Origin of the sequence: Calidithermus chliarophilus DSM 9957, assembly GCF_000430045.1 — a bacterium.
In the GTDB taxonomy this organism is placed as follows: Bacteria; Deinococcota; Deinococci; order Deinococcales; family Thermaceae; genus Calidithermus; species Calidithermus chliarophilus.
Window position 1 is genome coordinate 2,682,437 of record NZ_KE387023.1, and the last position, 97,098, is coordinate 2,779,534.

At 68.7% G+C, this 97,098-nt stretch carries 77 protein-coding genes, 2 tRNA genes, 1 pseudogene, 1 CRISPR repeat array and 1 riboswitch; of the genes and pseudogenes, 44 read left to right on the plus strand and 36 right to left on the minus strand.

The annotated features are described in order from the left end of the window. Window positions 1-1,584: DNA polymerase (locus MEICH_RS24975; protein WP_245587649.1), on the plus strand; the 1,584-nt coding region annotated here is incomplete at its 5' end. 229 nt (window positions 1,585-1,813) lie between these two features. Then, on the plus strand, window positions 1,814-3,301 hold the full coding sequence (locus MEICH_RS0113020; protein ID WP_027892995.1) for an MDR family MFS transporter: 1,488 nt from the start codon (window positions 1,814-1,816) through the stop codon (window positions 3,299-3,301). A gap of 347 nt (window positions 3,302-3,648) precedes the next feature. On the opposite strand, the gene MEICH_RS0113025 is transcribed toward MEICH_RS0113020, so the two are convergent. After that, on the minus strand, window positions 3,649-4,026 hold the full coding sequence (locus MEICH_RS0113025) for an Hsp20/alpha crystallin family protein (RefSeq protein ID WP_027892996.1): 378 nt from the start codon (window positions 4,024-4,026) through the stop codon (window positions 3,649-3,651). 32 nt (window positions 4,027-4,058) lie between these two features. On the opposite strand from MEICH_RS0113025, the gene miaA reads away from it, so the two are divergent. The 4 genes from miaA to MEICH_RS0113045 all read left to right on the plus strand — a co-directional run bounded on the left by miaA (window position 4,059) and on the right by MEICH_RS0113045 (window position 8,608). Then, a complete protein-coding gene (gene miaA, locus MEICH_RS0113030) occupies window positions 4,059-4,961 on the plus strand; it encodes a tRNA (adenosine(37)-N6)-dimethylallyltransferase MiaA (RefSeq protein WP_027892997.1) in 903 nt (300 codons plus the stop codon). Window positions 4,962-5,214: 253 nt separating this feature from the next. After that, window positions 5,215-6,660: an Asp-tRNA(Asn)/Glu-tRNA(Gln) amidotransferase subunit GatA gene (gene gatA, locus MEICH_RS0113035; protein WP_027892998.1), complete on the plus strand. Its 1,446-nt coding sequence runs from the start codon at window positions 5,215-5,217 to the stop codon at window positions 6,658-6,660. Window positions 6,661-6,749: 89 nt separating this feature from the next. Beyond that, window positions 6,750-7,508: a 3'-5' exonuclease gene (locus MEICH_RS0113040; protein ID WP_027892999.1), complete on the plus strand. Its 759-nt coding sequence runs from the start codon at window positions 6,750-6,752 to the stop codon at window positions 7,506-7,508. Window positions 7,509-7,552: 44 nt separating this feature from the next. After that, window positions 7,553-8,608 carry a hypothetical protein gene (locus MEICH_RS0113045; protein ID WP_420804467.1) on the plus strand — a complete coding sequence of 352 codons (1,056 nt, stop codon included), beginning with the start codon at window positions 7,553-7,555 and terminating at the stop codon, window positions 8,606-8,608. Between the two features lie 178 nt (window positions 8,609-8,786). Here MEICH_RS0113045 and hemG read toward each other — a convergent pair whose 3' ends face one another. Beyond that, window positions 8,787-10,118: a protoporphyrinogen oxidase gene (gene hemG / locus MEICH_RS0113050; protein ID WP_027893001.1), complete on the minus strand. Its 1,332-nt coding sequence runs from the start codon at window positions 10,116-10,118 to the stop codon at window positions 8,787-8,789. A gap of 101 nt (window positions 10,119-10,219) precedes the next feature. On the opposite strand from hemG, the gene MEICH_RS0113055 reads away from it, so the two are divergent. Continuing rightward, window positions 10,220-11,143 (plus strand): peptidylprolyl isomerase, encoded by a 924-nt coding sequence (locus tag MEICH_RS0113055; RefSeq protein ID WP_027893002.1) that lies wholly within the window; start codon window positions 10,220-10,222, stop codon window positions 11,141-11,143. Between the two features lie 144 nt (window positions 11,144-11,287). On the opposite strand, the gene MEICH_RS0113060 is transcribed toward MEICH_RS0113055, so the two are convergent. The 3 genes from MEICH_RS0113060 to MEICH_RS0113070 all read right to left on the minus strand — a co-directional run bounded on the left by MEICH_RS0113060 (window position 11,288) and on the right by MEICH_RS0113070 (window position 15,304). After that, window positions 11,288-14,113 (minus strand): DNA translocase FtsK, encoded by a 2,826-nt coding sequence (locus MEICH_RS0113060; RefSeq protein ID WP_027893003.1) that lies wholly within the window; start codon window positions 14,111-14,113, stop codon window positions 11,288-11,290. 106 nt (window positions 14,114-14,219) lie between these two features. Then, window positions 14,220-14,705 (minus strand): OmpH/Skp family outer membrane protein, encoded by a 486-nt coding sequence (locus MEICH_RS0113065; RefSeq protein ID WP_027893004.1) that lies wholly within the window; start codon window positions 14,703-14,705, stop codon window positions 14,220-14,222. 104 nt (window positions 14,706-14,809) lie between these two features. Continuing rightward, entirely contained in the window at window positions 14,810-15,304 is a 495-nt protein-coding gene (locus MEICH_RS0113070) for an OmpH/Skp family outer membrane protein (protein ID WP_027893005.1), read from the minus strand. A gap of 102 nt (window positions 15,305-15,406) precedes the next feature. Between MEICH_RS0113070 and MEICH_RS0113075 the strand changes: the two genes are divergently transcribed. Beyond that, window positions 15,407-15,850 carry a hypothetical protein gene (locus MEICH_RS0113075; RefSeq protein ID WP_027893006.1) on the plus strand — a complete coding sequence of 148 codons (444 nt, stop codon included), beginning with the start codon at window positions 15,407-15,409 and terminating at the stop codon, window positions 15,848-15,850. A gap of 53 nt (window positions 15,851-15,903) precedes the next feature. On the opposite strand, the gene pheA is transcribed toward MEICH_RS0113075, so the two are convergent. Further along, window positions 15,904-16,734: a prephenate dehydratase gene (pheA, locus tag MEICH_RS0113080; protein ID WP_027893007.1), complete on the minus strand. Its 831-nt coding sequence runs from the start codon at window positions 16,732-16,734 to the stop codon at window positions 15,904-15,906. A 278-nt stretch (window positions 16,735-17,012) separates the two neighbouring features. Here pheA and MEICH_RS0113085 point away from each other — a divergent pair, with 278 nt between their 5' ends. The 5 genes from MEICH_RS0113085 to lptC all read left to right on the plus strand — a co-directional run bounded on the left by MEICH_RS0113085 (window position 17,013) and on the right by lptC (window position 21,638). Then, window positions 17,013-17,843 (plus strand): type I restriction-modification enzyme R subunit C-terminal domain-containing protein, encoded by an 831-nt coding sequence (locus MEICH_RS0113085; protein ID WP_027893008.1) that lies wholly within the window; start codon window positions 17,013-17,015, stop codon window positions 17,841-17,843. Window positions 17,844-18,077: 234 nt separating this feature from the next. Continuing rightward, window positions 18,078-19,100 carry a lipid II:glycine glycyltransferase FemX gene (locus MEICH_RS0113090; RefSeq protein ID WP_027893009.1) on the plus strand — a complete coding sequence of 341 codons (1,023 nt, stop codon included), beginning with the start codon at window positions 18,078-18,080 and terminating at the stop codon, window positions 19,098-19,100. A 78-nt stretch (window positions 19,101-19,178) separates the two neighbouring features. Then, window positions 19,179-19,754, plus strand: coding sequence for a hypothetical protein (locus MEICH_RS0113095; RefSeq protein WP_027893010.1), 576 nt, complete (start codon window positions 19,179-19,181; stop codon window positions 19,752-19,754). Next, complete coding sequence (locus MEICH_RS0113100; protein WP_027893011.1) at window positions 19,751-20,644, plus strand: LptA/OstA family protein; 894 nt, start codon at window positions 19,751-19,753, stop codon at window positions 20,642-20,644. The genes MEICH_RS0113095 and MEICH_RS0113100 overlap by 4 nt, the downstream gene beginning before the upstream one ends. Then, on the plus strand, window positions 20,619-21,638 hold the full coding sequence (gene lptC, locus MEICH_RS0113105; protein WP_027893012.1) for an LPS export ABC transporter periplasmic protein LptC: 1,020 nt from the start codon (window positions 20,619-20,621) through the stop codon (window positions 21,636-21,638). The genes MEICH_RS0113100 and lptC overlap by 26 nt, the downstream gene beginning before the upstream one ends. A gap of 188 nt (window positions 21,639-21,826) precedes the next feature. On the opposite strand, the gene MEICH_RS0113110 is transcribed toward lptC, so the two are convergent. After that, window positions 21,827-23,329, minus strand: a complete 1,503-nt coding sequence (locus MEICH_RS0113110; protein ID WP_027893013.1) for an ABC transporter ATP-binding protein — start codon at window positions 23,327-23,329, stop codon at window positions 21,827-21,829. Window positions 23,330-23,637: 308 nt separating this feature from the next. Next, window positions 23,638-24,780 carry a BMP family lipoprotein gene (locus MEICH_RS0113115; RefSeq protein WP_027893014.1) on the minus strand — a complete coding sequence of 381 codons (1,143 nt, stop codon included), beginning with the start codon at window positions 24,778-24,780 and terminating at the stop codon, window positions 23,638-23,640. Between the two features lie 159 nt (window positions 24,781-24,939). Here MEICH_RS0113115 and ligA point away from each other — a divergent pair, with 159 nt between their 5' ends. Then, window positions 24,940-26,955 carry an NAD-dependent DNA ligase LigA gene (ligA, locus tag MEICH_RS0113120; protein WP_027893015.1) on the plus strand — a complete coding sequence of 672 codons (2,016 nt, stop codon included), beginning with the start codon at window positions 24,940-24,942 and terminating at the stop codon, window positions 26,953-26,955. A gap of 128 nt (window positions 26,956-27,083) precedes the next feature. On the opposite strand, the gene MEICH_RS30480 is transcribed toward ligA, so the two are convergent. Continuing rightward, on the minus strand, window positions 27,084-29,753 hold the full coding sequence (locus MEICH_RS30480; RefSeq protein ID WP_027893016.1) for a G8 domain-containing protein: 2,670 nt from the start codon (window positions 29,751-29,753) through the stop codon (window positions 27,084-27,086). Window positions 29,754-29,973: 220 nt separating this feature from the next. On the opposite strand from MEICH_RS30480, the gene MEICH_RS0113130 reads away from it, so the two are divergent. The 15 genes from MEICH_RS0113130 to MEICH_RS0113205 all read left to right on the plus strand — a co-directional run bounded on the left by MEICH_RS0113130 (window position 29,974) and on the right by MEICH_RS0113205 (window position 53,009). Beyond that, window positions 29,974-30,050: transfer RNA gene (locus MEICH_RS0113130), tRNA-Pro, on the plus strand. Between the two features lie 64 nt (window positions 30,051-30,114). Further along, on the plus strand, window positions 30,115-30,480 hold the full coding sequence (locus MEICH_RS0113135) for a hypothetical protein (RefSeq protein WP_027893017.1): 366 nt from the start codon (window positions 30,115-30,117) through the stop codon (window positions 30,478-30,480). Then, entirely contained in the window at window positions 30,477-31,001 is a 525-nt protein-coding gene (locus tag MEICH_RS0113140; RefSeq protein ID WP_036218555.1) for an RsmD family RNA methyltransferase, read from the plus strand. Before MEICH_RS0113135 ends, MEICH_RS0113140 begins: the two co-directional genes overlap by 4 nt. A gap of 43 nt (window positions 31,002-31,044) precedes the next feature. Continuing rightward, window positions 31,045-31,545 (plus strand): pantetheine-phosphate adenylyltransferase, encoded by a 501-nt coding sequence (coaD, locus tag MEICH_RS0113145; protein ID WP_027893019.1) that lies wholly within the window; start codon window positions 31,045-31,047, stop codon window positions 31,543-31,545. 115 nt (window positions 31,546-31,660) lie between these two features. After that, entirely contained in the window at window positions 31,661-33,268 is a 1,608-nt protein-coding gene (locus MEICH_RS0113150; RefSeq protein WP_027893020.1) for an aldehyde dehydrogenase family protein, read from the plus strand. Continuing rightward, window positions 33,265-33,747, plus strand: a complete 483-nt coding sequence (locus tag MEICH_RS0113155; protein ID WP_157202771.1) for a hypothetical protein — start codon at window positions 33,265-33,267, stop codon at window positions 33,745-33,747. The genes MEICH_RS0113150 and MEICH_RS0113155 overlap by 4 nt, the downstream gene beginning before the upstream one ends. A gap of 115 nt (window positions 33,748-33,862) precedes the next feature. Continuing rightward, window positions 33,863-35,095: a threonine ammonia-lyase gene (gene ilvA, locus MEICH_RS0113160; RefSeq protein ID WP_027893022.1), complete on the plus strand. Its 1,233-nt coding sequence runs from the start codon at window positions 33,863-33,865 to the stop codon at window positions 35,093-35,095. 144 nt (window positions 35,096-35,239) lie between these two features. After that, a CRISPR array of direct repeats spans window positions 35,240-35,753; the repeat unit is 29 nt; unit sequence CGGTTCATCCCCGCGTGTGCGGGGAAAAC. 137 nt (window positions 35,754-35,890) lie between these two features. Then, the gene (locus MEICH_RS0113165) at window positions 35,891-37,126 is read left to right on the plus strand and encodes an aspartate aminotransferase family protein (RefSeq protein WP_027893023.1); all 1,236 of its coding nucleotides are present in this window, start codon (window positions 35,891-35,893) and stop codon (window positions 37,124-37,126) included. Window positions 37,127-37,316: 190 nt separating this feature from the next. Next, a complete protein-coding gene (gene rnr, locus MEICH_RS0113170; protein ID WP_027893024.1) occupies window positions 37,317-39,785 on the plus strand; it encodes a ribonuclease R in 2,469 nt (822 codons plus the stop codon). Window positions 39,786-39,795: 10 nt separating this feature from the next. Beyond that, the gene (gene coaE / locus MEICH_RS0113175) at window positions 39,796-40,386 is read left to right on the plus strand and encodes a dephospho-CoA kinase (RefSeq protein WP_027893025.1); all 591 of its coding nucleotides are present in this window, start codon (window positions 39,796-39,798) and stop codon (window positions 40,384-40,386) included. Next, window positions 40,370-41,164, plus strand: a complete 795-nt coding sequence (locus MEICH_RS0113180) for a helical backbone metal receptor (RefSeq protein WP_027893026.1) — start codon at window positions 40,370-40,372, stop codon at window positions 41,162-41,164. The genes coaE and MEICH_RS0113180 overlap by 17 nt, the downstream gene beginning before the upstream one ends. A gap of 168 nt (window positions 41,165-41,332) precedes the next feature. Beyond that, window positions 41,333-43,618, plus strand: coding sequence for an HD domain-containing phosphohydrolase (locus tag MEICH_RS28060; protein ID WP_084542297.1), 2,286 nt, complete (start codon window positions 41,333-41,335; stop codon window positions 43,616-43,618). Window positions 43,619-43,856: 238 nt separating this feature from the next. After that, window positions 43,857-46,145: an AfsR/SARP family transcriptional regulator gene (locus MEICH_RS27220; protein ID WP_027893027.1), complete on the plus strand. Its 2,289-nt coding sequence runs from the start codon at window positions 43,857-43,859 to the stop codon at window positions 46,143-46,145. 577 nt (window positions 46,146-46,722) lie between these two features. Further along, a complete protein-coding gene (locus MEICH_RS30485; protein WP_169730669.1) occupies window positions 46,723-49,572 on the plus strand; it encodes an ATP-binding protein in 2,850 nt (949 codons plus the stop codon). A gap of 326 nt (window positions 49,573-49,898) precedes the next feature. Continuing rightward, the gene (locus MEICH_RS0113205) at window positions 49,899-53,009 is read left to right on the plus strand and encodes a LamG-like jellyroll fold domain-containing protein (RefSeq protein WP_084542299.1); all 3,111 of its coding nucleotides are present in this window, start codon (window positions 49,899-49,901) and stop codon (window positions 53,007-53,009) included. Window positions 53,010-53,065: 56 nt separating this feature from the next. Here the strand turns inward: MEICH_RS0113205 and MEICH_RS0113210 are convergent. Beyond that, window positions 53,066-53,157: transfer RNA gene (locus MEICH_RS0113210), tRNA-Ser, on the minus strand. 92 nt (window positions 53,158-53,249) lie between these two features. Here MEICH_RS0113210 and MEICH_RS0113215 point away from each other — a divergent pair. After that, on the plus strand, window positions 53,250-53,918 hold the full coding sequence (locus MEICH_RS0113215) for a PIG-L deacetylase family protein (protein WP_027893029.1): 669 nt from the start codon (window positions 53,250-53,252) through the stop codon (window positions 53,916-53,918). On the opposite strand, the gene MEICH_RS0113220 is transcribed toward MEICH_RS0113215, so the two are convergent. The 7 genes from MEICH_RS0113220 to MEICH_RS0113250 form a co-directional block, all read right to left on the minus strand. Beyond that, complete coding sequence (locus MEICH_RS0113220) at window positions 53,818-55,137, minus strand: chloride channel protein (RefSeq protein ID WP_027893030.1); 1,320 nt, start codon at window positions 55,135-55,137, stop codon at window positions 53,818-53,820. The two genes, MEICH_RS0113215 and MEICH_RS0113220, sit on opposite strands and share 101 nt — an antisense overlap. 65 nt (window positions 55,138-55,202) lie before the next feature. Continuing rightward, entirely contained in the window at window positions 55,203-56,309 is a 1,107-nt protein-coding gene (locus MEICH_RS0113225) for an amidohydrolase family protein (protein ID WP_027893031.1), read from the minus strand. Further along, entirely contained in the window at window positions 56,306-57,085 is a 780-nt protein-coding gene (locus MEICH_RS0113230; RefSeq protein WP_027893032.1) for a chorismate synthase, read from the minus strand. Before MEICH_RS0113230 ends, MEICH_RS0113225 begins: the two co-directional genes overlap by 4 nt. A 15-nt stretch (window positions 57,086-57,100) precedes the next feature. Beyond that, window positions 57,101-58,210 (minus strand): o-succinylbenzoate synthase, encoded by a 1,110-nt coding sequence (gene menC, locus MEICH_RS0113235; RefSeq protein ID WP_027893033.1) that lies wholly within the window; start codon window positions 58,208-58,210, stop codon window positions 57,101-57,103. 274 nt (window positions 58,211-58,484) lie between these two features. Further along, window positions 58,485-59,204: a class I SAM-dependent methyltransferase gene (locus MEICH_RS0113240; RefSeq protein WP_027893034.1), complete on the minus strand. Its 720-nt coding sequence runs from the start codon at window positions 59,202-59,204 to the stop codon at window positions 58,485-58,487. Between the two features lie 17 nt (window positions 59,205-59,221). Then, on the minus strand, window positions 59,222-60,757 hold the full coding sequence (locus MEICH_RS0113245) for a nicotinate phosphoribosyltransferase (RefSeq protein WP_027893035.1): 1,536 nt from the start codon (window positions 60,755-60,757) through the stop codon (window positions 59,222-59,224). A gap of 169 nt (window positions 60,758-60,926) precedes the next feature. After that, window positions 60,927-61,778 (minus strand): DUF1206 domain-containing protein, encoded by an 852-nt coding sequence (locus tag MEICH_RS0113250; protein WP_169730670.1) that lies wholly within the window; start codon window positions 61,776-61,778, stop codon window positions 60,927-60,929. Window positions 61,779-61,858: 80 nt separating this feature from the next. On the opposite strand from MEICH_RS0113250, the gene metH reads away from it, so the two are divergent. From metH to metX, 6 genes and pseudogenes are all read left to right on the plus strand, one after another. Further along, entirely contained in the window at window positions 61,859-65,575 is a 3,717-nt protein-coding gene (gene metH / locus MEICH_RS0113255; protein WP_027893037.1) for a methionine synthase, read from the plus strand. Window positions 65,576-65,768: 193 nt separating this feature from the next. Continuing rightward, the gene (locus tag MEICH_RS0113260; RefSeq protein ID WP_218916405.1) at window positions 65,769-66,062 is read left to right on the plus strand and encodes a DUF2171 domain-containing protein; all 294 of its coding nucleotides are present in this window, start codon (window positions 65,769-65,771) and stop codon (window positions 66,060-66,062) included. Between the two features lie 76 nt (window positions 66,063-66,138). Then, the gene (locus MEICH_RS0113265) at window positions 66,139-68,115 is read left to right on the plus strand and encodes a chorismate-binding protein (protein ID WP_027893039.1); all 1,977 of its coding nucleotides are present in this window, start codon (window positions 66,139-66,141) and stop codon (window positions 68,113-68,115) included. 16 nt (window positions 68,116-68,131) lie between these two features. Beyond that, window positions 68,132-68,862: pseudogene (locus MEICH_RS30710) on the plus strand (aminotransferase class IV). Window positions 68,863-69,037: 175 nt separating this feature from the next. Next, window positions 69,038-69,176: riboswitch (SAM riboswitch) on the plus strand. A gap of 140 nt (window positions 69,177-69,316) precedes the next feature. After that, window positions 69,317-70,609, plus strand: a complete 1,293-nt coding sequence (locus MEICH_RS0113275) for an O-acetylhomoserine aminocarboxypropyltransferase/cysteine synthase family protein (protein WP_027893040.1) — start codon at window positions 69,317-69,319, stop codon at window positions 70,607-70,609. A gap of 25 nt (window positions 70,610-70,634) precedes the next feature. Then, on the plus strand, window positions 70,635-71,825 hold the full coding sequence (gene metX / locus MEICH_RS0113280) for a homoserine O-acetyltransferase MetX (protein ID WP_245587650.1): 1,191 nt from the start codon (window positions 70,635-70,637) through the stop codon (window positions 71,823-71,825). 136 nt (window positions 71,826-71,961) lie between these two features. Here metX and MEICH_RS0113285 read toward each other — a convergent pair whose 3' ends face one another. Beyond that, a complete protein-coding gene (locus MEICH_RS0113285; RefSeq protein WP_027893042.1) occupies window positions 71,962-73,224 on the minus strand; it encodes an MFS transporter in 1,263 nt (420 codons plus the stop codon). 89 nt (window positions 73,225-73,313) lie between these two features. Between MEICH_RS0113285 and MEICH_RS0113290 the strand changes: the two genes are divergently transcribed. After that, window positions 73,314-73,754 (plus strand): hypothetical protein, encoded by a 441-nt coding sequence (locus tag MEICH_RS0113290; protein ID WP_027893043.1) that lies wholly within the window; start codon window positions 73,314-73,316, stop codon window positions 73,752-73,754. Between the two features lie 28 nt (window positions 73,755-73,782). Here MEICH_RS0113290 and mqnP read toward each other — a convergent pair whose 3' ends face one another. The 18 genes from mqnP to MEICH_RS0113380 all read right to left on the minus strand — a co-directional run bounded on the left by mqnP (window position 73,783) and on the right by MEICH_RS0113380 (window position 89,098). Next, window positions 73,783-74,634, minus strand: coding sequence for a menaquinone biosynthesis prenyltransferase MqnP (mqnP, locus tag MEICH_RS0113295; RefSeq protein WP_157202773.1), 852 nt, complete (start codon window positions 74,632-74,634; stop codon window positions 73,783-73,785). Between the two features lie 14 nt (window positions 74,635-74,648). Next, a complete protein-coding gene (locus MEICH_RS0113300; RefSeq protein ID WP_027893045.1) occupies window positions 74,649-76,196 on the minus strand; it encodes an Rqc2 family fibronectin-binding protein in 1,548 nt (515 codons plus the stop codon). Window positions 76,197-76,420: 224 nt separating this feature from the next. Further along, a complete protein-coding gene (locus MEICH_RS0113305) occupies window positions 76,421-76,606 on the minus strand; it encodes a hypothetical protein (RefSeq protein WP_027893046.1) in 186 nt (61 codons plus the stop codon). 7 nt (window positions 76,607-76,613) lie between these two features. Then, a complete protein-coding gene (locus MEICH_RS30185) occupies window positions 76,614-77,753 on the minus strand; it encodes a peroxidase-related enzyme (protein WP_245587651.1) in 1,140 nt (379 codons plus the stop codon). After that, the gene (locus MEICH_RS0113315; RefSeq protein ID WP_027893047.1) at window positions 77,754-78,170 is read right to left on the minus strand and encodes a cobalamin B12-binding domain-containing protein; all 417 of its coding nucleotides are present in this window, start codon (window positions 78,168-78,170) and stop codon (window positions 77,754-77,756) included. It abuts the gene before it with no gap. Window positions 78,171-78,285: 115 nt separating this feature from the next. Then, window positions 78,286-78,768 carry an SRPBCC family protein gene (locus MEICH_RS0113320; RefSeq protein WP_027893048.1) on the minus strand — a complete coding sequence of 161 codons (483 nt, stop codon included), beginning with the start codon at window positions 78,766-78,768 and terminating at the stop codon, window positions 78,286-78,288. A 197-nt stretch (window positions 78,769-78,965) separates the two neighbouring features. After that, window positions 78,966-79,139: a hypothetical protein gene (locus MEICH_RS28755; protein ID WP_157202774.1), complete on the minus strand. Its 174-nt coding sequence runs from the start codon at window positions 79,137-79,139 to the stop codon at window positions 78,966-78,968. A 32-nt stretch (window positions 79,140-79,171) separates the two neighbouring features. Continuing rightward, on the minus strand, window positions 79,172-79,360 hold the full coding sequence (locus MEICH_RS0113330) for a hypothetical protein (RefSeq protein ID WP_027893049.1): 189 nt from the start codon (window positions 79,358-79,360) through the stop codon (window positions 79,172-79,174). Window positions 79,361-79,911: 551 nt separating this feature from the next. Continuing rightward, the gene (locus tag MEICH_RS0113335) at window positions 79,912-80,670 is read right to left on the minus strand and encodes a 3-hydroxybutyrate dehydrogenase (protein ID WP_027893050.1); all 759 of its coding nucleotides are present in this window, start codon (window positions 80,668-80,670) and stop codon (window positions 79,912-79,914) included. A 15-nt stretch (window positions 80,671-80,685) separates the two neighbouring features. Next, window positions 80,686-81,330: an ABC transporter ATP-binding protein gene (locus tag MEICH_RS0113340; protein ID WP_420804468.1), complete on the minus strand. Its 645-nt coding sequence runs from the start codon at window positions 81,328-81,330 to the stop codon at window positions 80,686-80,688. A gap of 160 nt (window positions 81,331-81,490) precedes the next feature. Then, on the minus strand, window positions 81,491-82,207 hold the full coding sequence (locus MEICH_RS0113345) for an ABC transporter ATP-binding protein (RefSeq protein WP_027893052.1): 717 nt from the start codon (window positions 82,205-82,207) through the stop codon (window positions 81,491-81,493). Then, window positions 82,200-83,111: a branched-chain amino acid ABC transporter permease gene (locus MEICH_RS0113350; RefSeq protein ID WP_027893053.1), complete on the minus strand. Its 912-nt coding sequence runs from the start codon at window positions 83,109-83,111 to the stop codon at window positions 82,200-82,202. Before MEICH_RS0113350 ends, MEICH_RS0113345 begins: the two co-directional genes overlap by 8 nt. Continuing rightward, a complete protein-coding gene (locus MEICH_RS0113355; protein WP_027893054.1) occupies window positions 83,108-83,965 on the minus strand; it encodes a branched-chain amino acid ABC transporter permease in 858 nt (285 codons plus the stop codon). Before MEICH_RS0113355 ends, MEICH_RS0113350 begins: the two co-directional genes overlap by 4 nt. Window positions 83,966-84,010: 45 nt before the next feature. Then, on the minus strand, window positions 84,011-85,174 hold the full coding sequence (locus MEICH_RS0113360; protein WP_027893055.1) for an ABC transporter substrate-binding protein: 1,164 nt from the start codon (window positions 85,172-85,174) through the stop codon (window positions 84,011-84,013). A 55-nt stretch (window positions 85,175-85,229) separates the two neighbouring features. Then, the gene (locus MEICH_RS0113365; RefSeq protein ID WP_027893056.1) at window positions 85,230-85,634 is read right to left on the minus strand and encodes a MaoC family dehydratase; all 405 of its coding nucleotides are present in this window, start codon (window positions 85,632-85,634) and stop codon (window positions 85,230-85,232) included. Further along, window positions 85,631-86,596: an alpha/beta fold hydrolase gene (locus MEICH_RS25005; protein ID WP_027893057.1), complete on the minus strand. Its 966-nt coding sequence runs from the start codon at window positions 86,594-86,596 to the stop codon at window positions 85,631-85,633. Before MEICH_RS25005 ends, MEICH_RS0113365 begins: the two co-directional genes overlap by 4 nt. Next, a complete protein-coding gene (locus MEICH_RS0113375) occupies window positions 86,589-88,073 on the minus strand; it encodes a class I adenylate-forming enzyme family protein (RefSeq protein ID WP_027893058.1) in 1,485 nt (494 codons plus the stop codon). The genes MEICH_RS25005 and MEICH_RS0113375 overlap by 8 nt, the downstream gene beginning before the upstream one ends. Next, the gene (locus MEICH_RS0113380; protein ID WP_036218557.1) at window positions 88,073-89,098 is read right to left on the minus strand and encodes a 3-oxoacyl-ACP synthase; all 1,026 of its coding nucleotides are present in this window, start codon (window positions 89,096-89,098) and stop codon (window positions 88,073-88,075) included. The genes MEICH_RS0113375 and MEICH_RS0113380 overlap by 1 nt, the downstream gene beginning before the upstream one ends. 291 nt (window positions 89,099-89,389) lie before the next feature. On the opposite strand from MEICH_RS0113380, the gene purH reads away from it, so the two are divergent. The 7 genes from purH (at window position 89,390) to MEICH_RS30490 (ending at window position 96,922) form a co-directional block, all read left to right on the plus strand. Continuing rightward, entirely contained in the window at window positions 89,390-90,892 is a 1,503-nt protein-coding gene (gene purH, locus MEICH_RS0113385; RefSeq protein ID WP_027893060.1) for a bifunctional phosphoribosylaminoimidazolecarboxamide formyltransferase/IMP cyclohydrolase, read from the plus strand. Window positions 90,893-90,949: 57 nt separating this feature from the next. Continuing rightward, window positions 90,950-92,728: a C39 family peptidase gene (locus tag MEICH_RS28065; protein WP_084542302.1), complete on the plus strand. Its 1,779-nt coding sequence runs from the start codon at window positions 90,950-90,952 to the stop codon at window positions 92,726-92,728. Window positions 92,729-92,737: 9 nt separating this feature from the next. Further along, window positions 92,738-93,397, plus strand: a complete 660-nt coding sequence (locus MEICH_RS28765) for a hypothetical protein (RefSeq protein WP_157202775.1) — start codon at window positions 92,738-92,740, stop codon at window positions 93,395-93,397. A 78-nt stretch (window positions 93,398-93,475) separates the two neighbouring features. Continuing rightward, window positions 93,476-94,210, plus strand: a complete 735-nt coding sequence (locus MEICH_RS27225; RefSeq protein ID WP_027893061.1) for a hypothetical protein — start codon at window positions 93,476-93,478, stop codon at window positions 94,208-94,210. A gap of 1,114 nt (window positions 94,211-95,324) precedes the next feature. After that, on the plus strand, window positions 95,325-96,008 hold the full coding sequence (locus MEICH_RS28770) for a hypothetical protein (protein ID WP_157202777.1): 684 nt from the start codon (window positions 95,325-95,327) through the stop codon (window positions 96,006-96,008). Window positions 96,009-96,031: 23 nt separating this feature from the next. Further along, window positions 96,032-96,313 (plus strand): hypothetical protein, encoded by a 282-nt coding sequence (locus MEICH_RS28775; RefSeq protein WP_157202778.1) that lies wholly within the window; start codon window positions 96,032-96,034, stop codon window positions 96,311-96,313. A gap of 483 nt (window positions 96,314-96,796) precedes the next feature. Beyond that, window positions 96,797-96,922: a hypothetical protein gene (locus MEICH_RS30490; RefSeq protein ID WP_275052620.1), complete on the plus strand. Its 126-nt coding sequence runs from the start codon at window positions 96,797-96,799 to the stop codon at window positions 96,920-96,922. The last annotated feature ends 176 nt before the right edge of the window (window positions 96,923-97,098 follow it).

Consider the following 97,098-nt stretch of genomic DNA (forward strand, 5'->3'; position numbering starts at 1 on the left):
GGGGGCGCGGCCGAGGCCTCCGCGGAGCCCTACACCGCGCCCGTCGTCGGCGTGGCCGGGCAAGAGACCGTGCTCCTGGACGGGACGGGCTCGAGGCCGGTGGGGCTGGGGGAGCTGCCGAGCCCGGTGAACGCGGTGGACGCCAAGGCCCTGGTGCGCCAGGCGCTGTGGGCGGGGCGCGGGCTCGAGGCCGGCGACGACCCCCTGCTCATGGCCTACGTGGAGGACACCCGCGTCACCACGCCCGAGAAGCTGGCCGAGCGCCACGCCCGCGCGGCCTGGCCCGCCGCGGCCGCCGAGCGCGCCGCCCTGACCCGCGCCCTCCTCGGCACCCTCCGCGCCGGGATGCGGCCGGCCTCGAGGCGCCTGTACGAGGAGGTCGAGCGCCCCCTGGCGACGGTGCTGGCCCACATGGAGGCCACGGGGATCCGCTTCGACGTGGAGCAACTGGCGGGCCTGACGGGGCAACTGCGCCGGCGGCTGGCCGAGCTCGAGGCCGCCATCCAGGAGCTGGTGGGCCGCCCCTTCAAGGTCAGCTCGCGCGACCAGCTCGAGGCGCTGCTCTTCGACGAGCTGGGGCTGGCCCCCTCCCGCCAGACCGCCCTCACCAACAAGCGCAGCACCGACAACGAGACCCTCTCCGCCCTGCGCGACGCCCACCCGGTGGTCCCCCTCATCCTCGAGCACCGCGAGCTCGCCAAGCTGGTGGGGACCTACCTCGAGCCCCTGCCCAGGTGGGTCAACCCCCAGACCGGCCGCCTGCACACCACCTTCGACCAGACCAACGCCGCCACCGGCCGCCTGGCGAGCCTCAACCCCAACTTGCAGAACATCCCCATCCGCACCGAGGCGGGCCGCCCCATCCGGGGGGCGTTTTGCGCCGCCGAGGGCTACCGGCTGGTCTCCGCCGACTACTCGCAGATCGAGCTGCGCATCCTCGCCCACCTCAGCGGCGACCCCACGCTGGTGCGGGCCTTCGCCCTGGGCGAGGACATCCACCGCATCACCGCCGCCCGCGTGGCAGGGATCGCGCTCGAGGCCGTCACCCGCGAGCAGCGCAGCCAGGCCAAGACCATCAACTACGGGCTCTCCTACGGCCTGAGCGCGGTGGGCCTGGCCGAGCGCACCGGCATGAGCCGCGGCGAGGCCAGCCGCTTCATCAAGCGCTACTTCGAGGAGTACCCCGGCATCGAGGCCTACGTGCGCGAGACCAAGCGCTTGTGCAAGGAGCACGGCTACGTCGAAGACCTCTTCGGCCGCCGCCGCTACATCCCCGACATCAACGCGCCCGGGGCGGCCATCCGGGTGCGGGCCGAGAACGCCGCCATCAACATGCCCGTGCAGGGCGCCTGCGCCTCCATCATCAAGAAGGCGATGGTCGAGGCCTTCCCGGCGCTGTGCGAGCTCGGGGCCCGGCTCCTGCTGCAGGTCCACGACGAGCTGGTGGTCGAGGCCCCGGAGGACCGGGTGGAGGAGGTGGGCGCGCTCCTGCGGAAGACCATGACCGGGGTCGTGGAGCTCGCCGTGCCCCTGGAGGTGGAGGTGGGGCACGGGAAAACCTGGCTCGAGGCCCACGGCGGGTAGGTGAACCCCGGCCGGGGTAGACCGTCCGACCACTTCGATTTTCGAACCGATGAGTTGCAATTTAGGAGCTCATTATGTTATTATCGGAATCGGGGGATGTTTGTATGAACCGAGACCGTAATCCAAGCCAGCGCGACAGGGGAGTGAGCCCGCTCGAGGCGTGACCCCAGGGCCAACCCACACGGAACCACCCGCACGAGCCACTTTTTGACCCATTCGAGGACCTGCCATGACCCATGCCCAAAACCCAGACCGCACCGCGCCCGAACTCACGCCCCGCGACCGGGGCATCCTGTTCACCCTGTTGATCGCGACCTTCGTGGTCATCCTCAACGAGACCATCCTCAACGTCGCCCTGCCCAAGCTGATGGCCGAGCTGCGGGTGAGCGCCGCCACGGTGCAGTGGCTGGCCACCGCCTTCATGCTGACGATGGCGGTGGTGATCCCCGCTACCGGCTTCGTCCTCCAGCGCTTCAGCACTCGCCAGGTCTTCCTGGGGGCGATGGGGCTGTTCTGCCTGGGCACCCTCGTCGCGGGGCTGGCCCCCGGCTTCGAGCTGCTGCTGGCCGGGCGCGTGGTGCAGGCCTCGGGCACCGCCGTGATGCTGCCGCTGCTGATCACCACCGTGCTGGCGCTGGTGCCCGCCGAGCGGCGCGGGGCGGTGATGGGCAGCATCAGCGTCGTGATCTCGGTGGCCCCGGCCGTCGGGCCCACCCTCTCGGGGCTGATCCTCGAGGCCCTGCCCTGGCGCTTCCTGTTCCTGCTGGTGCTGCCGGTGGCCCTGTTCACCCTGGCCTACGGGGCCCGGCGGCTGGTCAACGTGGGTGAGCCGCGCCCCGGCACCCTCGACCTACCCTCCGTGCTGCTGTCGGCAGCGGGCTTCGGCGGGGTGGTCTACGGCTTCAGCAGCGCGGGCGAGGGCCCGGAGGGCTGGGGCAACCCCCGCGTCGCGCTGGCGCTGGGCGTGGGCGGGCTGAGCCTTCTGCTCTTCACCCTGCGGCAACGGGCGCTGGGACAGCGGGGCACCCCGCTGCTGGACCTGCGGGCCTTCCGCTACCCCATGTTCAGCCTCAGCCTCGTGGTCATCATGATCGCCATGATGGCGCTGTTCGGCGGGGCCATCCTGGGGCCCATCTACCTGCAGGGCATCCGGGGGCTGAGCTCGCTCGAGACCGGCCTGCTGCTCCTGCCCGGCGGGCTGCTGATGGGCCTGGCCGCACCCACCGTGGGCAGGCTCTTCGACCGCCACGGCCCCCTGGCGCTCGCCGGCAGCGGCGCGGCCCTGCTCACCCTCAGCCTGTGGGGATTCAGCACGGTCACGGCCACGACCCCCGTGGGGGCGCTGCTGGCCCTGAACCTGACCCTGAGCCTCGGACTGGCCCTGCTGTTCACCCCGGTCATGACCACAGGGCTCAACCCCCTGCCCGGTCACCTCTACTCCCACGGCAGCGCCATCATGAGCACCCTGCAGATGGTCGCGGGCGCCGTAGGGACCGCGTTGCTGGTCACGGTCATGACCGGCCGTGCCGCCGGCCTGCGCGGGGAGCTCTCGCCCGAACTGGCCCAGCTCGCCGGGCTGCACGCGGCCTTCGCCCTCTCGGCCGGGATCGCCGCGCTGGCCCTGCTGCTCACCTTCTTCCTGCGCAGGGCGCTACCCAACCCCGAAGCCGCGCCGGCCCACCTCGAGGCCCAGCCCGCGTTCGCGGCGGACGACTGATACCCGATTCGGTCAGTCCGGCGCCGCCCCGCCTTGGCGGGGCGGCCGGCCGAAGTTATCCGCGTGGCGGAGGGCGGTACCGCCCCTTGTAAGGGAGACGCTTTCTTCGCCGACCGTCAGGGAGGGGTGTGCTCTAGGATTCAAAAAGATAGCCTCTGGAGTTTTTTGATTTGGAAGATTATCTTTTTGAATCCGGTATGACTTTTTCTCGAATGAGATTATCTTTTCGAATCCGGCATGAACCCGCCGTCGTGCGCCAACGCGCCCTCCCGCCAGCGGGAGGGCGCGCTTGTTCGGCTCACCCCAGTGCCTACGGCCGGAGCCTCGAGTTTGGCGTGCGGCCGGGGCTAATCCCGCGCCTTCTTGACCACGATCTCGAGCACCCCGCCCTTGAGCGAGGCCTGCGACGAGCCCGCCTGGATACGCTGGCCGAAGTCGAAGCTGCGCTGGAAGTGGCCGCTGGGGCGCTCCTGCAGGGTGTAGGTGCCCAGGATGGGGTGCCGCACGCCCCCCAGGACTAAGGTGGTTTCCTCCTCCCGCACCTCGAGGTCCTCCGGGCGCACGCCGGGCAGGTCCACGAGCAGCCTGAAGCAGTCCTCCTCCTCGATGACGTCGGCGCTGGGCACCCAGGCGCCGGCCACCCGCTGGGTGAGGGCCTCGAGGCGGCGACGCAGGTCCTGGAGTTGCTCGAGGGCGTTGAAGCGGTCGAGGGATTCAAGCGACATGGAATGAGCGTAGCATGGTGCGTGTGCCTAGTATGAGAACCGTCCCGGTGCTGGGCGGCCCGACCGCCTCGGGCAAAACCGCCCTGGCCCTGCGCCTCGCCGGGGAGCACCCCATAGAGATCGTCTCCGCCGACGCCTCGCTGGTCTACCAGGGCCTCGACATCGGCACCGACAAGCCCAGCCCCCAGGAGCGGGCCGCCGTGCCCCACCACCTCATCGACGTCCTCGAGCCCCACGAGCCCTTCAGCGTGGCGCAGTACCTCGAGCAGGCCGAAGCGGCCATCGCCGCCGTGCTGGAGCGCGGGCACATCCCGCTGGTGGTGGGCGGGACCGGCTACTACGTCCGCACCCTCTCCGAGGGCCTGTACGAGCTGCCCGCCCCCGACCCCGAGCTGCGGCGGGAGCTCGAGCGCGAGCTAGAGACACGCGGCCTCGACGCCCTCGTCGCCGAGCTGGAGGCCTCGAGCCCCGAGGACGCCGCCCGCGCCGCCCGCAACCCCCGCCGGGTGCTGCGGGCTTTGGAGGTGCTGCGCCGCACCGGCACCCCGCCCAGCCGCTTCCCCAAGCGCCCCCCGCGCTTCCGCTACCGCAAGGCCATCCTGTGGCCCCCCCTCGACGCCCTCAAGCCCCGCCTCACCGCCCGCATCCAGCGCCAGTTCGAGCGCGGCCTGCTCGAGGAAGTCCGGGCCCTGCTCGCCCGCTACCCCGACCCCCCCGCCGCCCTGAACGCCATCGGCTACAAGGAGGTGGTGGGCTACCTGCGCGGCGAGTACGGCCTCGAGGAAGCCCGCCGCCTCATCGAACACAACACCCTGGCCTACGCCAAGCGCCAGTACACCTGGTTCCGCAAAGAACCCGGCGACGTGACCTACCTCGAGGCCCTCGGCGAGGACGCATGGCCTCTGCTGGAGCGCTGGTTCAGTGGAAAGGGATAGGCCTGTGGCTCGTGGTATACGGCGGTGAGCGGTCAGCCCTCTGCTGGCGGCTGAGGGCTAGTGGCGTGTGGCGCTCGGGGCCGAGGACCGAGGCGTATTGCGTTTTGCGTTTAGCGTCTTGCGTTTAGCGTCTTGCGTTTGGCGTATTGCGTAGGACGTACGACGTACGACCCGCCCCCCGGCGTTGGGCGTTCGGCTATTGGCTATCAGCTATCGGCTATCGACCAGCGACAGGCGATATGATGTCGTGGTTATGCTGGCCCACGAAATTCTCGCCCAGGTCCGCTCCGGCGAGCGCACCCCCACCGAAGTCCTGCGCCTCTACCTGAAGCGGGTAGAGGCCCTCGAGCCGCAGGTCCACGCCCTGCTGCGGCTCAACCCCCGGGCCGAGGAGGAGGCCCGGGCGGTCGAGCAGCGCCTGGCGCAGGGGGAAGATTTGCCGCTGGCCGGGGTTCCGGTGGTGCTGAAGGACAACCTCTGCACCCGCGGCCTCGAGACCACCTGCGCCTCGAGGATCCTCGAGCACTTCGTCCCCCCCTACGACGCCGCCGTCGTCGAGAAGCTGCGCGCGGCCGGGGCGGTGGTCCTGGCCAAGGCCAACATGGACGAGTTCGCCATGGGCTCCTCGACCGAGTTCTCGGCCTTCGGGCCCACCCGCAACCCCTGGGACCTGCAGCGCGTGCCCGGGGGCTCCTCGGGCGGGTCGGCAGCGGCGGTGGCGGCCGACATGGCCCCGCTGGCACTGGGCTCCGACACCGGGGGCAGCGTGCGCCAGCCCGCGGCCTTCTGCGGCGTGTACGGCTTCAAGCCCACCTACGGCCGCGTCTCGCGCTACGGGCTGGTGGCCTGCGCCAGCAGCCTCGACCAGGTCGGGCCCTTTGCCCGCACGGTGGCCGACTTGGCCCTGCTGAGCGACCAGATCTGCGGCCACGACCCCCGCGACAGCACCAGCCTGAAGGCCGAGCCCGGCTTCACCCGGGCCCTGGGCGAGCGCCCGGCCCTCACCGTGGGGGTCGTGCGGGAGAGCGTGCAGGCGGGCAACAGCCCCGGCGTGCTGGCGGCGCTCGAGAACTTCCGGCGGGTGCTCGAGGCCGAGGGCGTGCGCTTCGTCGAGGTCAGCCTGCCTGCGCTCGAGTACGCCCTGGCGACCTACTACATCGCCATGACCGCCGAGGTCTCCTCCAACCTCGCCCGCTACGACGGAACCCTCTACGGCCTGCGCGTGGTGGGCCAGGACGTGACCGACACCATGCGCAAGACCCGCTCGGCGGGCTTCGGCCCCGAGGCCAAGCGGCGCATCCTGATGGGCACCTTCGCGCTCTCGGCGGGCTACTACGACGCCTACTACGGCAAGGCCCTGCGCGCGCGCGCCCGGCTCAAGGCCGACTTCGAGCAAGCCTTCGCCCACGCCGACGTGCTCCTGACGCCCACCAGCCCCTTTCCGGCCTTCAAGCTCGGGGCCAAGACCGACGACCCCCTCTCCATGTACCTCTCCGACATCGACACGGTGGCCGTCAACCTCGTCGGGCTGCCCGGGCTGTCGCTCCCGGCGGGCTACGAGGAGGGCCTGCCGGTGGGGATGCAGCTCGTCGCACCCCCCCTGCAGGATGAACGCCTCTTCAGCCTGGCCCAACTTTTCGAACAGTCTACGGGGGGTGTCTTCACCAAAGCCGCTCCCATCGCCTGTGCGAGTGCCTAAAATTCGCGCTTTGCCGTATACTGCTTCCAGCCTTTCCGGCTGCTGATTGGACTGGGTTTATTCCTATGTCTTACGCCGTCTCTCGAGCCATGAGCCCCACCCATTACCGCCTCAGTACCCGCATCGCGCGCCGCCTGCGGGAGGCAGCGGGTCCTCTCCCGAAGGCTCAGTTGGCTCAGGAAGTGCTCTCATCGCCGCAGTTGCCCCAGCTCTCGTGGTCCAGCAAGCTGCTCGAAGGCCTGCTGGACGGTCGTTTTCGCACGAATGGACAGGAGGTAAGCCTTTGGGAATGGGACTACCCTTTTCCCCCGCGGTCCGAGCCCGTGGTGGTGCTGGACCTCGAGACCACCGGCCTCTCGCCCGAAGCGAACGAGGTGATCGAGATGGCCTTCGTAAGGCTGGAGAACGGCAACCGCGTCGAATTCCAACGCCTGGTCAACCCGGGCTGCCCCATCCCCCCCTTCATCACCCGCCTCACCCGCATCCGCAACCAGGACGTGCGCTCGGCCCCCGACATCTACACGGTGCTCGAGGAGGCCTGGCCGCTGCTGCAAGGGGCCACCTTAATCATCCAGAACGCCAGCTTCGACCTCGGATTCCTCAAGCCCCGCCTGGCGCGGCTCGGGTATAGACTGGATAACGCAGTGGTGGACACCGTTCAGTGGGCGCGCAAGGCGCTGCCGGGCCTTCCCAAGCGGGGCCTCGACGCGCTCGCCTTCGCCTTCGACCTCGGCGAGGTGCAGGGCCGCCACCGCGCCCTGGGCGACGTGAACGTCACCACCCAGGTGGCCTATGAGATGTATTACATGCTGACCGCCGGAACTCCCCGGCCCCTTGGAGAGCTATGACCGGACGTTACGTTCTTACCTCACAATGCCTCAACTCCGGGACCATGACCCTGACCCAAAGCCTGCGCCAGTTCCTCAAGAACAAGGAGACGGTGCGCTTCGTGGACGAGGACGGCGAAGTCTACGAGTGCAAGGTGGAGTGGTCGAGGGGCCGCATCGCGGGTCTGCACGCGTACTACGCCAAGCGGCGGCTGGCGGTCAACGAGGTGATCGGCCTCAGCTTCGACGGGGAGGTGATCGGCCTCGAGGCCCTGCACTCCCGCCCCCCGCGCCCGGCGCCTAAGGCCCCGGTGGAAGCCGAGCCCAAGCCCGAACCCCAGCCCGAAACGCCCCCGCCGGCCCAGCGGCGGGTCAAGGTGACCCCCTACCCCACGGCCGTGATGTACCCCCACGCCCCCGCCGCCGAGGCCCCCGGCTTCTCCGCCGACCTCGAGCGCCTGGGCCTCAGCCGCGAGCGCAACGGCCCCCCCTGGTTCTTCCGTGCCTCGCTGGGGCGGCGGGCCTACACGCTGGCCCTGTGCCGCCTGGGCGAGTGCGAGCCGCCCGAGCTGCTCGAGCTGCGCCGCCAGGGCAGCGTGCAGTACGCTGGCCTGGTCGCCGGGGAGTCCATGCGCGAGGAGGCCCTGGCTGAGCTGGCCCAGTGGCGGCCCTCCGGCCTGGGCGGGGGTGGCCTGTGCTACATCTCGCCCGAGGCCCTGCAGAAGCTCGCCAAGCTGCGCCAGGTCTTCCCGGTCGGCCCGGTCGAGGTCGAGCGCTTCCTCAAGACCGGCCGCCTCGACCTCGAGTCCCTCCACCACCTCGAGGACGAGCTCGAGGGCATCCTGGGCGAGCGCGCCGCCTTCTCCTCGGTGCTGCTCTCCCTGGCCGAGATGCCCCAGCAGAGCGTGTTCCTGCTCGCCGACCTCGTCGGCAGCGACCTCCCCCTCGAGGCCGACACCGTGCGCCAGATCCTCGACGTGCTCGCCGGCCCCCCCTTCCTCCTCCTGAAACGCCTCTCGCCCGGTGAATACCTCCTGCGCACCACCGTCGCCGACGCCCTCGCCGAATTCACCCAGTACGCCCGGCTGATGGCAACCCGCGCCGAAGCGGTGCTGCGGTAATTGTCAGCGCTCAGTCATCCGCCTTCAGCCGTCAGCAGGAGGCTTGTGGCTCGTGGTTCGCCCCTCCCCAACCCTCCCCGCGGGGAGGGTTTATCCCCCCAGCCCCCCTTGCTAAGGGGGGTGACAAGGCGTTTTGCGTTTGGCGTACGACGTACGACCCGCGTTAGGCGTTCGTCCCCTAGCCCTCCGCCTTCTGCAACGCCAGGAAACCCGAAGCCTTGCGTGCGGCCTGCTCGGCGTTGGCGACGGCCTGCTCGAGCGGCCCCCCGGCGAAGAACACCCCGGGCAGGCGGGTGAGGGCGCTCTCGAGCAGGCCCTGGCGGCGGTGATGCCCCAGGGTGGGCTGCGGCAGGGCGCCGACCTGGCGGAAGACCCAACTGCGCAGCACCCGCGCATTCTCGCCCAGCTTGAGCTGTTCGCGCACCTGGCCCAGCGCCAGCCGGGCGAGCGCGGTGTCGCTCAGGCGGGCGGCCTCGCCCACCACGTCCAGCCGCAGCACCTCGAAGCCGGCCTCCACCCGCTCGGGGAAGCGGGCGCGGGTGCGGCTGAGGCGGTAGAAGCGCCCAGCCTCCTCCCACAGGCGCACGTCGTGGAGGTCGTCGGGGAGCTGTTCCTGGGCGAAGGCGAGGTGGACACTGCTGTAGGGAAGGTGCGGGATCTGGTTGAGCAGGGCGGTGGCCTGGGGGTTGATGTGGCGCAGGATGCGGGCGGCGGCGGGGGCCGAGCAGGCCAGCACCACGCTCTCGCCCTCGAGCAGCCCCCGCGGGGTGTAGACCCGCCAGTAAGCACCCTTGCGCTGCAGCGCGGCCACCTGCTGGCCGGGGCCGAAGGGCACCTTGCCCTCCAGGGCCTTGCCCAGCGCGTCGATCAGGGTGCCCATGCCCTGCGCGAAGGTCACACGCGGCGCCGCCGACAGCTCGGAGCGGGCGCGGGACAGGCTCCCGTGCTGGTTCTCGGCCTGCCAGAGCGCGGGGTAGGCCGAGCGCAGGGAGAGCTGAGCGGGGTCTGCGCCCCACTCCTCGCGCACCAGCGGCGCCAGCACCTCCCAGGCCGCGTTCCCCAGGCGGCGGGTGAAGAACTCGGAGACCGGCTCGTCCTCGAGCGTCCCCCGGCCTACCAGGCCTTCGCCTTGCAGGCGCAGGCGGGCGCTGAGCCCCAGCAGGGGGCCCATGCTCGCGTAGCTGCCGGGGTCGGAGGGGCGCAGCCCCTGGGGGTAGGCTACCCACTGCCCGTTGCGCTTGAAGGCTTTGCGCTCCTGCACGGCGATGGCCTCGACCGACAGCTCCCGCAACAGCCTCTCCAGCGCGGGGCTGGAAGGAAGGCTCTCGGGGCCGCACTCGAGCAGCAGCTCGGGCTGGCCCAGGGTGTGCAGCGCCCCGCCAGGGCGGGGGCGGGCCTCGAGCACCGCGACGCTCAGCCCCTCCTTCTGGGCTTCGTAGGCACAGGCCAGCCCCGTCAGCCCGGCGCCGACGACGATCAACTGGAACTTGGTGGACTCGGGAAAACTCACGCGGCTGATTCTACCGTGTTTTTCTCCAGCCTTCCCCGGGGCCCGCTATCGGGAGGCAGGCCGAGAGCTTCGCCTCCCCGGCCTGCGTGATAACATGATCCATGCGCTTAATTTTGTGGATTTTGTGCGTGCTGGCTCCCCTCACCCTGGCCCAGGGGGCCGACCCGGTCGTGGCCAAGGTGGGGAAGATCAACCTGACGCGGGCGTACTTCGACCTGCAGTGGGAGTACTTCACCCACCAGGCCCTCATCCGCCAGGGCATCCCCTACACCGCCGAGGCGGCGGAAACCCTCAAGGACTTCAAACCCCGGCTGCTCGAGCGCCTCGCCAAAGACCGCGCCGTGATCAACGTGGCCGAGCGCCAGGGCTTCGCGGCCAGCGACGCCGCCGTGAACGAACAGATCGACGCCGTGCGGGGGCGCTTCGAGAACGAGGAGGCCTTCCAGGCGGGGCTCAAGGAGGCCGGCTTGCGTGACCTGGCCGGCTACCGGCTGCTGGTGTACGAAGCCCTGACCTTCAACGCCTTCATGGACGACCTGGTGGGCCGGATCGAGATCAGCGTGCCCGCGATGAAGGTGCTGTACTACCTCAACCGCGCGCAGTTCAGCCGGCCGGCGCGCTACTGCTCCTCGCACATCCTGGTCGAGACCCCGGCGCAGGCCCAGGCCGTGCTGACCCGCCTCGCCAAGGGCGAGGCCTTCGAGGCCCTGGCTAAGGAGTTCTCCATCGACCCCGGCACCCAGGCCGAGGGGGGAGACTTAGGCTGCTACCCACTGGGTAACCTGATCGAGCCGTTCGAGAGGGCCATGGTCCGGCTGAAGGTGGGGGAGACCACCCGCACCCCGGTCAAGACCGAGTTCGGCTACCACATCATCCGGCTCAACAAGGTCGAGCCCATGGCCTATGCCCCCTTCGAAGTGGTGCAGGAGAGCCTGAGCTCCAACCTCCTCGAGAGCACCATCGACAAGCTCATCGACAACTACGCGCGGCTCGAGGGGGTGCAGTTGTTCCCGGAGAATCTTTGAGCGTGTTGGGGTCGGTGGCCGATAGCCCATAGCCGATAGCCGGTAGCCGGGCGCTGGGCGCGGTCGTACGTCCTACGTCCTGCGTCGTACGTCGTACGCGAGACGCAAGGCGCGAGACGCTTTGGCCCTCGGCCCTCTCCCGCTTCAGTTGCCGAAGTACTCCGGCAACTGGTCGCGGGTGATGAGCACTTCGCGGGGTTTGGATCCCTGGTGGGGGCCGACGATGCCCATGGCCTCGAGGCTGTCCACCAGCTTTCCGGCGCGGGCGTGGCCTACGGAGAGACGGCGCTGGAGGCGGCTCACGGAGGCGTAGCCCTCCTCGATGACCACCTCGGCCGCCTTGCGCAGCAGGGGGTCGGAGAAGTCCACCTCGCCGCCGCCCCCGCCCTCGCCGCCCAGGTTGGGCGGGCCGTCGAAGTCGGAACCGTAGGTCTCGCCGAAGGCGTCCTCGAAGCTCTGCTGGCGCAGGAATTCGGCCAGGCGGTGCACCTCGCCCTCCGAGAGGTAGGGGCCTTGCAGGCGCACCGGCTTGGGCAACCCCGGCTGGTGGTAGAGCATGTCGCCCTGGCCCACCAGGCGCTCGGCGCCCACGGTATCGAGGATGGTGCGGCTGTCGAATCCCGAGGAGACCGCGAAGGCCATGCGGGCGGGGATGTTGACCTTGATCAAGGAGGTCAGGATGTCCACCGAGGGGCGCTGGGTCGCCAGGATCAGGTGCATCCCGGTGGCGCGGGCCATCTGGGCCAGGCGCAAAATGGCCTGCTCGACCTCCTTGGGGGCGGTGATCATCAGGTCGGCGAGCTCGTCGATGACGATGACGAGATAGGGGAGGGTGGGCTCGCCCACCGCCTTCATCTTCTCGTTGAACTGCTCGAGGTTCCTCGCCCCCACCTGGCTCATCATCTTGTAGCGGCGCTCCATGTGGGCCACCGCGCCCAGCAGCACCCCGGCGGCGTCGGCGGGGTTGGTCACGACGGGGCGGATCAGGTGGGGGATGCCCTCGTAGGGCGTGAGCTCGACCATCTTGGGGTCGATCATCAGGAAGCGCAGCTCGGTGGGCAGGAACTTGAAGAGCAGGCTGCTGATTAGGGTGTTGACCGCCACGCTCTTGCCCGAGCCGGTCGAGCCGGCGATGAGCAGGTGGGGCATCTTGGCGAGGTCGCGCACCCAGATCTCGCCATCGATGCTCTTGCCCAGCACCAGCGGCAGGCGGTCCTTCGAGCGCACGAAGCTCGAGCCCGCGATGCCCTCGCTGTAGCGCACCACGTCGCGCTCGGCGTTGGGCACCTCGAGGCCGATGACGCTCTTGCCAGGGATGGGGGCCTCAATACGCACCGAGCCGGCGGCCAGGGCGCGGGCGAGGTCGTTGGAGAGGTTGGCGACGCGGCTGATCTTCTCGCCGGGGGCGGGCTCGAGCTCGAAGCGCGTCACCGTGGGGCCGCGGGCCCAGCCCACCACCTTCGCCTCCACGTCGAAGCTCTTGAGCGCGGCGTCGATGGTCTCGGCGAGGCGGCGGGTGTTGGCCTCGAGCACCCGCGGGTCGTGCCTGGGGGGCTCGGGGGGGTCGAGCAGGGCGGAGGTGGGGAGGGCTAAGGCGGTGGTCCCGCCGGTGGTCACGCGGATCTGGGCCTTGCCCTCCGGCTTGGCGGGGGGCTTGCTCGGCAGCGCCTTGGGCTGGGCCGTGACCACCGGCTCGGCCTCGGCCGCCTCCTCGAAGTCGAGGTCGAGGTCTAAGTCGATGTCGGGGTCGGGCTGCGCCGCGGGGGCCGGGGGTTCGGCGGGGCGGGTCACCACCGGGAAGATCACGGGCGGGGCCGCGGTCAGGCCGCCTTCCAGCAGGGCCCGCAGGCCGGCCGAGTGGGCCTCGGGGGGGTTGGCCTCGAGCCACTCCGCCCAGCGCAGCCAGGCGTCGGCGCGCTGCTCGAGGTCCGTGACCAGCCCCTGCAGGCTTTCCCAGGCCTCGAGGCGGGTCTGGTGGTCGTCCCAGGCCTGCAGCAGGCGGTGGGCGCTCACCCCGCGCTCGAGGTGGGCGCTGGCCTGCTCGGCCTGGCGCTCGAGGCTGCGGGCCTTGGTGTGCAGCGTGCCCACCTCCAGGCTGAGCGCGGCCCGGCGCTCCTCGAGGGCCTGCGCCAACCCCAGCCCCTGCACCGGGGCGGCCAGCGCGGCCGAGAGGCGCTCGAGCTTGGCCGCCAGGGGGCGCACCTCGGCCTTGACGGTGCCCGCCAGCTCGGCGCTGCGCTCCTGGAGGAACTTCTGGAAGACGCCGGAGAGCGCTTCGAGCCCCTCGCCCGTGGCGTCGCCCGCCAGGGGGTTGCGGCGGTACTGCAGCAGGTCCTCCTCGAGCGCGGCCAGGGCCTTGTGCTCGGGGTAGCGCTCGGCCAGCACGCGGGTCTCGCCCAGCAGCCTCGAGGCCTGCCGGGCCAGGCGCAATGAGCGGCGCAGCCTCGAGGCCGCCAGCCCCACCCGGCGCAGCACCACGCCGAAGAGCCATCCGGGGCGGCGGCGCGAGGCCAGGTCCAGCACGAAGACGAGCAGCACCCCGCACAGCAGCAGCCCGGCGTTGCCCAGCGCGTCGGTCAGGGCGCGGGCCGCGGCCGTGCCCAGGCTCCCGCCCCACTCCGCCTCCACCGCCGCCAGCACGGGCAGCATCACGGCGGCGCCGAGCAGGGCGAAGCCCAGCCCGCGCAGGAAGCCCCGCAGCGGCTTGCCCAGCAGCAGCAGCAGCGCCATCACCCCGAGCGCCGGGGGGACCATCCAGGTCAGCAGCCCCAGGCTGCCGTAGGTGATCTGGCGCAGCCACTGGCCGTACTCGCCCGTGAAGCGCGGGTTGACGTAGAGCACCAGCCCCAGCGCGATCCCCGCCGCCAGGGCCACCAGGGCCAGCGCCTCGGAGTCGAGGCGGGGTTCCTTGGGGTTTTGGGGCGGGGGAGTTTTGGCCGGACTGGAGCGCTTGGACTTTGCCTTTGCCATTGGGGCCAGTCTAGCACACTCAAAACGCGCTCGAGGGCGAATTAAGATCGAGCGAAGGCTGGCTTCCACGCCCTCGCTCGAGCAAAGCCCCGTCTTTACGGCGCTCCTACTTCTTCAGCTCCTTGACCACCAGCGGCGTGACGTCGCTGTCGGGGGCGGCGTAGACCACCAGGCTGCTGGCCTTGGCGACCTTGTAGTCCATGACCACCTGGAAGCCGTTGGCCTCGGCCACCTTCTTGACCTCCTTGTCGATGTCGTCGAGGAGGGGCTTAGCCACGGTGCCGACGCGCTCGTTCCACTTCTTGGTGGCGTCCTGCAGGGCCTTTTGCAGCGACTGGAGGCCCTGCTGGTCCTTGGCGGAGAGCGGCCCGCTGCGGGCCTTCTGGCCGAGCTGGTTGATCTGGTCGCGCAGGGGCTTGAGCTCCTTCTCGGCCTGGTCCTGCACGCTCTTGAGCTTAGGGTAGTTGGGGTGGGCCTGGATGGCGGTGTCGGGGTTGATGAACCCGACCCGGAAGGCCTTGGGCTTGGTCTGGGCCGATAGCGGTGCCGTTAGCAGCACCAGGCAGAAAGCGGCGAGAACGCGCGTCCACATGGCTCCCACTGTACGGACCCTGCTTTAGCAACTTGTGAGAACGCGCCTAGGGGTCGAAAAAGCGGGAGCCCGAAGGGCTCCCGCGCTAGGGCTACGCCTATGCTTTACTTCTTGACCTCTTCGATGACCTTGGCGGTGAGGTCGAGGCCGTCGGCCGCGTAGACCACCAGGCTGCTGGCCTGGGCCACCTTGTAGTCCATGACCACCTGGAAGCCGTTGTCCTCGGCCACCTTCTTGATCACCTTGTCGATCTGGTCGGTGAGGGGCTTGCCGGCTTCCTCGGTGCGGGTGGCCCACTTCTTGAGCGCGTCGTTGTAGGCCTGGCGCAGGGTCTGGAAGTCCTGCTGCTCCTTGGCCGAGGCCTGGCCGCTTTGGATCTTCTGCTGGAGCTGGGTGAGCTGGGTCTGCAGGGGCTTGAGCTCCTTGTCGGCCTGGTCGCGCACCGCCTTGACCTTGGCGTAGTCAGGGTGGGCTTCAATCACCGCGTCGGAGTTGATGAAACCGACCTTGACGGCCTGGGGCTTGGTCTGGGCGACCAGGGGGGCCCCCATCAGGCCGACGGCAGCGAGCACGGGAACGATCCACAGCATCCTCTTCATGCGCACCAATCTAAGCACCCAGCGTTAGCGCTATGTGAGAGAAACCCGGCTTGGACGCTGGGCTGGGGATGGGCTATGGTATCGCGGAGGAGGGAACGACACATGAAACGACTAACCCTTTTGGTTCTCCTCGTGGCGCTCGCCGTCGGGGCGAGCGCTCAGGCCCAGCGCAGCTTCCAGTTCCGCATCTCGGTGCCGAGCCCCGCCCTGGGCTTTGGCCTCGAGGCCGAGCTCCAGCGCAACCTGGTGGCGCTGTTCTACGGCGACCTCTTCTTCCAGGGCCCCGGGGTCTTCGTAGGCGGCGAGCTGCTCTTCAAGCCCGACCTCGGCCAGTTCGACCGCGACCTGCGCGGGATTTCCCCTTACCTCGGCGGGGGCATCGGGGCCGGCTTCGGCGGGGGCGGCGCCGACGTGGGCCTCACCCTCGACTTCGGCATCGAGTTCGCCCTCGACCGCTCGACCGGCCTCTTCGTGGGCTGGCAGGGGATCTACTACTTCGACGGGGGCGCCGGCAGCCGGGCCATCCTCGGGGCCAGCTTCCGATGAGGCGTTGAGTAGAAGTTGGTGAAAGCGGGGGCCTAGGCCCCCGCTTTTCTTTGCTATACGCCGTTTTGCGCCACCGGATACGAACCCAGCACCTTGACGAACTGCGCCCGCTGCAGCAGCCCGACCAGGGCCTTGGCCGGGCCGGGGTCCTCGATGTGGCCCTCGAAGTCCACGTAGAACACCGGGCTGAAGGGGCGTTCGGGGTCGCGGCGGGGGCGGGACTCGAGCTTGGTCATGTTCACCCCCGCCTCGGCGAGGGCCTGCAGCGCGTGCAGCAATGCCCCGGGTACGTGGCGGGTGGCGAAGACCACCGAGCTCTTGTGCGGCCCCTCGCGGCGGGGCGGGATCTCGCGCGAGAGCACGAAGAAGCGGGTGTAGTTGCCCTTGAAGTCCTGGATGTTCTCGGCCAGCACCTCCAGCCCGTAGCGCTCGGCGGCGCGACGGCTGGCGATGGCGGCGTGGCCGGGCTCGGGGTTTTCGGCCAGCTCGCGCGCGGCCCCGGCGGTGTCGTAGACCGGGGTGGCCTTGAAGTGGTAGCGGGCGATGAACCCGTCGCACTGGGCCAGGCCCTGAGGATGGCTCTTGACGTAGCGGATGTCCTCGAGCCGGAAGCCCTTGGGGGCCATGAGGCAGTGCTCGATCTTGAGCACGATCTCACCGATCACGTGCAGGTCGGTCTCGAGCAGCAGGTCGTAGGTCTGGTTGATGATCCCGGCGGTGGTGTTCTCCACCGGCACCACCCCCAGCTCGACCTCGTGCTCCGACACCGCCGCGAAGACCTCGTGGAAGGTGGGGAAGCCGACGGGCTGCGCTTCGGGAAAGGTCTTGAGGACGGCTTCCTCGCTGTAGGCTCCTTCGGTTCCCTGGTAGGCGATGCGGGTCACGGCGATACTTTACAACGTGGAGGGGCGAGAGCTGATAGCCGGGCGCGGGGCGTACGTCCTACACCGTACGCAAAACGCCAAACGCAAAACGCGAGACGCCGGTCCTACGTCGTACGTCCTACGCCGAACGCAAAACGCGAGACGCAAAATGCCTCGGCCCTTGGCCCTGGACCCTCGACAGACCACGGGCTGCGGGCCACTAGCTACGGCCCCGTCACCCTCTGTGTCGAGGGTCATACGCAAATCTCTGTCGCCGTCGGTATACTCAAAGCGAGCGTATGGCGCGAATTGGGGTAGTCACCGACGATTCCGGCTTCGAACATTTCCTCGAGGCGGTGACTGCCGCCGACGGGTACAAACTGGCCGTCTACGGCGAGCCGGGCTCCTGGGCGAGCCAGCTCCTCCGCGACCCGCCCGACCTGGTGATCCTCGACCGGATGGCCGGGCACGACAGCGTCACGCTGCGGGCGGCGATGCGAACAGACCCGCGCCTGGAGGCCATCCCGGCCATCCTGGTGCTCGACGCCCTGCCCCTCGAGCGCCCCCCCTGGCTGCGCCTGGAGGTGCTGGCCCGCAAGCCCCCCACCCACCGCAGCCTGCGCCTGCTGATCAACCGCGTGCTCTACCAGGGCGGGCTGGTGCTCAGCGACGGCCTGTTGGTGCTCAGCCCCAGTGACGCCCGCCCCCTGCTGGCCGAGTTCCTGGGCAGCCCCCAGCGGCTCAAGCAGGTCTGGCTCAACCCCCACGAGCGCGAGAGCCTGGTGATCGCCCTCGAGCGCGAGGGCTGGACCGAGCAGGGCCTGCGCCGCCTGGCCCGCCGCAACGACCTCGACCTCTACGACATGCTGGGCTGGCTGGCCTTCGGCTGGACGGTCAAGACCCGCCAGCAGCGGGCCTACCAGGCCTGGAAGTGGGCCGAGTCCCGCCCTGACGCCAAGATCATCCACTCCCTCCTCTCGGCCTACGTCGAGTACGGCATCTCCGGCATGGAAAAGGTGCTGCGCCAGGAAAAGGTCCTGGTATCCTCCGTCCTCACCGGAGGCCCTGCAGACCCCCGCAACGACCAGGGCTGGCTGATCCGGCTCGAGGCCCAGATTTACGCCGATTAGGGGAAGGTTCGGATATCAGCTTTTGGGTAGTCCTCAGCAACGGGTAACGGGAGGCGTGTGGTCCGTGGTCTATCGAGGGTCCAGGGTCGAGGCGTACGACGTAGGACGTGCATTTAGCGTCTTGCGTTTTGCGTAGGACGTACGACGTAAGACGCGGGTCGTACGACCCACTCCCGGCGTCCGACGTAGACCGCCCTTTGCCCCCCCTCGCCCTTTCGGGCATAATGACTCCTCGTGCTGCGCCTCGAGACCGTTACCGACCCCGCCCGCTGGAACGCGCTGGTGGCCTCCTTGCCCATTACCAGCGCGCTGCAGAGCTGGGGCTGGGGCGAGGTGAAGAAATTGTCGGGCTGGGTGCCCGAGCGCGTCGCGCTCTACGAGGGCGACGCGCTCGTCGCTGCCGCCCAGCTCTTCCGGCGCCAGTTCGTGGGGCCGCTGGCGATGCTCTACGCCTCCCGGGGCCCCGCCCTGCGCCGGGTCGAGGACCTGCCGCGCGTGGCGGAGGCCCTGCGGTCGAGGGCGGGCGGGGCGGCCTACCTCAAGCTCGAGCCTGAGACCGGACAGGACGCGCTGGCCGAGCCGCCGAGCTTCCCCGCGCTCAGCCTAAGCGAGACCATCCAGCCCGAGTACACCATCTGGCTCGACCTGCGCCAGGGCCGCGAGGGGCTGCTCGAGGGCATGGACTCCATGCACAAGCGCAACACCAAGCTCGCCGAGAAGCGCGTGGTCACCACCGTCGAGGGCGAGGAGGCCTTCGAGGAGTTCTGGGCGCTGTTCGAGGAGACCAACCGCAGGGCCAAGCTGCTCCAGCACAGCAAGGAGTACTACCAGACCGTGCTGCGGGCGATGAACCAGCCGGGAGGGCAAGCCTTCATCTGTGTCGCCCGGCTCGAGGGCAGGGCCCTGGCCGCGGGCCTGTTCGTGGCCTTCGCGGGCAAGGTCGATTACCTCTACGGCGGCTCGAGCCGCGAGAACTCCAACGCCAAGGCGCCCAACGGGATGCACTGGGGGGCCATCACCTGGGGGCTCGAGCACGGCTGCCACACCTACGACCTGTGGGGCGTGCCCCGGCAGAGCGAGGGCAGCCACGCCGCCGGGATCGACAAGTTCAAGGAGGGCTTCGGCGGGCGCCGGGTGCGCTTCCCCGCCTACGACCTCGCCCTGTCCCCGCTCTACGGCGTCGTGACCAAGGCGTTGCGCCTGCGCAAGAACTGGATGAATTACCGCGCCCGCGGCACCACCCGCGACGTTCTGTGAGATGGATGGATTTTTGCCGGGGTTATGATTGAGCCCTGGCTTCACGCTTCTAAGGCCGTGACTGCCTAGGTTGAGACCGTGCTGCGTCCTGCGCTCATCCTGCTCGCCGCCATCCTCGGGCTGGCCGTGGTGCTCACCCTCCGGCCGGTGCCGATCCCGCCCGCCCCGAACAAGGGGGTGGTGCTCGAGGACGTCAAGCTCGACCTCTACCCCGAGCAAGACCCCGAGGCCACCTGGAAGTTCGAGGCCGGCCGCGTGGAGCAGGACCCCGGCAACCGCGAGGCCAAGGTGAGCGGCCTGAAGGGCGGCGAGCGCTACGTAGGGGGCAAGCTCGACCTGCGGATCAGGGCCCCCTCGGTCATCATCGACCGCACGGACAACCTGCGCCTGCCGTACGCGCAGGCGGAGATCCTCAAGGGGTGCGTCCGGGTCGAGCTCGGCAGCCAGGGCGGCCCCGAGGTGCTCATCGACCAGAAGGCAGGCTTCTCCGCTCCGAGCGTGAAGATCGAGGCCCCGACGTACAACGCCACCGGCACCCGCTTCAGCTCCAACTTCGCCATCGAGAACGTCCGCTGGAGCGACCCCAAGTGGCAGTTCTACGACTACCCGGAGGGCGAGTCCCCCCCCTGCACGATCGAAGGTGGTTACGAATGAAAAAGACCCTCGGCCTAACCCTCTTGCTCCTGGCGGCGGCGCTCAGCCAGAGCAGCAACGTCCGCATCATCGACATCCAGAGCCCGGGCGGCGAAGTCTCCGGCAACCCGCGCAACGGCCCGCTCACCTTCACCAACCCCACCGCCGGCGGGGTGGTGGGCAAGGTCAAGGACCTGCAGATCAACGCCAGCAAGGCCACCCTGCAGGCCCCGTCGGGCAAGACCCTCGAGCAATCCAAGGGCGAGCGCACCGCCACTTTCGAGGGCAGCATCACCGTCAAGCGCGACCGCATGACCGCCAAGGGCCCTAAGCTGGTCTACCAGGAGAGCACCGGCCTTGGCACCCTCAACGGCCCGGCCCAGATGCGCCAGGAGCCCAAGGACGACAAGAGCGACCCCGTCGAGGTCGCCGCCAGCAAGATGACCTTCGACGTCGACACCGACGTCTCGACCAGCGAGGGCGACGTGACCCTCAAGAACGGCAACCAGGAGGGCCAGTCGGACGCGGTGTACTACGAGGAGAAGCGCGGCCTGGCGATCTTCACCGACGGCAAGCAGGTTGTGCTCACCCGCAAGCGCAGCGGGACCGACGGCAACCTGATCATCCGGGCCAAGGAGGTGCGCAGCCTCACCAACGACAAGCGCCTCATCGCCATGGGCGGCGTGACGCTCATCGACGGCAACACCACCGTCACCGGCGACAGCCTCACCTACGACGACAAGACCGGCATCGCCATCGTCTCGGGCAAGCCCGCGGTGAGCGAGAACACCAAGGAGAAGGTCAAGCTCAGCACCCCGGTCATCGAGCACAACGTCAACAAGCACCAGTCCAACCGCTACACCAAGCCCTTCACCCTCCCCGTAAATGACTTCCAGAAGACGGCTAAGTAGATGGGTTTTCGGCCTCCTGGCGCTGGGGATCTCGCTGTCCCTGGCGCAGGAGGAGTTTTACCCCACCGTCGTCGAGCTCGAGCGCCGCGGCAAGAAGATCGAGGCCACCACGGTGAGCCCCGACAACTACTGGGTCAACTTCTCCGGCGATATCGTGCTGGGTCAGCTCGAGGCCGTCGAGGGCTCGCTGGTGCGGCTGAAGGGCCAGGGGGCCTACTGGTTCAACGGCGAGAGCCGCATCCTGCGCGAGGGCCGGCCGGCCAAGCCCGGCGACTTCAAGGCGGGGGAGTGGCTCGAGGTCGCCTTCAACAGCGACCGCAAGGACGACAAGGGCAACGCCTTCCTCATGCGCATGGCCCCGCTGAAGAAGTCGGCACAGGCCGAGGAGGTGAAGAACAAGAAGTCCTACCAGTACTTCGCCATGTCCGACGCCAAGCGCATCAAGGTGACCTTCGGCAAGGACGCCACCGCCTTCGGCAACCTGGTGCTCATCGACAAGGGCGTGGAGGAACTGGTGCGCCTTTCCGACGGCTTCGCCCGCGAGGTGGGCGAGGGCGACGACCGCAAGGTGGAGATCGAGGCCAAGGCCACCCCCTCGAGCGTCGAGGTGGTCCAGGGCAAGAGCAAGGCCTTCGGCAGCGAGCTCATCTACGATAACGACACCGGCGACGCCAAGGTGGCCGGCCCGATCAAGCTCGAGCGCTCCGGCGACAAGCCCCTCAACGGCAACGCCAACGCCCTGACCTATAACGTCGACGACGAAACCCTCCTCCTCTCGGGCCAGGTGCGCCTGACCCAAAAAGAACGCACCACCAGCGCCCAGAGCGCCGTGGTGCGCGAAAAGGACGGCGTGGCCTACCTCTACGGCACCAAGGAGGCCCCCGTCACCAGCGAGAGCAAGGACGGCAAGGTGCGGGGCACCAAGCTCAAGTACAACCTCGACACCGGCGACGTGGTGGTGCTCGAGGGCATCGAGGGCGAGTTCCAGGATTGAGCGGTTAGGGGGCCTGTGGCTTGTAGTCACCCCTCCCCGCGGGCGGTAAGCCGTCAGCTTTCAGCCCTCAGCCGCCAGCTTTCCCACCCTCCCCCAGCCCCTCCCTCCGGCCGGAGAGAGGGGATTTTTTGCGTCTTTTGGCTATAGGCTATCGGCTATCGACTATCAGCTATCGACCATCGACACCCCTACGCCTTAATCCCCGCCATCAACAGCCCCAGCCGCTCCTCGGTAGCCTCCTCGGCCTTCAGTTCGCCCATGATCTGGCCCTCGAACATCACCAGGATGCGGTCGGAGAGGGAGCGCACCTCGTTGAGGTCGGCGGAGACCAGCAGCACCGCCAGGCCCTTGTCCCTGGCCGCGACGATCTGCTCGTGGATGAACTCAATGGCGCCGATGTCCACGCCGCGGGTGGGCTGGGCGGCGATGAGCACCTTGGGGTCGCGGGAGAGTTCGCGCCCGACGATGATCTTCTGGGCGTTGCCGCCGGAGTAGCGACGCCCGGCGAGTTCGGTGCTGCGGGGGCGCACGTCGAAGTTCTCCACCACCTGCCGGGCGTGGTGCTCGATGTCGTCGGACTCCTGGAAGCCCAAAGCGGTGTAGGGCTTGCGGTAGTGGTCGCCCAGGATGCTGTTCTCGCGGGTGCTGAAGTCGAGCACCAGGCCGCGCTGGTTGCGGTCTTCGGGGATGTGGGAGAGGCCCCACTCGCGCACGGCTCGAGCCTTCTGCGGCAGCTCATGCCCGCCGTAGCGGATGGTGCCCTGGTAGGGGCGCAGGCCGGTGATGGCCTCGACCAGCTCGGTCTGGCCGTTGCCCTCCACGCCCGCGATCCCCACCACCTCGCCCGCGCGCACCTGGAAGCTGATCCCCTTGAGGCTGTGCTTGGGGTTGTGCGACTGCGCCACCAGCCCCTCGACCTCGAGCATCACCTCCCCGGGCGTCTTGGGGGTTTTGTTCACCGTGAGGATCACCTCGCGCCCCACCATCATGCGGGCGAGCTGCTCGACGTTGGTGTCCTTGGTGTTGACGGTGCCCACCACCTTACCGTCGCGGATGACGGTGGTGCGGTCGGAAACCCGGATCACCTCGGCCAGCTTGTGGCTGATGAAGATGGCCGCGTTGCCCTGCTGCACGAACTTGCGCAGGAACTCGAAGAGCTCCTCGGCCTCCTGGGGGGTGAGCACCGCGGTGGGCTCGTCGAGGATGAGGATCTTGGCCTTGCGGTAGATGGCCTTGAGGATCTCGACCCGCTGTTGCAGCCCCACCGCCAGGTCTTCGATCTTGGCCTCGAGGTCGAGGTTGAAGCCCAGCTCCTTGTTCAGCGCGTCCACCTCGGCCCGCGCGCGCGCCAGGTCGATCTGGGCGCGGCTGCCGGGCTCCGAGCCCAAAATGACGTTCTCCAGCACGGTAAAGGGCTCGACGAGCATGAAGTGCTGGTGCACCATGCCGATGCCCTTGGCGATGGCGTCCTTAGGGCCGGTGATGGTGGTGGGCTGCTCGTCCACCAGGATCTCGCCCTGGTCGGGCTTGACCAGCCCGTACACGATCTTCATCAGCGTGCTCTTGCCCGCCCCGTTCTCGCCCACGATCGCCAGCACCTCGCCCCAGTTCACGTCCAGGGAGATGCGGTCGTTGGCAAGCACCAGGGGATAACGCTTGGTGATGTTGCGTAGCTCGAGGGCCTTTGCCATGGCATAGATAATACCGAACGGTTGTGCGGTGGGGGTCTGACGCCGGATGCCGAGCGCCGGGCGTGGGTCGTACGTCTTACGTCCTACGTCGTACGCCAAACGCAAAACGCAAGACGCAAAACGCAAGACGCAAGACGCCTTGTTCCCCCCTTAGCAAGGGGGCTGGGGGGATACACCCTCCCCGCGCGCGGGGAGGGACGGGGAGGGGTAACCACGAGCCACAAGCTGACGGCTGACGGCTGACCGCTGACGCCTGACGGCTGAAAAAAACCTCTCCCCGAAGGGAGAGGCTTGGGGCCTTGGCCGCTTTAGCGGGCCGAGGGGACCTTGAGGCTGCCGCTGATGATCTGCTGGCGCAGGGTGGCTACGCGGTTGAGGACGGCCTGCGGGATGAGGGCCTTGTTGTAGTCGTCGAGGGCGAAGCCCACGCCGTTGTTGGAGAGGCCGAACTCCTGAACGCCGGACTTGAAGCTGCCGTCCTTGACGCTCTTGATCACCGAGTAGGTGGCCTGGTCGACGCGCTTGAGCATCGAGGTGATCACGTGGTTGAGGGTGTTGGGGTTGCGGTCGGTGTCGCCGAGGTAGTTTTGGTTGGCGTCGACGCCTACCATGAACACGGGGCGGGTGTTGCCCGCGCAGGCCTGGTTGTAGGCGGCGTACTTGGCCACGCCCTTGAAGTTGTCGCTGACGAACTTCACGCCCGCGGGCAGCTCGCTGGCCTTGAGGCAGCGCTTCTGCAGGACGAAGTCCTTCACGCCCAGGCCGCTCGCGCCGGCGGCGGCGTAGATGATGTCGGCGCCCTGGCGGCTCTGGCTGGTGGCGAGCTCCTTGCCCTTGCCGGGGTCGTTCCAGGCGGCGGGGGTGGTGCCCACGTAGTTGATCAGCACCTTGCCCTTGATGCCGCGGGCGGCGAAGGCGCGCTCGGCGCCGGCCTTGTAGCCCTGCTCGAACTTGTGGATCAGCGGGATGTCCATGCCGCCGACGAAGCCCACCACGCCGGTGTTGGAGAGGCTGCCGGCGATGTAGCCCACGAGGAAGCTGCCCTCGTGCTCGCGGAAGACCAGGCCCACGGCGTTGGGCAGCTTGCCCTCGCCGGGCACGTCGTCGATGACGGCGAACTTGACGTCGGTGAACTCCTTGGCGGCCTGGGTGATGGCGGGGTTGTTGGCGAAGCCCACGCCGATGACCAGGTCGAAGCCTTCCTCGGCGAACTTGCGGATGCCCGAGCCTACCTGGGAGGGGTCAGCCGGCTCGAAGTCGAAGACCTGGACGCCGAAGTCCTTGGCGGCCCGCTGGGCGCCCTCGAAGGTGGACTGGTTGAAGCTGCGGTCCTGCTTGCCGCCGGCGTCGAAGGCGAGGCCGACGCGCACTTGGTTCTGGGCCAGCGCCGCCAGGCCGGCTACGCTCGCCAGGCCCAGGGCCGCGATCCCGAGCACTACGGATTTCTTCATCGTGACTCCTCTCGAGGTAAACACTGACATTTGGCTATTGCCGAGCGGCATTATATGGCACTTTTCATGAGGCTTGCAAAGCACCCGGTGCGTTGGGCATGAAGCGGGTGAGCCAGGGGTGGCGTTTTGCTTAGAGCGTAATCAGGGTAGACTTTAGCCATGGAGAATGCCGACGCCCACAGGCGAATCCTCGAGCTGCGCGAGGAACTGCGCTACCACAACTACCGCTACCACGTCCTCGACGCGCCCGTGATCTCCGACGCCGAGTACGACCGCATGTTGGCCGAGCTCAAGCGCCTGGAGGAGCAGTACCCCCAGTGGATCACCCCCGACTCGCCCACCCAGGTGGTGGGGAACGGGGTGCTCGAGACCACCTTCGCCGCCATCACCCACCCCACCCCGCTTTATTCGCTGGACAACGCCTTCGGCCCGCAGGACATCGCCGACTTCGAGACCCGCGCGGCCCGCGCCCTGGGCCTGCCGGGGCCTTTCGACTACACCCTCGAGTACAAGATCGACGGGCTCTCCGTGAACCTCTTCTATCAGGACGGCCTTCTGGTGTGGGGCGCCACCCGCGGCAACGGCACGGTGGGCGAGGACGTGACGCCCAACCTGCTGGGCATCGCCGAGATCCCGCGCCGGGTGCCGGTCTCGGGGGTGCTCGAGGTGCGCGGCGAGATCTACTTGCCCATCCCCGCCTTCCTCGAGCTCAACGCCCGGCTCGAGGAGGAGGGCACCCCGCCCTTCAAGAACCCGCGCAACGCCGCCGCGGGCTCGCTGCGCCAGAAGGACCCCCGCGTCAGCGCGGGCCGGGGGCTCAAGGGCTACTTCTACGGCGTGGGGCAGGGGGTGAACGCGCTGGGGGTCCGCAGCCAGTCCGATCTCCTGGACCGCCTGGCCGAGCTCGGCTTCGCCGTCGAGCCCCACCGCCGCCGGGTGACGGGCGCGGCCGAGGTCGAGGCCGCCTACCAGGAGATGCTCGCCCGCCGCCGCGAGCTGCCCTTCGAGGCCGACGGGGTCACGGTCAAGATCGACGAGTTCCGCCTGCAGCGCGAGCTGGGCTTCACCGCCAAGAGCCCGCGCTGGGGCATCGCCTACAAGTTCCCCGCCGAGGAGAAGACCACCCGGGTGCTGGGCGTGACCTTCCAGGTCGGGCGCACCGGCCGCGTGACCCCGGTGGCCGAGCTCGAGCCCGTCCACATCGAAGGCTCCACCGTCAGCCGCGTGACCCTGCACAACGAGAGCTACATCGCCGAGCTGGGCCTGTGCGTCGGGGACACGGTGCTGGTGCACAAGTCGGGCGGGGTGATCCCCGAGGTGCTGCGGGTGCTGCCCGAGCACCGCACCGGGAACGAGCACGCCGTGGTCTGGCCCACCCACTGCCCCGAGTGCCAGACCGAGCTCGTGCTCTCGGGCAAGGTGCACCTGTGCCCCAACCCGCTGTGCCCGGCCAAGGCCTTCGAGTCCATCCGCCACTATGCCAGCCGCCGCGCCATGGACATCCAGGGCCTCGGGGAAAAGCTCATCGAGCAACTGCTGGCGACGGGCCTGGTCAAGAACGTGGCCGACCTCTACAAGCTGCGCCTGGAGGACATCGCCAAGCTCGAGCGCAAGGCCGAGAAGAGCGCCCAGAACCTGCTCGAGCAGATCGAGGCCAGCAAGAAGCGGGGCCTCGAGCGCCTCCTCTTCGGCCTCGGCCTGCCCCAGGTCGGCGAGGCCCTCGCCCGCACCCTCGCCCGCCGCTTCGGCCACCTCGACCGCGTCGTAGCCGCCTCGGTGGAGGAGCTCGACGCCGTGGAGGACGTGGCCCTCACCACCGCCACCGCCGTCCACGAGGCCCTGCACCGCCCGGAGATGCTCGAGCTCATCGAGGCGTTGCGCCAGGCCGGCGTGGAGTTCGAGGCCAGGGAGAAGCCCAAGGGCAACGCCCTCGCGGGCCTCACCTTCGTCCTCACCGGCGAGCTGGCCCGCCCCCGCGACGAGGTCAGCCGCGAGCTCGAGGCCTTGGGCGCCAAGGTCTCGGGCTCGGTGAGCAAGAAGACCAGCTACGTCGTGGCCGGGCCGGGCGCGGGGAGCAAGCTCCAGAAGGCCCAGGAGTTGGGCGTGCCCGTGCTGGACGAGGAAGGGTTGCAGGCGTTGCTGGAGGAGAAGGTGGGGGTGGTGGATAGCCGGTAGCTCAATGTCGAACGCCGATAGCCGATAGCCAAACGCAAAACGTCCCCTCCCTCCGGCCGGAGGGAGGGGACGGGGGTGGGTGGGAAAGCTGACGGCTGAGGGCTGAAAGCTGACGGCTCACCGCCGCCTCACTTGCACTCGAGCGTCGTGCAGATGTGGTAGTTCACCGAGGCGCTGCGCTTGCCCTCGAGGTCGGCCTGGGTGAGGAAGAGCTTGAGGTAGACGGTGTCGCCCTCGCGGTAGTAGACCTTGCCCGTGGTGTCGGCGTCGAGCTCGGCCAGGGTGGCGACGCGGGTGGTCTTGTTGTTCTTCTCGCTGAAGTAGTAGTTGCGGTAGATCCACACGTCGCCGCTGGGGACCGGGAGCGCGACCCGCACGAAGGAGCCGGCGCTGCCCTGGGGGAAGGTGCCGTCGGGGAGGGCGCGGAGGTTGTAGCCCACGCGGAGCTTGGCGCTGCGGTTGGCGGTGCCGAAGGCCGCGGTGTAGGTGAAGAGGTTGGCGGTGCCGGGGCGGTTGGCGATCAGGCGGGCCTCGAAGTAGGTGAAGGCGTTGGGCATGCCCCACAGCCGGGTGCTGGGGCCGCCGTCGCGGGTGAGGGTGAGGGCGCTCGAGAGGTCGTTGCCCGCCAGCGGTTTGGGGCTGGGCTCCTCGTTGCTGATGGAGAGGGTGCCGTAGAGGTGGCCGCAAACGTGGGCGTTCCAGTCGGCCCGGGCGGTGCAGTCGGCGGTGAGCAGGAAGGGGTTATCGACCACGACCGACTTGCCCGCGCTGCCGGTCACGCTGCCGTCGGCGTCGTAGAACACGGCGGTGCGGTAGCCGTCGTGGGGGTCCCTGCCGCTGGCGGTGAAGCAGGGGTCGGGCGGCGGGTCGTAGGTGACGGCGGTGTTCCCCGGCTCGATCTTGACGTTCTTCACGTAGTTCTGCCCGGTGAGCCCGAAGCTCGTCCAGCGCAGGGTGCCGATGGCGGCGTTGCGCACGGTGATGGTGGCGGTCTTGACCCCGTTGCAGTAGAGGTCGCGCTGGGCCGTGCCCGAGAACTTGCGGAAGGTGGTCCCCTCCACGCCCACGTGGCCGTCGTAGTGCTCGAAGCCCACCAGGCCGGTGATCCAGGTGCCGGTGATGCGGGTGGTGCCGTTGGCGCTCTCGCCCACGATCAGGCCGCCCTCGAGGTAGCTCTTGTTGGAGGCGAAGGTCACGCCGATGGCGTTGTCGCCCAGCTTGGGGTTGCTCAGGCGGTGGTTGACCCCGCGCAGCCACACCCCGCGCACGCCGCTCTTGTAGGCCACGAAGTCCTTGAAGTCGGCGACGACGGGCGGGTTTTTGGCGTCGTCGCCCTCGCTGCCCTTGGGGTCGGTGCGCGGGTTGTGGACGGTGGTCACCCCGTCGGTGAGGTCGGCGAGCTTGTGGTCCTTGCAGGCGTTGCGGTCGGCGTCGCCGGGGCAGAGCCTGGAGTCGTGCGAGCGGTCGACGTTGAGCCCGTCGTTCTGCACCGAGTGGGCCACGTTGGCGCTGAACTCGCCCAGGGCGGTGGTCCGGGGCCGGATGTCGTTCATCCAGGTGAGGTCCTGGTTGGCACGCCCGAAGGGGATGGGGCGCTTGGGCAGCGCGTACCAGTAGCCGGTGCCGGCCTCGGCGACCGCGTTGCCCGTGAGGCGGTTGGCGGGGTGGGTGATCCAGAACCCGGCCGGGTTGCTGTCGGAGGGGATGAGGCGCTGGTCGTCCTTGAGCGCGCGCACCAGCACGGCGAGGTTGCCCGAGAGGACGTTCTCGGTCTCGCTGCCCTCCTCGAGGAAGTAGCAGTGCCCGAAGGTGTCGAAGGCGACGTTGCCCTCCACGCGCAGCTTGTTGGTCCCGTGGATCACCAGGCAGCGGTTGAAGCTCTCGCGGATGCTGCTGGACTTCAAGTAGGAGCCGGCCCCCGCGTCGCCCACCTGGTGGAAGTGGACGGGGTAGCGCCCGAACTTGCCCTTCTGGCCCATGTTGCGCAGCTCCACCCAGCTCAGTTTGGCGCTGCCGCCCATCACCATGAGGTGCCCGCCGACCTGGTAGGCCGCCGAGCTGCTGTCGCGGGCTTTCTCGTCGCTGCGCACCACCACGTTGCGGGTGAGCAGCCCCACCTCGGCGAACTCGGGGATGCCGTCGGCGTCGGCGCCGTAGTGGCCGTAGCTGAGGGGCGCTTCCAGGGTGATCCTGGGGCCGTTGACCGCCTTGATGATGGCCCGCTCGCTGCGCGGCTTGGCCGGGTCCACGCCCGCCTGCCAGCCGTAGTGGTCGGTCGAGGCGATGACGATCTCGGCCCCCACCGGCCAGTCCACGGCCTTCTCGAGCACGATCTCGGTCGCGCCCTTGGCCGCCGTGGCCCCCAGGCGGGTCCAGCTCGAGGCGTAGGGCTTGCCGTGGAGCTCGAGCGCCCCCGTGCCCATCACCCCCAGCACCTTGGCGCCCATGTTCATCACGTTGTCGGCGGGGTTGTTGCTGGTGAGGACGATCTCGGCCTTGTGGGTGAAGGGGTTGTCCTCGGTGCCCACCTCGAGCCGCCCGTGCACCATGACCCAGTCGGCCTGCAGCGTGAGGTCCTTGCGGTCGAAGACCAAGGCGCCGTCGATGGTCAGGCCGCGCAGGGGCGGCGGGTTCTCGTCGAGCAGGACGTTGGTGCCTTGCGGGATGGTGACTTCCTGGCCCGGCTGGGTGGGCCTGCCGCTCCACTGCGACCACTTGACGTCGATGGGGGTGTTGGTGGGGGGCTTGGTGCAGGCCGCCAACAGCGCGATCAGTCCGAGATAGAGCCCTCTGTGCATACGCCTCCTCAGATAGGTCAGGGGGGAGCCCTCAGCTTTTTCGAGGCTACCGGATCGTTGGAGTTTTTTGGGCTTTTCGGGGTTAATGGCCGCTTAATCACCCGAAAATTCCCTCCTGAACGGCATATCCGGCCGGGCGACCGGGGCTGCCGTCCTCCGCCCTCGTGAACCGGCGTCGGCTAGACAAAACCCCCCTGCCTGTCTATACTTGGATGCCGGACGAGGAGTAGCGCAGCCTGGTAGCGCACCTGGTTCGGGTCCAGGGGGTCGGAGGTTCGAATCCTCTCTCCTCGACCAAGCCCGAGAAGCCGCCGAAAGGCGGCTTTTGCCTTGGGGTAGAATGCCCTGCAGAGGTTTGACTATGCGTCTTTACTCACTCCTGCTGATCGTTTTCGTCTCGCTGGCGCTGGCCCAGCCGGAGCCGTACAAGCTCAAGGTGCAGAGCTGGAGCTGCAAGCTCGAGGGCCGCGCCGTGGTCGCCAACGGGGTGGTCGTCAACCTCACCCCCGCCGTCCTGCGCGACGTCCGCGCCAACCTGCAGGTGTCGGTGGGCGCGCGGGTCGCCACCAACTCCGCGTTCATCAGCCTGCGGGCGCTGAACGGCGGCAAGACCAGCGCCTTCCGGGTGAGCGTGCCCAAGCCCGCCGCCGGGGGCTATAGCTGCAAGATCTGGTTCCGCAACCCCCAGGCGGTGCAGATCCCCACCCTGGTGCCCTCCCCGCGATGAGCCTGCGCATCCTGGGCGGAAGCGCGCGGGGCGTGGCCCTGAAGGTGCCGCAGTCGGCCCGGCCCAGCCCCGTGCGCTTGCGCAAGGCCCTCTTCGACTACCTGCGGCTGCGCTACCCCGGGCGGGGCGCCTTCCTCGACCTGTACGCGGGCTCGGGGGCGATCGGCCTCGAGGCCGCCAGCGAGGGCTTCGACGTGACGCTCGTGGAGATCGACCGGCAGGCCCAGCAGCTTTTGCGCGAGAACGCGGCCAGGGCCAAGCTCAAGGTGCAGATCGAGCCCATGGCGGTGGAGCGCTACCTCGAGCGCGCCGCGCGCCGCGGGCAGCGCTTCGTGGTGGCCTTCATGGCCCCGCCCTACCCCCACGACCTGCTGCAGGACTTCGAGCGCCTGCTCAATGCCGACGTCGTGGAGCCGGGCGGGCTGCGCATCCTGCAGCACCCCACCGAGATGCAGTTGCCCATCGGCGAGCGCCGGGTCTACGGCACCAACTGCCTGACCATCGTGCGCCAGGAGCCCTGAAGGACTTTTGGGATAGACTTTCCCTTGCCTTTCTGGAGGACCTATGCACGTGGTTTACCCCGGTAGCTTCGACCCCTTGCACAACGGCCACCTCGACGTGATCCGCCGGGCCAGCCGCCTGTTCGACCGCGTCACGGTGGCGGTGCTGGAGAACCCGTCCAAGCGCGGCCAGCAGCTTTTCAGCGCCGAGGAGCGCGCTCACATCATCCGCGACGCGGTGGGCCAGGCCAACCTCGGCAACGTCGAGGTGCGCACCTTCCAGGGCCTTTTGGTTGAGTTCCTCAAGGCCATCGACTCCAAGGTGATCGTCAAGGGGCTGCGGGCCGTCTCGGACTACGAGTACGAGCTGCAGATGGCCCACCTCAACCGCCAGTTCCCCCCGCACGCCGAGACGCTGTTCATCATGGCCGCGACCCGCTGGTCGTTCATCTCCAGCACCATGGTCAAGGAGATCGCGCGCTACGGCGGCGACGTGAGCGAGATGGTGCCCCCGGCGACCCTCGAGGCCCTGCTGTACAAACAGCAGCAGATGCAGCAGCAGTGAGCGCCGCCCTCACCGCGGCGGGCCGGCGGGGCCCATATACTTTGGAAGCACACAGCCGTTGGGGGCTTCGGCCCCGGGATTCAGGAGCCCGGAAGGGCTCGGATAGGATAGCGATATGAACACCTTCAGGAGCAAGTACGGCAACGGGCTCGAGATCGGTCACCTCATCGGCGGGGAGGAGGTGTTCGAGGGGCCGGTGCACGAGCGGCGCAACCCCTCCGACCGCGAGGACCTCACCGCCCGCTTCCCCGAGGCCTCCAAGGAGACGGTGCGACGAGCCGCGCAGGTAGCCCGCAAGGCCTTCGAGGAGTGGTCGCGCACCCCCGCCCCCGTGCGCGGCGGCGTGCTGATGAACTTCGCGGCCGTGCTCACCCGCGAGAAGGAGACCCTCAGCCGCCTGCTGGTGCGCGAGATCGGCAAGACGATGCGCGAGGCCCGCGGCGACGTGCAGGAGGCCATCGACACCGCCGTGTTCTTCGCCTCCGAGGGGCGGCGGCTCTACGGCCAGACCGTGCCCAGCGAGATGGCCAACAAGGAGCTCTTCACCTTCCGCCGCCCGGTGGGCGTGGCCGGGATGATCACCGCGGGCAACTTCCCCATCGCCGTGCCCTCCTGGAAGATTATCCCCGCGGTCCTCACCGGCAACACCGTGGTCTGGAAGCCCTCCGAGGACTCCCCGGCGCTCTCCTACGTCTTCATCAAGCTCTTCGAGGAGGCCGGGCTGCCGCCGGGCGTGGTCAACGTGGTCTTCGGCGGCGGCAAGGACTCCACGGGCCAGTGGCTCATCGAGCTGATGGACGAGGGCCTGCTCAACAAGTTCGCCTTCACCGGCAGCACCGCCGTAGGCCGCCAGATCGGGGAGGTGGCGGGGCGCAACCTCATCCGCCCGACCCTCGAGCTCGGCGGCAAGAACCCCCTGATCGTGCTCGCCGACTCCGACCTCGAGCTCGCCGTCGAGGGGGCCTGGTGGAGCGCCTTCGCCACCGGCGGCCAGCGCTGCACCAGCGCGGGCAACGTCATCGTCGAGGAGCCCATCTACGACGAGTTCAAGCGGCGCTTCCTCGAGAAGACCGAGTCCACGGTGGTGGGCAACCCCCTGCTCTACGACGACCTCACCTACGGCCCCTTCATGAACGAGCGCCTCTTCCAGCGCTGGAGCGAGCACTACCAGTGGGGCCAGCAGGACGGGGCGAAGCTGCTCTTCGGCTCGGGGCGCATCGCCTCGAGCAACCCCTACCCCCGCTTCAAGGGCGACCCCGACGCGGGAATCTTCGGCACCCCCACCGTGTGGGAGGCCGCCCCCGGCATGCGCCAGTTCGACCAGGAGATCTTCGGGCCCACCATCAACCTCGTCAAGGCCAAGGACCTCGAGCAGGCCCTCGAGTACGCCAACGCCCACTCCTACGGGCTCTCCTCGGCCATCTACACCAACCAGCGCCACGCCGCCTACCGCTTCAAGGTGGAGATCAGGGCGGGCATGAGCAGCATCAACAACTCCACCGTCGGCGCGGAGGCCCACCTGCCCTTCGGCGGCATCCGCGGCAGCGGCAACGGCACCCGCGAGAGCGGCGTGTGGGTGATCGAGGAGTACACCTACTGGCACGCCGTCAACGAGGAGTACTCGGGCAAGCTTCAGCTCGCCCAGATGGACACTGCCTACGCCCAGGCCCGCGAAGCCACCGACTGGGCCCGGCTGCTCGGCACGAAGGAGGTCGTTGGATGAGGAAAGCCCTCGGGTTGTTGTTCGTCCTGGTTCTGGCCCTGAGCGCCTGCGCGCCGCAGATCGAGACCGGCAAAGGCGAGATGGTCTTCGAGGCCGTCAGCGCCGGCACCGACGCCCTGGTCAGCCGCACCGACCCCACCTACCGCCCCGACGTGACCGCGCCCTTCGCCGCCGAGCTGGCCGTGTTCTACTCGGTGCGGGTCACGACCCCGGCGGGTTACAGCCCCTTCACCATCGTGCAGCAGCCCTCCAACCCGCGCGAGGTGCGCGCCACGTACGTGGCGCGGAAGGTGGACGCCCAGGGCAAGGTGCTGGGCACGGTCGAGATGTCGTGGCTGGTGCGCGAGCGCGGCCAGGGCATGGTGAGCGTGTTCCTCACCAGCCGCAGCGACGACCCTCAGGTGGACGTGCGGGCGCTGGAGGCCCAGGCGTTGAGCCACCTCACCTCGCGCTTCCGCCTGCTGGCGAGCGGGCGCTGACGAACGGGAAGGCGGTAAGCCCTGAGCCCTGAGCCGGAGACTGCTCGTTTGTCGCTCCGGGCTTACCGCTGATCGCCTGCTTCCTCACCACCCCACACCCCAGAACCGTCATCCTATGTCCATCCAGCTATCCGACATCCAGGCCGCTCAGGAGCTCTTGCGGGGCATCATCGCTCCCACGCCGCTGCTGGCCGACGAGGCGCTTTCCAAGGAGCTCGGCTCGAGGGCCTACGTCAAGGCCGAGTGCCTGCAGAAGAGCGGCTCGTTCAAGATCCGCGGGGCCTACAACAAGATCAGCCACCTCACGAAGGAGGAGAAGGCCCGGGGCGTGATCGCGCCCTCCGCGGGCAACCACGCGCAGGGCGTGGCGCTGGCGGCCAAGCTCCACGGCATCCGCGCGGTGATCGTGATGCCGCAGTACGCCCCGCTCACCAAGGTCAGGGCCACCCAGGCCTTGGGGGCCGAGGTAGTGCTCTCCGGCCTTTCCTTCGACGACGCCGCCGCGCACGCCCGCGAGCTGGCCCAGCAGCACGGCTACACCTGGGTCCACGCCTTCGACGACGAGCGGGTGATCGCGGGGCAGGGCACCATCGGCCTCGAGATCCTCGCCGCGCTCCCCGAGGTGAGCACCCTGGTGGTGCCCATCGGGGGCGGGGGCCTCGTCTCCGGCATCGCCGTCGCCGCCAAGAGCCTCAAGCCTTCGGTGCGGGTGGTAGGGGTGCAGGCCGCGGGCTGTGCGCCGGTGCGGCCTTCGCTCGAGGCCGGCCACCCCATCGCCGTCACCGCCGCCCAGACCATCGCCGACGGCATCGCGGTCAAGCGCCCCGGCGACCTGACCCTGCCCCTGATCCGCCAGCACGTGGACGACGTGGTCGAGGTCAGCGACGACGAGATCGCCCGCGGCATCTTCCACTGCGCCCAGTACAGCAAGCTGGTGGTCGAAGGCGCGGGCGCCGCGGGCATGGCCGCCCTGCTGGCCGGGAAAGTCCCGGTGCGCCCCGACGACGTGGTCTGCACCGTGCTGTGCGGCGGCAACATCGACGGCAACCTCCTGGCCCGCGTCATCGAGCAGGTGCTGGTGCGCCAGGGCCGCTACATCCTGCTCAAGCTCTCCCTGGTAGACCGCCCCGGCGCCCTGGCCCGCATCATCGAGAAGGTGGCCGAGGCCGGGGCCAACGTCGTGGACATCTTCCACCGCCGCGCCCTCTGGCTGGCCCCGCTGGGCAAGGTAGGCGTGGAACTAGTGCTCGAGGTGCGCGACGACGAGCACGGCCGCGAGGTGGTGCAGCGCCTCGAGGCCGCCGGCTACCACGTCGAGCGCGAGGGCCTGGGTCTTTGGCCGGAGTAAACCCGCAAGCCCGGCAAAAGGAGCGTAGGGGCGCAGCGCGCTGCGCCCCTACGGCGTTGCATGACCACACGCACCCCAAGCGTGTGGCCGTCCCCGTGTGTGCGGGGAAAACGTCAGCAACCTCTTCGGCTAGATCGAGCCCTACGGTTCATCCCCACGTGTGCGGGGGAAACTCCTCGAGGCGCTTGCGCTGGGCATCGAGGGCCGGTTCATCCCCGCGTGTGCGGGGAAAACGCGGCCTGGACCGTCAAGCAGCAGGCCGAGCTGGGTTCATCCCCGCGTGTGCGGGGAAAACGGCATCCCCCAGCACCACTTCGTCATCGAGAACGGTTCATCCCCGCGTGTGCGGGGAAAACGCTAAACTGCGGCCGTCCATTCCAGTGGGCTCCGGTTCATCCCCGCGTGTGCGGGGAAAACGTTACGCCGCAGCCAAGAAGATGTGGCTGCCCGGTTCATCCCCGCGTGTGCGGGGAAAACGTTCGCCGGGCAGGATGCGCCCCCAGTTGGCCGGTTCATCCCCGCGTGTGCGGGGAAAACGTGTTCCTTCCGCATTTCGCTCTGCTGCATACGGTTCATCCCCGCGTGTGCGGGGAAAACCACGGGGTGGCGGCGCTGCGGCTGGGGCGGCGCGGTTCATCCCCGCGTGTGCGGGGAAAACACTTGGTTCCACCAAGCAAAACTGCCCCTCGAGCCCCCGGAAGTGTCGGCTGAGTTTTCAAGGTGCGCTTCGGGTAGGACCCTGAAGCCATTATGCCATCGGGGGTGCGCTCGAGGCCCGGTGTTAGAATCGCCCTGATGGAAGCTTTCAACTGGTACGAGAAGCACGTGAACCCCGGGCTCGCGGGCCTGCTCCGCTTTACCGGGCTCGACAAGGTGGAATCCCACGCCGAAGGGGTTTACGTGTGGGACACCGAGGGCAAGCGGTACCTGGACTTCTTGGGGCTCTACGGCACGCTCTCGCTGGGGCACCGGCACCCCCGGGTGGTCGAGGCGGTCAAGGCCCAGCTCGACCGCATGCCCATGTCGGTGCGGGTGATGGTCTCCGAGCCCACGGCCCGCCTGGCCCACCGGCTGGCCGAGATCACCCCCGGCGACCTCTCGATGGTGTTCTTCGGCAACTCGGGCGCCGAGGCCGTGGAGGCCGCGCTCAAGTTCGCCCGCATCCACACCAAACGGCCCGGGTTCATCACCACCAAGAACGGCTACCACGGCAAGACCTACGGGGCGCTCTCCGTGACGCCCAAGGAACACTACCAGCTCCCGGCGGCCCCGCTGGTGCCGGGCGTGACGGTGGTGCCCTTCGGCGACGCGAAGGCCGTCGAGGAGGCCATTGGGCCCGACACAGCGGCGGTGATCCTCGAGCCCATCCAGGGCGAGGGCGGCATCCGGATCCCGCCGGAGGGCTACCTGCGCGAGGTGCGGCGCATCACCCGCGAGAAGGGCGTGCTGCTCATCGTCGATGAGGTGCAGACCGGCCTGGGGCGCACCGGCAAGCTGTGGGGCGTGGACTGGGAGGGCGTCGAGCCCGACATCCTCACCAGCGCGAAGGCTTTGGGCGGGGGCGTGATGCCCATCAGCGCCACCATCGTGCGCCCCGAGATCTTCGAGGTTTACAAGCACGAGCCCCTGATCCACTCCACCACCTTCGGCGGCAACCCGCTCGCCGCGGCGGCGGCCCTGGCGGCCATCGAGGTGACCCTGGAGCAAGACCTCCCGGCCCGCGCCCAGGAGATGGGCCAGTACCTCATGGCCTCCTTGAAGCAGCTCTGGGACGCCTACCCCGAGTTCATCGAGGAGGTGCGCGGCCGCGGCCTGATGGTGGGCCTCGAGTTCACCGACGCCGACATCGGCGCGCTGGTGGTGGCCGAGCTCGCCACCCGGGGCATCCTCACCGCCTTCGGGCTCAACAACCCCAAGGTGGTGCGCCTCGAGCCCCCCCTCATCGTGGAGAAGGAGCACATCGACCAAGCCGTCGAGGCGCTGGGGGAGAGCCTGGCGGCGACCAAGGTGGCGCTCGAGGGGGTGCTGTAACGGGGACCTCGAGGGCCCAAGGCCGAGGGCGAACGAGGGCTTGGGGCGCGGTAAGGGGCTCACGGGAAGAGCTTTCGACCCCAGGCTCCCCGCCCCGCGCCGGCGGCTGAAAGCTGATTGCTCATGAACTATCGTGTACACTGCTGTCGTAGCGTCGTTCGAGCCTCAGATCTCACGACAGCACGCTGACATGACTGATACAATTCTCGAATTTCTGCGCAAGCAGCCGGACAAGCAGTACGGGCTGCGAGAGATTATCCGTAGCCTGCGCCTCGAGCGGGCTGAAGCCAAGGAGTCGCTGGACCGGCTGGTGGCCGAGGGCAAGCTGATCGAGACGCGCCGCCACACCTACGTGCTGCCCAGTGCGGGATCGGAGATCCGTAAGCCCGTGGGCGGGCGGCCGGGGCGGGGCTTCGTCGCCAAGCTCCAGGTGCACCCGCTGGGCTTCGGCTTCGCGGTGCCCGAGGAGCCGGGGCGCGAGGACCTCTACGTGCCTAAGGGCTCGCTCGCCGGGGCCTGGCACGGCGACCGGGTGGTGGTGGTGCCGCAGCCGCCGGGGCGCGACCGCAAGCCCTGGGGGGTGGTGGCGGAGGTGCTCGAGCGTGCCCGCGACCGCATGACCGGGCGGCTCGACTTCAAGCGCGGCTTCGCCTGGCTCATCTCCGACGACCCCAAGCTGCCGCGCATGATCAAGCTGATGCCGCTGGGCCTGGGCGAGCTCGAGGCCGGCGCCCGCATCGCCGTCAAGATCAACTACCCCGACCGTCCCGGCCACGAGCCCTACGGCGAGTTCCTGGAGTACCTAGGCCAGGCCGACGACCCCCAGAGCGAGACCGAGGCGGTCATCGTCAAGCACAACCTCGTCAAGGAGTTCAACCCCGACGCCCTGGCCGAGGCCGAGCGCATCCCCTTCGAGATCCCGCAGGCCGAGCTCGAGCGCCGCACCGACTTCCGCGGCCTCAACGTCTTCACCATCGACGGCGCCGACGCCAAGGACTTCGACGACGCCATCCACGTCGAGCGGCTGCCCAAGGGCATCTTCCGGGTGGGCGTGCACATCGCCGACGTGTCCCACTACGTCAAGGAGCACAGCGCCCTCGACAAGGACGCCTACGCCCGTGCTACCAGCGTCTACCTGCCGGGCCGGGTGCTGCCCATGCTCCCCGAGCGCCTGTCCAACGGGGTGTGCTCGCTGGTGCCCAATGAGGACCGCCTGGTGCTGTCGGTGCTGATCGACATCGACAAGAACGGCCAGATCCGCGACTACCAGTTCAAGGAAGGCGTCATCCGCAGCGTGGCCCGCCTGACCTACAACCAGGTGCAGGACTACGCCGAGGGCAAGCCGCTGCCCGAGGAGTACGGCTTCCTGGCCGCCGACCTCACCCTGCTGCTCGCGCTCACCAAGGCCCTCAAGGAGGACCGCCTGCAGCGCGGCGCCCTCGACTTCCGCTTCAGCGAGGTCAAGGTGGACATCGGCGACGACGGCACCCCCCACCTCATCCCCATCCGCGAGCCCGACGCCCGCAGCCTCATCGAGGAGCTGATGCTGCTGGCCAACCGCACCGTCGCCCGCCACCTCTCCGAGCGGGGCATCCCCGCGCTCTTCCGTGTCCACGAGGACCCTTCGGAGAAGGCTTACGCCGAGCTGGTGCAGAACCTGGCCCGGCTGGGCTACACCCTGCCCCACGGCGAGCCCAGCCCCAAGGCCCTGCAGCAGATCCTCTACAAGGCCGAGGGGCAGCCCGAGGAGAAGGTGGTCTCGAGCCTGCTGCTGCGCTCGCTGCGCCTGGCCCGCTACGCCGCCGAGAACCTGGGCCACTTCGGCCTGGCCGCCGAGCACTACCTGCACTTCACCAGCCCCATCCGCCGCTACCCCGACCTGTTGGTGCACCGGGTCCTGCGCGCGGTGCTGAAGCGGCGCGCCACCGAGAAGAAGCGCGAGGAGTGGGCCGCCCGCTTCCCCGACATGGCCGAGCACACCTCCGAGCGCGAGCGCGCCGCCGAGGAAGCCGAGCGCGACCTGACCAAGTTCTACCAGTGCCTGTGGGCGCAGGGGCAGGTCGGGCGAACGCTCAAGGGCATCGTCTCCGGCGTCACCGACTTCGGGGTCTTCGTGGCCCTGGAGAACGGCGTCGAGGGCATGATCCGCCTCGAGAACCTCCGCGACGACTACTACCACTACACCCCCGACCTCCTGGCCCTGGTGGGCCAGCGCAGCAAGCGGCGCATCCGCATCGGGGACGAGCTCGAGGTGTCCATCATGGCCGCCAACCCCGCCGCCCGCCAGATCGACATGGAGCCCGCGCCGGCCGAGGGCGAACCCCGGGCCGCCCGCTCCGGCAGACCGGCCAAGCGTCCCGAGGGCGGCGGGAGGCCCGCCAGGGCGGGTAAAGCCGCCGAGGCAGGCCCCGCGCAGGGGCAGGGCAAGGGGAAGGGGGCAAGGGGCGGGGGCAAGAAGGCCGCCCGCAGCGCGGTAGGCCCCCCCGCCAAGCGCGAGCGCCCCGACCGGGGGACGCGGGTCACGGTGAGCAAGATCTACTTCGGGGAGTGGAGCGGGGGGACGGAAGGCGAGTCCTCGCCGCCGCAGCCCCCGCGCCGCCCCGAGCGCTCCTCCGACCGCCCTTCCCAGAACCGCCGCCGCAAGCGCCGCCGCCTGTGAGCCGTTGGGCATGCAAGTCATCGGCCTGACCGGCAGCATCGGCAGCGGCAAGAGCACCGTGGCGCAGATCCTGCGCGAACTCGGCGTCACGGTGCTCGACGCCGACGCCTTCGCCCGCGAGGGGGCCGGGGTGCTGCGCGAGGCCATCTGCCGGCGCTTCCCCGAGGCCTGCGCCGGGGGAGAGCTCGACCGGCGCCGCCTGGGCCAGATCGTCTTCGCCGACCCCGAGGCCAAGCGCGACCTCGAGGCCCTCCTGCACCCCTACGTGCGCGCGCGCATGGCCGAGGCCACCCGTCAGGCCGAGGAGCGGGGGGAAAGCCTCGTGGTGCAGGACATCCCGCTGCTCTTCGAGACGGGCCGGGAGCGCGACTTCGCCGGGGTGCTGGCGGTGCTGGCCCCCACGGAGCTACGCCGGGAGCGGGTGCAGGCCCGCAGCGGCCTGAGCGCGGCCGAGTTCGCCGCCCGCGACGCCAACCAGCTTCCCCAGGAGGAGAAGGCCCGGCGGGCCACCTGGGTCATCTGGAACGACCGCGACCTCGCGGCGCTGCGGGCGCGGGTGCAGGGCTGGCTCGAGGAGGTGCGCCGTGAAGCTCGTGCATGACTGGCTGGGCCCCGTCGAACTGCCCGACTCGGCCCGCCGCATCGTCTCGCTGGCCCCCAACGCCACCGAGACCCTCTTCGCGCTGGGCCTGGGCGAGCGCGTGGTGGGGCGAAGCGCCTTCTGCTACCGCCCGGCGGCTACGCTGGCGCTGCCGGTGGTCTCGAGCTACACCCGCGTGCGCTGGGAGCTGCTGCGCGGCCTCGAGCCCGACCTGGTGCTCGTCAGCACCGGTGTGCAGCGGGGGCTGCTGGAGGAGCTGCGCCAGGGCGGGGTCCCGGTCTTCCCGGTGCCGCTGCCCCAGAGCCCCTACGGCATCCTGGAGAACACCGTGCTGCTGGGCGAGCTGCTGGGGGTGGGGGAGGCGGCCTCGAGGCTGTGCGCCCGGCTGGCCGAGCAGTACGCCCAGCTTGCGGGCATCCTGCCGCCGCTGCGGGTCTACCTCGAGTTCGACCTAGGCGGCCCCGTGACCGTCGGCCGGGGCAGCTACGTGGGCGAGGCGCTGCGCCACCTGGGCCTCGTCAACGTCTTCGCCGGCCACCCCCAGAGCTACTTCACCCCCGACCTCGACGCCGTCGCGGCCCTGCGCCCCGACCTGGTGATCTACGAGCCCAAACCCCACCGCTCGCGGGCCCACGAACGGGCCGCCGCCCTGATGGACACGCGGGGCTGGGCCTATCCCCTGGTCGTCACCGGCGGGGACGAGCTGGCGCACTACGGCCCGCTGTTCTTCGACTACCTCGCGCAGCTCGAACGCCGGCTCGAGCGCCTCGAGCTTTGAGCGGGCCTCGAGGGCGCGGCCCGGGTAGTATCATTAACCTATGCGCTCAGCGCGAGGGACGTTATGTCCGAGGGAGTAGATCCCGCTTCATCAAGTGGCGACCGCGAGTTTTATTCACTGAGTCTTCAGGTTTCGGAAACCCTCCTGAAGCAGCCTTCCAGTGCACACGTGCTGGAGAACGGCCTGCAGGAGATCGCCGGCCTGCTGCATGCCGACATGGCCCTGCTGCACCTGAGGTCCGCAGAAGGCTTCGGGCTGGCCGCCGCCTACGGCTTGGAGGGCGTGCCGGCCGTACACCGGCTGCAGCAGCCTGAGCCCGAGGAACTGGACGTCCTTGCCCTGGGGCGCTGGCTCGAGTGGAAGCTCCCGGGGGACTACCGCGGCCCGGCGGAGAACAATTACCACCTGCTGGGGGCCGAGCACGCCATCTCGGTGGGCCTGCGGGCGGGCCCGGAGCTGGTGGGCTACGCCGCCTTCCTGTTCAGGGTCTGGGCCGACCGCAACGCGATGATGTCGGCCTTGAGCACGCTGGGGGCCATCTGGGGGCTGCAGTACGAGCGGCTCCTCGAGTCCGAGCGGCGCGGCAGGGCCGAGGAACAGCTCCGCCTCTACGCCACGGCGCTCGACAACCTCAACGAGCTCGTCATCGTCGCCGAGGCCGACCCCAAGAACCCCTCGGACTCCCGCATCACCTACGTCAACCAGCGCATCAAGGAGAAGACCGGCTACGACCCCGAGGACCTGCTGGGCCAGACGCCGCGCATCCTGCAAGGCCCCGGGACCGACCGCGCCGAGGTCAACCGGATGAAGGTCAAGCTGCGGCGCTTCGAGCCGGTCTCGGGGGAGCTGCTCAACTACCGCAAGGACGGCACCCCCTACTGGGTGTTCATCAGCGTCCACCCCTTCTCCAGCACCGGGGGCCGCCCCACGCACTTCGTTTCGGTCCAGACCGACATCACCGAGCGCCGGCAGGCCGAGGAGGTGCTGCGCGAGCGGGAGGCGCGGCTGCGCACCATCGTGGAGAGCGAGCCGGAGTGCGTCAAGATCGTCGCCACCGACGGCACGCTGCTGGAGATGAACCCCGCCGGCCTGCGCATGATCGAGGCCGACGACGGCGCCCAGGTCATCGGGAAGCCGGCCAGCGAGCTCATCCACCCCGACGACCGGCCTGCCTTCGCCGAGCTCCACGAGCGGGCCTGCCGCGGGGAAGTGGGCGAGCTCGAGTTCCGCATCATAGGGCTCAAAGGCACCGTGCGCTGGCTCGAGACGCACTCGGCCCCGCTGCGCGACGCCAAAGGCGTCATCACCTCAGTGCTGAGCGTGACCCGCGACGTCACCGAGCAGCGGGCCGCCGCCGCGCTGGCCGACGAGTACCGGCAGAGGCTCGAGACCGAGATCGGGCGACTTCAGGCCCTGCGCCACATCGACCGCAGCATCACCGGCAGCGCCGACATCCGCCTCACGGCCGCGACGCTGCTCGAGCAGATGAGCCGCCAGTTGGGGGTGCGGCGCGGCGGGCTCTTCCGGGTGCTCCCCGGTACGCTGCTGCTGGAGTCGGTCGCGTACATCGGCCTGAGCATCGACTTGGGGGATGGCGAGCGCGTCGCGGAGGTGGCGGTCCAGGCCATGCGGCGGCGGGAGGTGCTCGAGGTGCCCCTGCCTCACCCGCCCAGCAACGGGTCGGGGCATCCGAACGGCGCGGCCATCCTGGTGCTGGTGCCCCTGATCATCAAGGGCCTGGTCAAGGGGGTGCTGGCGGCGCAATACCCCTACCCCGGGGAGGTCGAGGCCGGCTGGAAGGAGTTCTTGCACGTGCTCGGCGGCCAGGCCGCCATCGCCCTCGAGTCGAGCGAGCTGTTCGAGGAACTCCAGCGCTCCAACACCGAGGTGTTCTACGCCTACGACCAGACCATCGAGGGCTGGGCCCGCGCCCTGGACCTGCGCGACCGCGAGACCGAGGGCCACTCCCGCCGCGTCACCGACCTCACCGTACAGTTGGCCCTGGCGATGGGCTACCGCAGCGGCGACCTGGTGCACATCCGCCGCGGGGCACTGCTGCACGACATCGGCAAGATGGGCGTCCCCGACCACATCCTGCAGAAGCCCGGACCCCTCACCCCCGAGGAGTGGGAGGTCATGAAGAACCACACCACGCTGGGTTACCACCTGCTGCGGTCCATCGAGTTCCTGCGCCCCGCCCTCGACATCCCCTACTGCCACCACGAGCGTTGGGACGGCTCGGGCTACCCGCGGGGCCTCAAGGGCGAGGAGATCCCCCTGGCGGCCCGGATGTTCGCGGTCGTGGACGTCTTCGACGCGCTCAGCTCCGACCGGCCCTACCGCAAGGCCTGGCCGCGCGAGCAGGTGCTCGAGCACATCCGGCAGAGCGCGGGCACCCACTTCGACCCCGCGGTGGTCGAGGCGTTCACCAAGATGCTGGGCAAGGCCAACTAGAGCGCTTCCCACGGATACCTGCCACGGCACGTCAAACCCCGGCGGCTGTGCGGTGGCCTTGCGACCACGTCCGCCGTCGGGTGCCCCGTGGCAGGGTTCACAACGCCCGGGGTTGGTTGTAACCTGTCCATGCAAAGCCGCCGAGGGAGTAGGATGGTCGGTAGTCAGAGGCGTCGTGAAGTCTGAGGAGGGCGTTGCGCGAATGGTTACCATCCTGACGGGTCCGCTCCACAGGTGCATGGCTGAGGTCATCCAGGAGATCGGCATTGGCACGGTGCGCCAGGGCGAGGACCGGACCGCCATCTGCATGGGCACACCCGCCCACGCCACCGACCCCGTCCTCCAGGCCAACGACTTCTCCCGCGCCGTCTACGCCACTCTGGGCAACGACCTCCTGGGCCAGGGGGCCGACCCGGGCTACGTCGTCAACACCCTCGAGCAGCACGCCGAGTTGCTGCCCAACCTCTGCCTGGTGCTGCTCCAGGCCCAGCACATGCCCGACCTGGTGCGGCGCCTGGTGGTCTCTAAGCGCTTGCGGGTCTACCTGCAGTTCGACCACCGCGACCAGGCCCCGCTGGACCTTCCCCGGGTGCGCTACATCTCCTTCCAGGAGACGTCCTCCTTCAACCTCGAGGCCGCCGAGGACGACACCCTGGCCGGCGCCGTGCGGCGGCAACTCAACAACGGCCGCGCCGACCGCGCGCTCGAGCTGCTGGTCAAGCGCGGCCCGGAGATGCTGCCGCTGTACCTCGACCAGATCGGCTGGGAACTGCTGGCCCAGGGGCTCTCCAAGTACCTCTACACCCACCTCAGCGCCCTGGGCGGCAGCCTGGCCGAAGACCCGGTGGTGCTGCGCTGGCGGCTGGCCTCGGGCATCGAGCTGGGCCGCCACACCGAGCTGATCCCGCGGGCCGAGCAGGTGCTGGCCCGCAGGGACGACCCCGAATTGCGGGCGTACCTGGGTTACGCCCTACACCTGCAAACCCATCCCGCCAGCATGGAGCACCTCGAGCGGGCGGTACTCACCCGGCAAACGGCGCTGACCCTCGCCCTCTATGGCTATATTCTGCAAGCCGGGCGCTTTGAAGAGAGCTTAAACGTACTGCAAACGGCGCTGACGAAAGCCGAAGCCGAGAATTTGGCCTACCTTCAGGCGCAAATTTCCCTCACCCTGGCACAGTCCCACTACTTGGCTTGTGAACCGCAGCAGGTGATCGGGTGGTGTGAGTGGGCTTTGAACGTGATGGAACGCCATCACCTCTCCAACGTGTGGCTACGGCTGTCGGTTCTTAACGAGATGGCCACGGCCCGGATGCTCTCGGGTGATACCGTAGGTTTAGAAGATCAGCTACGCAACGAGGCCCGTAGCCTTTCCGAGGCCAGTCCCCGCACCCGTAATCTGCTTACCTGGACCTTAGCCGAACTCCTGTACCTGCAGGGCCGATACGGTGAAGCCGTTGAGCTGATGGACCTGGTTTGGCAGAGGATTCAGCAGCGGGCGAGCTATGGGATGTTCGGCCTGAGCTACGTGCGCTGCCTGATCGAGCTGGGCCAGTGGGACAAGGCGCGGGCCGCTGCCGACAAGGCCGTGACGCTCAACGAACCCAGCCCCCTGGTCTACCAGTGCCAGGCCCGGCTGGCCGCGGCCTACGTGAAGGTGCTGGACAACCCGGCGGGGGTCGCACTCGAGCTCAGGGACATCGGCGACGCCCTCGAGCGCATCGGCCAGCGGCCCTACAGCCTGCCCGCGCGCTGCCTCGAGGCCTACGCCTTGCTGAGGGCAGGGCGCAAGGCGGAGGCCGAACAGGTGCTCAACCGCATCCAGCCCATCATGCTGCGCTTCAACCCCAAGGCCTGGGAGCTGGTCGTGGGGCCTGAGCACCGCTTCGGGTCGGTCTACCGGCTCCTGCAGGACAAGCCCAAGCCGCTGCACCTGCACTTCCTGGGCCAGATGAAGGCCTGGCTCAACGGGGCCCCTCTGACGCTGCACCTGCGGCAGGCCGAACTGCTCACGGCGCTGGTGCTCAACCCGCAGGGGCTGAGCTCGCGGGAACTGGCGGAGGCCGTCTACGGCGAAGAGGAGAACAACCGCCGCCTGAAGAGCTACATCCCGCACCTCAAGGCGGTGATCCCGCTGGACAGCGAGCCCTACCGCCTGACCCTCGAGGCGGAAGCCGACTTCGACCAGGTGCGCCGCCTGCTGGCCCGCGGCGACCTGCGCCAGGCGCTCAGCCTCTACCAGGGGCCGCTGCTGCCGGGCTCCGACGCCCCGCTCGTGGTGGAGGAACGGGCGGTGCTCGAGCGGGCCATCCGCGAGGCGGCCCTGAGCTCGCGCGACTTCGAGGCCTTGCTCCACCTCGCCTACGTGACCCGCGACGACCTCGAGCTGTGGGACCTCGCCGTCGAACACCTGCCCAGAATTGACCCGCGGCGGGCCCTAGCTGTCGCCCGCCGCGAGTTGGTTCTCCAGGATTACGGCCTAGCCCCCGCCCGCTCCGCCGCCGCCATTGCCCGAGATGTCAGCTAGAGCCATGGCCGCCATGCTGATTGAAGCCAACGCCACGAAGACCCGCGCGATGAGCTTTTTCATCCTCTTTTACCTCCTAACCTGACCTTAGCGGGGGGGTGTTCGCCTGCTGTTCAAACGGAAATGAGTGAAAATTGACGTCCTGGAGCGGGCTTTTCGGATTCAGGCCAGGAAGTTAGGAAAGGCGACTGGTAGGGGCGATGGAACCCCTGCCGCGTGCTGATGCCGATCCCGGCGGGCGTTTTAGGTGGCTCCGGCTCGAGGGGTATGAAAGTGCCGTGGCGGGTCTGCTGCCATCGCTGTTTCGCAAACTCACTGCGGCGCGGCTTAACCCTCATGATCGGTTTGACCGAGACGGGTATTCGCGGGAATCCCTCTGGGAGGAACGTGAAGACCGCTTAAGCTTTGGGCCCGGGTTCCCGGGGCCAGGACTGGCGCAGGGACCGGCGCTATGCCCTGGCACAGGACAGCCAGGACGAACAGCGGCGCTGGTTTGGTTCTGATATGTTGGGGGCAGCAACACATGAGCGTACGCGTCTGTCTCCTGGGTGTGCCTCGCTTCGAGCGAGGGGAAACGGTGATCGCATTGCCCCGGGAGCGCCCGCTGTGGCTGCTGGGCTACCTGGCCGCCCAGGAGGACTGGGTGAGCCGCGAGGAGCTCGTGGGGCTGTTCTGGCCGGAGGTCGAGCCCGCCTCGGCCCGCAACAACCTGCGCCAGTTGTTGCACCGGGTGCGCCAGATGGACGGGGTGGAGGGCCTCGAGGCCGACGCGGGCGGGGTGCGCTGGCTGGCCGAGCTCGACGTGCGGCTCTTCCGGCAGGCCCTGGCCCGCGGGCAGTGGGCCCGGGCGGTGGAGCTCTACGGCGGGCCTTTCCTCGAGGGGGTGAGGGTCTACGGCCTGCCCGGGCTCGAGGACTGGCTCGAGGCCGAGCGCGCCGACCTCGAGACCGCCTGGGGCGACGCGCTGCTGAGCCAGGCGGCCGAGTCCCAGCCCTCGCAGGAACTGCTGGGGCGGCTCGAGCGCCTGCTGGAGCGCGACCCCTTCAACGAGCGGGCCGTGCAGGCCTTCCTCCAGCACGCGGTGGCGCTGGGAGAGGCCGGGCGGGCCCGCGAGCTGTACGCCGCTTTTGCCCGGCGGCTGGCGGGGGAGATGGGCCTCGAGCCCGACCCCGCCACCCGGCGCCTGGTCGAGGAACTCGGCCGCCCCGCCCCGCCCCCGCAGGCCCCGGCCTACCCCGTGCTGCACAACCTGCCGACCCGCCTGACCACCTTCATCGGGCGGGAGGAGGAGCTGAGCCTGGTCAACCGGCGGCTCGAGGCCGGCGAGCGCCTGATCACCCTGGCCGGGCCGGGCGGCATGGGCAAGACCCGCCTGGCGCTCAGCGTGGCCGAGAGCCAGCTCGGGGCCTTCGCCGACGGGGTGTGGTTCGTGGCGCTGGCCCCGCTGTCGCACAGCGCGTTGATCGTCCCGGCGGTCGCCGAAACCCTCGGCCTCAGCCTGGCCCGCGCCGCCGACCCCAAGGCCAAGCTGCTCGAGCACCTGCGCGGGCGGGAGATGCTGCTGGTGCTCGACAACTTCGAGCACCTCGTGGACGGGGCCGCCCTGGTGGCGGAACTGCTCAACGAGGCCCCCCAGCTACGGGCACTGGTCACCTCGCGCGAGCGGCTGCGCCTGCAGGCGGAGTGGGTGCTCGACCTCCAGGGCCTGGGCTACCCGCCCGGCTACGACCTCGAGGCCGTGCGGCGCTCGAGCGCCGTGCGCCTGTTCGTGGAGCGGGCCAACCGGGCGTGGCCGCAGTTCGCCCTCACGCCCGAGGTGGCCCCGGCGGTGCTGCGCGTGTGCCAGTTGGTGCAGGGGCTGCCGCTGGGCCTCGAGCTCGCCGCCGCCTGGGTCTCGGCCTTCACCCCGCAGGACATCGTGGCCGAGCTCGAGCGCAGCCTGGGCGTGCTCGAGGCGCCCGCCCCCGACCTGCCCGAGCGCCACCGCTCCCTGCGGGCCATCTTCGAGCACTCCTGGCAGCGCCTCACCCCCGAGCAGCAGCAGGCCCTGACCCGCCTCACCGTCTTCCGGGGCGGCTTCGACCGGCAGGCCGCGCTCAAGGTCGCGGGCGTCGGCCCGCTGGTCCTGCTGTCCCTGGCCGACAAGTCGCTGCTGCGCCGCACCCCGAGCGGGCGCTTCGAGCTGCACGAGGTGATCCGGCAGCAGGCGCACGAGCAGGCCGGGACGGGCGAGGCTTTGGCGGCCGTCCGGCAGGCCCACGCCGAGCACTACCTGGCCCTGGCCGAGGAGGCCGGTGCCTACCTGCGCGGCCCGGAGGAGGCTCACTGGCTCGAGCGCCTGGCCCTCGAGCACGACAACCTGCGGACCGCGCTGGAGTGGGCGGTGTCGCGGCGAGACGCCGTCCTGGCGCTGCGGCTGGCGACGTCCATGCACCACTTCTGGTACGTGCGGGGCCACCACCGCGAGGGCAAGACCTGGCTCGAGCGCGCCCTCGGCCTGCCCTTGCAGGACGTCTCCCCGCACCTGCACGCCAAAGCCCTGGGCGCCCTAGCCGAGCGGGCCAAGGACCAGGGCGACTACGCCCAGGCCCTACAGGCCCAGCAGGAAGCCCTCGACCTCTGGCACCGCCTGGAGGACCGGGGCGAGGTCGCGGGCGCTTTGCACAGCCTGGGGACCATCGTCCGCGAGCAGGGCAATTTCGACCAGGCCCTGGCCTACTTCGAGGAGAGCCTGCGCCTGCGGCGCGAGCTCGACGACCGCTACGGCGTCGCCACCACCCTCAACGACATCGGCGTGGTCTACGGCTACCGCGGCCAGCTCGAGGCGTCGCGGCCCTATTTCGAGGAGAGCCTGGCCCGCAAGCGCGAGCTCGGGGACCGGCGGGGCGTCGCCTACGCCCTGGGCAACCTCGGCCAGGTGCTCTCGGAACTCGGCGAGCCCGCCCGGGCTCGAGCCCTCACCGAGGAGAGCCTCGCCATCAAGCGCGAGCTCGGCGACCAGCAGGGCATCGCGGTGTCGCTGGTCAACCTCGCCATCCTGGCCTTAAAGCAGGAGGATCTGGAGGAGGCGCGGGACTACCTCGAGGAGGGCCTGCGCATCTTCTACGCCCTCGAACGCCGCTGGAGCATCGGCGTGGTGCTGGCCTCCTTCGTCGAGCTCGCCCTGCGGCTGGGCCAGTTCGAGCGGGCCACGCGGCTGATGGGCGCGGTCTACGGCCTCACCGAAGCCATGGGCCTGGCCGAGCCGCCGGTGAGCCCGGAGAACGTCGAGCGCTACCTCGCCGCGGGCCGCCAGCACCTCGAGCCCCAGACCTTCGAGCGGGCGCTGGCCCAGGGCAGGGACATGAGCCTCGAGCAGATCGTGGCCTACGCCCTGCAGCGGCCGGAGGCGGGGGCGGAGTCGGCATTAAGGAGCCAGTCCGGCTAAGCCGGGGGGAAGGGGCGACCCGTGGGGTGCGCTTGCGCACCCCACCTGTTACTTTTACGTGCCGCACGCCCTTTAGGCCCTCACCAAGGGGTGGCTCGAGGCCGTATAATACCGGATTCAAAAAGATAATCACCCAAACCAAAGACCTTCAGAGGCTATCTTTTTGAATCCTAGAGCACACCCCTCCCTGACGGTCGGCGAAGAAAGCGTATCCCTTCGGTCGGGTCAGTTCGTCCCCATTCGGGAACGAACTGACCGAATCTGGTATAACGCCGTATAACGCCCGCCTCCTACCCTTGCCTCAGACCGAGCAGGAGGAGGCATATATGGCAGGCAAACCCCAACCTATCCGTGTGATCTGGGCCTTCCTGGCCCTCGCAGCCCTGGCGGGCTGCGCTCAGCAGGCGGCAGACCCCGCCCCCAAACTGGTGGCCGTGGCCTCCACCGGCCCCACCACGGTGGAGGTGACGTTCAGCGAGGCCGTCGAGGCCGGGGCCACCACCGCGGCCAACTACGCCATCACCCCGAGCCTGGCGGTGACCCAGGCCGTGCTGGACGCGCAGAAAACCAAGGTGACGCTCACCACCGCGCCCCAGAGCGCCGTCCAGTACACCCTCAAGGTCGCGGGGGTCCAGGACGCCAAGGGCAACCCCATCGACCCGGCCGCCGACAGCAAGACCTTCACCGGCACCGCGCCCGCCGCGGGCGACAGCGACGGGGACGGGCTCCTCGACGCCGACGAGGTGAGCGGGTGGGAGGTGCAGGTCAAGCAAGGCGACGGAAGCTTCGCCAAGCGCGCCGTGACCAGCGACCCGGCCAAGCCCGACACCGACGGCGACGGCCTGAACGACAAGGAGGAGCGCTCCAACTTCACCGACCCGCGCAGCACCGACACCGACCAGGACGGCCTGGCCGACTTCGACGAGCTCAAGAAGTGGGCCAGCTCGCCCGCCGACGTCGACTCCGACGGCGACGCCAAGGGCAACTCCTCGCTCTTCGACGGCAACGAGATCAAGCTGCACGGCACCTCGCCTACCCTCGCCGACACCGACGGCGACAAGATCAGCGACTACGACGAGATCATCGTGCGCGGCGGGGTGTACAACCCGCTCATCGCCAACGTGCCCCAGCTCGAGCTCTCCCTCGAGGGCACCACCGACCTCAGCGTCAACGTCAAGCTCACCAGCAACAACACCGTCGTCAGCACCAAGTCGGCCTCGCTCTCCCAGGGAACTTCCACCAGCACCTCCAGCACCGACAGCCAGACCCGCCGCGTCGAGGGCAGCGTGAGCGCGACGGTGGGGGCTGAGATCAGCGCCGGGACCGACGGCGTCGGCACCACGCTCAGCGCCTCGGTGACGGTGAGCGCCGGCTTCTCCAACGAGAACACCCGCAGCTACACCCAAGACTCCAGCCGCTCCTCGCAGCAGACCCGTGAGGAGGCCCTCTCGGAGGGCAGCGAGTCCGGAAAAACCATCGACGACGGGCGCATCGGCGTGGGGTTGCGGGTCAAGAACGCCGGGGACGTGAGCTTCAAGCTCGAGGACCTCGTGATCACCGCGCTCTTCCGTGACCCGAACGACCCCACCAAGTTCAAGACCATCACCAGCCTCACCCCGGCCATCCCCGCCGGCGGCGTCACCCTCGCCAGCAACAACCAGACCGGCGTGCTCGACGCCCGCAACGTCGCCATCCCCGCCGACCAGGCGCTGGAGATCATGGCCCACCCCAACAACCTCTTCTTCCAGTTCAGCACCTACAACCTCACCGACCAGGAGGGGCGCAACTTCGAGTTCCTCAAGGAGGTCACCCTGGCCCAGACCGCGCTGGTGGTCATTGACTACGGCAACGGCCACGTCACCCGCGCCCGCGTCGCCACCAACGTCGAGCGCCAGGGCGGCAAGATCGTGGGCGTCAGCATGAAGAAGGTGCTCGACGACATCCTCGAGCTCCCCTTCGCCACCCAGGCCAAGCCGGACGGAACCAGGGTGCTCACCAGCCTCTTCGACAAGCAGGCCGGCGCCAACGTCGCCCGCAACTCCCAGCAGCGCGCCCTGTGGGCGGTGGTCGGCTCCTCGAACCTGAGCATCCCCGCGGGCACCCACTTCGAGGACATCCTGCTCAAGCCCGGCACCGAGATCCACATCCTCTACGTGCAGGACCGCGACGACGACGGCCTCTTCGCCAGCGAGGAGTACTTCTACGGCACCCGCGACGACGTGCCCGACTCCGACGGCGACGGGCTGAAGGACGGGCTCGAGGTCAAGCAGGGCTGGACGGTGGCCGTGGTGGGCAAGGCCCCGCGCAAGGTCTTCTCCAACCCCACCGTGGCCGACTTCGACTCCGACGGCCTGAACGACAGCCAGGAGGAAGCCAAGGGCACCGACCCCTTCAAGGCCGACACCGACAGCGACACCACCGCCGACGACAAGGACCCCGCCCCCCTCGACCCCAGCGTCACCGGCAACCGCCCGCCCGTGATCGACAGCTTCAGCGCGAGCATCTCGGGTTTCGTGGCGACTGTGACCGCCAGCGTGAGCGACCCCGACGCCAACTTGAGCAAGGTCGAGATCGACTGGGGCGACGGCTCGGCCAAGACCACCCTCACCAGCAACTTCGCCGCCATCAACACCACCCACAAGTACGGCTCCGCGGGGACCTACACCGTCAGGCTCACCGCCACCGACGCCTCCGGCGTGAGCGTCAGCCAGCAGGGCAGCGTGCAGGCCAGCATCCCTAGGGACGGGCTGCTCGGGGAGTACCTCTTCAGCAACAGCGCCCTCGACACCAGCGGCAACAACAAGAACGGCTCGATCAGCACCGTGGCCTGCGTGCAACCCGCCGCCAACCGCAACGGCCTGGCGAGCAGGGCCTACGAGTTCAACAACGGCTCCGGCGCGGGCTGCGGCGACAGCAACGGCGTCTACGGCCTCATCAGCACGGCCAACCTGGGGCAGGGCGGCAGCTTCAGCTACAGCGTCTGGGTCCGCCCCCTCACCAACAACGACCAGTGGATCCTGGGCCAGAACAGCAGCAACGGCTCCCAGCCCTGGGCGGCCCTGGTGGTCGGCAACCCCAGCGCCCTGGGCGGCACCAGTAACCGGGTTTCGTTCGTCCTCACCGGCTCCGGCCCCGCCCTCACCGTCGTCGACAACGCCAACGTGTCCACCAGCGCCTGGGCGCACTACGTGGTCACCGTCTCGAGCAGCGGCGGCCAGACCACCGTGAAGCTCTACCGCAACGGCGCCCAGGTCGCCACCGCCAGCGGGGCCGGGAGCTACGCGAACCCCTCGAGCACCAACAACTTCCTCATGGGCAACGCCGCGCTCAACAACACCAACGCGGTCTTCCGGGGCCTCATGGACGACGTGCGGGTCTACAACCGCGCCCTGAGCGACGGCGAGGTCCAGGCCCTCTTCAGCGACACCGGCAACTGAGGCCGCCTCCATGCGAATCCCCCGCCCTGGGTGGGCGGGGGATTTTATCGTGCTGCTGGCGGAGAGGGAGGGATTCGAACCCTCGATAGAGCGAACGCCCTATACACGCTCTCCAGGCGTGCCCCTTCAACCACTCGGGCACCTCTCCAGGCGCAGCACCAATGAATGTAGCACACCGCCGGGGGTGTGTCTAGCGCACGGTTCTCTCACCGAGGGGCAGGGCGGGTTAGACTGCGCCCTATGCGTCTGATGGCGATCTTCCCTCATCCCGACGACGAGATCGGTACGGCCGGAACCCTGGCCCGCCACGCCCTGCGTGGCGACGCGGTGAAGTTGGTGTGGCTCACGAGGGGCGAACTGGCGAGCCAGTTCGGGGATGCCCCGCCCGAGGAGGTCGCGGTGGTGCGCGAGGGCCACGGCCGGGAGGTGGCCCGCATCCTGGGGGCCGAGTACGAGTTCTTGAGCTACCCCGACACCGGCCTCACGGGGGGGCGCGAGGAGGCGCTATCGGTCGCCCGGCTGATCGCGGCCTGGAAGCCCGACGTGGTGTTCACCTGGGACCCCCACGACGTCCACCCCGACCACCGGGCGGCCTACACCGCCACGCTCTCGGCGCTCAAGTTCTGCCGCATCCCCAAGCTGGTGGGGGAGGCCCACCGCAGCCGCATCCGGCTGCTGCACTACTACCGCGAGGACATCCACCGCCCCGCGGTCTACGTGGACATCGGGGAGGAGGGGCAGGCGGTGGCCGAGCAGGTCTTCAGCCTGTACCGCGACTTCTACGAGTGGGATTACAGCTTGGAGGCCTTCAGGGCGAACCGGGCGCGGCTTGGGACTCTGGCGGGGGTTCGCTACGCGGAGCGCTTTCAGGCGGAGGGGCCGCTGCCTCACCCTTATCTTCCAAGATAGCCACCTGGTCGGGCATGCGCGTGGGGTTGGTGAGCGCGTAGGCGGCGAAGGCGGCGGGGAGGGCCACGGGCAGCACGCTGTAGCCGCCGATCTCGCAGGCCAGCACCACCGAGGCGAAGGGGGCGCGGGCGATCCCCGCGAGCAGCCCGGCCATCCCGGCCAGGGCCGCGGCCTCGGCGGGCGGGGCGAAGCCCGGGGTGATCCTCGAGGCGATGATCCCCACCAGCCCGCCCAGGGCCAGGGCCGGGCCGAAGTAGCCGCCGTAGCCCCGCACCCCGCCCGCCGCCACCAGCAGGATGAGCTGCACCAGGAACAGCACCGCCAGGAAGCGCAGCTCGAGGATGGGCGAGAGCCCGAGCTGCACCCAGGGCATCGCGTTGCCCAGCGCGGCCGGGAAGGCCAGCACCACCGCCCCGACCAGCAGCCCCAGCAGCAGGTGGCGGTAGACGTAGGGGAGGCGGCGCACCAGGAAGCGCAGCCAGTAGCTGCCCTCCAGCCACAGCGCCCCCACCCCCGCGCACAGCAGCCCCACCGCCAGCCCGAAGACCAGCGAGGTCCAGGGCACGGTGCCGACCTGGATCTCGAAGATGGGGCCGTAGCCCAGGATGGCCCCGTACACCGAGAACCCGGCCAGCGCCCCGATCAGGGCGGGGGCCAGCGCGCTGACCTCCAGCGCGAGGCCGCGGAAGACGATCTCGGAGGCCAGCAGCGCGGCGGCCAGCGGGGCGTGGAAGGCGGCGGCGAACCCGGCGGCCATCCCGGCGAAGGGCAGGTAGCGCCCCGAACCGCCCATGGGGAAGCGCCGCCCGACGGCCGCGCCGATCCACAGGCCCATCGTGGCCATGGGGCCCTCGCGCCCCAGCGGCGAGCCCGAGCCCAGTTGCAAGACGGCGGCGAGGCTCGAGCGCAGGTGCTCGAGGAAGCGCGCGCGCCGCTCGATGCGGTACATCGAGAGGAACCAGCCCAGGCCGTGGCCGGTGCCCACCACGGTAGCCAGGGCGAAGATCAGCGCGGGGAGCAGGGCCAAGAACCACAGGCGCGGGCCGGTGAAGACCTGGGCCAGCCCGCCCTCGCCGGGCAGCCCGGGCGGCTGGTAGCCCAGCACCCAGCCCAGCACCACGTTCTGCACCAGGCTCAGCCCCAACGCGATCAGGGCCGCCACCAACCCGGTGAGCGCGCCGACGAATCCGCTATAGAGGATCAGGGGGCCGACCTGCATCAATTCACCTTAGCCTCGAGGGGCCGCAATCGAACCTGCCGGAAGTCACCGTGGGTCAACCCCCGTCACCACGATTGTACCTGGCTGAGCGCGCTTCCTCGCGTGATGCGGGGGGTCTGTAGGCCGAGCACCCGGTAGCCGCCGCGGGTGGCCGAGCGCACCAGCACCCGCGGGTCCGCCTTGCCCCACAGGTGCAGGGCCTCGTTGCGCACGTCCAGGTCGGGGCTGCTGCCGCGCGAGTCGGTGCCCAGGGCCACCTCGACGCCGTGCTTGAGGTAGAGCGCCCAGGGGAACTCGCCGCACTCGAGGCCCCGGTTGCTGCGCGGGCAGGAGACCACCCGGCACCCGGCCTGCGCGATCACCCGCACGTCGGCCTCGTCCACCTGCACCGCGTGGACCAGCGTGACGCCGGGGCCCAGGAGGCCCAGGTCGGCCAGGTACTGCACGGGGGAGACGCCGGGGGGGTTCCAGACGGGCAACTTCATCTGCCGCATGAACTCCACGAAGCCCCCCTCGGCCCGCCTCACGTAGCGGCTCTCCTCGGGGCTCTCGGCGACGTGGATCTGCACGGGGAAGCCCTCGAGGGCGGCGAACTCCACCAGGAGCTTGAACAGGGGAGCGCTCACGGTGTGGGTGGCGTGGGGCGAGATGCCCACCTTCACCCGCCCCTCGCGCTTCTTCCAGGCCAGGAACTGCGGCTTGAGGGCCGCGAAGACGTCCTGGGCCTTGCCGGGGTCGGGGCCGATCACCTCGCGGTAGGCCACGCCGGGGAGGTCGGAGTGCTCGAGCAGCCAGTCCATCACCGCGTCGCGGGCCACGATGTCGCCGAAGGCCCCCACCGCCAGCGCGCGCAGCTCCTCGAGCCCCTGCCGCGCCGCCTCCACCCCGCGCCCCGCGCCGTTGGCGATGACGTGGCGGATGAACTCGACGTAGGGCCCCTCGAAGTAGGGCAGCCGCGAGAGGTCGAGGTGGGTGTGGGCGTTGACCACCGGCGGCGTGAGGGCCCTGCCCTTGTGGACCACGGGTGCGCCGGGGTAGGCGTGCTGGAGCTCCTCGAGCCCCCCCGTCATCGCGACGTGCCCGCCCACCACCGCCAGGCCCCCCCGCAGCATGGGGGTGCCGAAGCCCAGGTAGACCACCTCGGCGGTCCAGATCTCGGGCTCGAGCCTCATCCCGAACGCTCCAGCACGTAGCGGTTGGGGAAGCGCACGAAGTCGGTGACCCGGTAGCCGCGCGCGAAGTAGTGGCCGAACAGCGCCCTCGAGTGCTCCCGCCAGGCCAGCGCCAGGGCCTTGTCGTGCTGGAGGACCTGGCCCCAGTCCTCGGGGATCTGCAGCAGCAGGCGGGGGGCCTCCAGGCCCAGGTTGAGCGCCACGGGCTGCTCGTCCTGCACGGTGTTGGCGTAGGGTAGGCCCTCGACGTGGGGCAGGGGCTCGGGGGCGTAGATGCGCCGGAAGACCCGCTCCGAGCGGATCTCCCAGTCCACGTCGGCGCGGTCGGAGGGGGCCCCGGCGTTGATGCCGGTCATCTCGCCGTAGCAGTCGGGGATGTACTTGCCGAAGGTCACGCTCAGCTTGCGCAGGTTGAAGTTGGCGTTTACCCCGCGCAGGGGGTCGAAGGTCCAGGCCACCACCTCGTAGCCGCGGCTCAGGCACCAGTCGCGCTGGAAGCGCTTGAGCAGCAGCGCGGCCGGGGTGCCGCGGTGGGCCTCGAGCACGCCCATCATGTGCGAGTGGTGGCGCTTGGGGTCGGCGGTGGGGAAGCCGAAGACGAAGCCCACCATCTCGCTGCCCAGGAAAGCCCCGGCCACCAGAGCGCCCTCGTGGGCCATCGCCATCATCGAGCGGGCGGGCATCACGTCGTCGGGGTCGCCCCAGATGGCCGCCTGGAGCTCCTCGACGGGGAGGATCTCCCCGGGTTCGTGCAGTTCGCGGACGACGACTTCCATCGGTCGGGCGGCACCTCAGGAGCTGGCGACGTAGGCCGACTTGAGCGCCAGGCGGTCGATGAACTCGCGCTTGGGCGTGACCCCGAGGCCAGGGGCCTGGGGCACCGCCATCATGCCGCCGGAGGCCTCGAGCGCCTCCTCGATGATGTCCTCCTCCCAGTAGCGGCTGGCCGAGGAGGTGTCGCCGGGCTTGACGAACATGGGCAGCGTCGCCACGTGGATGTTGGCCGCGCGCCCGATGCCCGCCTCGAGCATCCCCCCCATCCACACCGGCAGCCCGTAGCTCTCGGTGATGTCGTGGATCTTGCGGCTCGCCAGGATGCCCCCCACCCGCGCGGGCTTGAGGTTGATGACCCGCCCGGCGCCGATCTCGAGCGCCTTGCGGGCGTCCTCGGGGCTCGTGATCGACTCGTCGAGGCAGATCGAGGTGGAGATGGCCGCCTGCAGCTTGGCGTGGTCGAGGATGTCATCGAAGGCCAGGGGTTGCTCGATGTAGTCGAGGCCGGCGGCGTCCATGGCCTTGAAGGTGGCGACGTGGTTGAGGGTGTAGGCCGAGTTGGCGTCCACGGTGAGGTTGGCGTCGGGGTAGGCCTCGCGCACCGCCATCAGCATCTTCACGTCCCAGCCGGGCTTGATCTTGAGCTTGATGCGCTTATAGCCCTGCTCGAGCCCCTTGCCCACCTTCTCGACGGTGGCCTCGATGCTGGGCTCGATCCCCAGGCTGATCCCCACCGGGATCTCCTCGCGCACCCCGCCCAGCACCTTCCACAGCGGCTGCCCCAGGCTCTTGCACCACAAGTCCCAGAAGGCCATCTCGAGCGCCGCCTTGGTCATCTTGTTGCCCCGGAAGTTGCGGATGTGCGCCCACAGCGCCTCGGGGTTGGCGATGTCCTTGCCCAGCACCTGCGGGATGAGCAGTTCCTCCAACAGCGCCCAGGCCCCCGCGATGGTCTCCTCGCGGTAGTGGGGGGTGTGCTCCATGACCGTCTCGGCGTAGCCCTCGAGGCCCTCGCCGTAGAGCGTGAGCACGATGATGTGCCGCTCGGTCTGCACGCCAAAGGAGGTCTCGAAGCGGAAACGCAGCGGCAGGGTGATGAGCTTCATCTCGGCAGCTTCAATTCGCATGGGGTTATGCTAACGCGCTGGGCGGGGAAGGTAAAACGTCGATGGTCGATGGTCGATAGCTGATAGCCGATAGCCGAACGCCGGGCGTGGGTCGTGCGTCGTACGTCCTACGCCGTACGCCAAACGCCAAACGCAAGACGCCAAACGCCAAACGCCAAACGCCTTGTTCCCCCCTTAGCAAGGGGGGCTGGGGGGGATAAACCCTCCCCGCCGGCGGGGAGGGAAGGGGTGGGGTCAACCACGAGCCACACGCTACTAGCCACGGGCCACGTGCTTACCGCCGCCAGGCGGTGATGCAGAAGTGCAGCGAGTCGGCGTCGAATTTTTCGCTGTGGAAGCCGCCTTTTAGGCGGTAGTCGAAGCCGTAGGAGCGGAGCCAGCGCTCGAGTTCGTAGCGGGTGAAGTAGCGCTGGGTGAGGGTGAAGGTCTGGCGGCGCACCACGCCTTTGGCGTCGGTGCGGTCGAGGTAGTAGTGGGTCAGGAGGGCCTGGATGGCGGGGAGGTGTTCCTGGCGGATGAAGACCTCGAGGCCCCCCTCGTAGCTCCCTTCCCAGCGCAGCACCTCGGACGGGCCGATGTGGGCGGGGTTGTAGAGGTCGAAGGCCAGGCGCCCGCCGGGCTCCAGGTGTTCGGCCACGCCCCGGAGGGTCTGGTCCTGGTCCTCGAGGGTGTACAGGTGCATGAAGGCGTTGAAGGGGGCGATGATGAGGGGGAATTTGCGCCCCAGGTCCAGGGCGCGCATGTCGCCCTCGAGCCATTCCACCCGCAGGCCCTCGGTGTGCTGTCGCCCCAGCTCCCGCATGGCCCCCGAGGGCTCGAGCGCCACCACCTCGACCCCGGATCGGGCGATGGCCCGCGTCACCCGGCCGGTCCCCGCGCCGAGCTCGAGCACCGGCCCGCCGTAGTCGCGGGCCAGGCGGGCGTAGAACTCGAGGTCGTCGGTGTAGCGGGCGTACTGCAGGGCGTAGAACTCGGCCACGGGGTCGTAATCCACGCGACCGATTCTAACGCTCAATTCCCCTGTAACAGCGCCTCGACCATCTGGTTCTTGAGCTGCCACAGGCGGCTGGAGAGCGAGACGTGGTAGGTGTGGGGGTTGATGAGGCGGCGCACGCCGGGGTCGAGCAATTCCACGTCCTTGCGGTGGCGCTCGCGCAGGACCTCGAGCGGCTGCGGCCGGGTGACGCGCTGGCCGCGCCAGACCTCCTCCTGCAGGGGCTCGAGGCGGCAGGCCGCCGTCTTGACCCGGCGCATCTTGCCCGCGTCGGAGGGGTGGTGCAGGGTGAGGGTGGGCTCGGCGCAGGGGTCTTCGTCGGAGAGGGTGAGCACGTCGGCGGAGGCCAGCCCGCGGTCGTCGTAGAGCCGCCAGGCCTTCTTGTGGCCGGGGTTGAGCACCTTCTCGAGCGTCTCCGAGACCTTGATGGCCGGCTTCCACTCGCCGTCGTCGCGCACCGCCACCACCTTGTAGACCCCGCCCAGCGCCGGCTGGCCCCAGCTCGTCACCATGCGGGTGCCCACCCCGAAGACCAGCCGCCGGACCAGGGCGTCGGCGTCCACGCCGTAGCGCGGGGCCTCCTGCCGGATCTGGGTGTAGATCTGCCAGATCACCAGCTCGTCGAGGTCGGAGGAGAGCACGATCGCGGCGTCGGGGAAGCCGGCCTTGTCGAGCAGTTGGGCCGAGCGGATGGAGAGGTAGGCCAGGTCGCCCGAGTCGAGGCGGATGCCCACCGGCTTGTGGCCCTTGGCCCGCAGCTCCTCGAAGACCTGGATGGCATTGGGGACGCCGCTCTCGAGCACGTCCACCGTGTCCACGAGCAGCACGGTGTCGTCGGGGTAGACCTCGGCGAAGGCCCGGAAGGCGTCGAGCTCGCCCATGCCCAGCGCCATGAAGGCCTGCACCATGCTGTGGGCGTGGGTCCCGGCGGCCTGCAGGCCCAGCTCGTGCGACATGCCCACGTTGGAGCTGCGGTTGGCCCCCCCGATCAGCGCGGCGCGGGTGGCCGAGTTGCCCGCCCCGCTGGCGGCCCGCCGCAAGCCCATGTCCAGCACGTAGGCGGCAGGCCCGGCGGCCTCGCGGATGCGGCTGGACTTGGTGGCGATGAGGGTCTCGAAGTTGAGCTTGTTCAACAGGGCGGTCTCGAGCAGCTGCGCCTGCACCAGCGGCCCCTCGATGGCGACCAGGGGCACCTGGGGATGGACCACCCGGCCCTCGGCGACGGCCCGCAACGTCAGCCCGTCGAAGGAGCCGTTGCGCCCCAGCCAGCGCAGGAAGTCCTCGCCGAACATCGGCTCGCCCGCGCGGGTCTTGTGCGAGCGCAGCACCTCGAGCTCCGCTTCCCCGAAGCGGGCGCTCTCCATCCACTCCAGCAACGGGTCGAGGCCGGCGAACACCCCGTACCCGGCCTGGTGCTGCCCGTAGTCGGGGTTCTTGCGGTAGAAAAACTCGAACAGCGCGGGCCGCTCGTGGATGCCCAGGCGGTAATAGACCTGCGCCATGGTGAGCTGATACTGGTCGGTGAGCAATATGCCCTCGGTGAGGCTCGGCATGGGATGATCATAACGGGGGACGTGGGAGGCTGAACGCCGATAGCCGAACGCTAAACGCCGATGGCCCATAGCCGATAGCCGATAGCTAAACACAAGACGCGAAACGCCAGACGCCTTGGCCTTCGACCCTCGACCTCGAGCGCCACACGTCGCGAGCCGCTGCCGAAGGCTAGCTTTGCCGGACCGGGATGATGCGGTAGCGGCTTTGGGCGATGACGAAGATGCCGTAGGCGATGAGGCCCAGGGCGACGACGCCCAGGAGCCAGGGGCCGGCGGGGCGGCTCTCGAGGAGGCTCAGGGCGTCGGCGATGCCTCCTGCGCGCTGGGGGTTGTCGGTCCAGGCGGCCTCGAGCAAGAACCCGCCCACGATGGCGAACACCACGCCGCGGGCGGCGATGCCCACCTGGCCGAGCCGGGTGAGCAGGCGGTAGGCGGGCTCGGGGAGGTCGTCGAAGTGCAGGCGGCGGAGAAAGCTGGCCCGGTAGGCGATGTAGAACTGGCTCAGGGCCAGGCCGAGGATGATGACGCCGGCCCCCGCCACGACCCAGGGGCCGGCGTCCGTCCGCAGCAATTCGGCGGTCCAGTCCTCCTCGCTCTTGCCGCGCCCGTTGGAGCGGCCCGCCAGGGCGAAGCCGAGGGCGAACCAGGCCAGGCTCAGGTGGACGCCCGCGCTCACCGCGTAGCCCAGCCGCTTGGCCCAGGCTTTGGGCCCCCGCCCGTGGCGTTCGGGGTCCAGCACCGCCCGCACCACGTGCCAAAGGGCGTACCCGGCCAGCCCCAGGGCCAGCAGCCCCAGGATGACCTGGCCGAAGGGCTGCTCGCCCACGCGCTCGAGCGCCCCCCGTGGGTCGGTGTTCTGGGCGCTCTCGCGGGCTTGAAAGGCGGCCCGGGCCGCCAGGACCCCGATCAGGCCGTAGACGATCCCCTTGGCGAAATACCCGGCCCGTGCCAGGGCCTCGATCTCTGGGGCGGCCCGGCGCACCGCCCGCCGCACCTCCTGTTTGACCTCCGCCTTTTCCACGGCGCCCATGATGGGGAGAAAAGCTGACGGTCGGCTGATGCCCAGCTTGGGCCCGGCGGCTTTCACCCGTCGCGGGGGTGATGGCCTACAATGCCCCTGTGGAGTCATTGGTATACCGCGACTTTTTCGCCGAACAGGGCCTCGAGCCCCTCACCGCCGAGGGCTACCGCCGCGAAGCGCGGGCCGAAGCATTCCCCTACCTGCAAGCCCTCTCCCGCCGGGTGCTGGTCTACGACGGGGCGATGGGCACCGAAATTTTCAAGTACGACCTCACGGCGGAGGATTACGGCGGCGAGCCCTACAACGGCTGCCCGGAGATGCTCAACCGGGTCCGGCCCGACGTGATCGCCCGCATCCACCGCAGCTACCTCGAGGCCGGCGCCGACGTGATCGAGACCAACACTTTCGGGGCCTTCCCCCACGTGCTGGTGGAGTATGGGCTCGAGGCCGAGGCCGAAGACCTGGCCTACCTGGGCGCCCGCATCGCCCGCGAGGAGGCCGACCGCCTCTCCACGCCCGAGAAGCCCCGCTTCGTGGCCGGTTCGCTGGGGCCGGGCACCAAGCTCATCAGCCTGGGGCAGATCAGTTGGCGGGAGATGCTGGGGTCGTACCGCGTGGCCGCCCGCGGCCTGATCCGGGGCGGGGTGGACGTGCTGCTGATCGAGACCGCCCAGGACATCCTCCAGGTGCGCTGCGCCGTGCAGGCGGCGCGTGCGGCCATGCAGGACGTGGGGCGCGAGGTGCCCCTGCAGGTGCAGGTCACGGTGGAGTCCACCGGGACCATGCTCGTAGGTACCGACGACAATGCCGCCCTGACCGCGCTCGAGGCCCTCCCCATCGACGTCATCGGGATGAACTGCGCCACCGGCCCCGACCTGATGGACTCGCACATCCGCTTCTTCTGCCAGAACTCCACCCGCTGGGTCTCCTGCCTGCCCAACGCGGGCCTGCCCCGCAACGAGGGGGGCCGGGTGGTCTACGACCTCACCCCGGCCGAACTGGTGCGCTGGCAGCTCAAGTTCGTGCGCGAGTACGGCCTAAACGTCGTGGGCGGCTGCTGCGGCACCGGCCCCGAGCACATCCGCGCCCTGGCGGAGGCGCTGGGCGGTCATCCACAGGCCGCGAAGCCCCCGGCGCAGTTTCCCGCACAGGTGGCGAGCCTCTACCAGGCGGTGCCGCTCAAGCAGGACACCGGCATCCTCATCGTGGGGGAGCGCACCAACGCCACGGGGAGCAAGAAGTTCCGCGAGCTGCTGTTCGCCGGCGACTTCGAGGGGATGCTCGAGCTCGCCCAGGAGCAGGTGGCCGAAGGGGCGCACGTCCTCGACGTCTCCGTAGCCTGGACGGGCCGCGACGAGGTGCGCGACATGCGCGAGGTCGTGAAGCGCTTCGCCACCTCGGTTCAAATCCCCATCATGGTCGACTCCACCCAGACCGACGTGATGCAGGAGGCGCTGGAGCACCTGGGGGGCCGGGCCATCCTGAACTCGGTCAACCTCGAGGACGGCCTGGAGAAATTCGACAAGGTGGCCTCCCTCGCCCGCCAGCACGGAGCGGCCCTGGTGGCGCTCACCATCGACGAGGACAAGGAAGCGGGCATGGCGAAGACGCCCGAGCGCAAGGTCGAGATCGCCCTGCGGATGTACGAGCGCCTGACCCAGGTCCACGGCATCCCGGGCAGCTCGATCCTCTTCGACCTGCTCACCTTCCCCATCACCCAGGGCGACGAGGACACCCGCAAGCTGGGCATGTGGACCATCGAGGGCATCCGCAGGGTGCGCGAGCTGCTGCCCGAGGTGGGCTTCATCCTGGGCGTTTCCAACGTCTCCTTCGGGGTCTCGCCCCAGGCCCGTGTGGTGCTCAACTCGGTCTTCCTCGACGAGTGCATCAAGGCCGGGCTCACGGCGGCCATCCTCAACGCGGGCAAGATCCTGCCCATCAACCAGATCCCCGAGGAGCAGTACAAGCTCGCCCTCGACCTCATCTATGACCGCCGCGCCTTCAACCCCGACGGCTCCGTGGCCCACGACCCGCTCTTCGCCTTCGTGGACTACTTCGCCAAGAACAAGGTGGAGCGATCGGCCGCCGCCGACCCCTTCGCCGGGCTCAGCGTCGAGGGGCGCCTGAAGAAGCGCATCATCGAGGGGCGCAAGGTGGGCCTCGAGGCCGACCTCGAGGCCGCCCTGCAGGCGGGCTACACCCCGGTTTCGGTCATCAACGAGGTGCTGCTGGAGGGCATGAAGGTGGTGGGCGACCTCTTCGGCGCGGGCAAGATGCAACTCCCCTTCGTGCTCCAGGCCGCCGAGACCATGAAGGCGGCGGTGCGCTACCTCGAGCCCAAGATGGACCGGCTCGAGGGCGTCCACAAGGGCACCATGGTCCTCGCCACCGTCAAGGGCGACGTGCACGACATCGGCAAGAACCTCGTGGACATCATCCTCTCCAACAACGGCTACCGCGTGGTGAACCTGGGCATCAAGAAGCCCATCGAGGAGATCCTGGCCGCCGTCGAGGAGCACCGGCCCCAGGCGGTGGGCATGAGCGGCCTCTTGGTCAAGAGCACGGTGGTGATGAAGGAGAACCTCGAGTACATGCGCGAGCGGGGTTACCGCATCCCCGTGGTGCTCGGCGGCGCGGCCCTCAACCGCCACTACGTCGAGCACGACCTGCGCCAGACCTACACCACCGGCCCCGTCTACTACGCCTCCGACGCCTTCGACGGCCTGCAACTGATGGAGGAGCTCACCGGCCACGCCCCGCCCAAGCTCACCAGCCGCGAGCAGAGCGGCCACAAGTACAAGACTGCCTACGAGATCCTGATGGAGAAGCTCGAGGCCGGCTCGGAGTACGTCCCCTCCAACGTTCCCCCCGCCCCGCGCGTCCCTCGCCCGCCCTTCTGGGGCCGCAAGGTGGTGCGGGCCGAAGGGAAGACGCTGCCCCAGCGGGCGGGCAGGCTCGAGACCCAGGGCGGCGAGCTCGACCTCGGCGTGATCGCCCAGTACGTCAACAAGAACGCCCTCTTCCGCGGCCAGTGGGGCTTCCGCCGGGGCGAGATGGACAAGGCGGAGTATGCCCAGAAGCTCGAGCGCGAGGCCGAGCCCATCTTCCGCGAGCTTCTGGACCAGGCGATGAGGGAAGGAACCCTGGAGCCGGCCGTGGCCTACGGCTTCTGGCCCGTGGCCTCCGACAAGAACAAGCTCGTCGTCTTCGACCCCGAAACCGGCGCCGAGCTCTTCGCCTTCGACTTCCCCCGCCAGATGGGCGCCGCCGCACGCGGCGGTACTAGCCGCCACCTCTGCATCGCCGACTTCTTCCGCCCCCGCCACGCCGACTCGCTGGGCGACGAGGAAAGCTGGATCCCGCGAGCCGCCTGGGAGAACGGCGCGCGCGACGTGCTGGGCTGCCAGGTCGTGACCATGGGCCGCGCCGCCACCGAGCACGCGGCGAAGCTCTTCGGCACCGACCGCTACCAGGACTACCTCTACTGGCACGGCTTCTCGGTCGAGATGGCCGAAGCCCTGGCCGAGTACTGGCACAAGCGCGTGCGCCAGCAACTCGGCATCGCCCAGGACGACGCCACCGACCTGCAGGCCCTGTTCCAGCAGGGCTACCAGGGCAGCCGCTACAGCTTCGGCTACCCGGCGTGCCCGCGCCTGGAGGACCAGAAGCACCTCCAGGACCTCTTGCAGTGGCAGGAGATCGGCGTGGAGCTCTCCGAGGAGTTCCAGCTTCACCCCGAGCAGTCCACGAGCGCGATCGTGGTGCACCACCCGTCGGCGAAGTACTTCAACCTGTAACGGCCGCCGGGCGCGGTAGGTCCTAGGTTCGTGAGCCGCCGGCCTCACGCCTGGCATGATTTCGTCTGTTTCCAGCCTTTGGCTCATCTTCTCACCTAAAACCCTGTCCTGAGGCTCACTCAGCCCCGTCTCAGCCGCTCGTCAGGCCGGGCATATGCGGGTGTTCCAAACTCCCAATGAAGGAGGTGGGAGCATGAACAAGGCCGTTTCGGAAGGTGAGAGCCAGCCCCATACGGCGGGCGATATCCGCGAGCACATGATGGTGCACGCCATGGGGGAGGGCTCTCACGACGGCGTCGAAGGGGTTCACGTGGGGACCGTCGACTGCATCGAGGGCGTCTACATCAAGCTGACCAAGAGCGATTCGCCCGACGGCAGGCATCATCTGATCCCGCTGGCTTGGGTGGCTAGGGTAGACCCTGAGCGCAACGTGGTGTTCCTCAACAAAGACCCCGAGACCGTCCGCAACGAGTGGCACGAGGTCTAGGCCGCTCGAGCCCCGACCGGCACGGGCTGAGTAGCCCGTGCTCCTTTTTTCCTTGCCCTTCCTTAAAATCGAGGCGATGCCGGACGACGCCGCCACCCTCTACGCCCGGGCCCGGGCCCTGGGCCTGCGCCCGGCCTTGCTCGAGTCCGCCGGGGTCGTGACCCCGTTCGGGCGGCTGACCCTGCTCGGGGTGGGGGTCACGCGGCGGCTCGAGGTCTGGGACGGCGTCACCTACCTCGACGGGGAGGCGGTGGGGGACGCGCTCGAGGTGTTCCGCTTTCTCGAGCAGGGCCTGGGCGTGGGGTATTTCCCGGCCTGGATCGGCTTCTTCGCCTACGAGTACGCCCGTCACCTGGGGCTGCCCGCCCACGCCCCCTTGCCCGGGTTGCCCGAGGCGGCGTTCTACTACTACCCCGAGGGGTACGCCTGGCTCGAGGGGCGGCGCGTCCAGAGCCCGTCCACGGCGCTCGCCCCGGTCCTGGCCGAGCCCCGGCCGCTGCCGAAAGTCGAATTGCACGGCGACTACCCCAGGGATGCCTTTCTGGCGGGCGTCGAGGAGGTGCAGGAGCGCATCCGGGCGGGCTGGGTCTACCAGGTCAACCTCTCCCACCGCTTCCGCTTCGCGGCGCACGGGGTGGACCCGCTCGCCCTGTACCGGGCCCTGCGGCGCTACAACCCCAGCCCCTTCATGGGGCTGCTCGAGGGCGAGGCAGATTCCCTTGCGGGACCGGCTTCGCCGGTACGCCGGGAGGGCTACGCGGTGGTCTCGGGGAGCCCCGAGCGGCTGTTCGACTACCGCGGGGGAACAATCACCGCGCGGCCCATCGCCGGGACCCGCCCCAGGGGCCGAACCCCTGAGCACGACGAGGCGCTGGGGGCCGAACTGCGGGCCAACGCCAAGGAGCGGGCCGAGCACGTCATGCTCGTCGACCTCCTGCGCAACGACCTCGCGCGGGTGTGCGAGCCGGGGAGCGTGGAGGTGAGCGAGGCCTTCACGCTCGAGCGCTACTCCCACGTCATGCACCTGGTCTCCGAGGTGCGGGGCCGGGGCCGGGCCCCCTTGCGCGAGGCCTTCGCCAGCATCTTCCCCGGCGGGACCATCACGGGCGCGCCCAAGGAGAGCGTGATGCGCACCATCGCCGAGCTCGAGCCCGTGGCGAGGGGTGCCTACACCGGGTCCATGGGCTACGTCTCGGGGAAGGGGTGCGACTTCAACATCCTCATCCGCAGCTTCAGCTTCGCGGGCGGGACGGGCTACTTCTCGGCCGGGGCGGGCGTCGTGATCGAGAGCGAGCCCGAGCGGGAGTACGCCGAGACCCAGGCCAAGGCGGAGGCCCTGCTGCAAGCGCTGGGGCAGGGGAGGGCCGGGCAGGCCCCCGCCCCCCCGCGCAGCGACAGCGCCTGGAAGCCGCCCCGGCCCGCGCGGCGCCTGGGGGCCCGCGTGCTCTTCCTGGAGAACCACGACTCCTTCAGCTACAACATCGTGGACTACCTGGCCGCGCTCGGGGCGGAAATCCGCGTGCTGGACCACGGCCAGGCCCCCGACCTGTCCTGGGCCACCCACCTCGTCGTCGGGCCGGGGCCGGGCGAGCCCGCGACGGCGGGCCGGACCCTCGAGTGGACCCGGGCCGCGCTCGAGGCCCGCCTGCCCTTCCTGGGGATCTGCCTGGGGCACCAGGCGCTGGGGGTGGCGCTGGGGGCGCGGTTGGGGCGCTCCCTCCGCCCGGTTCACGGCGAGGCCTTCCCGGTCGAGCACCGCGGCGAGGGGATCTTCGCGGGAGTGCCGAGCCCGGCCCGCTTCACGCGCTACCACTCCCTGCTCATCCGCGACCTGCCCCCGACGTTGCGGCTGGAGGCCTGGACCCGGGGCGAGGGCGAGGCCCCGGGGGCGCGCTTGTGCATGGCGGTCTCCCACGCCCGCGGCCCGGCCTGGGGCGTGCAGTTCCACCCGGAGAGCATGCTCTCGGAGTACGGGATGGTGCTGCTGAGCAACTTCCTGTCGCTGAGCCCCGTGGACGAGCCGGCAGGCCGGCCCGAGCCGACCCTCTCCTGACCTCGAGGCCCTCCCCATGACCCGCATCAACGGTGAACCCGTCGGCACCCCGCTCCCCGAGTCCTTGTGGCACGGCTTTTTCGTGTTCACCACGCTGCGCCTCGAGGCCGGCGAGCCGCTGTGGTTTGCTGAACACCTCGAGCGCCTCCGCCGCCACGCCCGGGCCCTGGGCATTGCCTTCCCGGGCTTCGAGGCGCTCGAGCGCGAGGTCGAACACTACTGCCGGCCGCGCGCCGACCTGTTGCTGCGGCTGGCGGTGGCCCCGGAGGGGTACGCCTCGAGCGCCCGCCCCTTCGCCCCCCCCCCGAGCCCGCCTACGCCCGCGGGGTGAGCGTCCACGTCACCTCGCTGCGGGTCCACCCCGACCTCGGCCGCTACAAGACCGGCAACTACCTCCCGTACCGCCTAGCCCGCCTCGAGGCCGAGCGCGCCGGGCACTTCGAGGGCCTTCTGCTCGACGCGGAGGGGCACGTCGCGGACGGCAGCCGCACCAGCCCCTTGCTCTACCGCGCCGGCGAACTGTGCGTGCTGCCGGGCGGGGTCGAAGGCATCACCCGCCAGAAAGTAGCCGAACACGCAGCCACCCTCGGCCTCCGCGTGTCCGAAGCCCGCCTCAAGCCCGACGAACTCGAGGGCCAGCTCCTCCTCGCCGGAACAGGTATCGGCCTCCTGCCCGTAGACAAGCCGTCAGATAGCGTGCTCGAGGCCCTGATCACCCATTTCCGGCCCTCGAGGCAAGGCTCGTAGCTAGTGGCTCGTGGTTTACCCCTCCCCGCCGGCAGGGAGGGGGCATCCCCGGATCCCCGGGCGTTCGGCTATCGGCGTTCAGCGTTCGGCTTTTCCCTTGACATCCCCGCCCCCTCTCGCCTACACTCCCAACTAACCGCGCCGGGGCGCGGCGACAACCGAGACATAACACGTTCTCTTATCCAGAGCGGCGGAGGGATTCGGCCCGAAGATGCCGCGGCAACCCGCAGGAGTGTTCGTTTCATCACCGGACACGAGTGCAAAGGTGCCAATTCCGACTCCAGGCGGGGGAAACGCCCGGAGGAAGATGAGAGAAGGGTGCACGTTCGCTAGGCACAGTGAACCCCCTTCCGGTAGAGAACCGTCATCGGAATGGGGGTTTCGCCTTTGAAACCTCCAGCCAGGTCCCCCTTGGGACCGTCCCGCCCCAAATCTTGCGGTTGGAGGTTTTTTCATGTCCAAGAAGCTCAGCTTCGAGACCCTGCAGCTCCACGCCGGTTACAGCCCCGACCCCAGCACGGGCGCCCGCCAGGTGCCCATCTACGCCACCACCTCCTACCAGTTCAAGGACGCCGACCACGCGGCCCGGCTCTTCGGGCTGCAGGAGTTCGGCAACATCTACACCCGCATCATGAACCCTACCACCGACGTGCTCGAGAAGCGCATCGCCGCGCTCGAGGGCGGGGTGGCGGGCCTGGCGACGAGCTCGGGCCACGCCGCGCAGTTCCTGGCCTTCACCAACCTGGCCCAGGCCGGGGACAACATCGTCGCCACGCCCAACCTCTACGGCGGCACCTGGAACCAGCTCAAGGTCACGCTGCCGCGCCTGGGCATCGAGACCCGCTTCACCAGCCGCGCCGAGAGCCCCGAGGACTTCATCGCCGCCACCGACGCGAACACCCGGGCCTGGTTCATCGAGTCCATCGGCAACCCCGCGCTCAACATCCCCGACTTCGAGGCCATCGCGCAGGCCGCGCGGGAGCAGGGCGTGGCCCTGATCGTGGACAACACCTTCGGGCAGGGGGGCTACCTGTTCCGACCCATCGAGTGGGGCGCCAACGTGGTGGTGCACTCGGGCACCAAGTGGATCGGCGGGCACGGGGCGGCCATCGCCGGGCTGATCGTGGACGGGGGCAACTTCGCCTGGGACAACGGGCGCTACCCGCTCCTGACCCAGCCCCAGCCCGGCTACCACGGCCTCGAGCTCACCAAGGCCTTCGGCAACCTGGCCTTTATCCTCAAGGCCCGCGTGGACGGCCTGCGCGACCAGGGCCAGGCGCTGGGCCCCTTCGAGGCCTGGGTGCTGCTGCTGGGCCTGGAGACCCTCTCGCTGCGGGCCGAGCGCCACGTGCAAAACACCCTCGAGATCGCCCACTGGCTGCGCGAGCAGGAGGAGGTGGCCTGGGTCAACTACCCAGGCCTGGAGGACCACCCCAGCTACGCCAAGGCCCAGAAGTACTTCCGCGGCAAGCCGGGCGCGGTGCTCACCTTCGGGCTCAAGGGCGGCTACGAGGCGGCCAAGGGTTTCATCAACCGCCTCGAGCTCGTCTCGCACCTCGCCAACGTGGGCGACTCGCGCACCCTGGCGATCCACCCCGCCTCCACCACCCACTCCCAGCTCAGCGCCCAGGAGCAGGTGCTCGCCGGGGTCAGCCCCGAGCTGGTGCGCCTGAGCGTGGGCCTCGAGGCCGCCGAGGACCTCAAGGCCGACCTCAAGCAGGCGCTGCGGGCCCCGGTGGGCGTTTGAGCAGGGCGCAAAGGAGGCCAAGGCCGTGAGCACGACCAGCGTGGTGCTCGACCCCGGGGGCGACCTGATCCGGGAGACCTGGGGCGAGCACGAGGCCTTGCTCTACAAGCCGCCGCGCTCGAGGGGGCGGGTCACCCCGCCCCAGCCCCAGACCGTGCGCCTGACCGCGCCGGGCGAGGTGTTCGGGCTCGAGCAGGGCGGCCTCCTGCCCGAGCTGCACCTGCGCTACGAGACCTACGGCCACCTCGACCGGGCCCGTGACAACGCGGTGCTGGTCTTCCACGCCTGGACCGGCTCCGCCCACCTGGCCGGCACCTACGACGAGCCCACCCTCAAGCTGCTGAGCCCGCTCGAGCAGGCCTTCGGCGCCGACGGCTGGTGGGACGCGCTGGTGGGGCCGGGCCGCGTCCTGGACTCCGGGCAGAAGTTCGTGATCTGCGCCAACCACCTCGGCTCGTGCTACGGCTCCACCGGGCCGCTCTCGCGCAACCCCCTCACCGGCGAGCCCTACGGCCCGGAGTTCCCGGCCATCACCGTGCGCGACATGGCCCGCGCCCAGGCCCGGCTGCTCGACCACCTGGGCATCGAGAAGGTCACGGTGCTGGGCGGAAGCCTGGGGGGGATGGTGGCGCTCGAGTTTGCCCTGCTCTACCCCGAGCGCGTGCGGCAACTCGTGGTGCTGGCCGCGCCCAGCGTCCACGGTCCATGGGCCCGCGCCTTCAACCGGCTCTCCCGCGAGGCCGTGCTCAGCGACCCGGCCTACCGCGGCGGCTACTACAGCGAGCAGCCCCTGGGCCTGCAACTCGGCCGGGCCATCGCCATGCTCTCCTTCCGCTCGCCGGAGTCGTTCAACCTGCGCTGGAACGAGAGCCCGGCCAAGGGCGAGAGCTACGTGCTCTACCAGGGCGAGAAGTTCATCCGCCGCTTCGACGCCAACGCCTACCTCACCCTCTCCAACGCCATGGACACCCACGACGTCACGCGGGGCCGGGGGAGCCTCGAGGCCGCCCTGAACCGCCTGCGCAGCATCCCCAGCCTGTGGGTGGGCATCGACACCGACGTGCTCTACACCGCCGCCGAGGTGCGGCTGGGCGCCCTGCTTTCTGGCGGCGAATACCGCGAGATCCAGAGCCCGCACGGGCACGACGCCTTCCTGATCGAAACCGATCAGGTCGAGGAGATCCTCACGGGGTTTCTGTCGATGGTCGGTAGCTGATAGCCGAACGCCGAACGCCGAACGCGGGTCGTACGTCCTACGTCGTACGTCGTACGCAAGACGCTAAATGCTAAACGCTAAACGCAAGACGCTGTAGGGACGACCCGCGGGTCGTCCCTACCAAATTCCCGGCACCTCAGCCCTCGTACCGCCCTGGGCTGACCTCGGCGAGCCTCGAGACCATCACCGCGGGGTAGATCAGCAGCAGCACGCCTGCGACGCCGATGGCCCAGATGCCCACGCCCTCCACCAGGAAGCCCGCGAGGATGGGGAGGACGGCGCCGGCGCCGTTGGACCATACGTCCAGCACGCCGATGGCCCGGCCGCGCTCGCCTGGGGCGGTGGTGTCGGCGACGACGGTGGTGGCGCCGTTGTAGGCGCCGCACCAGCCCAGGCCCACCAGGAAGGTGCCCAGGGTGATGGTGAGGTATTCGTGGGTGAAGCCCACCAGCAGCGCGCCGAGCGCCGAGAGCAGCAGGCCCCCCAGCATCACCGGCTTGCGGCCGATGCGGTCGGTCAGGCGGCCCACCGGCCAGGAGAAGGCGAACATGCCCAGCACGTGCAGCGTGACCGAGATCGAGATCAGGTTGAAGCTGCAGCCCTGCTGGTGCAGGGCGAGCGAGGTCATCGCCATGAGCATCACCATCTGGCCCTGCGCGGCGACGCCGGCCCAGACGGCGATCTTGCGGGGGGTGCTCGAGCCTGCGCCGGCGGGAGCGTGGGCGGGGCCCCCGGCGGGGAGGTGGGGGTAGTATTCCTGGAGCCGCAGGGCGATCTGCTTGGGGTCGGGACGCACCAGGGCGGTGAGGAGGAAGGCGGGGATCACGCACAAGGGCACCAGGAACCAGGCCACCGCCAGCGGGGACTGCCCCACCTCCACCGCCAGCCGCTCGGCCAGGGCCACGATCAGCGGGGAGAGCACCGCGCCCAGCAGCGACCCCATCAGCACCAGGCTGATGCCCTCGCTGCGGCGCTGCGGGGGGTACATGTCGGCGGCCGCGACCCGGAGCTGCTGGGTGGCCCCCACGCCCGCCCCGAAGACCAGCACCCCCGCCGTGAAGAGCCAGAAGGAGCCCAGCCCCATCCCCACCCCCGTCATCAGCGAGCCGAGGAGGGCCAGGACGAGCCCGATGTAGAGCCCGGCCTTGCGGCCCCTCGAGTCGCTCACCCGGCCGATGGGGTAGGCCACGAGCATCCGCGCGAGCCCCGCGAGGGCTGTGGCCAGCCCCGACCAGGTGTTGGTGCCCATCAGTTGCACCACGCTGATGGCCCCAAGGGCGGGGATGAGCTGCATCCCGGCCCCCACCACCGCCTGGGTGATCGCCAGAAGCAGGGTGTTGCGCCGGATCAGGGGCGGGATGCCGGAGGAGGTAGCAGGCTGGGCGGGCTCGAGGGCCATGACGGTAAGGATACCGCCGCCACGCCCGGATTTACAGCGCTGTGATCTTTGCGGCTCGAGCCGAAACTGGAACAGTTACTATAGCCACCATGAAGGCGAACCGTTTTCTCCTCCTGCTGGCCGCTATCTTGCTCGTTTGCTTTGCTACTGCCCAGGTGCAGGGCCGGGTCGTCACCGTCTCGCAGTTCACCCTGTGGAACTTCCCCCTCACCGGCTACGAGTTCATCGGCGGGGGCCCTTACGAGGACATGAAGCAGTCCATGAACCGCCTGGCCAACGGGATCGGCCGGGACTGTACCCGCTACGAGTTCGTGATGTTCCACGACCAGATCACGGGCCCCGGCTCCGTCCAGCCCGACGCCGTCATCGCCCGGATGCGTGAGAAGCTCCTCGCCAACGGCTTCCAGGTGCGGGACGTCCTCAACGGCGCTGCCTGGCTGGCCTCCTTCAGCAGCTACACCTACCTGGGCACCTGGTCCAAGCTCGACAAGGAGCCGGGCGTGATGCTGTTTTGGTGTCAGCTCCGGTAGGGCCACTAGCCCACGGGGGCGGTTCGGCTTACAGCAGCGTCTCGAGCGCGATGAAGGTGAACATGCCCAGGCTGATCACCACGTTGGCCTGGAAGAAGGCGGCGTCGATCTTGGAGAGGTCGGAGGGGCTGACCAGGCGGTGCTCGTACCACAGCACCAGCCCGGCGCACAGCACGCCCAGGAAGTAGGCCGCGCCCGCGCCGTAGAGCCAGCCGGTCAGGGCGAAGCCCAGCCAGGCCAGGAAGTGCGTCGCGCGGGCGATCCGCAGTGCCGTGGCGAGGCCGAAGCGGGCCGGGACGCTGTGGATCCCGTGCTCGCGGTCGAACTGGAAGTCCTGGGTCGCGTAGAGGATGTCGAAGCCCGCGATCCACAGGCCCACCGCGGCCCACAGGGCGAAGGTAGCCGGCTCGAAGGCCCCGGTCACGGCGATCCAGCCGCCCGCCGCCGCCGCGCCGATGGTGAGGCCCAGCCAGTAGTGGCACAGCCAGGTGAAGCGCTTGGTGTAGCTGTAGCCCACCAGGAAGAACACCGCCACCGGCAGCAGCGAGGCCGTGAGGGCGTTGAGGTTGAGCGCCGCCACGCCCAGCAGCAGCAGGCTGATGAGCGAGAGCGCCAGCACCTCGGCCGGGCTGACCAGGCCGCGGGGCAGGTGCCGCCGGGCCGTGCGGGGGTTGCGCGCGTCGATGGCCCGGTCGATGAGGCGGTTGAGGGCCATGGCGGCGGTGCGGGCGCCCACCATCGCCAGGGTGATCCAGAAGAAGGTCTCCGGGCCCGGCCAGCCGCGCCCGGCGAGCAGCATGCCGCCGTAGGCGAAGGGCAGGGCGAAGAGGGTGTGCTCGAAGCGGACGAGCTCGAGGTAGGTGCGAAACCGCGCGATCATAGTGAAAACCGTTCTCAGTCTACGCCTTCGGACAGCGCCGAAGGGGCCTCGGCGTCCACGAAGAGGGTCTTGGCCCCCGTGTAGAGCACCTGCCCCGGCGCGGCCTTGCGCGGGCGCCAGACGTTCTTCTTGGCCGTGTAGTCCACCGCGACGTTGCGCTCGCCGCGGGCCTTGGAGTGGTAGGCGGCGAGCTGGGCGGCGAAGAGCAGGTCGGGGAGGGGGGCGGGCTGGCCCTGGGTGCGCAGGATGACGTGGGAGCCGGGGATGCCCTGGGCGTGGAACCACAGGTCCATCGAGTGGGCGCTGCGGGTGAGGAAGTCGTTCTCCTTGGAGTTGCGGCCCACCCACACCGCGAAGCCGCCCGGCGAGCGCAGCCGCAGGCCCACGCGCCCCTCGTCCGCGTCGTCCTTGCGCTCGAGCCGGCGGGTGAGCTCGGGCAGGCTGGCCCCCTCCAGCGCCGCGACCTCGCGGTGCAGGGCCTCGAGCTGGGCCCGGGTGCGCGGCTCGAGCTCCATGGCCCGCTCGGCCAACGCCTCCAGGCGGCGGGCGCGGCTGTAGTAGCGCTCGGCGTTCTGGGCCGGGGTGAGGGCGGGGTCGAGGGCGATCTCGAGGGGGTCGCCGCCGAAGTCCTCCAGCGTCACCGAAGCGGCCCCGCCGGGGACCCGGTGCAAGTAGGCCAGCAGCACGTCGCCCTTCTCGCGCAGCGCGGGCACCTCGTCGAGCCGGGCGAGCGCCTTGCGGTAGTCGGCCAGGCGGGCCTCGAGGGTGTGGATGCGCTTGTGCAGGGCCTCGCGCAGCGGGCGGCGCAGGGCCTCGGCCTCCTGCCGCTCCCACTCGGCCCGGAGGTCGGTGGCGAGGGAAGTCCGCTCACCTGGGCGCTCGACCAGGCTCTTGAGGGCGCGGTGGAGGGGCTCGAGGTGCTCGGGGGCGAGCACCGTCTGCGGGGTGAGGCCCGCGCGGCGGGCCAGCTCCTGCGTGAGCTCCTTGCCCAGGCCGTCGAGGTGCTTGGAGGCCGCCTGGCTCAGGCTCAGGCCGAGCAGCCGCTCGAGGTCGCCGGGCCCCGCGGTGCGCGGGTCGAGCTTCTCGTAGGGCGGGGGAGGGGTGTAGGCGAGGCCGGGCCGCAGCTCGCGGAAGCGGTTGACCTGCTGGGTCACCTCGCGGTCGAGGGTGAGGATGCGCCCTTCGGGGGTGGTGAGCAGCAGGTTGGCGTTGCGCCCGGTGAGCTCGAAGACTAAGCGGGTGGGCGGGGTGTCCACGAAGCCGCTCTCGCCCTCGAGCTCGAGGAACACCACCCGGTCGAGCTTGAGCTGCCGCGCCTCGAGCAGCCGCCCCTTGGCCCGCGCCGCCAGCGAGCGCTGGAAGGCGGTCTTGGCCTCGCCCTCGAGGGTGCCGGGCTCGAGGGTCAGCAGCGGGTTGGGTGGGCGGTAGCGCAGCACCAGGTTGCCCAGCCCCTCCACCAGCAGCGCCGCCGTCCCCTCGTCGGGAAAGGCCCAGCCCAGCGTGCGTGCGGGCAAACGCCCGGCGAAGTCGCGCAAGACCGCGTTGATCAGCAAACCTTCCATCGTGTGCCCTATCCTTCCAGCCCTCGCGACCTCCGGCCACGCCCACGGCGCAAAAAGCAGGGCAGACACGGGTGCCTGCCCTGACACGGGGTTTATTTTACGCCGAAGTGCTTAGGAGCGTGTCTAGGGTCGAGGGCCAAGGCGTCTCGCGTTTCGCGTCTTGCGTCTTGCGTACGACGTAGGACGTACGACGCACGACCCGCGCCCGGCTATCGGCTATCGACTTACTTCGGCTTCGTCCCCAACAGCCGCACCAACGCCACCGCGTACACCGCCACGAAGCCCAGCAGGCCGAGCTCGAGCCCCACCGTGCGGCCCTGGCTCTCGAGGTAGATCTTCACCCCTTGCAGGACCAACCCCACCGCGGCGGCGGCCACCGTCCACTTCAGGAAATGGGTGATCCCTTCCATCCCGCCTTCACTCGTAGGCGCGGTGCATCCCGTAGTACTCGGCGTTGGGCTTCCAGCCCAGGGCGTTGGCGAGCCGGTTGGTCAGGTTGAACATGGCCGCGACCTGGGCGGCCTCGAAGATGGCCTCGTCGCTCAGCCCCGCGCGGCGCAGGGGCTCGAGGTCGTCCTCCTCCATGCGCGGGGAGGCGGTGGTCATCTGGACGGCGAAGTCCAGCAGCGCCCGCTCACGGGGCGTGACCTCGGCGCGGCGGTAGTTGGCGGCGAGCGCTTCGGGCAGCACGGGGTCGCCGGTGAGCTCGCGCAGGTAGGCCGAGTGCGAGGCCAGGCAGTACTCGCACTGGTTGTGGCTCGAGACCACCACCGCGATCATCTCCCGCTCGCGGCGCGAGAGCTGTCCTTCCGAGCGCATGAGGTAGTCGTAGTAGCTGAACCAGCGCAGGAAGTGCTCGGGCAGCAGGGCGAAGTTGCGGGCGACGTTGGGGACGAGGCCGGTCTTCTCGAGGAACTTGCCGAAGAGGGTTTGCACCGCCTCGGGCAGATCCTCCGGCTCGGGCACCCGCAGCCAGGCGGTCGCGTCGTGGCGGGAGGGGCGGCGTGCGGGGGCCGGGGTGGTGGGGGCTGCTGCCGTGCCGCCGCGGCTGCCGCGCTGGAGGATGGCGTTGATCTGCCGCACCTTCAGGCCGGTCGCCCGGGCGATCTGGACCGGGCTCTGGCCCTGCTGGGCGAGCTCGAGCACCTCGGTGGCGAGCTGCTGGGAGGGTTCGGCGGCCGGGCCCTTGCCCCCGGCCTTCCCCTCGCCCTTCGCCCGCCGTCCCCGGCGTTCCTGGCGCAGCACGCCCCGCTCGCGCAGGGACCGGAGCACCCGCTGGTAGTTGAGCTCGAGGGAGGTGGCGATGTCGATGACCGTCTCGCCCTGGGCGTAGCGGGCCTCGATCTGCGCCAGCAACTCCTCGGGGATCTCCTCGCGCTTGCGGCCCGCGCCCTCGGCGTCCTCGGCCTGCTCCTCGCCAGCCTCGATCTGGCCGGCCTTGGCGAGCAGGCTCCGGACCTGGCGAAAAGGAAGCCCGGTTTCACGGGCGATCTCGGTGATGCTCTTACCTTCTCGCGAGAGGGCTAGAACCTGTTCGACTACGGCGTTCGAGGCCACTTACCCTCCTTGGGCGGCCCAGCGTCGCGGGGCGGCCTGCTGCAAGAACGTGACGATGTCCTGGGTGCTCGTGCCGGGGCCGAACACCGCCGAAACGCCGAGGTCTTTGAGCTTGGGCACGTCTTCGTCGGGGATGATGCCCCCCCCGAACAGCAGGATGTCTTCGGCCTGCTGCTTGCTCAGCAGCCGCTTGACCTCCCGGAAGTAGTGCATGTGGGCCCCGGAGAGGATGGACAGGCCGATGGCGTCGACGTCTTCTTGCAACGCCGCCGAGACGATCATCTCCGGGGTCTGCCGTAAGCCGGTGTAGATCACTTCCATCCCCGAGTCGCGCAGGGCCCGGGCCACCACCTTTGCTCCCCGGTCGTGCCCGTCGAGACCGGGCTTCGCTACGAGAACGCGAATTCTGCGATCCATGACCGTATTCTACGGCATCCTTGGCCCGGGACGGCAATCCGGGGGGCTATTTACGAGCCCGTCCAGCGAGTAGCCCCCTCGCAGGAGGGGGCCGAGCCGTGAGTTTTGGCAGGGTTCAGGTGGCCTGCGGGGCCTGGGCCATCTGCGCGCTGGCGGCCCGTTCGACCTCGCGCTTGAACTCCTCCATCGTGACCTTCAGCAGCTTGCTGGGCTCGCCGAAGAGGGTGGCGTACACGTCGGCGATGCGGTTGAGGAGGGGTGAGGCGAAGTCGACGGTGGCGTCAAAGTGCAGGTCGAGCTGGGTGCCGTTGGGGGTTTCCTCCAGCCGCACCCAGCCGGCGACGTTGAGGTCGTGCTGGGCGCCGGGGACGCTGGCGAACTCGAGGTAGCGGGGCTCCTCGCGCTTGGTCCCCTGCGCCACCCAGACCAGGTCCACCGGCGGCATGCCGCGGGCGACGAAGCGGTAGCCCACCGGCTCCTTGTGCACTTCCTTGAGGTAGGTGGACCAGCGCGGCCAGGACTCGAAGTCCACCAGATGGTCCCACACGAGCTGGATGGGGGCTTGCACGAAGATCTCGAGTTCTTCCTGGAGCTTCATCTCCACCTCCGCACCACTGAACGGCCGAACGAGCAGGGTCGGGCGACATCGGAGAGCCGACGCAGGACACGGGAGACTCGTTATCGATCGGCTTCAGTATAGGACAAATGTCCCGGCAATTGGAAACAGGCCACGCAAAGGCGCTCGAGGCGGGCAAAAAAAGACCTCCCGCGAGGGGAGGCCGGTGGGGGGCGGGTTCAGCCCAGGGCAGGTTCGGGGCGGGGCTCCAGGCGCTCGGCGAGCCGGCGCAGGAGCTGGGCCAGGCGGGCACGGGCGCGGGAAGGCGGGAGCAGGTGGTTGTACCGGGCCTCGTTCTGGAGCTGTTGTGCGCGCTGGCGGGCGAGCTCGAGCGAAAGCTGAAGGTTGTTCATAGACTCCTCCGAATGCGAATCCAGGGGGCCAGTCATCGGACTGGGACCGGGGCTTGGGGTTCGATGCGGTCGGCCATCTGGCGGAAGAAGCGGGCGACGCGGTTGCGGAAGCCGGCCCGGTCGCCGCGGGAGCGGATGCTGCGGGCGACTTCGGCCTCGCGGCGGTACCCTTCGAACTTCTGCTGGCCGATGGCGAATGCGGTGTGGAACTCGAAAGACATGGTTGCCCTCCCGGGGTCGGGTCGGGGGCTCTGCGGTGCGGCGGGCCGGGTGAGCCACGCGCGCTAGCCTGGGGCGGGGTCGCCGCTCGAGGGCTCGTCGCGCTCTTCACTCGCGTTGCGTCCTTTCGGGGACGCAACTGTCCTGGTCCTGGCGCCATTCCCAGCTTTGCTGGGCGGCTCAAACCTGTGAAGAGCACTTTAAACCAAAAAACAGAGCCGGTCTTCTAGCCTTGCTTCCGGGCCGATGCCTCTGCGCTAATTGTGGTGGGGGTTAGCCGACAGAGGCGGTGAGCAGAACAGTGCTCAGCTTGGTAGGGCGGGTCATAAAGCATTGAATGTGCACCATTCGGTCACCTCCTCAGGGTTCTAATGTAACCGGAGCTGGATATTGTATACAACCCCCCGTCACCTGCTTGTACCCGGGCTAAGTATTTATGAGCCTCGAGTGAGTCGGGCGGAAATGCCGGCTGGAAGGACGAAAAGCAAAGGGGAGGGTCGGAAAACCCTCCCCCAACGGCGCTGCTATGCAGGCGTTACTCAGCGAATATGCATCAGCGCGCGGTCCAGCCCAGGTCCATGAGCTGGGCCGAGCCGGTGATGGCGCTGGCCTTGTCGGAGGCGAGGAACAGCGCGAACTCCGCGACCTCCTCGGGCTCGATCAGGCGCTTGATGGCGGCGGGGGCCAGCATGACCTTCTCGATGACCTCGGACTCGGGGATGCCCAGGGTGCGGCTCTGGTCGGCGATCTGGCTCTCGACGATGCCGGTGCGCACGTAGGCCGGGCAGATGGCGTTGCAGGTGATGCCGTGCTCGGCGACCTCGAGCGCGACGGTCTTGGTCAGGCCCATCATGCCGTGCTTGGCCGAGATGTAAGCCGACTTGTAGGGGCTCGCCACCAGCCCGTGCAGGCTCGAGACGTTGATGATGCGCCCCCAGCGCTTTTGTTTCATGCCGGGCACGAGGTACTTGATGAGCTGGAAGGGGGCGGTGAGGAGCACCTGGATCATCATGTTCCAGGTCTCCTCGGGGAACTCCTCGACGGGGTGGATGCGCTGGAGCCCGGCGTTGTTGACCAGGACATCGACGGGGCCGTGCTCGAGCGCCCGCCGCGCCAGCCCGACCACGGCCTCGGGGTCAGAGAGGTCGGCCTTGAGGTAGACGCCGCCCAGGTCGTGGGCCAGCGGCTCGGCGGCGGGGGAGATGTCGTTGAGCAGGACCTTGGCCCCCTCGCGGGCGAAGGCCACGGCGATGGCCCGCCCGATGCCGCTGCCCGCGCCGGTGATGAGTGCGGTTTTGCCGGAGAGTTGCATGGTTCAATCCTAAGGTTACAGCGCCAGGTAGGCCTTCTGCACCCGCTCGTCCTGGGCCAGCTCTTGCGCCGGGCCCGCCAGCACCACCTTGCCGTGTTCGACCACGTAGGCCCGGTCGGCGACCTCGAGCGACAGCGCCACGTTCTGCTCGACCAGCAGCACCCCCATGCCCTCGGCCTTGATGCGGGCCAGGGTGGCGAGCACCTCCTCGGCCAGCTTGGGGGAGAGGCCCAGCGAGGGCTCGTCCACCATCAGGATGCGGGGCCGGCCCATCAGGGCGCGGCCAATCGCCAGCATCTGCTGCTCACCGCCGGAGAGGGTGCCCGCGAGCTGACCGCGGCGCTCGGAGAGGCGGGGGAAGAGGGCGTAAGTGAACTCGAGGCTCTCCTGCCGCCGCTCCCAGGCCAGGAAGGCCGCGCCCAGCAGCAGGTTCTCCTCCACGCTCATCAGGGGGAAGAGCTGCCGCCCCTCGGGCACGTGCCCCAGGCCCAGCGCAGCCCGGCGGGCCGCGGAGAGCCCGGCCAGGCTCTGCCCGTCGAGCCGGATCTCGCCGCCCCAGGGCCGGATCAGCCCGGAGATGGCCCGCAGGGTGGTGGTCTTGCCCGCCCCGTTGGCCCCCAGCACCGCGACGAGCTCCCCCTGGCCGAGCTCGAGGCTCATCCCGAAGAGCACCTGGGCCTTGGCGTAGCCGGCGGTGAGGTCACTGACGGTGAGCTTCACGGCAACCTCCGCTGAGGGGCCTCGAGGGTCAAGGGCCAAGGCGTTTTGCGTCTCGCGTCTTGCGTTTGGCGTATTGCGTACGACCTCCGACGTTCAGCCTTCACGCGCTCCTCCCCAAATAGGCCTCGCGCACTCGCGGGTTGGCCGCCACCTCGGCGTAGGTGCCCTCGGCGATCACCTGCCCGTAGTCCATGACCACCACCCGGTCGGCCAGCGCGCGCACGACCGGCATCAGGTGCTCGATGAACAGCACCGTCACCCCGCTGGCGCGGATCTTCTTGATGAGCTCGACGGCCTCCATGGCCTCGGCGGGGCGCAGCCCGGCCATCACCTCGTCGAGCAGCAGCAGCCTGGGCTGGGTGCACAGGGCGCGGGCGAGCTCGAGCCGCTTGTCCTCGAGCAGCGTGAGCTCGTGGGCGGGGGTGTCGGCCTTGGGGGCTAAGCCGGTGAGCTCGAGCACCTCCTCCACCACGGCTTTGGCCTTGCTCATGGGCGTGCCCGGCTTGCCGAAGAGCGCGCCCACCAGCAGGTTCTCCCGCACGCTCATCTCGGCGAAGGGCTGCACGATCTGGAAGGCCCGCCCCAGGCCGTGCCAGGCCCGCACCTCGGGGGGGGACTGGGTGAGGTCCTTGCCCAGCAGCTCGAGGGTGCCCAGGTCGGGCGCGAAGAGCCCGGAGATCAGGTTGAGCAGCGTGCTCTTGCCCGCCCCGTTGGGCCCGATCACCGCGAAGATCTCGCCCTGCCGCACCTCGAAGCTCACCTCGTTGACGGCCACCAGGCCGCCGAAGCGCTTGGTCAGGCGGTTGAGCTTAAGCATGCCGCCCCCCTCTGCGCCTCGAGAACCACCCCACCAGGCCGCGCGGCAGGAAGAGGATCGCCAGGATCAGCAGCACGCCGTAGACCACCAGGTACCCCTCCCCGATGCGCAGGCGCAGCCAGGTCTCCAGGCCCACCAGCAGCAGCCCCCCCACCAGCGGCCCCGTCGTGGTGTAGAGCCCGCCGAAGATGGGGATCACCAGCGCCTCCACCGCCCGGCCCAGGCTGAAGGCGTCGTAGGGGGAGAGGAAGAGGGTCTTCATGCCGTACACGCCCCCGGCTAAGCCCGCCAGGGCGCTCGAGAGCAGGAAGGCCACCAGCTTGACCCGCACCACCGGCACCCCCAGCACGCGCGCCACCGCCTCGCCCTGCCGGATGGCGGCCATGGCGTAGCTCAGGCGGCTGCGGCTGACCAGGTAGCTCGTCAGCACGCACAACCCTAGCACCGTCACCGCCAGGTAGTACCCGCCCAGCGGGAAGCGCCCGTCGAAGGGCGGGGCCACGATCATGCCGATGGAGCCGCCGGTGAAGCCCGCCTTGAGCACGAAGGTGCGCATGACCTCGCTGAAGGCCAAGGTGGCGATGGCGAAGTACATCCCGTGCAGCCGCAGCGTCGCCAGGCCCAGCAGGAAGCTCCCCGCGGCGGCCACCACCCCCCCCGCGAGCAGCGCGGGCAGGGTGCCCAGCGCCGGGGCGGCGAGCGCGGCGGTGTAGGCCCCCAGCCCGAAGAAGGCCCCGTGCGCCAGCGAGAGCTGCCCGGTGCGCGCCAGCAGGTCCCACGACAGCGCCAGCCCGCTCAGCAAGAAGGCGAACTGCGCGGTGTCGAGCGCGAAGGGCTGCCAGCTCCCTAAGGGCAGCGCGGGCAGGATGAGGGCGAAGAGCAGCAAGACGCCCGCGAGGATCATCGGAACCTCCAGCTTCGGTAGGTCAGGCTGACGAAGATGACCAGGAAGAACACCGCCTCCACCCAGCCGCCCCCGCCCGGCACGTAGGTGCTCACGAAGGCCTCGGCCATCGCGAGCACGACGGCAGCCGGGATCACCCCGCGCAGGTTGCCCAGCCCCGCCATCACGATGATGGCGAAGGCCTTGAGGGTGTAGGCGAAGCCGATGGTCGGCGAGGCGTAGAGCATCACCGAGAGCATCACGCCCGCCACCCCGGCCAGCGCTGCCGACAGCCCGAAGGCGAGGAGGTAGACCCGCTGGGTCTCGATGCCCAGCAGCCCCGGTGCGAGCCGGTTCTGTGCCACCGCCCGCACCGCGAAGCCCAGCCGGGTGCGGCCCAAGAACCAGTAGAGCCCGCTGAGCAGCGCCACCGAGAGCACGAAGGAGGCGAAGGGCACCAGGCCGAACGACAGCCCGAGCAGGCTCACGGTGCTGCCCTGGTAGGGCGGGCTCACCACGCGGGTGTCGGCGCCGAAGAGCAGCAGGGCCAGGTTTTGCAGGGCGATGGACAGGCCGAAGGTCAGGAGCATCTGGTTGAGCTCGGGCGCGGCCAGCACGGGCCGGATGAGCCCGTAGTAGCTGATGGCCCCCACCGCGAAGGCGGCCAGCGCGGCGGCGCCCAGCGAGATCAGGGGGTCGAGGCCCTGGGCGGTGAACAGGAAGTAGGAGACGAAGGCTCCGATCATCAAAAACTCGCCGTGGGCGAAGTTGACGATGCCGACCACGCCCACCGCCAGGGCCAGCCCGCTGGCGACCAGGGCATACACCCCGGCCGCCAGCAGTCCGTTAATGAGGGTTTGCAGGAGGATTTCCACAGGCTGGTAAAAGGCGGGGCAGCTTCGGGGCTGCCCCGCGGAAGGCTAGTAGCTGCCGGGGTAGCGGATCGGGCGGGCCGCGCCCTTGGCCGGGTAGACCTGGCGGCGGGCCCCGCCCAGGTACTGGAACTGGAACCAGATGCTCGCGTCGAAGCCCTGGTACTTGGTCTTGCCGGTGTCGGAGGGCTTGAAGGCCAGCGGTCCGAAGGGGGTGCTGAGCTTGACCTTGGCGAGCGCCTCGGCCACCTTGTCCTTCTCGGCGCTGCCCGCGGCGGTCACGGCGGCGGTGAGGGCCTTGACGATGGTGTAGCCCATGGGCGCCATGTACTCTTCGGTGACCTCACCGTACTTCTTCTTGTAGGCCGCGACGAAGTTGCGCGACTCGGGGTTCGACACCGAGGGCAGCCAGGCGCTCATGCCCACCACGTCGTTGCTGCTGGGGTTCTTGTCGAAGCCGATGGGCCAGGCCGGGGGCGCGCCGTAGATCAGCTTGGGCTTGAGGCCCACCTGGCGGGCCTGGGTGGCGATGGGCAGCGCGTCCCAGTCGTAGCCGATCCAGTAGAGGATGTCGGGCTGGAAGGACTTGAAGCGGGTGAGCACGGCGGTGAAGTTGCCGGTGTTGGTCTTGAAAGGCTCGGCCTGCACGTTATAGCCCGCCTCCTGCAGCAGCTTGCGGTAGGTGGGCATCCCCGACGAGCCGAAGGGGCCGTCTTCGTAGAGGATGGCGATCTTGCGGGCGCCCTGGCCGTAGAGGTGCTTGAAGAAGTCCATGGCCGCGGCGACGTTGTGGTAGTCCCAGGGGTGGAAGTGGAAGAAGTTGTCGTAGCCGGTGAAGGCGTTCTCGACCAGCGAGCTCGCGGCGCCGATGGCCAGGAACAGCGGCTGGTACTGCTTGACCGGGCCCGCCATCGCCAGGGTGGGGCCGGAGCCCAGCCCGCCGATGACGATGTCGACCTTGTCGACGGTGAGCAGCTTGGTCAGTGCGGGGACGGCCTTGTCGGCGGCGTTGCCGTCGTCCACGGTGACGAGCTCGAGCCGCACCTTGCCCGCGGCGTTGGCCTCGTCGGCGGCCAGTTGGATGCCGTTGAGGGCCGCCTTACCGCCCACCGTCGAGAGGGGCAGGATCACCCCCACCTTCACGTTGGTCTGGGCCAGGCTCAGGCCCATGACCGCTACGGCTGCGCTTGCCAAAACCAGCAGTTTCTTCATGGCTTTCCTCCTCGAACTTCAGCGTCTGCGCTGTGGGTTCCTTTGCTCGTGTGCTTCACGCGGGCTCCTCGTAGAGCACCGTGGCCTCGCCCTCGATCACCCGCTCGCCGCGCTGGTTGGTGCAGACGGTCTGCAGGGTGAGGATGGGCTTGTCCTCGCGGATGGCCGTGACGGTGACGGTGGCGGTGATGGTGTCGCCGACGTGGGTCGGGCGCAGGAACTTCAGGCTCTGGCCCAGGTAGACCGCGCCCACACCGGGCAGCTTGGTGCCGATGCAGGTCGAGATCAGCCCGGCGACCAGGATGCCCTGGGCGATGCGCCCGCCGAAGCGGCTCTTCTTGGCGTACTCGGCGTCCACGTGCAGCGGGTTGGTGTCGCCCACCGCGCCCACGAACATCGCGATGCTGGCCTCGCTGATGGTCTGCGAGTAGCTCGCAGCGTCGCCTACCTTGAACTTCACGCTCTCACCTCCAGGAATTCGTGCAGCAGCCGGGCCAGGCCGGGGGTGTCCTCGAGCACCGCCACGTGCCCCACGGCGCTCAGGACGTGGTGGCGGGCGCCGGGGATGGCCTCGGCGATCTCCTGGCCGTAGCGCGGCGGGAAGAGCAGGTCCTCCTCGCCCGAGACCACCAGGGTCGGGACGTGGACGCCCGCTAGGCGGGGCCGCAGGTCGCCCAGGGTCAGGAAGCCCGCGATCAGGTTGCGCTGGGCTTCCTCGGTGGGCGCCGCGGCGAACATCTGCTCGAGCGAGGGGGGGCTGTCCATCTCGGGGTGGGCCTCGAGGTAGGCCCGGCCCCAGATCCACGGCAGCGCGACCCGCAGCCGCCCCCGGGTGCCGCCCCACTCCAGCGCCAGCCGCCAGCTCTCGACCTTGGCCCGGATGAGGGGGTCGAGGCGCGGGGTGGTGCACAGCAGGGTCAGGCTTTGCAGCCCCGCGGGCCGCCGGGCCGCGAAGACCTGGGCGACCACGCCGCCGTTGGAGAGCCCGAGCAGGTGGTAGCGCTCGAGGCCGAGCGCGGCGAGGAGGGCCTCGAGGTCCTGGGCGTGGAGCTCGGGGGTGTAAGCCCCCTCCGGCACCGCGCTGCGCCCCTGGCCGCGCATGTCGTAGCGCAGGACGGTGAAACCCCCTGACGCACGGGCTTCCTCCCGTCCCGAAGGGGATCGTCCCTCCGGTGCACGGGGCTCGCCCCGTCCCGAAGGGGATCGTCCCTCCGGTGCACGGGCTTCGCCCCGTCCTGAAAGGGATCGTCCGTCCGGTGCACGGGGTTTGCCCCGTCCCGAAGGGGATCGTCCTTGCAGGTGCGGCATCAGGGGCTCCCAGGCCTCGACCCGCTGGAAGATGCCATTAGCCAGCACCAGCACGGGGCCGCTGCCCTCGAGCTGGTAGTAGAGCTTGGTGCCGTTGACCTCGACCTCAGGCATGGGTCCTCCCGTAGCGTTCGGCCAGTTCGCCCTTGAGGATCTTGCCGGGGGCGCTCTTGGGGAGTTCCGGCAGGAAGACGTAGCGCTTGGGCACCTTGTACGCCGCCAGGCGGCCCCGCAGGAAGGCGCGCAACTCCTCGGCCTCGAGCGCGGCTCCGTCCTTGAGCACCACGCAGGCCAGCCCTACCTCGCCCCACTGCGCGTCGGGAACGCCCACCACGGCGCACTCGGCCACCAGGGGGTGGTCGTAGAGGGCCCGCTCGACCTCGATGGGGTAGACGTTCTCCCCGCCCGAGATGAACATCTCCTTGCTGCGCCCGACGATGTAGTAGCGGCCCGCCGCGTCGCGCTGGGCGAGGTCGCCGGTGCGCAGCCAGGTCCGGCCCCCCTGCTCGGCGAAGCACCTGGCGGTGTCGGCGGGGCGGGCGTAGTAGCCCTTCATCACGGTGGGGCCGCTCAGCCAGAGCTCGCCGGTCCCGGCCCCCTCGACCTCCTTGCCCTCGGCGTCCACCAGCCGCGCCCACAGGTGGGGCATGGGGCGGCCCACCGAGTCGGGGAACTGCTCGGCCTCCTCGGGCTCGAGGGCGAAGCAGTTCACGCCGCACTCGGTCAGGCCGTAGCCCTGGCGGAAGCGGACGCCCTTGGCGGCGTAGGCCTGGCGCACCGGGGCCGGGCAGGGGGCCCCGCCCGAGATGGCCCAGCGCACGCTCGAGAAGTCGGCGGCGGCGAAGTGGGGGTGGTTGGCGAGCATCTGGAACATGGTGGGCACCAGGAACAGCAGCGTGGCCCGCTGCTGCTGCGCCCAGGCCAGGTGCTCGCCGGGGTCGAACTTCTCCTGGATCATCACGCCCCCGCCCAGGTACAGCAGCGGCGTGCACAGCGCGTTGAGGGCCGCGTGGAACATCGGCGTGGCCACGACGTAGCGGTCCTGGGGGCTCAGGCCCCAGGTCATGGCGGTCTGGGCCGCGTTGACGAGCAGTTGCCGGTAGGGGAGCATGGCCCCCTTGGGCAGCCCCGTGGTGCCGCCGGTGAACAGGATGAGCGCGGTGTCCTCGAGCCCCGCCCGAAAGGGCGCGAAGCCGGCGGCGGGCAGCGACTGGAGCGCCTCGAGCGGCCTGGCCTGGGGGTCGAGCCGGCGCGCGGTCTCCTCCTGACCCGGCCCGAAGAAGAGGGCGCTGGGCCGCGTGTACTCCATCAGCCCCTGCAACTCCGCCGGGCTCAGCCGGTGGTTGAGGAGGGTGGGGACGAAGCCCAGCAGGGGGGCGGCGAAGTAGAGCTCGAGGTAGCCCAGGTGGTTGGGGCTGAGCACGGCCACCCGGTCCCCCGGGCCCACGCCGAGCCCGGCCAGCGACCCCGCCGCACGCCGGGCACGGGCGTACAGCTCGCCGTAGCCGATCCACTCGCCCCGCCAGTACACCGCCGGGCGCTGGGGGTGATAGGCCGCCAGGCGCTCGAGCCAGTTGGCGTTGAGCTCCATCACGCGCCCCCCTCGCCGGCGTCGGCCCCGTTCTCCCAGCGCAGCACCGCCGCGCCCCAGTGGTAGCCCACGCCCGCCGCCGCCAGCGCGACCAGGCTGCCGGGCCCGATCTTCCCGGCCTCGCGGGCCAGTTTGATCGAGAGGATGGGGTCGAGCTGCCCCAGGTGGCCGTAGTCCGAGAGGTAGATGCTCTGCGCCTCGCTCAGGCCCAGCCCCTCGAGCACCGCCCGGTGCGCCGAGGGCTTCATGTGCAGCAGGGCCAGGTAGTCGAGGTCGGCGGGGGTGTAGCCCGCGTCCTGCAGGGCCCCGCCGATGACCTCGAGGAAGCCCGGCATCGAGACGGTCTCGAGCCTCGACTTCATCAGCTCGGGCTCGGCCACGCGCAGCTTGTACCGCCCCAGGTTCTCCGGGGTCAGCGGCTCGGCGGTGCCGCCCACCGGAACGCGCACGGTCTGGGCCAGCGCCGCGTCGGTCTTGAGCCGGGTCGAGCACAGCCGCAGGCCCGGCCCCTCGCGGCTGAGCACCGCGGCAGCGCCCCCGGCGGCCAGGTCGTACATGAAGCGCACGTCAGGGTCGGTGTAGTCGATCAGGTCGCCGTTGCGGTAGCCGCCCGCGATCAGGACGTGCCGCACCTCGGCTCGAGCCGCAAACAGCCCCTCGGCCACGGCTAGCGCGGTGACGAAGGTGGCGCACTTCTGGTTGACGTCGAAGGCCCAGGCCCGCTCGGCCCCCACCATCTGCGCGACCAGCGGGGCGCTGGTCCAGACCGGGTAATCCTTGTGCTCGTCGGTGATGCTGATGACCACGTCCAGGTCAGAGGCCTCGAGCCCCGCCTCCCGCAGCGCCTCCTGCGCGGCCCACCCGGCCATGCGGGCCGGGTGGTCGCCCGGCCCCGGCACCGGCTTCTGGTGGATCCCCAACTTCTCCCGCACCACCCACTCCGGCAGCCCGCTCGCCGCGGCGATGTCGCCGCTGGTCATGCGCGGTGCAGGCAGGTAGACTCCAAGGCCCCGTAGGTAAGGCATCACAAAACCCCTCGAGTTCGATTGAGCCCGAGTCTACCGGGGCGTTGTTACAGAGTTGTTACACGGGTGCGGGTGCAGGACGCTGAACGCCCAACGCTGAACGCAAAACGCCAGTCGTACGTCGTACGTCCTACGCCGTACGCAAGACGCAAAACGCAAAACGCGAGACGCCCTGGCCCTCGACCCTCGACGTCCCCTGGCTATCGACCGTCAACGTTTTCAGGCGTTCGACGTTCGGCGTTTAGCGTTTGGCTATCGGCTGTCGGCTATCGGCTATATGATGCCCCCCGTATGCGTGCGCTGCTTTCGGTTTCCAACAAGGCGGGCCTGGTGGAGTTCGCCCGCGAGCTGTCGGCTATGGGCTTCGAGCTGGTCTCGACGGGCGGGACCTACAAGGCGCTCGAGGGCGCCGGGCTGAAGGTCACCTACGTCTCAGACGTCACCGGATTCCCGGAAATCCTGGACGGGCGGGTCAAGACGCTGCACCCCAACATCCACGCCGGCCTGCTGGCGACGCGCAGCGCCGAGCACCAGGCGCAGCTCGAGCAGCACGGCATCACGCGCATCGACCTGCTGTGCGTCAACCTCTACCCCTTCCGCGAGACCGTGAGCCGGGGGGCGAGCTTCGAGGAGTGCATCGAGAACATCGACATCGGCGGGCCGGCCATGCTCCGGGCGGCGGCCAAGAACCACGCCGCGGTGCTGCCGGTGTGCGACCCCGCCGACTACCCGCGGGTGCTCGAGGCCCTCCGCAACGGCGTGAGCAGCGCCCTGCGCCAGGAACTCGCCTACAAAGCCTTCGCCCACACCGCCGCCTACGACGCGGCCATCTCCGAGTTCCTGGGCCAGGAGAAGTTCCGCCCTGGCCTGGTGATCGCCCTGGAGCGCGTCAGCGAGCTGCGCTACGGCGAGAACCCCCACCAGGAAGCGGCGCTCTACCGCCTGCAGGGCGAGAGCGGTCCCGTGCTCGACGCCGAGGTCCTGGCCGGCAAGCCCATGGGCTTCAACAACTACGCCGACGCCGACGCCGCCTGGGCGCTGGTGAGCGAGTTCGACGAGCCCGCCTGCGTGGCGATCAAGCACGCCAACCCCTGCGGGGTGGCGGTGGCCTCCGACCCCAAGACCGCCTGGGAGCGCGCCCGCGACGCCGACACCCTCTCGGTCTTCGGCGGGGTGGTGGCGCTCAACCGGCCCGTGGACCTCGAGACCGCCCAGGCCACGAAGGGGACTTTCCTCGAGGTCCTCATCGCCCCCGGGGTGAGCCCGGAGGCCCTGGAGTGGTTCAGAACCAAGAAGCCCGACCTGCGGGTGCTGGTGGCCGGGCCGAGCCGCTTCGGCCCGCTGGAGTTCCGCCCCATCCTGGGCGGCTTCCTGGTGCAGGACCGCGACGTTCAGGCCTGGGGCGGCCTCGAGCCCCGCGTGGTGACGGTGCGCGAGCCCACCGCGCAGGAGTGGCGCGACCTCGAGTTCGCCTGGAAGGTGGGCAAGCACGCCCGCTCCAACAACGTGGTGCTGGCCAGGGACGGCGTGACGGTGGGGGTGGGCACCGGCGCGGTGAGCCGCATCTGGGCCGCCGAGCGCGCCATCCTCAACGCCGGGGAGCGGGCCCAGGGCGCGGTGCTCGCCTCCGAAGCCTTCTTCCCCTTCGACGACGTGGTGCGCGCCGCCGCCGCAGCCGGCGTCAGGGCCATCGTCCAGCCCGGCGGGGCCAAGCGCGACCCCGAGGTGATCGCCGCCGCCGACGAGCTGGGCGTGGCGATGGTGTTCACGGGCTCGAGGCACTTCAAGCACTGAGCAGGCTTCGCCTTGAGCGTTAAGCAGAATGGCTCCAGTTGAGCTTAGAATGGTTGCATGTTAACTGAGAGCTCCTTCGACTGGAGCCAGCCAGTCCCCCGGCTTTCAGGCTATGACTTTAGCCGTAAACCACGCTGGCAGGGGCACTGGGGAGGTTACCTCAGCGGCTATAACGCCCGTTATTTCCTCGAATACGACCACCCAGCCGGCACAGCTCGCCTGTGGGTTTTCTGCCAGCCCATCTTCGGCACTCGAGGCTGGTACGGTGAAGGCCCGGCCAGCTACGATCCCGCCGGTCCCAGCATCCGCTTCAGCGTCCAGGGCATCCGCCACGACCCCCGCAGCGGGCAACCCCTCACCATCCTCCGCTGCACGGGGGAGGCAAAGGACATGCCCGACCACGTCGGCCTGAAGCTAAACCCTTCTGAAAAACCGCTGTTGGAGCGGAGGCTCACCAACCCTCCCCCCACCCAAACTTCTACCCCGACCGCCGCCGCGCCACCGCCCCCACCTCCCAAACCGCCAGCCCCTCCCCAGGCCAAACAGCCCACGCAACCTTCCTCCAAACCATCTCCGCAGGCCACCGTCGCCTCGCCCCCTCCCCAAGCGTCCCAGGCGACCCAACCCCTCCAGAGGGTCTGGCCCAAGCCCCGGCACTTCGTGGGCCAGATCGCGGGGCAGGTGCCAATCCACCTCGAGCTCGACCGCCCCTTCGGCGACAAGGTAATCGGTTACTCCAGCAGCACCTGGGAGAAGGGGGAGGGCTCCTTCGACCTGATAGGCAGGATCACTCCCGGCGGGGTGCTCAACCTGGTGGCTTACTCGGGCAAACAACCCGTGCGCAAGCTGGTTGGCAGCGTTCAGGGCGACAAGGGAGACCGGCTGGTAGCGGATTGGCTCGAGCTAGACCGCAACGGGAGGGTTGTCCGCAGCCGGGAACTCGTGGCCTTTTACACCCCTGCACCTGAACCCGCGACCAGACAGGCGCGCCAGGACGGCAACGGTGCCCCGGATGCCCTGGATGAGCTCATGGGAATCGAACAATTTACCCCACGCTACACGGTCGAACAGATACGGCGGGCTCGAGGCCTCATCGCCCAGGAGCCGGATGCAAAAAAGCGGGGTGACTTATACCTGCTGTTGCAGAGCAAGGTTTCTTACCGCAATCAAAGGAATAACTCAAGTATTGGGCGCGAGGAGGACGAGAAATATACCCCTTTCGGTGATATGCGGGCTGAACGGGTTGGTAAACCCCTTGGGGACGTGATGTGTAACTTGACATCAGCCGCAATGGCTCTAGAGCAACTGGGTATTGGGAATCCTGACCCCAAGAACTTCCCTCAATTTGAGGATTATTTGGAACACCTGAGGCGAAAAATAGCTGATGCAAAAGTTAAGGCCAATCCGGAGATGGAAAAAGCAATCCGTATCAGTTATCACCGAGAATCGAGGGCCGGCTGGCAAAGCGTGATTGAGGCTATGGGAGGATATGTTGAAGACGTTGGAAGTGGTCAACGCGACAAAGAATGGTGGGAAAAAAACGTGTTGCCCCATCTAGCTAAGGGTCACTCGATCATGATGAGTATAGGCGGGCACATAGTCAGGGTTCAGAAAGTATCCGAGGAGGGTCTGATAGTAGATGATCCTTATGGATTGGTCAGACTATTTCCTGGAGCTAAATGGGATTATGGAGAGAATTGGCAGCAAGCGAATAGTCTGAAGAATGCGGATAAATCCCAAGAGCTAGCGGGTGCGAGAGGAGAAGACGTGTTATGGAAGTGGTCGGATGTCTCCAAGCATTCGATGCGATGGATTGTTGCCGTGAGGGGAAAGTAGGCGAAAAACATGAAGCACCTCCCTTCTACGTTTCATTGGATAGTCCTACCCATCCTTTTATCAGTCCTATCTGTTTCGGCTTTCGCCCAATCAAAGCAGATGACTGTGGCTGATTACTTCAAACTTCTACCCGATAGGTACTTCACGTTACTTTCTGGTGATGCTGCATTGATTCCCCACGGCATCAGGGAAGATTTAGCCATTGCTTCAAGGCGAACTGGGTATATAGAGAGAACAATTTCAGGCATCACTTACGAAATGGCAATTGATATGCGAAATGAATACCTGATGGCCTCGAGCAGCCAGTGGGAGCTTGTGTTTGAGATGGCAGTGTGGAGGGCAAAAGGTCAGGAGCCTCTTATCGGCCTCTCAATCAATGGATGCACGGCCGCATCCTGCAAAAATGTGACCCTCCATTTCCTGAGGTACAAAAATGGTGCCTGGGTCGATGTTACAGATCAGGTACTGCCCAAGATAACCGCTCAGATGATGCTGGACGCTTATGAGACGCTCAAGCGGAGCGACCCGGAGGCAACTGTCTTACCAAGACCTTTTTACGAAATACCTCGAGTGGGAACCACCATTGCCGTTTATATGGCAAGCCCTCGAGTCAAGGTATTCAACCTGATATGGCGCGGAGAGCGATTTGACTTGAGGAAAGCGGAATGAGTGCCTGTTTTATGTGGTGGATCGTGGCGATCGAGCGGGGGTAGGGGGTAAGCCATGCGATGGTTGAGGCTCACGGTTGTGCTGTTCGCGACGCTTTCGCTCGGCCTGCTGCTCATGAGGGCGGGGAAGGGACGGGCCCCCCTCGGCAGCGTCTTCGAGCTCTTCCTGAGGGCGCCGGATCAGGTCTTCCGCGACTCCTCGGGCTGGTTCGCCTTCTGCACCGACCTCGCGCCCGACGAGCGCTGCGCCGACCGCAGGCGAGAGATCCTCAAACGCCGCGACATGCTGCAGCCGGATTTCGGCCACTTCCGCGAGGAGGGCGATTTAATCGAGGTGAGCGGGACGGTTTTGCACGCGCGGCTGAGGGAGTCCAGGGACTTCCCCATCCAGGAGGGTGAGGTTGAGGACTCGGGGTCCCACGAGTTCGTGGTGTGGAGGGTCGACTCGGCCAGGGGGGTCGTCGCCGTGAGCAACCTCCCCTACGGCGAGAGGCCGCAGCGCATCCGGTTCTTCGAGGTCAGGGGCGGCCGGTGGAGGGACATTTCCGCGTCCGTGCTGGTGCCCGCGGAGCGGCTCAGGGCGCTGATGCTGAAGAGGCTCGGGCGTGAGCAGGGGCGGGTGAGGCTCTACCGCTTCGAGTACCATCCGCTGACCGAACGTCCCGATATTAGGGTCATCGCGCGGGTCTACACCGACCGGCCGCTCATGGCCTACACCGACCAGCCGAGACAGGGCTTGTGGGACCATGCGCTCTTTCTGGGGAGGCTGGTGTGGCGGCAGGGCCGGTTCTCCTTCGAGCCCTCGGAGGAGTGACATGGGTTCCCCATGTCCTACGGGGCGGTGATTTTCCGGCAGCGGCTGCCGAGATCCGAGGGATGTCCCCCTGGAGGATGGATAAAGAAAGTGGAGCTATGGGAGAAGACAACCTCGGGTCATGGTCGTTCTTGAAGGAGCGGGGCGTTTTCTGGGCGTCAGCCATCTCAAAGAGATGAACTCTATGAGTGGGCATACTTTTCCCCAGCGTTTCCAACGACTATACTCGAAGCCACTACTCTTTTTCATTTTAATTGTCTTGTCTTTTTCGGTGCCGGTGATGGCTAGCTCTCTAAGTGTTGTGGATCACTTCTTAAGGGTGCCGAAGGTTTATCTAAGAAAAGTGGAGATTGGACCTCATTCCATATTTTATACCAATGATCGCCAATGCTTACTCAATCTCAAAACAGACAACTGCTTACGGGGGCCGCCCACCCTGGTGCGTGTTGACCTACGGAATCAGTACATCAGCATTTCCGTAGAGGATCACATAGGGGAATTTACCATATGGAAGACAAGAAGTGGGCAGGATTTTATAGGGATCAGTGTTCTCAACCCACATAGTGATGGATCAATAAGTAAATTCATTTTACTAAAATACTTGAATGGTAGGTATGACGATATTACCAGCTCAGTCGTCGTCCCAGAAGCGATCTTGAAGCGATACTTTCTGCTTAGCATAGAAAATTCGAGTATTTCGCAGAGAATGTTTAAGGGTTTCGCGTACCGCTTACCTAGAGCTGGCACAACCATAGCAATATGCGCTTTACTCGATAAGGACTACGATGGATTTCCCGAGAGCAGTCTGCTTCTAATGCATATTCGATGGAGTGGAGATGGGTTCCTGCCTGCCCAGCCGGTGTTCTGAGCTAAGGCCACATCGTCCGACTTCAAGACGTGAGGGAGCAAGGGCTAATTGTGGACGATCCCTTCGGCGGGCCGATCACGTTGCGCCCATTCAGCTACTCTTGGGGCCAAAACCTCAACTCCAGGAGCGGTGAAACCGGGCAGGGGCCAGGGGCAACGACAACCTCTGGCCCTGGGAGCAGGTAGCGATTCGGCGAATGCTCTGGATTGCTGCAATTGTCCACAGGTAGGAAGCTTTGGGGGAGCCATGACCACACTATTCGCACGCCAGCTACCCTGTCCGGGGGTCGTTCTCATATGGCTGATACTCCTCACCATTGGGGGTTATACGAAGGCAGCTTCGATGAATGTAAGAGATTATTTCTTAAGGATTCCGGAAAAATATCTTGTTTCCACGGCGTTCGCGTTTAATCCTGATGCACCGCTAGCACCAAATACCATCTTGGCCTTCAGGAAGCATATTCTTGATCAAAGACACGTTCCCGGAGTTCTCGGAAGGCTCGTTTTGGATGTTCCTAATGGGTACCTCAGCTATGTGATTGAAGAATCTGCTTTTAGTGAGTTTGTGGTCTGGTACGCTCCAGGCAACAGCGTTATCATTGGTATCAGCGATTACGACATATACTCAGGCAACCAAACGCTTCGATTTGTTCGGTATCGACATTTCGAAAGCGATTGGGAAGACATGACTTCTAAAGTTGTACTCCCCAGAGCACGGCTGGAATCCCTGCTCATCGCGAAAATGGTGCAACGAGGTAAACCCCGTGATTATCAATTTGTTTACCTTCTCCCGCGCGTAGGGACCACGGTTCGTGTTGTGGCCTTTATACCCACCTCCATCTTCCCAGGAACACTAAGGCCTGCCGAACAGATCAACTTGCTGCGACTCGAGTGGCGTGAAGGCCGCTTTCTCCCAGCGGAAGTTCGCTAGGGCTTCATGCGGAGCAGGCAGCTATGGATGAAATGGACGCTGAGAGAATAGTTCGATCGATCGTGAATCGAGACAGCCCCTACACGTCTGCAATGCAGTTGGCATTAGTCAGCCGTAGGCTCAAAAAGGCGATGCTGTTGAAGGTTCTAGAGAAGTTAACGGGAGATTTCGGATACGAAGGGATATGGGCTATCCACGCCCTGGTGGGTCTTGATGAGCAGAGGGCTCAACAGACGGCGATCCGGTGGCTGAACCACCCCAACCACAACGCCAGGTCAATCGGTCTGGACATCTTACAGACTTGACCGTTATTCAGGGTTGAGGCTAGATAGAGGCATGAACTTACGCGAAGCCTTAGCCTCATTGGACGATCCACGCTACCAGAACCGGCGCTATCCGCTGTGGGGGTGGTGGCATTGGTGCTGGTGGCCTTTGTGTGCCGGGTGGACTCCCTGCGGGGTGTGGCCCGCTTTGCCCAAGCCAATCCCTTCCTGTGTAAGCCCCTGGGCTTGCGCAAGGCCCCAGGACGCAGCTCAATCGCCCAGCTCATCCGCCGCTTGGACCCGCAAGCGCTGGGGTTCAGCCCTGCAACAGGTCTTTCCCGAACTCCCCCTTCCCGCCTCTTTCCCTACCTCTACCGCTACTACCTCTGCCCTGGTCGCGGATGGCAAGGTCTTGCGGGGGAGTGCTAAAGGCGAGAGCCCGGTGGTGCGGGTGGTGGAGCTGTGGTGTGAGCAAGCCCGCCACAGCCTGGCCCAGGCCCAAGTCGGTGGGCGGAGGATGAGGCCTTGCTGGGTCTGCTGGAGCGCATGGGGCTGGAGGGTTTAGCCGGTCGGGTGGTGGTGGCCGACGCGGGCTTCCTCTACCCCCGGGTGGCCGAAGCCATCCGGGCTAAGGGGGGGATTACCTGCTGAGCCTGAGGGCCAACCAAGCCCGGGCGTTGGAGGCGGTAGAGTGGCTGTTCGCTTGCCTGGACGAGCATCCCCTGCCCGGGGAAAGCATCGTCCAGTGGGAAGAACTCCGTGACGGGGAGGTGTGGCGCTACCGGGCCTCGGCCTCCCCCCATCTCCCCCCCTGGCTGGACTTCCCC

Coding starts and splice junctions, on each gene's coding strand:
- MEICH_RS30480 (WP_027893016.1), bottom strand. CDS start 29,753: ATGCACAGAGGGCTCTATCTCGGACTGATCGCGCTGTTGGCGGCCTGC.
- MEICH_RS0113205 (WP_084542299.1), top strand. CDS start 49,899: ATGGCAGGCAAACCCCAACCTATCCGTGTGATCTGGGCCTTCCTGGCC.
- coaD (WP_027893019.1), top strand. CDS start 31,045: ATGCACGTGGTTTACCCCGGTAGCTTCGACCCCTTGCACAACGGCCAC.
- MEICH_RS28770 (WP_157202777.1), top strand. CDS start 95,325: ATGACCACACTATTCGCACGCCAGCTACCCTGTCCGGGGGTCGTTCTC.
- MEICH_RS0113350 (WP_027893053.1), bottom strand. CDS start 83,111: ATGATCCTCGCGGGCGTCTTGCTGCTCTTCGCCCTCATCCTGCCCGCG.
- mqnP (WP_157202773.1), bottom strand. CDS start 74,634: ATGATCGCGCGGTTTCGCACCTACCTCGAGCTCGTCCGCTTCGAGCAC.
- MEICH_RS0113230 (WP_027893032.1), bottom strand. CDS start 57,085: ATGGAAGTCGTCGTCCGCGAACTGCACGAACCCGGGGAGATCCTCCCC.
- MEICH_RS0113115 (WP_027893014.1), bottom strand. CDS start 24,780: ATGAAGAAATCCGTAGTGCTCGGGATCGCGGCCCTGGGCCTGGCGAGC.
- MEICH_RS0113360 (WP_027893055.1), bottom strand. CDS start 85,174: ATGAAGAAACTGCTGGTTTTGGCAAGCGCAGCCGTAGCGGTCATGGGC.
- MEICH_RS0113085 (WP_027893008.1), top strand. CDS start 17,013: ATGGCGCGAATTGGGGTAGTCACCGACGATTCCGGCTTCGAACATTTC.
- purH (WP_027893060.1), top strand. CDS start 89,390: ATGCGTGCGCTGCTTTCGGTTTCCAACAAGGCGGGCCTGGTGGAGTTC.
- MEICH_RS0113265 (WP_027893039.1), top strand. CDS start 66,139: ATGCCGGACGACGCCGCCACCCTCTACGCCCGGGCCCGGGCCCTGGGC.
- rnr (WP_027893024.1), top strand. CDS start 37,317: ATGACTGATACAATTCTCGAATTTCTGCGCAAGCAGCCGGACAAGCAG.
- MEICH_RS0113335 (WP_027893050.1), bottom strand. CDS start 80,670: ATGCAACTCTCCGGCAAAACCGCACTCATCACCGGCGCGGGCAGCGGC.
- MEICH_RS0113275 (WP_027893040.1), top strand. CDS start 69,317: ATGTCCAAGAAGCTCAGCTTCGAGACCCTGCAGCTCCACGCCGGTTAC.
- MEICH_RS0113305 (WP_027893046.1), bottom strand. CDS start 76,606: ATGGAAGGGATCACCCATTTCCTGAAGTGGACGGTGGCCGCCGCCGCG.
- MEICH_RS28065 (WP_084542302.1), top strand. CDS start 90,950: ATGTTAACTGAGAGCTCCTTCGACTGGAGCCAGCCAGTCCCCCGGCTT.
- MEICH_RS0113020 (WP_027892995.1), top strand. CDS start 1,814: ATGACCCATGCCCAAAACCCAGACCGCACCGCGCCCGAACTCACGCCC.
- MEICH_RS0113375 (WP_027893058.1), bottom strand. CDS start 88,073: ATGGAGCTCAACGCCAACTGGCTCGAGCGCCTGGCGGCCTATCACCCC.
- MEICH_RS0113060 (WP_027893003.1), bottom strand. CDS start 14,113: ATGGCAAAGGCAAAGTCCAAGCGCTCCAGTCCGGCCAAAACTCCCCCG.
- MEICH_RS0113380 (WP_036218557.1), bottom strand. CDS start 89,098: ATGCCTTACCTACGGGGCCTTGGAGTCTACCTGCCTGCACCGCGCATG.
- menC (WP_027893033.1), bottom strand. CDS start 58,210: ATGCGAATTGAAGCTGCCGAGATGAAGCTCATCACCCTGCCGCTGCGT.
- ilvA (WP_027893022.1), top strand. CDS start 33,863: ATGTCCATCCAGCTATCCGACATCCAGGCCGCTCAGGAGCTCTTGCGG.
- MEICH_RS0113285 (WP_027893042.1), bottom strand. CDS start 73,224: ATGGCCCTCGAGCCCGCCCAGCCTGCTACCTCCTCCGGCATCCCGCCC.
- MEICH_RS0113055 (WP_027893002.1), top strand. CDS start 10,220: ATGCGCTTAATTTTGTGGATTTTGTGCGTGCTGGCTCCCCTCACCCTG.
- MEICH_RS25005 (WP_027893057.1), bottom strand. CDS start 86,596: ATGCCTGAGGTCGAGGTCAACGGCACCAAGCTCTACTACCAGCTCGAG.
- MEICH_RS0113330 (WP_027893049.1), bottom strand. CDS start 79,360: ATGTCTTTCGAGTTCCACACCGCATTCGCCATCGGCCAGCAGAAGTTC.
- MEICH_RS0113140 (WP_036218555.1), top strand. CDS start 30,477: ATGAGCCTGCGCATCCTGGGCGGAAGCGCGCGGGGCGTGGCCCTGAAG.
- gatA (WP_027892998.1), top strand. CDS start 5,215: ATGCTGGCCCACGAAATTCTCGCCCAGGTCCGCTCCGGCGAGCGCACC.
- MEICH_RS0113025 (WP_027892996.1), bottom strand. CDS start 4,026: ATGTCGCTTGAATCCCTCGACCGCTTCAACGCCCTCGAGCAACTCCAG.
- metH (WP_027893037.1), top strand. CDS start 61,859: ATGGCCTACAATGCCCCTGTGGAGTCATTGGTATACCGCGACTTTTTC.
- MEICH_RS0113215 (WP_027893029.1), top strand. CDS start 53,250: ATGCGTCTGATGGCGATCTTCCCTCATCCCGACGACGAGATCGGTACG.
- MEICH_RS0113045 (WP_420804467.1), top strand. CDS start 7,553: ATGACCCTGACCCAAAGCCTGCGCCAGTTCCTCAAGAACAAGGAGACG.
- MEICH_RS0113220 (WP_027893030.1), bottom strand. CDS start 55,137: ATGCAGGTCGGCCCCCTGATCCTCTATAGCGGATTCGTCGGCGCGCTC.
- MEICH_RS0113225 (WP_027893031.1), bottom strand. CDS start 56,309: ATGAGGCTCGAGCCCGAGATCTGGACCGCCGAGGTGGTCTACCTGGGC.
- MEICH_RS27220 (WP_027893027.1), top strand. CDS start 43,857: ATGGCTGAGGTCATCCAGGAGATCGGCATTGGCACGGTGCGCCAGGGC.
- miaA (WP_027892997.1), top strand. CDS start 4,059: ATGAGAACCGTCCCGGTGCTGGGCGGCCCGACCGCCTCGGGCAAAACC.
- MEICH_RS0113135 (WP_027893017.1), top strand. CDS start 30,115: ATGCGTCTTTACTCACTCCTGCTGATCGTTTTCGTCTCGCTGGCGCTG.
- MEICH_RS0113300 (WP_027893045.1), bottom strand. CDS start 76,196: ATGGAAGGTTTGCTGATCAACGCGGTCTTGCGCGACTTCGCCGGGCGT.
- MEICH_RS0113150 (WP_027893020.1), top strand. CDS start 31,661: ATGAACACCTTCAGGAGCAAGTACGGCAACGGGCTCGAGATCGGTCAC.
- MEICH_RS0113065 (WP_027893004.1), bottom strand. CDS start 14,705: ATGTGGACGCGCGTTCTCGCCGCTTTCTGCCTGGTGCTGCTAACGGCA.
- MEICH_RS0113290 (WP_027893043.1), top strand. CDS start 73,314: ATGAAGGCGAACCGTTTTCTCCTCCTGCTGGCCGCTATCTTGCTCGTT.
- MEICH_RS0113345 (WP_027893052.1), bottom strand. CDS start 82,207: ATGCTTAAGCTCAACCGCCTGACCAAGCGCTTCGGCGGCCTGGTGGCC.
- MEICH_RS0113040 (WP_027892999.1), top strand. CDS start 6,750: ATGAGCCCCACCCATTACCGCCTCAGTACCCGCATCGCGCGCCGCCTG.
- MEICH_RS0113100 (WP_027893011.1), top strand. CDS start 19,751: ATGAAAAAGACCCTCGGCCTAACCCTCTTGCTCCTGGCGGCGGCGCTC.
- MEICH_RS28755 (WP_157202774.1), bottom strand. CDS start 79,139: ATGAACAACCTTCAGCTTTCGCTCGAGCTCGCCCGCCAGCGCGCACAA.
- coaE (WP_027893025.1), top strand. CDS start 39,796: ATGCAAGTCATCGGCCTGACCGGCAGCATCGGCAGCGGCAAGAGCACC.
- MEICH_RS0113110 (WP_027893013.1), bottom strand. CDS start 23,329: ATGGCAAAGGCCCTCGAGCTACGCAACATCACCAAGCGTTATCCCCTG.
- MEICH_RS0113315 (WP_027893047.1), bottom strand. CDS start 78,170: ATGGATCGCAGAATTCGCGTTCTCGTAGCGAAGCCCGGTCTCGACGGG.
- MEICH_RS0113070 (WP_027893005.1), bottom strand. CDS start 15,304: ATGAAGAGGATGCTGTGGATCGTTCCCGTGCTCGCTGCCGTCGGCCTG.
- lptC (WP_027893012.1), top strand. CDS start 20,619: ATGACTTCCAGAAGACGGCTAAGTAGATGGGTTTTCGGCCTCCTGGCG.
- MEICH_RS0113340 (WP_420804468.1), bottom strand. CDS start 81,330: ATGAGCCTCGAGCTCGGCCAGGGGGAGCTCGTCGCGGTGCTGGGGGCC.
- ligA (WP_027893015.1), top strand. CDS start 24,940: ATGGAGAATGCCGACGCCCACAGGCGAATCCTCGAGCTGCGCGAGGAA.
- MEICH_RS0113260 (WP_218916405.1), top strand. CDS start 65,769: ATGAACAAGGCCGTTTCGGAAGGTGAGAGCCAGCCCCATACGGCGGGC.
- MEICH_RS0113075 (WP_027893006.1), top strand. CDS start 15,407: ATGAAACGACTAACCCTTTTGGTTCTCCTCGTGGCGCTCGCCGTCGGG.
- MEICH_RS0113165 (WP_027893023.1), top strand. CDS start 35,891: ATGGAAGCTTTCAACTGGTACGAGAAGCACGTGAACCCCGGGCTCGCG.
- MEICH_RS28775 (WP_157202778.1), top strand. CDS start 96,032: ATGGATGAAATGGACGCTGAGAGAATAGTTCGATCGATCGTGAATCGA.
- MEICH_RS28765 (WP_157202775.1), top strand. CDS start 92,738: ATGAAGCACCTCCCTTCTACGTTTCATTGGATAGTCCTACCCATCCTT.
- MEICH_RS0113245 (WP_027893035.1), bottom strand. CDS start 60,757: ATGCCGAGCCTCACCGAGGGCATATTGCTCACCGACCAGTATCAGCTC.
- MEICH_RS0113320 (WP_027893048.1), bottom strand. CDS start 78,768: ATGAAGCTCCAGGAAGAACTCGAGATCTTCGTGCAAGCCCCCATCCAG.
- MEICH_RS0113155 (WP_157202771.1), top strand. CDS start 33,265: ATGAGGAAAGCCCTCGGGTTGTTGTTCGTCCTGGTTCTGGCCCTGAGC.